General features: G+C 39.6%; 76 protein-coding genes, 1 tRNA gene, 2 rRNA genes and 2 pseudogenes (2 of these 81 only partly in view). 29 read left to right on the top strand and 52 right to left on the bottom strand.

Annotation, left to right across the window (positions count from 1 at the left end; all coding sequences use genetic code 11):
* The 15 genes from IGJ45_RS00945 to pth all read right to left on the bottom strand — a co-directional run.
* A 23S ribosomal RNA gene (locus IGJ45_RS00945) occupies positions 1-378 on the bottom strand (it extends 2,537 nt beyond the left edge of the window).
* Positions 379-550: 172 nt separating this feature from the next.
* A tRNA-Ala gene (locus IGJ45_RS00940) sits at positions 551-623 on the bottom strand.
* Positions 624-702: 79 nt separating this feature from the next.
* Positions 703-2,262: ribosomal RNA gene (locus IGJ45_RS00935) — 16S ribosomal RNA — on the bottom strand.
* The 16S and 23S rRNA genes sit together here with 1 tRNA gene alongside, the layout of an rRNA operon.
* 673 nt (positions 2,263-2,935) lie before the next feature.
* Positions 2,936-4,429: a lysine--tRNA ligase gene (gene lysS / locus IGJ45_RS00930; RefSeq protein WP_081131809.1), complete on the bottom strand. Its 1,494-nt coding sequence runs from the start codon at positions 4,427-4,429 to the stop codon at positions 2,936-2,938.
* Between the two features lie 95 nt (positions 4,430-4,524).
* Positions 4,525-5,535 carry a tRNA dihydrouridine synthase DusB gene (dusB, locus tag IGJ45_RS00925; RefSeq protein ID WP_409531388.1) on the bottom strand — a complete coding sequence of 337 codons (1,011 nt, stop codon included), beginning with the start codon at positions 5,533-5,535 and terminating at the stop codon, positions 4,525-4,527.
* Between the two features lie 3 nt (positions 5,536-5,538).
* On the bottom strand, positions 5,539-6,420 hold the full coding sequence (gene hslO, locus IGJ45_RS00920) for an Hsp33 family molecular chaperone HslO (RefSeq protein ID WP_156248238.1): 882 nt from the start codon (positions 6,418-6,420) through the stop codon (positions 5,539-5,541).
* A gap of 258 nt (positions 6,421-6,678) precedes the next feature.
* The gene (gene ftsH / locus IGJ45_RS00915) at positions 6,679-8,763 is read right to left on the bottom strand and encodes an ATP-dependent zinc metalloprotease FtsH (protein ID WP_438768649.1); all 2,085 of its coding nucleotides are present in this window, start codon (positions 8,761-8,763) and stop codon (positions 6,679-6,681) included.
* A 73-nt stretch (positions 8,764-8,836) separates the two neighbouring features.
* On the bottom strand, positions 8,837-9,382 hold the full coding sequence (gene hpt / locus IGJ45_RS00910) for a hypoxanthine phosphoribosyltransferase (protein ID WP_003129132.1): 546 nt from the start codon (positions 9,380-9,382) through the stop codon (positions 8,837-8,839).
* 19 nt (positions 9,383-9,401) lie between these two features.
* Positions 9,402-10,787 carry a tRNA lysidine(34) synthetase TilS gene (gene tilS, locus IGJ45_RS00905; protein WP_103300649.1) on the bottom strand — a complete coding sequence of 462 codons (1,386 nt, stop codon included), beginning with the start codon at positions 10,785-10,787 and terminating at the stop codon, positions 9,402-9,404.
* 217 nt (positions 10,788-11,004) lie between these two features.
* Complete coding sequence (locus tag IGJ45_RS00900; protein WP_005472931.1) at positions 11,005-11,448, bottom strand: S1 domain-containing RNA-binding protein; 444 nt, start codon at positions 11,446-11,448, stop codon at positions 11,005-11,007.
* Between the two features lie 72 nt (positions 11,449-11,520).
* Positions 11,521-11,964, bottom strand: coding sequence for an FtsB family cell division protein (locus IGJ45_RS00895; protein WP_003129129.1), 444 nt, complete (start codon positions 11,962-11,964; stop codon positions 11,521-11,523).
* 84 nt (positions 11,965-12,048) lie between these two features.
* On the bottom strand, positions 12,049-12,315 hold the full coding sequence (locus tag IGJ45_RS00890; protein ID WP_005472932.1) for an RNA-binding S4 domain-containing protein: 267 nt from the start codon (positions 12,313-12,315) through the stop codon (positions 12,049-12,051).
* The gene (locus IGJ45_RS00885) at positions 12,302-13,906 is read right to left on the bottom strand and encodes a putative polysaccharide biosynthesis protein (protein ID WP_081131812.1); all 1,605 of its coding nucleotides are present in this window, start codon (positions 13,904-13,906) and stop codon (positions 12,302-12,304) included. Before IGJ45_RS00885 ends, IGJ45_RS00890 begins: the two co-directional genes overlap by 14 nt.
* 19 nt (positions 13,907-13,925) lie before the next feature.
* A complete protein-coding gene (mfd, locus tag IGJ45_RS00880) occupies positions 13,926-17,447 on the bottom strand; it encodes a transcription-repair coupling factor (protein ID WP_003129125.1) in 3,522 nt (1,173 codons plus the stop codon).
* Between the two features lie 11 nt (positions 17,448-17,458).
* Complete coding sequence (gene pth, locus IGJ45_RS00875) at positions 17,459-18,019, bottom strand: aminoacyl-tRNA hydrolase (RefSeq protein ID WP_003129124.1); 561 nt, start codon at positions 18,017-18,019, stop codon at positions 17,459-17,461.
* A gap of 322 nt (positions 18,020-18,341) precedes the next feature.
* On the opposite strand from pth, the gene IGJ45_RS00870 reads away from it, so the two are divergent.
* Both IGJ45_RS00870 and IGJ45_RS00865 read left to right on the top strand, forming a co-directional pair.
* Complete coding sequence (locus IGJ45_RS00870) at positions 18,342-19,325, top strand: L-lactate dehydrogenase (RefSeq protein ID WP_060815444.1); 984 nt, start codon at positions 18,342-18,344, stop codon at positions 19,323-19,325.
* A 306-nt stretch (positions 19,326-19,631) separates the two neighbouring features.
* Positions 19,632-21,029: a L,D-transpeptidase family protein gene (locus tag IGJ45_RS00865; protein ID WP_113848968.1), complete on the top strand. Its 1,398-nt coding sequence runs from the start codon at positions 19,632-19,634 to the stop codon at positions 21,027-21,029.
* Positions 21,030-21,074: 45 nt separating this feature from the next.
* Here IGJ45_RS00865 and IGJ45_RS00860 read toward each other — a convergent pair whose 3' ends face one another.
* Positions 21,075-21,785, bottom strand: coding sequence for a YoaK family protein (locus IGJ45_RS00860; protein ID WP_003129120.1), 711 nt, complete (start codon positions 21,783-21,785; stop codon positions 21,075-21,077).
* A gap of 79 nt (positions 21,786-21,864) precedes the next feature.
* Entirely contained in the window at positions 21,865-22,374 is a 510-nt protein-coding gene (locus IGJ45_RS00855) for a VanZ family protein (protein WP_003129119.1), read from the bottom strand.
* A 113-nt stretch (positions 22,375-22,487) separates the two neighbouring features.
* Between IGJ45_RS00855 and IGJ45_RS00850 the strand changes: the two genes are divergently transcribed.
* Positions 22,488-24,293, top strand: coding sequence for a M3 family oligoendopeptidase (locus tag IGJ45_RS00850; RefSeq protein WP_311828341.1), 1,806 nt, complete (start codon positions 22,488-22,490; stop codon positions 24,291-24,293).
* A 42-nt stretch (positions 24,294-24,335) separates the two neighbouring features.
* On the opposite strand, the gene IGJ45_RS00845 is transcribed toward IGJ45_RS00850, so the two are convergent.
* From IGJ45_RS00845 to IGJ45_RS00830, 4 genes are all read right to left on the bottom strand, one after another.
* Positions 24,336-24,803 (bottom strand): TspO/MBR family protein, encoded by a 468-nt coding sequence (locus tag IGJ45_RS00845; RefSeq protein WP_060815440.1) that lies wholly within the window; start codon positions 24,801-24,803, stop codon positions 24,336-24,338.
* A 165-nt stretch (positions 24,804-24,968) separates the two neighbouring features.
* On the bottom strand, positions 24,969-25,805 hold the full coding sequence (locus tag IGJ45_RS00840; protein ID WP_113848969.1) for a glycosyltransferase family 8 protein: 837 nt from the start codon (positions 25,803-25,805) through the stop codon (positions 24,969-24,971).
* A 145-nt stretch (positions 25,806-25,950) separates the two neighbouring features.
* Positions 25,951-26,691 carry a GntR family transcriptional regulator gene (locus IGJ45_RS00835; RefSeq protein ID WP_003129115.1) on the bottom strand — a complete coding sequence of 247 codons (741 nt, stop codon included), beginning with the start codon at positions 26,689-26,691 and terminating at the stop codon, positions 25,951-25,953.
* Between the two features lie 175 nt (positions 26,692-26,866).
* Positions 26,867-28,147, bottom strand: a complete 1,281-nt coding sequence (locus IGJ45_RS00830; protein WP_060815438.1) for a PTS sugar transporter subunit IIC — start codon at positions 28,145-28,147, stop codon at positions 26,867-26,869.
* 495 nt (positions 28,148-28,642) lie between these two features.
* On the opposite strand from IGJ45_RS00830, the gene IGJ45_RS00825 reads away from it, so the two are divergent.
* The 14 genes and pseudogenes from IGJ45_RS00825 to IGJ45_RS00760 all read left to right on the top strand — a co-directional run bounded on the left by IGJ45_RS00825 (position 28,643) and on the right by IGJ45_RS00760 (position 42,635).
* The gene (locus IGJ45_RS00825) at positions 28,643-28,957 is read left to right on the top strand and encodes a YdcP family protein (RefSeq protein WP_000420682.1); all 315 of its coding nucleotides are present in this window, start codon (positions 28,643-28,645) and stop codon (positions 28,955-28,957) included.
* A 15-nt stretch (positions 28,958-28,972) separates the two neighbouring features.
* Positions 28,973-29,359, top strand: coding sequence for a YdcP family protein (locus tag IGJ45_RS00820; protein ID WP_000985015.1), 387 nt, complete (start codon positions 28,973-28,975; stop codon positions 29,357-29,359).
* A 28-nt stretch (positions 29,360-29,387) separates the two neighbouring features.
* Positions 29,388-30,773, top strand: coding sequence for an FtsK/SpoIIIE domain-containing protein (locus tag IGJ45_RS00815; protein ID WP_000813488.1), 1,386 nt, complete (start codon positions 29,388-29,390; stop codon positions 30,771-30,773).
* 177 nt (positions 30,774-30,950) lie between these two features.
* Positions 30,951-32,156, top strand: a complete 1,206-nt coding sequence (mobT, locus tag IGJ45_RS00810) for a MobT family relaxase (RefSeq protein ID WP_000398284.1) — start codon at positions 30,951-30,953, stop codon at positions 32,154-32,156.
* Between the two features lie 42 nt (positions 32,157-32,198).
* A complete protein-coding gene (locus IGJ45_RS00805; protein ID WP_001009056.1) occupies positions 32,199-32,420 on the top strand; it encodes a hypothetical protein in 222 nt (73 codons plus the stop codon).
* Positions 32,421-32,536: 116 nt separating this feature from the next.
* Positions 32,537-33,034 (top strand): antirestriction protein ArdA, encoded by a 498-nt coding sequence (locus IGJ45_RS00800; RefSeq protein WP_000342539.1) that lies wholly within the window; start codon positions 32,537-32,539, stop codon positions 33,032-33,034.
* Positions 33,035-33,122: 88 nt separating this feature from the next.
* Positions 33,123-33,515: a conjugal transfer protein gene (locus IGJ45_RS00795; RefSeq protein WP_000723888.1), complete on the top strand. Its 393-nt coding sequence runs from the start codon at positions 33,123-33,125 to the stop codon at positions 33,513-33,515.
* Positions 33,499-35,946, top strand: coding sequence for an ATP-binding protein (locus IGJ45_RS00790; protein WP_000331160.1), 2,448 nt, complete (start codon positions 33,499-33,501; stop codon positions 35,944-35,946). Before IGJ45_RS00795 ends, IGJ45_RS00790 begins: the two co-directional genes overlap by 17 nt.
* A 2-nt stretch (positions 35,947-35,948) precedes the next feature.
* Positions 35,949-38,126, top strand: a complete 2,178-nt coding sequence (locus tag IGJ45_RS00785; protein WP_000804748.1) for a CD3337/EF1877 family mobilome membrane protein — start codon at positions 35,949-35,951, stop codon at positions 38,124-38,126.
* The gene (locus tag IGJ45_RS00780) at positions 38,123-39,124 is read left to right on the top strand and encodes a bifunctional lytic transglycosylase/C40 family peptidase (protein ID WP_000769868.1); all 1,002 of its coding nucleotides are present in this window, start codon (positions 38,123-38,125) and stop codon (positions 39,122-39,124) included. The genes IGJ45_RS00785 and IGJ45_RS00780 overlap by 4 nt, the downstream gene beginning before the upstream one ends.
* Positions 39,121-40,053, top strand: a complete 933-nt coding sequence (locus IGJ45_RS00775; RefSeq protein ID WP_001224318.1) for a conjugal transfer protein — start codon at positions 39,121-39,123, stop codon at positions 40,051-40,053. The genes IGJ45_RS00780 and IGJ45_RS00775 overlap by 4 nt, the downstream gene beginning before the upstream one ends.
* A 313-nt stretch (positions 40,054-40,366) precedes the next feature.
* Positions 40,367-40,414, top strand: a pseudogene (locus IGJ45_RS00770) (hypothetical protein); the annotation flags it as partial.
* Between the two features lie 15 nt (positions 40,415-40,429).
* A complete protein-coding gene (gene tet(M) / locus IGJ45_RS00765; protein ID WP_000691736.1) occupies positions 40,430-42,349 on the top strand; it encodes a tetracycline resistance ribosomal protection protein Tet(M) in 1,920 nt (639 codons plus the stop codon).
* A 100-nt stretch (positions 42,350-42,449) separates the two neighbouring features.
* Complete coding sequence (locus IGJ45_RS00760; RefSeq protein ID WP_011058338.1) at positions 42,450-42,635, top strand: cysteine-rich KTR domain-containing protein; 186 nt, start codon at positions 42,450-42,452, stop codon at positions 42,633-42,635.
* A gap of 59 nt (positions 42,636-42,694) precedes the next feature.
* Here IGJ45_RS00760 and IGJ45_RS00755 read toward each other — a convergent pair whose 3' ends face one another.
* Positions 42,695-43,048, bottom strand: coding sequence for a helix-turn-helix transcriptional regulator (locus IGJ45_RS00755; protein ID WP_001227347.1), 354 nt, complete (start codon positions 43,046-43,048; stop codon positions 42,695-42,697).
* Positions 43,049-43,552: 504 nt separating this feature from the next.
* On the opposite strand from IGJ45_RS00755, the gene IGJ45_RS00750 reads away from it, so the two are divergent.
* The 4 genes from IGJ45_RS00750 to IGJ45_RS00735 all read left to right on the top strand — a co-directional run bounded on the left by IGJ45_RS00750 (position 43,553) and on the right by IGJ45_RS00735 (position 46,165).
* Positions 43,553-43,975: a sigma-70 family RNA polymerase sigma factor gene (locus IGJ45_RS00750; RefSeq protein WP_000804885.1), complete on the top strand. Its 423-nt coding sequence runs from the start codon at positions 43,553-43,555 to the stop codon at positions 43,973-43,975.
* On the top strand, positions 43,972-44,202 hold the full coding sequence (locus tag IGJ45_RS00745; protein WP_000857133.1) for a helix-turn-helix domain-containing protein: 231 nt from the start codon (positions 43,972-43,974) through the stop codon (positions 44,200-44,202). Before IGJ45_RS00750 ends, IGJ45_RS00745 begins: the two co-directional genes overlap by 4 nt.
* Before the next feature lie 460 nt (positions 44,203-44,662).
* Complete coding sequence (locus tag IGJ45_RS00740) at positions 44,663-44,866, top strand: excisionase (RefSeq protein ID WP_000814511.1); 204 nt, start codon at positions 44,663-44,665, stop codon at positions 44,864-44,866.
* A gap of 81 nt (positions 44,867-44,947) precedes the next feature.
* Entirely contained in the window at positions 44,948-46,165 is a 1,218-nt protein-coding gene (locus IGJ45_RS00735) for a tyrosine-type recombinase/integrase (RefSeq protein WP_001291561.1), read from the top strand.
* A 218-nt stretch (positions 46,166-46,383) separates the two neighbouring features.
* On the opposite strand, the gene IGJ45_RS00730 is transcribed toward IGJ45_RS00735, so the two are convergent.
* A complete protein-coding gene (locus IGJ45_RS00730) occupies positions 46,384-47,772 on the bottom strand; it encodes a glycoside hydrolase family 1 protein (protein WP_103300654.1) in 1,389 nt (462 codons plus the stop codon).
* 157 nt (positions 47,773-47,929) lie between these two features.
* Here IGJ45_RS00730 and celB point away from each other — a divergent pair, with 157 nt between their 5' ends.
* Together celB and IGJ45_RS00720 are read left to right on the top strand one after the other, a co-directional pair.
* Complete coding sequence (gene celB, locus IGJ45_RS00725; RefSeq protein ID WP_103300655.1) at positions 47,930-49,201, top strand: PTS cellobiose transporter subunit IIC; 1,272 nt, start codon at positions 47,930-47,932, stop codon at positions 49,199-49,201.
* 113 nt (positions 49,202-49,314) lie between these two features.
* Positions 49,315-50,031: a GntR family transcriptional regulator gene (locus tag IGJ45_RS00720; protein WP_060813648.1), complete on the top strand. Its 717-nt coding sequence runs from the start codon at positions 49,315-49,317 to the stop codon at positions 50,029-50,031.
* Positions 50,032-50,188: 157 nt separating this feature from the next.
* Here the strand turns inward: IGJ45_RS00720 and IGJ45_RS00715 are convergent, their stop codons facing one another.
* The 14 genes and pseudogenes from IGJ45_RS00715 to fic form a co-directional block, all read right to left on the bottom strand.
* A complete protein-coding gene (locus IGJ45_RS00715) occupies positions 50,189-50,389 on the bottom strand; it encodes a heavy-metal-associated domain-containing protein (protein WP_103300656.1) in 201 nt (66 codons plus the stop codon).
* Between the two features lie 27 nt (positions 50,390-50,416).
* Positions 50,417-52,879, bottom strand: a complete 2,463-nt coding sequence (locus tag IGJ45_RS00710) for a heavy metal translocating P-type ATPase (protein ID WP_349703959.1) — start codon at positions 52,877-52,879, stop codon at positions 50,417-50,419.
* Between the two features lie 185 nt (positions 52,880-53,064).
* The gene (locus IGJ45_RS00705; RefSeq protein ID WP_409531389.1) at positions 53,065-54,501 is read right to left on the bottom strand and encodes a glycoside hydrolase family 1 protein; all 1,437 of its coding nucleotides are present in this window, start codon (positions 54,499-54,501) and stop codon (positions 53,065-53,067) included.
* A 288-nt stretch (positions 54,502-54,789) separates the two neighbouring features.
* Positions 54,790-56,559: an ABC transporter ATP-binding protein gene (locus IGJ45_RS00700; protein ID WP_287036358.1), complete on the bottom strand. Its 1,770-nt coding sequence runs from the start codon at positions 56,557-56,559 to the stop codon at positions 54,790-54,792.
* On the bottom strand, positions 56,552-58,267 hold the full coding sequence (locus IGJ45_RS00695; protein WP_308052673.1) for an ABC transporter ATP-binding protein: 1,716 nt from the start codon (positions 58,265-58,267) through the stop codon (positions 56,552-56,554). Before IGJ45_RS00695 ends, IGJ45_RS00700 begins: the two co-directional genes overlap by 8 nt.
* Positions 58,264-58,704, bottom strand: a complete 441-nt coding sequence (locus IGJ45_RS00690; RefSeq protein ID WP_311828343.1) for a MarR family winged helix-turn-helix transcriptional regulator — start codon at positions 58,702-58,704, stop codon at positions 58,264-58,266. The genes IGJ45_RS00695 and IGJ45_RS00690 overlap by 4 nt, the downstream gene beginning before the upstream one ends.
* Before the next feature lie 220 nt (positions 58,705-58,924).
* Positions 58,925-60,643: a hypothetical protein gene (locus IGJ45_RS00685; protein WP_171917798.1), complete on the bottom strand. Its 1,719-nt coding sequence runs from the start codon at positions 60,641-60,643 to the stop codon at positions 58,925-58,927.
* A gap of 307 nt (positions 60,644-60,950) precedes the next feature.
* The gene (gene tnpA / locus IGJ45_RS00680) at positions 60,951-61,403 is read right to left on the bottom strand and encodes an IS200/IS605 family transposase (protein WP_103300663.1); all 453 of its coding nucleotides are present in this window, start codon (positions 61,401-61,403) and stop codon (positions 60,951-60,953) included.
* 247 nt (positions 61,404-61,650) lie between these two features.
* The gene (locus IGJ45_RS00675; protein ID WP_311828344.1) at positions 61,651-61,893 is read right to left on the bottom strand and encodes a hypothetical protein; all 243 of its coding nucleotides are present in this window, start codon (positions 61,891-61,893) and stop codon (positions 61,651-61,653) included.
* Between the two features lie 392 nt (positions 61,894-62,285).
* Entirely contained in the window at positions 62,286-62,873 is a 588-nt protein-coding gene (locus tag IGJ45_RS00670) for a hypothetical protein (RefSeq protein ID WP_311828345.1), read from the bottom strand.
* Between the two features lie 3 nt (positions 62,874-62,876).
* The gene (locus IGJ45_RS00665; protein ID WP_311828346.1) at positions 62,877-64,244 is read right to left on the bottom strand and encodes an AAA family ATPase; all 1,368 of its coding nucleotides are present in this window, start codon (positions 64,242-64,244) and stop codon (positions 62,877-62,879) included.
* 195 nt (positions 64,245-64,439) lie between these two features.
* A pseudogene (locus tag IGJ45_RS00660) lies at positions 64,440-64,629 on the bottom strand (hypothetical protein); the annotation flags it as partial.
* A gap of 265 nt (positions 64,630-64,894) precedes the next feature.
* Positions 64,895-65,470: a recombinase family protein gene (locus IGJ45_RS00655; protein ID WP_103300667.1), complete on the bottom strand. Its 576-nt coding sequence runs from the start codon at positions 65,468-65,470 to the stop codon at positions 64,895-64,897.
* A 15-nt stretch (positions 65,471-65,485) separates the two neighbouring features.
* On the bottom strand, positions 65,486-66,091 hold the full coding sequence (fic, locus tag IGJ45_RS00650) for a protein adenylyltransferase Fic (protein ID WP_103300668.1): 606 nt from the start codon (positions 66,089-66,091) through the stop codon (positions 65,486-65,488).
* Between the two features lie 871 nt (positions 66,092-66,962).
* On the opposite strand from fic, the gene IGJ45_RS00645 reads away from it, so the two are divergent.
* From IGJ45_RS00645 to IGJ45_RS00630, 4 genes are all read left to right on the top strand, one after another.
* The gene (locus IGJ45_RS00645) at positions 66,963-67,094 is read left to right on the top strand and encodes a YvrJ family protein (RefSeq protein ID WP_103300670.1); all 132 of its coding nucleotides are present in this window, start codon (positions 66,963-66,965) and stop codon (positions 67,092-67,094) included.
* 276 nt (positions 67,095-67,370) lie between these two features.
* Complete coding sequence (locus IGJ45_RS00640) at positions 67,371-67,898, top strand: hypothetical protein (RefSeq protein ID WP_103300672.1); 528 nt, start codon at positions 67,371-67,373, stop codon at positions 67,896-67,898.
* 147 nt (positions 67,899-68,045) lie between these two features.
* Positions 68,046-68,558, top strand: a complete 513-nt coding sequence (locus IGJ45_RS00635; protein WP_311828347.1) for a hypothetical protein — start codon at positions 68,046-68,048, stop codon at positions 68,556-68,558.
* Between the two features lie 257 nt (positions 68,559-68,815).
* Positions 68,816-69,037: a winged helix-turn-helix transcriptional regulator gene (locus IGJ45_RS00630; RefSeq protein ID WP_376715990.1), complete on the top strand. Its 222-nt coding sequence runs from the start codon at positions 68,816-68,818 to the stop codon at positions 69,035-69,037.
* A gap of 185 nt (positions 69,038-69,222) precedes the next feature.
* On the opposite strand, the gene IGJ45_RS00625 is transcribed toward IGJ45_RS00630, so the two are convergent.
* On the bottom strand, positions 69,223-69,345 hold the full coding sequence (locus tag IGJ45_RS00625) for a hypothetical protein (RefSeq protein WP_311828348.1): 123 nt from the start codon (positions 69,343-69,345) through the stop codon (positions 69,223-69,225).
* A 17-nt stretch (positions 69,346-69,362) separates the two neighbouring features.
* Positions 69,363-69,860, bottom strand: a complete 498-nt coding sequence (locus tag IGJ45_RS00620; protein ID WP_103300675.1) for a hypothetical protein — start codon at positions 69,858-69,860, stop codon at positions 69,363-69,365.
* Between the two features lie 426 nt (positions 69,861-70,286).
* On the opposite strand from IGJ45_RS00620, the gene IGJ45_RS00615 reads away from it, so the two are divergent.
* Both IGJ45_RS00615 and IGJ45_RS00610 read left to right on the top strand, forming a co-directional pair.
* Positions 70,287-70,778, top strand: a complete 492-nt coding sequence (locus tag IGJ45_RS00615) for a GNAT family N-acetyltransferase (protein WP_311828349.1) — start codon at positions 70,287-70,289, stop codon at positions 70,776-70,778.
* A complete protein-coding gene (locus tag IGJ45_RS00610; protein ID WP_349703958.1) occupies positions 70,744-71,241 on the top strand; it encodes a GNAT family N-acetyltransferase in 498 nt (165 codons plus the stop codon). Before IGJ45_RS00615 ends, IGJ45_RS00610 begins: the two co-directional genes overlap by 35 nt.
* A gap of 561 nt (positions 71,242-71,802) precedes the next feature.
* Here the strand turns inward: IGJ45_RS00610 and IGJ45_RS00605 are convergent.
* From IGJ45_RS00605 to fliM, 13 genes are all read right to left on the bottom strand, one after another.
* Positions 71,803-72,129 (bottom strand): hypothetical protein, encoded by a 327-nt coding sequence (locus tag IGJ45_RS00605; protein WP_103300677.1) that lies wholly within the window; start codon positions 72,127-72,129, stop codon positions 71,803-71,805.
* A 278-nt stretch (positions 72,130-72,407) separates the two neighbouring features.
* Positions 72,408-72,803, bottom strand: coding sequence for a hypothetical protein (locus IGJ45_RS00600; RefSeq protein WP_113848977.1), 396 nt, complete (start codon positions 72,801-72,803; stop codon positions 72,408-72,410).
* Between the two features lie 120 nt (positions 72,804-72,923).
* A complete protein-coding gene (locus tag IGJ45_RS00595) occupies positions 72,924-73,310 on the bottom strand; it encodes a DUF6075 family protein (protein WP_311828351.1) in 387 nt (128 codons plus the stop codon).
* 399 nt (positions 73,311-73,709) lie between these two features.
* The gene (gene fliS, locus IGJ45_RS00590; protein ID WP_103300680.1) at positions 73,710-74,084 is read right to left on the bottom strand and encodes a flagellar export chaperone FliS; all 375 of its coding nucleotides are present in this window, start codon (positions 74,082-74,084) and stop codon (positions 73,710-73,712) included.
* 13 nt (positions 74,085-74,097) lie between these two features.
* Positions 74,098-74,427, bottom strand: coding sequence for a hypothetical protein (locus IGJ45_RS00585; protein ID WP_156248249.1), 330 nt, complete (start codon positions 74,425-74,427; stop codon positions 74,098-74,100).
* 34 nt (positions 74,428-74,461) lie between these two features.
* Complete coding sequence (fliD, locus tag IGJ45_RS00580) at positions 74,462-75,877, bottom strand: flagellar filament capping protein FliD (protein WP_081131819.1); 1,416 nt, start codon at positions 75,875-75,877, stop codon at positions 74,462-74,464.
* A 338-nt stretch (positions 75,878-76,215) separates the two neighbouring features.
* A complete protein-coding gene (locus IGJ45_RS00575) occupies positions 76,216-77,301 on the bottom strand; it encodes a flagellin (protein ID WP_103300682.1) in 1,086 nt (361 codons plus the stop codon).
* 399 nt (positions 77,302-77,700) lie between these two features.
* Positions 77,701-78,621: a flagellar hook-associated protein FlgL gene (gene flgL, locus IGJ45_RS00570; protein WP_103300683.1), complete on the bottom strand. Its 921-nt coding sequence runs from the start codon at positions 78,619-78,621 to the stop codon at positions 77,701-77,703.
* Between the two features lie 4 nt (positions 78,622-78,625).
* Complete coding sequence (flgK, locus tag IGJ45_RS00565; protein ID WP_081131822.1) at positions 78,626-80,140, bottom strand: flagellar hook-associated protein FlgK; 1,515 nt, start codon at positions 80,138-80,140, stop codon at positions 78,626-78,628.
* Between the two features lie 11 nt (positions 80,141-80,151).
* On the bottom strand, positions 80,152-80,508 hold the full coding sequence (locus tag IGJ45_RS00560) for a hypothetical protein (protein WP_081131823.1): 357 nt from the start codon (positions 80,506-80,508) through the stop codon (positions 80,152-80,154).
* Positions 80,509-80,784, bottom strand: coding sequence for a flagellar biosynthesis anti-sigma factor FlgM (gene flgM / locus IGJ45_RS00555; protein WP_409531390.1), 276 nt, complete (start codon positions 80,782-80,784; stop codon positions 80,509-80,511).
* Between the two features lie 99 nt (positions 80,785-80,883).
* Entirely contained in the window at positions 80,884-81,927 is a 1,044-nt protein-coding gene (gene fliY / locus IGJ45_RS00550) for a flagellar motor switch phosphatase FliY (protein ID WP_311828352.1), read from the bottom strand.
* On the bottom strand, positions 81,924-82,158 hold the 3' portion of the coding sequence (fliM, locus tag IGJ45_RS00545) for a flagellar motor switch protein FliM (protein ID WP_311828353.1). Its footprint extends 776 nt past the window's final position; the window shows 235 of its 1,011 coding nt (coding positions 777-1,011); the start codon falls outside the window, past its right edge; the stop codon is at positions 81,924-81,926. The genes fliY and fliM overlap by 4 nt, the downstream gene beginning before the upstream one ends.

Here is an 82,158-nt window from a genome sequence, read left to right as displayed (position 1 = left end):
TCTACGGGGTTTTTACCCTCTTTGACATACTTTTCCAAGTATTTCGACTATCTGTTTCAACTACCATATCGGAGTCCTACAACCCCAACAAGCAAGCTTGTTGGTTTGGGCTTTTCCCGTTTCGCTCGCCGCTACTCAGGGAATCGAATTTTCTTTCTCTTCCTGCAGGTACTTAGATGTTTCAGTTCTCTGCGTCTACCTCACAGCTGCTATGTATTCACAACTGTGTAACATCCTATAAAAGATGCTGGGTTCCCCCATTCGGAAATCTCTGGATCATAGCTTACTTACAGCTCCCCAAAGCATATCGGTGTTAGTCCCGTCCTTCATCGGCTCCTAGTGCCAAGGCATCCACCGTGCGCCCTTATTCACTTAACCTTTGACCTTACGGTCGCTGAGTACTTCTTCTAGCGATAGAAGGTTGCTCAAGAAAATAAGCGTTGAACTTATTAAAAAACTCTTTAACTTGTCAACTCGGTGTGTGTTACTTGTTTTGATTTTCTTCGATATCCAGTTTTCAATGAACAAACTTAACGACCTCTGTCGTTAATGGAGCCTAGCGGGATCGAACCGCTGACCTCCTGCGTGCAAAGCAGGCGCTCTCCCAGCTGAGCTAAGGCCCCGGGTATTTATCTTTGAGAGTAGACCTCTCAAAACTGAACAAAGGCAAACGATGTGTAGTCTTCCGTACTATTTCCTTAGAAAGGAGGTGATCCAGCCGCACCTTCCGATACGGCTACCTTGTTACGACTTCACCCCAATCATCTATCCCACCTTAGGCGGCTGGCTCCAAAAAGGTTACCTCACCGACTTCGGGTGTTACAAACTCTCGTGGTGTGACGGGCGGTGTGTACAAGGCCCGGGAACGTATTCACCGCGGCGTGCTGATCCGCGATTACTAGCGATTCCGGCTTCATGTAGGCGAGTTGCAGCCTACAATCCGAACTGAGAGAAGCTTTAAGAGATTAGCTTAGCCTCGCGACTTCGCAACTCGTTGTACTTCCCATTGTAGCACGTGTGTAGCCCAGGTCATAAGGGGCATGATGATTTGACGTCATCCCCACCTTCCTCCGGTTTGTCACCGGCAGTCTCGCTAGAGTGCCCAACTAAATGATGGCAACTAACAATAAGGGTTGCGCTCGTTGCGGGACTTAACCCAACATCTCACGACACGAGCTGACGACAACCATGCACCACCTGTCACTTTGCCCCCGAAGGGGAAGCTCTATCTCTAGAGTGGTCAAAGGATGTCAAGACCTGGTAAGGTTCTTCGCGTTGCTTCGAATTAAACCACATGCTCCACCGCTTGTGCGGGCCCCCGTCAATTCCTTTGAGTTTCAACCTTGCGGTCGTACTCCCCAGGCGGAGTGCTTAATGCGTTTGCTGCAGCACTGAAGGGCGGAAACCCTCCAACACTTAGCACTCATCGTTTACGGCGTGGACTACCAGGGTATCTAATCCTGTTCGCTCCCCACGCTTTCGAGCCTCAGCGTCAGTTACAGACCAGAGAGCCGCCTTCGCCACTGGTGTTCCTCCATATATCTACGCATTTCACCGCTACACATGGAATTCCACTCTCCTCTTCTGCACTCAAGTCTCCCAGTTTCCAATGACCCTCCCCGGTTGAGCCGGGGGCTTTCACATCAGACTTAAGAAACCGCCTGCGCTCGCTTTACGCCCAATAAATCCGGACAACGCTTGCCACCTACGTATTACCGCGGCTGCTGGCACGTAGTTAGCCGTGGCTTTCTGGTTAGATACCGTCAAGGGATGAACGTTCTACTCTCATCCTTGTTCTTCTCTAACAACAGAGTTTTACGATCCGAAAACCTTCTTCACTCACGCGGCGTTGCTCGGTCAGACTTTCGTCCATTGCCGAAGATTCCCTACTGCTGCCTCCCGTAGGAGTCTGGGCCGTGTCTCAGTCCCAGTGTGGCCGATCACCCTCTCAGGTCGGCTATGCATCGTGGCCTTGGTGAGCCGTTACCTCACCAACTAGCTAATGCACCGCGGGTCCATCCATCAGTGACGCAAAAGCGCCTTTCAACTTTCTTCCATGCGGAAAATAGTGTTATACGGTATTAGCACCTGTTTCCAAGTGTTATCCCCTTCTGATGGGCAGGTTACCCACGTGTTACTCACCCGTTCGCCACTCTTTTTCTTTCGGTGGAGCAAGCTCCGGTGAAAGAAAAAGCGTTCGACTTGCATGTATTAGGCACGCCGCCAGCGTTCGTCCTGAGCCAGGATCAAACTCTCATAATGATTTGTTTGAACGATCCATAGGATCGTTAAGCTCAAATAAAATTAACTTTGCTAGCTATTGCTTGCATGTATTTTGCTTCATAAATGAAGCGCCCTACACATTGGTTCGTTTGCTTGCTTTGTTCAGTTTTCAAAGGTCTACTGCGCTGCGTTAGCAACTTTTAAATCATATCAGATCAACAAGTGAATGTCAACTCTTTTTTAAAAGTTTTTTTCGAAAGTGTTTATTCAACAACTTCCTGTGCATCATCAGCGACTCCATTAGAATAACAAATGAATTGTTATTTGTCAACAACTTTTTTAATCTTTTTTGTTGCTGCATCAGCATCAAATTGATTTCTTAAATTTGCGACTTCGTTATAATATCATCTGTTGGTTCTGGCGTCAATAACTTTTTTCATTTTCTTTTAGAAATGATTTTTGTCATTTGGCACATGTAATAATATACCAACTAAATGCTGTCAGGTCAATAACTTTCTCTCTTATTTTCGTAATTTCTCAAAGGCGTTCATTCTTACAATCCAATGAATTCATCGTTCGTTTTTAATTCGTTTTCGCTCCATTTAGCAGTGAGTTTCTCCCTTGTTTTTTTCTTGTTAGTCATTTTGGAGGGAACTACTGGTAAAAAAAGAAACACACAAGTAAACACCCGTGTGTCTCTCTTTATGAATTATCAACGCATTGTTGGGAATAACAGCACATCGCGAATCGATTGTGCATCTGTCAACAGCATGACTAGACGATCGATCCCGATCCCTAAACCACCGGTTGGCGGCATGCCGTATTCTAGCGCTTCAAGGAAGTCTTCATCGACTCCATGAGCTTCATCGTTTCCTTCTTGTCGTTCTTTTTCTTGTGCTTCAAACCGTTGTCTTTGATCAATTGGATCATTTAATTCGGTAAAAGCATTAGCAAACTCCCGGCCTACGATAAATAGTTCAAAACGATCTGTAAATCGAGGGTCCTCTGGATTCTTCTTCGCTAGAGGTGAGACTTCTACCGGATGTCCATAAACAAAGGTCGGTTGCTGTAAGGTTTCTTCAACAAACGTTTCAAAGAATTCATTGATAACATGTCCTACTGTCATCGTTGGAGTGACTTCCACTTGGTGTTCTTTTGCTAAAGCATGTGCTTCTTCGATTGTCATCTCTTTCCAAAAATCGACACCCGTTTGTTGTTTGATAGCATCGACCATATGCACACGGGCAAAATCACTCGCCAAGTCGACTTCTTGTCCATCATAAGTAATCACAGCAGAATCTAAAACTTTCTCTGCTGCATTGCGGATAATTCCCTCAGTTAGATCCATAACATCTTTGAAATCTGTATAGGCTGTATAAGCTTCTAACATAGTAAATTCTGGATTATGGGTAGTATCAATCCCCTCATTACGGAAGACCCGGCCGATTTCGTAGACTTTCTCCATACCACCTACGATCAATCGTTTCAAGTGCAACTCAAGCGCGATTCGCAAGTATAGATCAATATCTAACGCATTGTGATGAGTGATAAATGGACGAGCTGCTGCCCCACCCGCTTGATTATGCAAAACAGGCGTTTCCACTTCAATGTAGCCATGACCATCCAAATAGCGACGAATCTCACTGATGATCTGGCTGCGTTTCATGAATCGGTCAAAGCTATCTTTATTACTGATCAAATCCAGATAACGTTGACGGTAACGTTGCTCGATGTTGGTCAGACCATGGTATTTATCCGGAAGTGGGCGTAACGCTTTAGACAAAATAACGATTTCTTTTGCTTTGATCGTTACTTCCCCCGTATCAGTTTTCATGATCTCCCCTGAGACACCAAAGAAATCACCTAAGTCAGCATGCTTAAATCCTTCATATGGTTCGTCACCTACTTGATCTTTGCGGACATAAATTTGAATCTGACCATCACGATCTTGCAAATGTGCAAAGCCAGCTTTCCCTTTACCACGTTTCGTCACCATTCGTCCAGCAACACTTGCAGAAAGATTCATCTCTGTTAACTCTTCTTTTGTTCGTTGATCAAATAACTCATGCAACTCGGCAGAATTATGCGTACGTTCAAAGCGCTTGCCAAAGGGATCAATGCCTTCTTCCCGTAATTTTTCCATCTTTTCACGGCGAACCAACATTTGATCATTTAATTCTTCTTGTTTTTGTCGTTCCTCTGTCACGAGTTTTCCTCCATTCTTAACTTGGGTTTCCTTCTTATAATGCCAATGATGCCACAAAAAATCAAGCCGAAGTTCAAGATCGACTTGATTTTACTTTACTCAGGAGTATTTCCGACAGGTTGTTTTTCTGTCTTTTCTACAAATGCATCTAACAGATCAATAATCGCTTGCTTATTCTCTGTCTGGTTGATTGCCGCTTTGACTTTAGCTGCCCGTGAAATGCCTTTTAAATAGTAGGCAGCATGCTGCCGAAACTCTCGAGAAGCAACAAATTCACCTTTTAAATCAGCAAGTCTTTCCAAGTGAAGTTTGGCTGTAGCGATCTTCTCCCGTGGAGTAGGTTCGGCGATCAGCTCTCCCGTTTCAAGATAATGTTTTGTACGATGGATCATCCACGGATTCCCCAATGCTGCTCGTCCGATCATGACAGCATCTGCGCCGACTTCTTCCAGCATTCGTTTGGCATCTTCTGGTGTCCGAACATCTCCATTCCCCATAAAAGGGATCGAAATTGCTTGCTTCACCTCTCTTAATACCGACCAATTAGCCGCTCCTTCATACATTTGGACCCTCGTGCGGCCATGCATCCCAATCGCCGCTGCACCTGCCGCTTCAGCAGCTTGCGCATTTTGGACAGCGAAAATATGTTCATCATCCCAACCGATCCGCATTTTGACTGTGACCGGTTTATCAATTGCCATAGCTACTGCATGCACCATTTCGTAGACTTTGTCTGGATCCAATAGCCACTTTGCACCAGCCTCCGCTTTAATGATTTTATTTACCGGACACCCCATATTGATGTCAATGATATCTGCTGCTGTATTTTCTGAGACAAATTGAGCCGCTTCGACCAAAGACTCTTTATTCCCACCAAAAATTTGCAAGCTTAAAGGATGTTCTGTTTCATCTATATAAAGCATTTCTAATGTTTTTTTGTTTCGTAGTTGGATTCCCCGATCACTGATCATTTCACAGACGACTAAGCCTGCGCCAAATTCTTTGACCGTTACGCGAAACGCCGCATTGGTTATTCCTGCCATAGGCGCAACGACAACTCGATTAGGGATTTCGACATTACCGATTTTCCAGCTGTGTATCGCCATCTTCTATGCCTCAGCTTCTTTCTTTAATCCAGCAAGTTCTTGTTCATCGAAATGGTATTTATTACCGCAGAATGAACAAACAGCTTCTGCACCATGATCTTCATCCATCATTTCTTGTATTTCATCCGCGCCTAATGTAATGATCGCTGTCGCAAATTTTTCTTTGCTACAATCACATCGAAATTGAACAGGCATTTTTTCTAACACTTCGACTTTGGTGTCATTCAACAATACCGTCAAAATTTCTTCAGGCGATTTCCCTTCATCCAGCAATGATGACACTCGTGGTAATTCTTGCAGGCGGTTCTCGATTGAATCAATAACCGTTTCATCTGCTCCCGGCATGATCTGCAGCAAGAAACCACCGGCTGTTCGAATAGAATCATCGGTATCAACTAACACACTCAATCCAACGGCCGAAGGGATTTGTTCAGAAACTGCTAAGTAATAAGTGAAGTCTTCTCCCAATTCTCCAGAGACAATAGGTGTTTGTCCAGAAAACGGTTCTTTCAACCCTAAATCTTTGATTACAGTAAAGATTCCTTGATCTCCTACTGCTCCTCGCACATCCAACTTTCCTTGTCCGTTTAGCGGCAAGCTGATATGCGGATTTTTTATGTACCCTTTGACATCTCCACGACCATTGCTATCAATAATGATTGCTCCAGCGGGTCCGTTCCCTTGGATTTTGACCGTTAATTTGTCATCACCCTTTAACGTGCTGCCCAAAAGCAGGCTTCCAACCATAGCGCGGCCTAGCGCTGCTGATGCTGTATTCCAAGTATCATGACGTTGTTGTGCTTCACTAACAGTTCTTGTTGCAGACACTGCATAGGCACGAACAAAACCATCATAAGCTAATGCTTTTACTAAGTAATCTTCCATTGTTTATGCTCCTTTATTTCGTTCATTAGTGAATCATACTAGGAACTTGTTTTTTTTTCAACTGAATGCCACCATTTTAGAGAAAAGCCAATGTTTTCTGTCGGTTTATTTCTCGATTTGTTAACAAAAAAAGAACTGCGGCACAAGCCGTAAAACAAGCAACGGGTCCGAACCTCATTCGAATCTGTTCTCTTGTTTTGACTTATGACACAGTCCCTAGTCTTTACGATAGCTAATCACCTATTGATAATTGAACGACTACTCTTGACCGTCCTCTGTTTTATCTTGAGATGAAGCTTCGTGGTTTTCATTATTGTGACGAAGTTCGTCTACTTGCTGATCAAAATCTTTTTTCTCAGCAGCTTGCTTTTCAGCATCTTTCTCTTCTAAAGCGCGTTTTGCTTCTTCAAAAGTTTGAGCTTTTTCGCTTGGATATTCTGAATTCTCAGTTCCAGCAGGCATTTTGCCTTCTTCAAACAATGACTTGATTGCTTTTGCATCCAATGTTTCATATTCAAGCAGTTTTTCGGCAATCAATTTATGTTGCGCACGATGTTCTTCGATGATCTCATGTGCTTTTTGATGTGCCTCCATCAAGATACGGCGTACTTCCTGATCGATCTCGAAAGCAACTTGTTCTGAGTAAGCTTTGGTTTGACCATAATCACGACCGACGAAGACCTGATGATTGCCTTCATACTGAACTGGACCTAGTTTGTCGCTCATACCATATTCTGTGACCATACTTCTAGCTAAAGCTGTTGCTTGTTCAAAGTCATTGGATGCTCCGGTTGATTGAACGCCGAAAATGATTTCTTCTGCTGTCCGTCCACCAAGCAATCCGACGATTTGTTCAAACATATCTTCTTTCGTCATTAAGAATTGATCTTCTTTAGGTAATGCGATCATGTAACCGCCAGCACGTCCCCGAGGGATGATCGTTACTTTGTGAACGACCCGGGCACGGCTTAAGACTAAACCGACGATCGTATGACCCGCTTCATGGTAAGCAACCATTTCGCGTTCTTTTTTATTGATGACACGATCTTTCTTCGCAGGTCCTGCGATTACCCGATCTTCTGCTTCATCAATATCAGAGGCATCGATTTTCTTTTTATTGCGACGGGCAGCGACTAGCGCAGCTTCATTTAAGACATTCTCTAAATCAGCACCGGCAAAACCAGGTGTTTGTTGTGCTACGACTTTCAAATCCACATCATCCGACAACGGTTTGTTCCGTGCGTGAACTCGTAAAATAGCTTCACGGCCTTTAACATCCGGACGGCCAACAAGAATTTGTCGGTCAAAACGACCTGGACGTAACAAGGCTGGGTCTAACACGTCGGAACGGTTGGTTGCTGCAATAACAATAACTCCTTCATTGCCATCAAATCCATCCATTTCAACTAATAACTGATTCAACGTTTGCTCACGTTCATCATGTCCACCACCCATGCCGGCACCACGTTGGCGCCCAACCGCATCGATTTCATCGATAAAGATGATGGCCGGTGCGTTTTTCTTGGCTGTTTCAAATAGATCCCGGACACGGCTCGCTCCGACCCCGACAAACATTTCCACAAAGTCTGAGCCTGAGATAGAGTAAAACGGAACGCCAGCTTCTCCGGCAACCGCTTTTGCTAGCAATGTTTTCCCTGTCCCTGGAGGTCCTTCTAGCAGCACACCAGCTGGGATTCTCGCACCTAATTCGACAAAGCGTCGTGGATCTTTCAAAAATTCGACCACTTCGACTAATTCTTGTTTCTCTTCTTCAGCACCCGCTACATCAGAGAAACGAACGCGATTGGCTTTTTTGTCGGCCTCTTTCGCTTTGGATTTTCCAAAGTTCATGACACGGCCGCCACCGCCGCCTTGCTGGCTCATCATCATATAGAAGAAGAAAATGATGATTACGATTGGCAAGAAACTAATCAGCAACGATAACCAAACACCACTGTTCGATTCTTCTTCGATCGTTGTTTTAACCCCTTGATCCTTTGCTAATGTCGTAACCTCGCTCAATGTCGAGTCATTCGGCAAAATGATCGTTGTAAAACGTGTCGTACTTGCTTGCGTGCTTCCTAGTACGGAAAGCCCATTGTCATTGCTGACGGTTTGTTCGGCATTGTATTCACCGACGATCCGGTAAACACCGTTAGCAGGCTGAACAGTAAACTGTTTGACCTTTCCGTCTTTCAGCTGCTCCGTAAATGTTGAGTACTCGATTGTTGGCGTTTGCTGATTGCCATTTCCAAAAATGAAATAGACGACCATGACCATTGCTAACAAGACAAGTACATAATATAAGGTATTTTTGATCATACCGTTATTTTTCTTATTCATGCGTACCTCCTTGGCTATTTTGTTTTATCAATCCTGACCATTTAATTGTATCACAACTGATTTAGATCAGTCACTAATTTGATTGATAAACGCTTGGTTTTAAGACACCCACATAAGGGAGGTTACGGTATTGTTCCGCGTAATCCAATCCATAGCCGACCACAAATTCGTTCGGTACATCAAAGCCAATATAGTCGGCATCGATTTTCACCACACGTCCTTCTGGTTTGTCTAGCAATGTCACGATTTTAACCGACTTTGCTTTGCGATATTTAAATAGGTCTACTAGATAGGCTAATGTGCGACCGCTATCAATAATATCTTCTACGATCAGCATATCTCGGCCTTCGACATTTGTATCCAAATCTTTCAAAATCTTCACTTCGCCAGAAGAAATTGTCGCGTTCCCATAACTAGAAACATCCATAAAGTCCAATTCCAAATGACAATCCATTTCTCGGACGATGTCTGCCATAAAAGGAACAGCTCCTTTTAATACGCCAACAACCAATGGATTCTTATCTTTGTAGATTTCCGTCAGTTCTTTACCTAGTTCAGAACAACGATTTTGGATCTCTTCACGAGTAATCAAAATTTTCTCAATATCTTTGTCTAACATAAAGTTCTCCTTCCAACTCTTACTTCCGATATTTATAAAGAAGTATGTAGTGTATTTTATCAGTTTCTTGCTCAATACTCAAATAGGAAAATAGATAAGGCAAAAGTGCCAATACATTCTCTTGAGCGTCTGTCAGGACCCAACTAGCAGCACGCTTTTCATTCGAAATCTTCTCATCGATAAAGAAACGCCTGATTTTTTTCGTAAGACCTGGTTTCAGCTGTAACCGATCCCCTGGTTTTCGCTTCCGCAAAAAAACTGTCGCAGGATATTGTATCGGTAAAATTTGTGAAATCTCTGACCAATCCATGACTTTTTCTGGAACTTGGGCGTCACTTGGAATGTAGCCGATCCATTCATGGTCCGACAAAAAGAAACTTTCACCTTTTTTTAGAACAAAATGCGTCTCATCTACCTGCGTTTGGAGGTGAGAGCCTTTTTTAACAGCAGTGACTTTCAACTGATCATAAACTCGAACAATCTGCCAGTCTTGATTTAAATCGATTATCCACTGACTGGGATTATGTTCTAGCAGATACAGCAACTGCTCTCGTTGTTTAGTATTGTACGAGATTCCTTTATCATGGGAAACTTTCTGTAGCAAACCTTCAAAAAAGTAATAGCGTTCTGCTGCGGTAAACGCAGCCAATTCATCCAAGTTTAAAAAATAGCCTTCAGCTTCCTCATGAAGTATCGTGGCGAGCCAATCTGCTTGCTGCTTTTTGATCAATTGGTCAGCATAGATCATCTCTTGAGAAAGCTGCTGAAAATGATCAAGAGCTCTCGGGTTCTCTGCTTTCAGCAGAGGGACCGCTTGATGACGCAGGCGATTTCTTTGAAACAGCGTTTGCTGATTCGTTTCATCTTCGAAATAAGCGATCCCTCTCCTTCTTGCATAGTCTCTAATCTCCTCTTTGGCGATCGTTAGGAAGGGACGGATCAAATAACCGTTACCAAAAGGTTGCTTGCGCTTGATTCCCGAAGCGTTTTGCAAGCGTCCCTCTCGGACCATCTTCATCAGCATCGTTTCCATCTGGTCATCTGCATGATGAGCGGTTAATAACCAATCATAACTCTGAAGAGTCATCGTTTCTGCAAAAAAACGATAGCGGAACTCTCTAGCGGCCGCTTCGATGCCATTTTGGGGCGGATCTTGCCAAACTCGTTCATAATATGGAATCCCGCGCGTTTGACAATAGTCCTTCAGGAACGCTGCTTCGTCGTCTGAAGCTTCCCGCAGATTATGATTGACATGAGCCACGCCAAATGTTCCTTGCTGAAACAACTCTTCGATCACATGGAGTAAAACCATTGAATCCACGCCTGTCGAAACAGCAAGCAAACAAGTAGCATCCTCTACCCATCCATCGGCTTTGATTGCATGATAGACTTTTTGCTTAAGCATTCTATCCCTCCGTGTCTCTTGCTTCTATACTTAACTTCAAACTAAAAATGACTGTCTATTGCTAAGAAAGAGAAATATCCGAACTATGCCGATTCCAAAACGCCGTGCTCCACGGCGAAAGCCTACTACATGGTAGGAGTAATCGGATATAGTTCGGATATTTTTTGAAATACTTATCGTTACGTCACAAATTCTTTTGACAACTTGCTCATCCTGTTTAGTTACGTCGACCGCCACGGCCGCCGCGTTTACCTTCCGTATTACGTCGTAATGAAGATAAACGATCATCACTATCTTTTAGAAAAGAACTCATCAATGAATCGAAGTCTTGTTTATTTACGTTCGTCGGTTGATTGCGTGAAAAAGATTTCTTCGGACTTGACCGATTGAATTCTTTTTTAGGAAAATCACGTTTTTCTTCCGGCTTTGCTTCTGCTTTACGGATCGATAGCCCGATTTTTCCATCATTGCCGATTGCCGTCACAACAACGGTTACTTCATCGCCAATAGACAACACGTCATGAATGTCTTTCACAAACCCATTTGATACTTCGCTGATATGTACCAAACCAGTTTTCCCCTCACCAAGATCAATGAACGCACCAAAATTTGTAATACCAGACACTTTGCCCTTTAGTTTCGCTCCAACTTCGATTGACATATAAAAAATGTTCCTCCTAATTTTTACCCATTTAATCATTTCAACTACTGCGATGAGTAGGTATGACCTTGTTTATTCCGAATCACTTGTCTTTGTATCACTAGCATTTGCCTCATCACCGCTTGTTTCTGTTTTTGAATCAGAAGCATCCGGCAAGACAGGGTAGATCTTTTCATTTTTCTTTGAATAAAAGAATCTACTGCGAGCTAATTTTGCAACGTATTCGTCATCTTGCAACAGTGCCACATCTCGCTTAAGTTGTGTCACTTTTTTGTCCGCTGCTTCTTGTTTTGCTACTGTTTCTGCTTTATACTCTTGTAATTTTTGCAGACGCATTTGATCATTGAACATTTGAATACCTACGATTGCAAAAATCACTAGCGCTGCAACAAAAACAGCTACAAGTCGACGTCGACGAAAGACCACTTGTCGTCGTTCTTTTTCGAACTTGGCAAATTGCTCTTTGGCATACTCGGTCTGCAATAGTTCTATTTGTTTGTTTGGCTCTTTATCCACGCTGACCTCGCTCCTGTCACTGTGATTGTTTTTTCCATTATACCAACATCCACAAAAGTTGTCTAACTGAAAATGGGACAAAAATCAAGCATTTTCTGAGATACGTTCTTCTTTGAGGATCTCGTACATTTTAGCTGCATCTTCTTTTTTAGTTGATTCGTGCAATTCTTGTACTTTTATTTCTAATACTTTATTTCCAAACTGAATACGCACCGTATCGCCAACTTTGATATCACTGCTGGATTTTGCCAATTTGCCATTGATTTGGATACGCCCTTTATCTGCTACTTCTTTTGCAACAGATCTACGTTTGATAATCCGGGATATTTTTAAAAATTTATCTAATCTCATTTTTTCCACCTCTTAATTTCAACAATTTTTTTCCAAACGGAACGAGCAGCCATTCTCGAATCGTTAATAATTTAACTTTGAGAGCCATTATAATGAAAACTGTCCCGCCAAAAAAGACCCCTCCAAGGCAAAAAATCAGCGCTTGCAGTCTTTTCGTCACTGGACCTCCACTCAACAGAGTGATCACACCATAATATAAAAACAGTGCGCAAGCCATGATCCCTAAACAAAGCAGGAGTTTTTTGCCATACCCTTGCTCTGTCCAAAAGCTGTTCAATGCTTTTTTCTCAGAAAACACAAAATAGATTAAAGTACCGATCAAACCTAAAAGGGTACTCAAACTTGCACCAGTTGTTCCTAAAAGATAGGTCAAGGGCCACGTCAGCAAACCTTTAAGCAAAAGGCCGCATCCTGCTGCATAAATCCCTACACGGAATTGGTTCCGGCTTTGTTGGATGCTTTGATACGCTTGGATTGCAGCCATCAAAGCGACCGCAAAAACAAATAAGACCAACGCACTGTTACCGGCACCATCTTTAAAAAGAGCGAAGTTGATATAAGGAAGCAGGATAGCCAAGCCAACTGCAGAAGCACTGGCAATCCCTAAAGTCAACCGCAAGTACATCTTAGCTGATTTTTCAAACAAGTGCTGATTTTTGACTGTCAGATATTTCGTCAATGTTGGCAAGAAAGTCGAACTTAGAGCCATCGCTACCACGAGACCTAACTGAACCAATGGCTGTCCTCGGTCATAGATCCCTTTTGCAATGCGGGCACTTTGTTCCGTCAAACCGCTGGCTTCAAGTGAGTTCGTCATCAAAAAGGAATCTGCCAACTGAAACAAAATCAAAAAACCGCTGTAAATAGTCAACAGTCCCCCTTCAATCAAAAAACGGCGACGCAAGGAAGGAGCATGTGCGGTAGGCATAGTTTTTGTGGGGATCGCTAACGACCGACCGGTGATTTTCCGACTATAATAGCTTAAAATCCCCCACGCTGCAAGTCCGCCAATCAATGCGCCGGACATTGCCAAAGTCCCTGTCTGATAAACATCCCATGAGAAGAGATGAAAAAAACTGGCCGCTACTAAAATCACTCCGACTCGAAGGAGCTGTTCTACTACTTGAGAAACTGCCGTCGGTACCATCTGTAAATTTCCTTGGAAACTCCCACGATAAAAAGTCAGGGGTGGTACAAAGAGGAATGTAAAGGATACCACGCGGATCAAAGATGCCAGTCCTGCGTCTCCCATGACCCGAGCGATAACATCGGCAAAGAAAAACGTCGTTGCCCATAGTCCAATCGCTGTCCAAAAAACATACGGATAGATGACTTGGATCTGGGCACGCTGCTTCTGAGGATCAGGTTGTTCGGCGATCACGCGCGAAATAAATTGCGGCAACCCAGATAAAGCCAATGTCATAGCTAATCCATAGATTGGATAGACTTGCTGATAGACGTAAAACCCTTCGTCACCAACTAAGTTTTGGAAAGGGACGCGGTAAACCGCACTTAACACCTTGGCAATGAAAGAAGCAATCGTTAAAATAAATGCTCCTTCCATCGTCCGTTTTAATTGTGACTTTGGCATCTTCTCCGCCCCTTTATAACTAATTTTCTTGTAACACGTATTTTTGTTCCCGTAGCGCTTTGACAAAATCTTGAATCTCTAACAGCCAAGTGCTTTCTTTCATCACAGCAGGAATCTGAAGTTTGATTGTCATCTGCTCGTGATCGACACCCATCGTCGCTTTAAGCTTGGTCGCTTTCAACGCTTCAAACAGCTGTTCGACAGAATAGTTTTTGGTGCCAACTTTACTTAACGTTAGGATCACTGTTTGCTGCTGTTTACGGATCGTATCTAACAATGCCCGATCCCCATTCATTTTGATTTCTCCGACAGTTAATAGGTGAGCCACTTCGACCGGATATTCTCCAAAGCGATCAAGCAGATCATCCTGCAGCTCATCCACCGCTTCTTGAGAATCCAATTCACGGATGCGTTTATAAATTTCAATTTTTTGCCGTTCATCTTCTATATAAGAAGTTGGCAGATACGCATCGATGCCAAGATCGATCTCAACCGTTGTTTTCTCCGCTTGTGTATTTTTCCCTTGTTTACGCGCCACGGATTCTGACAGCATTTGAGAGTACATATCAAACCCAACAGCATCAATAAATCCGTGCTGTTGCGCCCCCAAGAGATTTCCTGCACCTCGAATCGAAAGATCACGCATCGCGATTTTAAATCCGGAACCTAATTCTGTAAAGTCTTTGATTGCCTGGAGCCGCTTTTCACTGACTTCGTTCAAAATTTTTTGCTGTTCGTACATAAAATAAGCATACGCAACACGATTGCTTCGACCGACACGACCTCGCAATTGATAAAGAGTAGACAAGCCCATGTAATCCGCATTTTCTACAAATAATGTATTGGCGTTCGGAATGTCGACCCCAGTTTCGATGATCGTGGTTGTCACCAACACATCGTATTGTCCTTCGATAAAATCAAACAATGTGTTTTCTAGCTGGATTTCTGTCATCTGCCCATGGGCATACCCAATACGCGCATCTGGAACTAACGCTTGGAGCTCTTCGACTTTACGTTCAATCGTATCTACTCGATTATAGAGATAAAAAACTTGTCCTCCCCGTGCCATCTCCCGCAAAATAGCTTCTCGAACTGCACCTGGATTCATTTCCATCACATAAGTTTGAATAGGATAGCGATTTTCCGGTGGCGTTTCAATCACAGAAAGATCCCGCACCCCCAACATGGACATATGCAGTGTCCGGGGAATCGGGGTAGCCGTCAATGTAAGAACATCGACTTGCGAGCGTAATTGTTTCAAGCGCTCTTTGTGTTTGACGCCAAAACGCTGTTCCTCATCGATCACCAATAATCCCAGATCTGCAAACTCTACATCTTTAGACAGCAGGCGATGCGTGCCAACTAAAATATCAATTTGGCCCTTTTTCACTTGCTCGATCGTTTCCGTTTGCTGTTTCTTCGTTCGAAAACGGCTTAACAAACCAACATTGACTGGAAACCCTTCAAAGCGATCCAGCATTGTTTCATAATGCTGTTGTGCTAAAATCGTTGTCGGCACCAGAAAGGCTACTTGCTTACTCTCTTTGATGGCCTTGAAAGCCGCCCGCAATGCCACTTCTGTCTTCCCAAAGCCAACATCTCCGACTAATAAGCGATCCATTGGTTTTTCTTTTTCCATATCACGTTTGATCTCCGCAGTGCTGCGTAATTGATCATCCGTCTCAGAGTAAGGAAAGGCATCTTCAAATTCTTTTTGATAGCCATCATCAGGCTGAAACGCGTAACCTTTCTCCGATTCGCGTTTTGCGTATAAAAGAATGAGATCATCTGCAATGTCCTCGATTTTTGCTGAAACTTTTCGTTTCGTTTTCGCCCACTCACTGCCGCCTAATTTATTGATCTTTGGCGTTTTAGATTCAGAGGCAACATATTTTTGAATCAGATTCAACTGGGTAACTGGAATAAACAGCTTATCATCATTTTGGTAGAGGATGGTCATGTAGTCTTGGTGTACACCATCTACTTCCAGCGTTTCCATACCAATGTATTTACCAATCCCGTGATTCGCATGGACGACATAGTCGCCGGCTTTTAATTCATTGTAACTCTTCAATCGCTCCGCATTGGTCACATTTTGACGCCGCGTACGTTTCTTGTTGATTTTTTGGAAGATTTCCTTTTCTGTGACAATGACCAACTTATCTTGGGGCATTTCAAACCCGCTTTGCAGTGTTTCTACAACGATTTGCGTTCGACCTGTAAAGAGTCGATCTGCTGTGGTTTGTACTGCGTAAATGGAGTGATCACGAAAATCTTGTTCCAATTTTTTTGCTCGTTCTGAATCACTTACTAAAAAGACAACCGTTTGTTGTTGTTTCTCCCAGCGATCTACTTCAACTTTCAGCAAACCCATTTGGCTGAAAAATTGTTGCATTGGTCGATATTGAAAATTGTGGATCGCTTGAAAACGAAGATTTCCCATCCCCTTTTGAAAAAGCGAGAAGAAACTTGTAGAAAATTGTTCTTTTTGAATCAGCTGCTGGACATCTTGCCCGAAAGATTGCTCAGAAAAAACGCGAAGTTCTGCAATTTTTTGTGTATGCCACTCAGCTTCTTCTCGTTCAATCTCGCGGTTTGTCTCCATAATACGAGCATAATCATCGATCATCAGCAGTGCATCTTTTGAAAAATAATCCAAAATGCTCGTCGGTTGCTGATACAAAAGATCCGCATAATAACGAGCATTCTCGTCAGGTATGCCACTTTGCCAAGCCGATGCTAATTGACCAAAATAATCTTCTAAAAAGTTTTTATCTGTGGTCTCTTTCACTACAGCGAGCCGTTTCTTCAGCAACTCTTGCAGAACTTTTTGTCCATGAGCTAAATCAGCTGGCGAAAACACTAATTCTGTTGTGGGAACAATCGTTACTTCTGACAACGTTTCTACTGAACGCTGTGTTTCCACGTCAAAAGAGCGCATCGAGTCGATCTCCACATCGAAAAGCTCGATCCGCACCGGATATTCAGCTTTCAAAGGATAAATATCCAAAATGCTTCCACGAATACTAAATTCACCAGGTTTGCCAATCATTGATTGCCGCTCATACCCCATCAATACCAATTGCTGCGGCAACTGATCTAAATTGATCTCATCCCCCACATGCCAAGAAAATTGGTAGTTCAGCCAAGTATCTTTAGCAGGCAGATATTTCCGCAATGCAGCGATCGGCATGACGTAAATTCCTTTTTTTCCGGTAGCGACAGCATTCAATGCTGTCACTCGCTCCGCTCGAGCTTCTGGTGAAGCAAACGCCATTTCGGCCGACAACACTTCATCCACCGGAAAGACATACACGTCGTCAATAATATTCCGCAAATCTTCGGCAACTTGATTGGTATAATAAAGATTTGGTGTAACAACAATGACTTGCCGATCAAATTTCTGATAAGCTCCGGCAAAAGCTAATGTTTTTGCGGAACCTGCTAAGCCAGTCAATAGCTGCCGAGATGCGTGATCCGTTAATTGTTGGTGCCAGGCAGCGACTTGCGGCACCTTATTTATTAGTTCAATCAGATCCATACAGGTCCTCCTTAATTAAATCGATTCATTGTGGCAAGAAAATCACCGGTGGTCAAGTAATCGATACTTGCTGCTGCTGCTTTATCCAAGCTTTGCAGAATCATCGGCTGGTCTTCTTTAGCAAAAGGACTTAGAACGTGATCGACCACTGTCCGGCCTGGCTGTGGTCGATCGATCCCTACTTTGATGCGATCAAATACAGATGTACCAAGATGGGAAATCAAGCTTTTCATCCCGTTATGCCCCCCCGCACTGCCTTTTTGCCGCAAACGAATTTTGCCTAACGCTAAATCAAGATCATCATAGATAACCACGATCTCTTCAGGATAAACTCCATAATAAGTCATTAAAGGCCCTACTGCCCGGCCCGATTCATTCATGAAAGTCTGAGGTTTGACCAACATGATTTTTTCACCGTTCATAAAAAATTCAGCAATTTCTGCTTCAAAAGCTGATGATTTAAAAGTAGCTTGGTATTTCTCCGCTAACGCATCGACTACCATAAACCCAACATTGTGTTTTGTTTTTTCGTATTTTTTGCCTGGATTTCCCAGACCTATAATCATTTTCATTTTTTGATCCGCTCCATTTTTTCAAAAAAATTACCACCACAAAATACTGGGCACGATAATTCTGCCCAGTAAAAACGTTCACTACGATTATAACACATAACGGACTGTTACCGTGTCTTTCCTTTGCTCAGAATTTCTCTTTCTTAAAAAAATCATTAGAAACCTTGATTTATCCTAATTCCTACAGGATAACAAAGAAAGCATTTACAAATGAAACAGCAAAAATATCTGTAACATTGTTGAGCAAATCACATGACAAAATCGCTTGAAAGTGTTAGGATATTACCTAGTAAAACAAATATGCGGAAGGAATGATACACAAATGACTGCTAAGACAAATAAAAAAGATCACCAAAAGATAATCCTTGTTGGAGACGGTGCGGTTGGTTCCAGTTATGCATTTGCGTTAGTCACTCAAAATATTGCTCAAGAAATAGGGATCATTGATATAAATACAGCAAAAACAGAAGGAGATGCTATCGACTTATCTCATGCGTTAGCATTTACCTCACCCAAAAAAATCTATGCTGCCACTTATGCAGATGCACATGACGCCGATGTCGTGGTGATCACAGCTGGTGCGCCACAAAAACCTGGCGAAACTCGCTTGGATCTAGTCCACAAAAACTTAAAAATCAATCGTGAAGTAGTTACACAAATCGTTGATTCAGGATTTAACGGTATCTTCCTTGTCGCTGCAAATCCAGTAGATATTCTTACCTACTCAACATGGAAATTCTCAGGTTTTCCAAAAGAGCGCGTAATCGGTTCAGGAACTTCACTAGATTCTGCTCGTTTCCGTCAAGCGTTAGCTGAGTTGATCGATGTTGATGCACGTAATGTCCATGCTTATATTTTAGGGGAACATGGCGATTCAGAATTCCCAGTTTGGTCTCATGCAAATGTTGCCGGATTGCAAATTTATGAATGGGTCAAAAACAACCCCGATATTGATGAAGAAGCAATGGTTAACTTGTTCTTCAGTGTTCGTGATGCAGCTTACACAATCATTGAGAAAAAAGGTGCTACTTTCTATGGTATCGCTGTTGCCTTGGCTCGTATCACTCGTGCCATTTTGGATGATGAAAATGCAGTACTGCCGCTTTCTGTCTTTATGAATGGCGAATACGGATTAAAAGATATTTATATCGGTGCCCCTGCTATCATTAATGCCCAAGGAATCCAAAAAGTAATCGAAATTCCATTGACGGATGGAGAACAAGATCGAATGACTGCTTCTGCAAAACAATTGAAAGACATTCTAGATGAAGCTTTTGCGAAACTAGATGCGGAAGACAATCAATAAAACGATTGCTATAAGCCACTTACAAGAGTCTGTAACATAAGACCGAACAAGAAAGAGATCCTTTGAATCAAGATGCTTCGTGTACTTTGATCCAAAGAATATTGCGTAAAGCTGCTGTGCTTTTATCACACAGCAGCTTTCGTTGAATCACTTCTTGGTTGCTGTCCTATGAGCAGACTCTTTTTATAATTTAAGAATTCTCTATTTTTTCATGGAACTTTCACTTAATCAATTCGCTTTTCTTGTAGAATATGGTATGATTTAGCCGATCTATCATTTTTAAATCATCATAAAAGGAGCCTTTAAATGACACGATCCAACAAACACACACATACTCAGAGTAAGACGAAAAAGATCGTTTTGATCGCTATCGCTGCCGTTCTAGTCGTGATTGCGGGCGGATACACTTATCGAAGTACATATTATCAAGACCGTTTCTTGCCAAATACCTCGATCGATGATATTGACATCAGCAATAAAACGGTCGCTGAAGCCAATGATTTGTTGCATGACCGTTACAGCAAACAGTCTTTTACAATCAAAGAAGGCAATACGGATTGGAAAACCATCAATTTGGCTCAATTTGGTTTGCAAACGGATTTTACAAAAGAATTGGAAGATTTGAAAGATGAACAAAACCAGTGGACATGGGGAATGGCCTATGTATCTGCTGCAGAAGATAAAAAACTAGGTACCGTTTCTGTTGATCAACAAAAGTTGACAAGTGAAACAGCCACAATCAAAGAGGCTTTGGAAACCTTAAATGAAGGTCGGACCGCTTCTAAAGATGCCACATTGAAAAAAGGAGATGATGGCTTCTCGATTGAACCAGAAGTTGTTGGTGATGCCATTGACGTCGAACAAACTGTCGCGGATTTACAAAAAGCAATTACTAGCGGTGAAAGTGAATTGGATTTGACTGCGTATCAAAAGAAACCTAGCGTTACTTCTGATGACAAAGAACTAGCAAAAGAAATGGAATCATTGAATAAAATTGCTCAAGTAAATGCTAATTATTCCATCAATGGCTCAACTTTCCAGATTCCGACCGCAACAATCATGGATTGGCTCTCTTATAAAGATGGAAAAACCACGATTGATGAAGAAAAAGTACGGAATTATGTAGCAGACCTAGGGAACCAATACAACACAAGCACCAATGCTTCTACGTTCAAAAGCACGAAACAAGGCGAGGTATCCGTACCAGCTGGGACACTAAGTTGGACGATCCAAACTGATTCTGAAACAAGTGCATTGATCGAAGCCTTAAAGACTGGAGAAGACTTTACTCGTTCCCCAGTGGTCTTGGGTAGTGCAGATCCAAGTGGTCCACTGTTTGGAAACACTTATATCGAAGTTGATTTAAAAAATCAACATATGTGGTATTACAAAGACGGTGCAGTCGCTCTTGAAACAGACATCATTTCTGGAAAACCTAAATCACCCACTCCTACAGGTGTATTTTACGTTTGGAACAAAGAACGGAATGCTACATTGACCGGCGAAGATTATTCTTCTCCTGTTGACTACTGGATGCCTATTGATTGGACCGGCGTTGGGATTCATGATTCAGATTGGCAACCAGAATATGGTGGTGATTTATGGAAGACCCGCGGGTCTCACGGATGTGTCAATACTCCACCAGGTGTGATGAAAGAATTATTTGGTATGGTAGAAGTAGGAACGCCTGTTATCGTTATTTAATCTATATAATCCAAAAAGGACGGAGAATTATTTCTCCGTCCTTTTTTATACCCGATTCTGGTTTCTGATCGTAATCGTCAGTACAAAAAGTAATATGCCCGATACGACCCAAATCGTTCGGTGAAAAAGAAACATACCTAATAAACTGCTGCTGACTGCCCCGAAGAAAAATCCTCCGATAATCATCGCGATATACTTGATCTTATAATCTACAGTAGCATCTTTTTTGAAGAAACGCTGATAAAGATAATCCGCCATTGAACGCAAATTTCCGGTCGTCATCGTCGTTGCATAGGGCATTCCAGCTAATCTGCGATAAGAAGCATATTGGATGGCTGCAAAAAAAGAAAGTCCAGAATCCACAAAGACATTTGGCAATGTCTGAGCAAAAAATCCTAAAAGAAAAATACCAAGTGCTTCAAAGAAGAGGGCTACATTTTGCCAAACAATTCTACCACCTGTTGGGAAACGATGCTGCAAGCCATTAGTCACTATGATCCCTATCAAAAACAGCAAAATTGGCGGTAAATATCTGGCAGCCTGTCCAAACTCTCCAGATGCCAAATTGATTCCTAACAAAATGACATTTCCTGATTGCATACTGGCAAACACTTCTCCATGAAAGAGATAAGTATATGCGTCTAAGAATCCCCCTGCCATTGCTAAGGCAACTCCTACTGGTAGACTTTCATGCACCACGATATCCGGTTGTCGTCTATTCGGATCATTTATTTTACTGCTGTGATCTGCTTGCATCTTTTCCGCCTCTATCTTTACTTTACTATTTCTAGCTGATTGATTGCATTTTAGTTATGGTTGCTGTTAAAAAATAATCTCATTTTCTTTTCTTGCCTCGCTTTTGCCAACTAAGAATCCCCCAACTAAGCAAGACAGCTGTCAGTGCTCCAGCTGAATCGAGCATGACATCTTGGAACAAAGGTGTACGGCCACCGGTCAACATTTGATGGTACTCATCCATCCCTGCATACCCTGTTGCTGCCAACCAGCCAAAGAAAGCTGACAGCCAATAGGGAATTTTTCGATAGCTCAATGATAGAAATAAGCTACCTCCTAATACAAAGTAAGTAAAGAAATGAGCCCCTTTACGAATAAAAAATTCCACAAAAGAAAAATAACCTTTTTCGGCAATACTGATTTCAGATCCTGCATAAGAGAAAGCGAATTTGCTCAACCATTCTTTCAATGGCTCTTCTTTTAACAGGCGAGAAAGCAAACCGACTTGTGATTGTTGTTCATAAGTTTGTGACGAACTAATAAATAAAATCACCATCACAGCTACCGCAATCGTGAAATAAAAATTTGGTTCTTTCCACATTTTTTTCATCATCTCAGCCCCTCATTTTCTAATCTTACCATTTTCAGTATTCTCTGCAACTACTTTTCGAAGGGTGTGCTATACTTATTACCATCTGATAAACGAAAGGAGCAACACCCAAGATGACTTATTCTCTCAACTGGGACCTTGATTCGATTTTTTCAGGCGGCAGCACGTCTACCCAACTGCAAGAACGAATGTCCCAACTAGATGCACAAATCAAAACTTATCGCACAAAAGTAGATGCGTGGCAACCCGACAATGCCTCTCAACCAGAGGAATTAGCTGAATTATTATCATTGTCCGAAACAATCAGTAAAGGATTTTCTCAGTGCAGCAGCTTTATCAATGCATTGCTATCTGCCAACGTTAATGACAATCAGGCAAAATTACTTTCGGGCGATCTCTATGCCAAATTGCCAATGCTACAAGCAGCCGAAACAGTTTTTTCGAAAAAATTGACAGAAATTTCTGATGAATACTGGGAGACACTATTGAAAGAAGAACCCTTTGCGACTATCGCCTTTCGTTTGAGCGAAATTCGTCGCGACGGCAAGGAGCTTTTGTCGGAAGCAGAAGAAACGATTATTAACACACTTTCTTTAGACGGACTAAATGCTTGGAGTCAGCATTATGATACGATTGTTGCTTCGATTGCGATTCCATTTACCCGGTCGGATGGAACAACGATTACTCTTTCAGCTGGTCAAGCTTTCAACAAAATGATGGGTGACCCAGATCCTGAAGTTCGTGCTCAACTATTTGCGGAGTGGGAAAAAGCTTGGGGAGAAAAAGAAGATTTATTTGCCGATACATTGAATCATCTGGATGGATTCCGTCTCTCCAATTACAAACTGCACGGTGTAGATGACTATCTGAAGGAGCCTCTCGAGTATAATCGCCTGCAAAAAGCGACATTAGACGCAATGTGGGGAACGATCCAGAAGAACAAACAACCGATCGTGGACTTTTTGACACGAAAAGCCCAATTATTCGGAAAAGAAAAAATGGAGTGGCAGGATCAAGATGCTCCGATCATTTTAGGTGAAATGAAGGAACGTACCTATACATTCGATGAAGCAGCTGCTTTCATTTTAGAAAACTTTAAAAAATTCAGTCCCAAAATGGCTGATTTTGCGCAAGAAGCCTTTGAAAAAAGTTGGATCGAAGCAGAAGATCGTCCTGGCAAACGTCCTGGCGGTTATTGTACAAGTCTGCCTGAAACAAGAGAATCACGTATTTTCATGACTTATAGTAATTCCGTCAATGAGGTAGCCACTTTGGCGCATGAGTTAGGTCATGCTTTCCATAGTAGTGTTCTTTGGGACTTGCCGCAGCTTAATCAGGATTATGCGATGAATGTGGCTGAAACTGCAAGTACCTTTGCCGAACTAATCGTTGCTGATGCAACATTGAAAGAAGCAAAAACAAAAGAAGAAAAAATCAATTTGTTAGATGCCAAAATGCAAAATGCCATTGCCATGTTCATGAATATCCATGCCCGCTTTATTTTTGAAAACAATTTTTACCAAGCACGGCAAAAAGGGCTGGTTTCTGCTGAACAAATCACAGAAATGATGGTGGCTGCACAAAAAGAAAGTTACGCCGATGGATTAGCTAGCTATCACCCACATTTCTGGGCGGCAAAACTACATTTCTTTATTGATGATGTTCCTTTCTATAACTTTCCTTACACATTTGGCTATCTTTTCAGCATGGGAATCTATGCTTATGCCAACCAAAAAGGGACGAGTTTTGAAGAAGAATATATTGCTTTGTTACAAGACACAGCTTCTATGCCGACGGAAGAATTGGCCCAAAAACATTTAGGCGTTGATCTGACAAAACCTGATTTCTGGCAAGCCGGAATCGATCGGGTCTTACAAGATATCGATACCTTCATGGAGTTGACAGAGGAATATTTATAACAAAAAACAAGCGCAGATTTCTGCGCTTGTTTTTTGTTACTATCAACTATTTAATAGTGTTAATCCGATAGTTAAATACCCCGCATAGAGACACCAAATCAGATAAGGTACAAAAAGATAGGTGGCTCTTTTATCGATTCGGGCAAATAAAAACATACAGACGATGACTGTCAAAACCAATAAGACGATAACCACTGTTCCTACCCAATAAAGATTCCAGCCAAAAAAGACAATACTCCACAAAAAGTTCAACACTTGCTGGATACCAAAGAAGATATAGGCTTGTTTCTTAAATGCTGGATTTACTTTCGCAATGATGAGTAAAAACAAAGCTGTCCCCATAAAGGCATATAAAATCGTCCAAACGATACCAATAATCCCTCCTGGAGGTGCCAAAAACGGTTTGTCCATTTGGGCATACGTCGCAGCAATATCACCCGCGAACAAGCTGGAAATAATCCCAGTAATCTCGATTCCTACCACACAAACAAGCCAAAGCAAAAATTTCATTTCTATCGCTCCCTTTCGTTCTCCACTTTTCTTCCGCTACTCGGTTAAATGAATCTAGCAACGGTTTGCTGCTTTTGCTTTAGTTTCTAATATTATGGTATCATTCCTACCTTCATTTCAAAAAAGTAATGCTCGTCTCAAAGAGATCGTTGGTCGATTTCAGCTCTAGTTGTCTAATAACGACCTGCTATACTTGCTTTGTTGTTGGGCAACATATTTATAAAGCGAACCATAACGGCTCTTGTACCCTTTCTTCCAAGGCTTGTCTTTACCACAAAAATGCAGCAATACAGTATGATTGATGACCCAGTCTAAGTCCCAGTGTCCTAGGCTGATCGTTTCATATGTACGGTTTTTTCTTACATCATAATTATATAGTTGGTCTGGAATTCCCAAGATCCGATCCCCATACAGCCCATTTAGAATATCTTGATCCGGTAAAAATAAATTCAATTGATTCTTCTGAATAAATGCCGCAATTTCTTTTTCTTTTACTTCTTGACGTAACTGAGTCAGATTCATCAGCAAAACGCCCGAATTGAAATATCCTTCAGACTCATAATTTTTGAGACGCACTTTATTGATGACTGTCGTAACCTCTGTTAATTTTGAATGGCTTGCTGCCGCATAAAGATGATCTTCAAGCGGTAATTCATATAGCGGCTGCAAATCGTTGATACACAATATGTCTGCGTCTAAATATAAGACCTTATCTAGATCTTTCGGCAAATAATTTTGGGCCAATAACCGGTAATAGATCGACTCTGGATAACGATCACTGACAGGGGCTTGTTTAAAAATAGATCCTGTACCGATAATGACTGGATGGTAGACAATTCCCAGTCCATGACAAAATTGATTCAATTCCTCTGTCTGAGCAAGTTCCTTCTCTTGTAAAACAAATGCATCCAATCGGCTTGCCGATGTGTGCAACCAAATTGAATAGAGGGTTGTTTTTAATTGTTCTACAAACGTATCGTCAATCGCAAACAGCAGGTTCATACTTTTCTTCACTCCTTAAGCAATCATTGAAAACTGCTTGTATCTATCTTCGTACTATTAGTATACCTGATTCTCAGAATCTATACGAAAACAAACCATTCGGCCATCAAAAACAAAAAAACCAAAGCAGCGAGTACTTTGGTCGTTATGGTTTTCGATGATTTAAAAGATCTGGTTTCATGTCTAACATGGAATACCCGCGAACATCATACCGATTTCGGCTTCTTGAATAATCGATCGGTCTTCCCGATTCTAAATAAATAATCTGCTCTAATTCCAAAACTGGATCATCCGATTGACACTTCAAATATTGACGATCATACTCATCACTTTTCGCTGCTTGAAATGTCCGATAAGCACCGGCAAACTTATAATTCAACTCTTCTAACAAATAATCATATACCGATCGATGCAAGATTTCTTTCGTTAATCCCGTCACTAAATCTACTGGCATAAACGAATGTTCCAAAATATAAGGTTGCCCATCTAATATTCGCAAACGAATCACATGATACACCGGCTCTTCCGCAGCGACCTTCAACATCTCTTGTACTCTGCTATCTGGGAAACAGACTTCGAAGGTAATTACCTGACTTTGCAAATCTCTTTTTTGCATTTTCATCTGGTAACTAAGTCCTTTGTATTCGTTTACAGAAGACGTGTCACGATCCCAAAAAGAATGGTTCAACACTTTCGTCCCAGATCCTCGTTTCGAAAGCAACAGTCCCTCCATGATCAAAATATTGATGGCATTCTTAATGGTCATGCGACTGACACCAAATTCTTTTACTAACTCCGTTTGATGCGGCAGAAAGCTCTCTTTGGGATAAGTTCCATCTTTGATTCTTTTTCGAAGGACATCTGCTATCTCAACATACTTTGGCACAACATTCACCTCACATCCTATTAATTAAAAAAGACTGCGGCATAAGCAACAAAGACGACTACCCATCCTGTTGCTTTAGCCACCAACTAGCAACTAAAGCAACAGGATTGTCATTTTCATTCGTTCGGGTAGTTTCGTCTTGTTCTGACTTATGTCCCAGCCTAATTTTGATCGGTTAGATTTCTTTCAGACGACGATTTTCTTGGATCTGTGCCATCTTCACGAATGGAAGATAGATCACGATCGAGATAATCAAATTAACTGCAGCTAAGATTCCGCCAGCAATGCTTTGTGTTGATAAGATCCCACCAATGATCGGTGGTGTTGTCCAAGGCGCAATAACGGTACATGCTGGTACCAGTCCTGTTGCTGTGGCAAAATATGCAGTTGAAACTAATACAAGTGGTGTCAAAACATAAGGGATGAACAAAATTGGATTCAACACGACTGGCAATCCAAACATCACTGGTTCATTGATCATAAATACCCCTGGAGCCAATGATAATTTCGCTACAGTCATATAGGCTTTATGATGACGAGCAACCAAGAAAATTGCGATCAATAAGCCTAATGTTGCACCGGTACCACCTATATTAACAAATGAATCAAAAAACGGCTTATTTACAATATACGGCAATTTGTCTCCTGCTTCAAGCGCTTTCGTATTCGCTTCGATAGCTGGAATGTTAATCGTTTGCATAAATGGATCGATGATATTTGCACCATGCAAACCAAAGAACCAAAGGAAAGCAGAAATGAACCCTAGTAGCAATGCAGCTGGATAAGAGTTTGCCAATCCCATGAATGGTTGTTGCACAAGCTCATAGAAAGATAGAACCAAACTTGATACACCAAATGCTTGGAAGATTGCTGTGAACAATGCAAAAATCGAAATAGTGATCATTGCTGGGAACAGCGCTGCAAAAGAACGAGAAACTGCAGGTGGTACACCATCAGGCATGTTGATCACTAGACGAGGATTGCCTGCCAAACGACGGAAGATCTCAGTAGAAATAATAGCAACGATCAATGCCAAAAATAATCCTTGTGAACCAAGACCCGCAGCTGTCAGCAAACCATCAGCATCTGTGGCCATTGCACCTAATGCAAAAAAGCTGGCAACTGAAATTGCTCCTGCTCCTAATGCATCTTGGTCATAGCTCTTGGCCAAGTTATAAGAAACTGTGAATGCAATCAATAAAGCTAAAATAGAAAATGTACCTGCAGATAAATTATTGCCAAATGCTTGCCAGGTGCCTTCACCAAAAATACCGTTCATAAAATCAATATAAGCTGGAATAGGCAAATTATTGATCAATACCCCAAAAGATCCCAAGATCATCAATGGCATCGTTACGATAAAACCGTCACGAATCGCAACTAGATGACGTTGTGAACCGATTTTGGAAGCAATAGGAATAAAATGCTTCTCCATAAACGCGATAAACTTATTCATTTTTTTCTCCTTTCAAAAACCATCCTATAATTTAGTGAAACCGATTTCCTCTATAGAATACCACGCTTACATTTATAAGTCTAGTCTTTTTAGTTATAAAACTGAGCATGGATTATACAGTCCTATTCTTTTGCTATAGACAGCACCATTTTTTATTATAAAAATAGCATAAAAATCTAGTTATCCGCATAAAAACTGGACTTATCACACTTTATCAAGGTCAAAACCACTCAATTTACTACTAATTTACTACTTATGAATGAGCTTTGATACGACGATTTATCCTTGAAAAGTGAAGATATAAAGATACTTCCAATAAAATTTGAATATTTAATAGGTAGACACTTCAAAAAATGAGGTGTCTATTTTTTTACCCGATTTTGAAAGGAAGTGAACTTATGAAAACAAAAAATCAAGAATCAAAAGGTCGTTCCCCACTCTTTAAGACCATCAAACATTCATTCAGCCAATAAAAAAGAAAGGATAGGTAAAAATATGGAACTTAAATTTGTGATTCCCAACATGGAAAAAACATTCGGCAATTTAGAATTTGCTGGCGAGGATAAAGTCGTTCAGCGAAGAATCAACGGACGGCTAACTGTCTTATCAAGAAGCTATAATCTCTATTCTGATGTTCAAAGAGCAGATGATATTGTGGTGGTGCTTCCTGCTGAAGCTGGCGAAAAACATTTCGGCTTTGAGGAACGTGTGAAGTTAGTCAATCCACGTATTACCGCAGAGGGCTACAAAATCGGCACTCGTGGTTTTACAAATTACCTTTTACATGCTGACGACATGATAAAAGAATAAAGAAAGAGAGGAAAAATGATGAGATTAGCAAATGGCATTGTATTAGATAAAGACACGACTTTTGGAGAATTGAAATTCTCTGCTCTACGTCGTGAAGTGAGAATCCAAAATGAAGACGGGTCGGTTTCAGATGAAATCAAGGAACGTACCTATGACTTAAAATCCAAAGGACAAGGACGCATGATTCAAGTAAGTATTCCTGCCAGCGTGCCTTTGAAAGAGTTTGATTATAACGCACGGGTGGAACTTATCAATCCCATTGCGGACACCGTTGCTACTGCCACCTATCAAGGAGCAGATGTTGACTGGTATATCAAGGCAGACGATATTGTGCTGACAAAGGATTCTAGTTCATTCAAAGCTCAACCACAAGCAAAGAAAGAACCGACACAAGACAAATAGTCGCTAGGTAGAAAGGAGACTTTTTCGCATGAAACAGCGTGGTAAAAGGATTCGCCCATCTGGTAAAGATTTAGTCTTTCATTTTACGATAGCGTCACTCCTGCCTGTTTTCCTGCTGGTTGTCGGACTGTTTCATGTGAAGACAATCCAGCAGATCAACTGGCAGGATTTTAACCTATCACAAGCAGATAAGATTGACATTCCCTATTTAATTATCAGTTTCAGTGTCGCAATTCTTATCTGCTTGCTGGTAGCGTTTGTATTCAAACGGGTTCGCTATGATACGGTTAAACAACTTTACCACCGTCAAAAACTGGCAAAGATGATACTTGAAAACAAGTGGTATGAATCTGAACAGGTCAAAACAGAGGGTTTCTTTAAAGATAGTGCTGGTCGTACAAAGGAAAAGATAACCTACTTCCCTAAAATGTATTATCGACTTAAAAATGGCTTGATACAGATACGGGTGGAAATCACGCTGGGAAAATATCAAGACCAACTCTTACACTTGGAAAAGAAATTAGAGAGTGGCTTGTACTGTGAGCTGACGGATAAAGAGTTAAAGGATTCCTATGTGGAATATACTTTGCTCTATGACACCATAGCCAGTCGTATTTCTATTGATGAAGTAGAAGCTAAAGATGGTAAACTTCGCTTAATGAAAAACGTATGGTGGGAATATGATAAGCTCCCTCATATGTTGATTGCTGGTGGTACAGGTGGCGGTAAAACTTACTTTATACTGACACTGATTGAAGCCTTGCTTCATACAGATTCAAAACTGTATATTCTTGACCCGAAAAATGCTGATCTTGCGGACTTAGGTTCTGTGATGGCAAATGTCTACTATAGAAAAGAAGACTTGCTTTCTTGCATTGAAACATTCTATGAAGAAATGATGAAACGTAGTGAGGAAATGAAGCAGATGAAGAACTATAAGACTGGCAAAAATTATGCTTACTTAGGTCTCCCGGCACACTTCTTAATCTTTGATGAATACGTCGCTTTCATGGAAATGCTGGGAACAAAAGAAAACACCGCAGTTATGAATAAGCTGAAACAGATTGTCATGTTAGGTCGTCAAGCTGGCTTCTTTCTAATACTGGCTTGTCAACGTCCAGACGCAAAATATTTAGGCGACGGAATCCGTGATCAGTTTAATTTCAGAGTGGCTTTAGGTCGTATGTCTGAAATGGGCTATGGCATGATGTTTGGCAGTGACGTACAAAAGGATTTCTTCTTAAAGCGAATCAAAGGTCGTGGCTATGTTGATGTAGGAACAAGTGTCATATCAGAGTTTTATACTCCCCTTGTACCAAAAGGATATGATTTCTTGGAGGAAATTAAAAAGTTATCCAACAGCAGACAGTCCACGCAGGCGACGTGCGAAGCGGAAGTCGCAGGTGTGGACTGATCTTGCTGGCTGGTGTGGCAATAGCCACGCCAGCACTTACCCCCCCGTATCTAACAGGGGGGTACAAATCGACAGGAAACAGTCAAAAAAACATTAGAAAATCCTTTGGTTACAAGGGATTTACAAAATTTCAGCGTATGTCAAATGGGCTTTAAAAGTTGACATACGCCTTTTTGATTGGAGGGATTTTTACTGAATGAACAAACTTGGTTACAGCATTTAAAAGAAAAACGCTTGGCTTATGGACTATCTCAAAACCGTTTAGCTGTTGCGACTGGTATTACAAGGCAGTATCTAAGCGATATTGAAACAGGAAAAGTCAAGCCATCAGAGGATTTACAGCAGTCCCTTTGGGAAGCTCTGGAACGCTTCAATCCCGACGCTCCCCTTGAAATGCTGTTTGATTATGTAAGAATTCGCTTTCCGACAACAGACGTACAGCAGGTGGTCGAAAACATCTTACAACTGAAACTGTCCTATTTTCTTCATGAGGACTATGGTTTCTATTCTTATTCAGAGCATTATGCTTTAGGCGACATATTCGTCCTTTGCTCCCATGAACTGGACAAAGGAGTTCTGGTGGAATTGAAAGGTCGTGGGTGCAGACAATTTGAAAGCTATCTTCTGGCACAACAAAGAAGCTGGTATGAGTTCTTTATGGACGTTTTGGTGGCTGGCGGTGTGATGAAACGCCTTGACCTTGCCATTAACGATAAGACAGGGATTTTAAATATCCCTGTACTCACTGAAAAGTGCCAACAGGAAGAATGTATCTCCGTCTTCCGCAGTTTTAAAAGCTATCGCAGTGGCGAACTGGTACGCAAAGAGGAAAAGGAATGTATGGGAAACACCCTCTATATCGGTTCATTACAAAGTGAAGTTTATTTCTGTATCTATGAAAAGGACTACGAGCAGTACAAGAAAAATGATATTCCCATTGAAGACGCAGAAGTAAAAAACCGTTTTGAGATTCGATTGAAAAATGAGCGTGCCTATTATGCAGTCCGTGATTTACTCGTCTATGACAATCCAGAGCATACCGCCTTTAAAATTATCAATCGGTATATCCGTTTTGTAGATAAAGACGATTCCAAACCTCGTTCTGATTGGAAACTGAATGAAGAATGGGCTTGGTTTATTGGGAACAATCGTGAACGATTAAAACTAACCACAAAACCAGAGCCTTACTCCTTCCAAAGGACGCTGAACTGGCTATCTCATCAAGTTGCCCCGACCTTAAAGGTTGCGATTAAACTTGATGAAATCAACCAGACGCAGGTTGTAAAAGACATTCTCGACCATGCGAAACTGACAGACCGACACAAGCAGATTTTGAAGCAACAGTCAGTAAAAGAACAGGACGTGATAACAACAAAAAAATAACTCAAATACAAATTCATTGAATATAGAGAGGAGAACATTTTTATGAATTTTGGACAAAACCTTTATAACTGGTTTCTATCAAACGCTCAATCACTGGTGCTTTTAGCAATCGTTGTGATTGGCTTGTATCTTGGCTTCAAGCGTGAGTTTAGCAAACTGATTGGCTTTTTAATTATTGCGATTATTGCGGTTGGCTTAGTCTTCAACGCTGCTGGAGTAAAAGACATTTTACTAGAGCTATTCAATCGCATTATTGGTGCTTAAATAAAACCGTTCTTTTGTGGAATATAAGTGGTTTTCTTATGTTCCGCAAAGGAATGGTACACCAAACGAAGTGCGGTAGGGATTTTTGAATCTCTACAAAGAAAGGACGTGAATATATGGACGATATGCAAGTCTATATTGCGAATTTAGGCAAATACAATGAGGGCGAATTGGTCGGTGCGTGGTTTACCTTTCCCATTGACTTTGAGGAAGTCAAAGAGAAAATCGGCTTGAATGATGAATATGAGGAATACGCCATTCATGACTACGAGTTACCCTTTACGGTTGACGAATACACTTCCATTGGCGAACTCAATCGACTATGGGAAATGGTATCGGAATTACCCGAAGAATTACAATCGGAGCTATCTGCTCTGCTCACTCATTTTTCAAGCATTGAAGAACTAAGCGAACATCAAGAGGATATTATCATTCATTCCGATTGTGATGATATGTATGACGTGGCACGCTACTACATTGAAGAAACGGGTGCTTTAGGCGAAGTACCAGCTAGTCTTCAAAACTATATTGATTATCAAGCCTATGGTCGGGATTTAGACCTTTCAGGAACGTTTATCTCAACCAATCATGGGATTTTTGAAATCGTCTATTAAATCTGTCGGTACATTACTACTGGCAGATTTTCTATTTTACGGGGTGGCTCAATCAGCTACCCCTATTTTTTATGAAAGGATTGATTACATGAAGAAAATACGAAGCTATACCAGTATCTGGTCTGTGGAAAAGGTACTGTATTCTATCAATGATTTTAGACTTCCGTTTCCCATAACCTTTACGCAAATGACATGGTTTGTCGTGTCACTCTTTGCAGTGATGATACTTGGCAACTTGCCCCCTCTTTCCATGATAGAGGGAGCATTTCTCAAATACTTTGGGATTCCTGTGGCTTTCACATGGTTTATGTCTACAAAAACTTTTGATGGTAAAAAGCCTTATGGATTTTTGAAGTCTGTCATTGCTTATGCACTGCGACCAAAGCTGACCTATGCAGGAAAAAAAGTAACGCTTGGCAGAAACCAGCCACAAGAAGCCATTACAGCAGTTAGGAGTGAATTTTATGGCATATCCAATTAAATACATTGAAAACAATCTCGTCTGGAATAAAGACGGGGAATGTTATGCTTACTATGAGCTTGTTCCTTACAATTACTCATTTCTAAGTCCAGAACAGAAAATACAAGTGCATGATTCTTTCAGACAGCTTATCGCACAAAATCGTGATGGCAAAATTCATGCTTTACAAATCAGTACAGAATCCAGCATACGTTCTGCACAAGAGCGTTCCAAAAATGAAGTCACTGGCAAGCTCAAAGCGGTTGCCTATGACAAAATCGACCAACAGACAGACGCTTTAATATCCATGATTGGCGAAAATCAAGTGAACTACCGTTTCTTTATCGGCTTTAAGTTGCTTCTCAACGATCAGGAGTTTTCTATGAAAAGTCTTACCGTTGAAGCAAAAAATGCTTTGTCTGATTTTGTCTATGATGTGAACCATAAGCTGATGGGCGATTTTGTTAGTATGAGTAATGATGAAATCCTGCGTTTTCAGAAGATGGAAAAGCTCTTAGAAAATAAAATCTCTCGTCGTTTCAAAATCCGCAGGTTAGATAAGGACGACTTCGGCTATCTGATTGAACACCTTTACGGACAGACAGGCACTGCCTATGAAGAGTATGAGTACCATCTATCAAAGAAAAAGCTGGATAATGAAACGCTGATTAAATACTATGACTTGATTAAGCCTACTCGCTGTTTGGTGGAAGAAAAACAGCGATATTTGAAAATCCAGCAGGAAGATGAAACCGTCTATGTAGCTTACTTTACCATTAACAGCATTGTCGGAGAACTGGACTTCCCGTCCTCTGAAATCTTCTACTACCAGCAACAGCAATTTACATTCCCGATTGATACGTCAATGAATGTGGAAATTGTAGCGAATCGTAAAGCCCTATCTACTGTCCGCAATAAAAAGAAAGAACTGAAAGACTTGGATAACCACGCTTGGCAAAGTGATAATGAAACCAGCTCCAATGTGGCGGAAGCTCTGGAAAGTGTGAATGAGCTGGAAACCAATTTAGACCAAAGCAAGGAATCTATGTACAAGCTGTCTTATGTGGTAAGGGTATCAGCAAATGATCTTGACGAACTCAAACGTCGTTGTAATGAAGTGAAAGATTTTTATGACGATTTAAGCGTAAAACTGGTACGACCATTTGGGGATATGCTCGGCTTACATGAAGAATTTTTACCTGCCAGCAAGCGTTATATGAATGATTATATTCAATACGTGACCTCTGATTTCCTCGCTGGTTTAGGTTTTGGTGCTACTCAAATGCTGGGGGAAAATGAGGGGATTTATGTTGGCTACAGCTTAGATACTGGACGCAATGTCTATCTGAAACCTGCTCTTGCCAGTCAAGGGGTTAAGGGTTCAGTAACCAATGCGTTAGCGTCGGCTTTTGTTGGTTCGCTGGGTGGTGGTAAATCCTTTGCGAATAACCTTATCGTCTATTATGCGGTGCTTTATGGGGCACAAGCAGTGATTGTAGACCCAAAAGCAGAACGTGGCAGATGGAAAGAAACCTTGCCAGAGATTTCCCATGAAATCAATATCGTCACTCTGACTTCTGATGAGAAAAACAAAGGCTTACTTGACCCTTATGTGATTATGAAAAATCCCAAAGATTCTGAATCACTGGCTATTGATATTCTGACATTCCTTACGGGGATTTCCTCTCGTGATGGGGAACGCTTCCCAATCCTTAGAAAAGCCATTCGTGCAGTAACCAATAGTGAAGTACGAGGGTTGATGAAAGTGATTGAGGAATTACGGGTTGAGAATACGCCACTAAGTACCAGTATAGCCGACCATATCGAAAGTTTTACAGACTATGACTTTGCACATTTATTATTCAGTAATGGTTATGTGGAGCAGTCTATCAGCTTAGAAAAACAACTGAACATTATACAGGTTGCGGACTTGGTACTTCCCGACAAGGAAACTTCCTTTGAGGAATATACCACTATGGAGCTTTTATCCGTTGCTATGCTGATTGTCATTAGTACCTTTGCTTTAGACTTTATCCATACAGACCGAAGCATTTTCAAGATTGTAGATTTAGACGAAGCATGGAGCTTTTTACAGGTAGCACAAGGAAAAACACTATCTATGAAGCTGGTTCGGGCTGGTCGTGCTATGAACGCTGGGGTATATTTCGTGACCCAAAATACAGACGACCTCTTAGATGAAAAACTGAAAAATAACCTCGGCTTAAAATTTGCATTTCGTTCCACTGACCTTAACGAGATTAAAAAGACCTTAGCCTTTTTTGGTGTAGACCCAGAGGACGAAAACAATCAGAAGCGATTGCGTGATTTGGAAAACGGGCAATGCCTTATCAGTGATTTATATGGTCGTGTCGGTGTGATACAGTTCCACCCTGTATTTGAAGAACTGCTCCATGCCTTTGATACCAGACCACCTGTGCGAAAAGAGGTGTAAATGTGAAACCATCAATAGTAAACAGAATAAAATCAAACTGGACGCTGAAACGTCTAGGTAAAGTGGCAATGACAGTGGCTTTCACACTTGTGATTGCCATTTTTCTTTTAGCCATGCTGGGAACGGTGGTTCAAGCTGCGGGCTTGGTAGATGATACGGTCAATGTGGCAAATGAATACAGCCGATACCCACTTGAAAACTATCAACTGGATTTTTATGTGGATAATAGCTGGGGCTGGCTTCCGTGGAACTGGTCGGACGGGATTGGAAAACAGGTCATGTATGGACTATATGCCATTACCAATTTTATTTGGACAATCAGTTTGTATGTTTCCAATGCGACAGGTTACTTAGTACAGGAAGCCTATTCCTTAGACTTCATTTCCGCTACAGCAGATTCCATTGGTAAGAATATGCAGACCTTAGCTGGTGTGAGTGCAAACGGATTTTCAACAGAGGGTTTCTATGTTGGATTCCTCTTACTCTTGATTTTGGTTCTTGGGGTTTATGTTGCCTATACGGGACTGATAAAGAGAGAAACCACAAAGGCAATTCATGCCATTATGAATTTTGTGCTGGTGTTTATCCTATCGGCTTCCTTTATTGCCTACGCTCCCGACTACATTAAAAAAATCAATGACTTTTCATCAGACATCAGTAATGCCAGTTTATCACTTGGCACGAAGATTGTCATGCCCCATTCCGATAGTCAAGGCAAGGACAGCGTGGACTTAATCAGAGATAGCCTGTTTTCCATACAGGTTCAGCAACCGTGGCTACTGCTTCAATACAACAGTTCAGACATTGAAAGTATCGGTATTGACCGTGTGGAAAGCCTGCTCTCCACCAGCCCAGATTCCAACAATGGCGAAGACAGAGAAAAAATTGTTGCGGAAGAAATTGAAGACAGAAGCAATACCAATCTAACCATTACAAAGACCATTAACCGTTTAGGTACAGTCTTCTTCCTATTTGTCTTCAATATTGGGATTTCCATATTTGTATTCCTATTAACAGGAATCATGATTTTCTCGCAGGTACTTTTTATCATCTATGCTATGTTTCTGCCTGTGAGCTTTATTTTAAGCATGATTCCATCATTTGATGGTATGTCAAAACGAGCCATAACAAAGCTCTTTAATACCATTTTGACACGAGCTGGAATCACATTGATTATTACGACAGCATTTAGTATTTCAACCATGCTCTATACCTTATCGGCTGGTTATCCGTTCTTTTTGATTGCTTTTCTACAGATTGTGACCTTTGCAGGAATCTACTTCAAGCTGGGCGATTTAATGAGTATGTTTTCTCTACAGAGTAACGATTCTCAAAGTGTGGGAAGTCGTGTGATGAGAAAACCTCGTATGCTTATGCACGCTCACATGCACCGTCTACAGCGGAAACTTGGACGTTCCATGACTACTCTAGGGGCTGGGTCTGCCATTGTTACAGGTAAAAAAGGACAGTCGGGTTCGGGGAGTTCTGCAAGGACACAAGCAGATCACTCCCGACCAGACGGAAAGGAAAAATCAACACTTGGAAAACGTATCGGTCAAACCATCGGTACAGTAGCTGATACCAAAGACAGAATGGTAGACACTGCTAGTGGTTTGAAAGAACAGGTTAAAGATTTGCCGACCAATGCAAGATATGCAGTATATCAAGGAAAATCCAAAGTAAAAGAGAATGTCCGTGATTTAACCAGTAGTATTTCTCAAACCAAAGCGGACAGAGCCAGTGGACGCAAGGAACAGCAGGAACAAAGGCGAAAAACCATTGCGAAGCGTCGCTCTGAAATGGAACAGGTCAAACAGAAAAAACAGCCTGCTTCTTCTGTTCATGAAAGACCGACTACAAGACAAGAACAATATCATGATGAACAGACCTCAAAACAGTCTAATATTCAGACTTCATATAAGGAATCTCAACAAGCCAAACAAGAGCGTCCAGCAGTTAAGTCCGATTTTTCAAGTCCAAAAGTGGAACGCCAAGGCAATACCGTTCAAGAAAAAACCGTTCAAAAGCCAGCAACTTCAACCACTACAGCAGATAGAACTTCACAACGTCCAATCACAAAAGAACGTCCGTCTACTGTTCAAAGAGTACCACTACAAAATACAAGAAGTAGACCACCAATCAAAACCGCCACCATTAAGAAAGTCGGTAAGAAACCATGAAGTTGAAAACTTTAGTGATTGGTGGTTCTGGATTATTCTTGATGGTCTTCTCACTGCTTCTGTTTGTTGCCATTTTATTTTCAGATGAACAGGACAGCGGAATTTCCAATATTCATTATGGAGGTGTGAATGTTTCCGCAGAAGTGCTGGCTCATAAGCCTATGGTAGAAAAATATGCCAAAGAATATGGCGTTGAAGAATATGTCAACATACTTCTTGCGATTATACAGGTGGAATCGGGCGGTACTGCGGAAGATGTTATGCAGTCCTCGGAATCCCTCGGTCTTCCACCTAATTCATTGAGTACAGAAGAATCCATTAAGCAAGGTGTGAAGTATTTCAGTGAATTATTAGCCAGTAGCGAAAGGCTCAGTGTAGATTTAGAATCGGTTATCCAGTCCTACAATTATGGTGGTGGTTTCTTAGGGTATGTGGCTAATCGTGGAAATAAATATACCTTTGAACTGGCTCAAAGTTTCTCAAAAGAGTATTCAGGTGGCGAAAAAGTGTCTTACCCCAATCCCATAGCCATACCTATCAATGGGGGCTGGCGATACAACTATGGCAATATGTTTTATGTGCAACTGGTAACGCAGTATCTTGTCACAACAGAGTTTGATGATGATACGGTACAAGCCATCATGGACGAAGCACTGAAATATGAGGGCTGGCGATACGTTTACGGTGGAGCTTCCCCGACTACTTCTTTTGATTGTAGCGGACTGACACAATGGACGTATGGAAAAGCTGGAATTAACTTACCACGAACCGCACAACAGCAATATGATGTGACCCAGCATATCCCACTATCGGAAGCACAAGCTGGCGATTTGGTTTTCTTTCATTCTACCTATAACGCTGGCTCTTATATTACTCATGTTGGGATATACCTTGGCAATAACCGTATGTTTCATGCAGGCGACCCAATCGGTTATGCCGACTTAACAAGCCCCTACTGGCAACAGCATTTAGTGGGAGCAGGACGAATCAAACAATGAGAAAGGAAGATTTAATGATGAAATTTAGAAAAAATCAGAATAAAGAAAAACAGATACCAAAGGAAAAGAAACCTCGTGTCTATAAGGTCAATCCTCATAAAAAGGTTGTGATTGCCTTGTGGGTACTTTTAGGGCTTAGTTTCAGCTTTGCGATATTCAAGCACTTTACAGCTATAGATACTCATACTATTCACGAAACAACTATCATAGAAAAGGAATACGTTGATACTCATCATGTAGAAAATTTTGTAGAGAACTTTGCGAAAGTCTACTATTCATGGGAGCAATCCGATAAGTCCATTGATAATCGAATGGAAAGTCTAAAAGGCTATCTGACAGATGAACTTCAAGCTCTCAATGTTGATACAGTACGCAAAGATATTCCTGTATCGTCTTCTGTAAGAGGATTTCAGATATGGACGGTAGAGCCAACTGGCGACAATGAGTTTAATGTAACCTACAGTGTAGACCAGCTCATTACAGAGGGAGAAAATACAAAGACCGTCCACTCTGCTTATATTGTGAGTGTCTATGTAGATGGTTCTGGAAATATGGTACTGGTTAAGAATCCGACCATTACCAACATACCTAAGAAATCAAGTTATAAACCAAAAGCCATTGAAAGTGAGGGGACGGTTGATTCCATTACAACCAATGAAATCAATGAGTTTTTAACGACGTTCTTCAAGCTCTATCCTACAGCGACAGCCAGTGAACTTTCCTACTATGTGAATGACGGGATATTAAAACCAATCGGAAAAGAGTACATCTTTCAAGAACTGGTAAATCCTATTCACAATCGTAAGGATAATCAAGTCACGGTATCGCTGACAGTGGAGTATATCGACCAGCAGACCAAAGCAACGCAGGTATCTCAATTTGATTTGGTACTTGAAAAGAACGGGAGTAATTGGAAGATTATAGAATAACAAATATTGGTACATTATTACAGCTATTTTGTAATCACGTACTCTCTTTGATAAAAAATTGGAGATTCCTTTACAAATATGCTCTTACGTGCTATTATTTAAGTATCTATTTAAAAGGAGTTAATAAATATGCGGCAAGGTATTCTTAAATAAACTGTCAATTTGATAGTGGGAACAAATAATTGGATGTCCTTTTTTAGGAGGGCTTAGTTTTTTGTACCCAGTTTAAGAATACCTTTATCATGTGATTCTAAAGTATCCGGAGAATATCTGTATGCTTTGTATGCCTATGGTTATGCATAAAAATCCCAGTGATAAGAGTATTTATCACTGGGATTTTTATGCCCTTTTGGGCTTTTGAATGGAGGAAAATCACATGAAAATTATTAATATTGGAGTTTTAGCTCATGTTGATGCGGGAAAAACTACCTTAACAGAAAGCTTATTATATAACAGTGGAGCGATTACAGAATTAGGAAGCGTGGACAAAGGTACAACGAGGACGGATAATACGCTTTTAGAACGTCAGAGAGGAATTACAATTCAGACAGGAATAACCTCTTTTCAGTGGGAAAATACGAAGGTGAACATCATAGACACGCCAGGACATATGGATTTCTTAGCAGAAGTATATCGTTCATTATCAGTTTTAGATGGGGCAATTCTACTGATTTCTGCAAAAGATGGCGTACAAGCACAAACTCGTATATTATTTCATGCACTTAGGAAAATGGGGATTCCCACAATCTTTTTTATCAATAAGATTGACCAAAATGGAATTGATTTATCAACGGTTTATCAGGATATTAAAGAGAAACTTTCTGCCGAAATTGTAATCAAACAGAAGGTAGAACTGTATCCTAATATGTGTGTGACGAACTTTACCGAATCTGAACAATGGGATACGGTAATAGAGGGAAACGATGACCTTTTAGAGAAATATATGTCCGGTAAATCATTAGAAGCATTGGAACTCGAACAAGAGGAAAGCATAAGATTTCAGAATTGTTCTCTGTTCCCTCTTTATCATGGAAGTGCAAAAAGTAATATAGGGATTGATAACCTTATAGAAGTTATTACTAATAAATTTTATTCATCAACACATCGAGGTCCGTCTGAACTTTGCGGAAATGTTTTCAAAATTGAATATACAAAAAAAAGACAACGTCTTGCATATATACGCCTTTATAGTGGAGTACTACATTTACGAGATTCGGTTAGAGTATCAGAAAAAGAAAAAATAAAAGTTACAGAAATGTATACTTCAATAAATGGTGAATTATGTAAGATTGATAGAGCTTATTCTGGAGAAATTGTTATTTTGCAAAATGAGTTTTTGAAGTTAAATAGTGTTCTTGGAGATACAAAACTATTGCCACAGAGAAAAAAGATTGAAAATCCGCACCCTCTACTACAAACAACTGTTGAACCGAGTAAACCTGAACAGAGAGAAATGTTGCTTGATGCCCTTTTGGAAATCTCAGATAGTGATCCGCTTCTACGATATTACGTGGATTCTACGACACATGAAATTATACTTTCTTTCTTAGGGAAAGTACAAATGGAAGTGATTAGTGCACTGTTGCAAGAAAAGTATCATGTGGAGATAGAACTAAAAGAGCCTACAGTCATTTATATGGAGAGACCGTTAAAAAATGCAGAATATACCATTCACATCGAAGTGCCGCCAAATCCTTTCTGGGCTTCCATTGGTTTATCTGTATCACCGCTTCCGTTGGGAAGTGGAATGCAGTATGAGAGCTCGGTTTCTCTTGGATACTTAAATCAATCATTTCAAAATGCAGTTATGGAAGGGATACGCTATGGTTGCGAACAAGGATTATATGGTTGGAATGTGACGGATTGTAAAATCTGTTTTAAGTACGGTTTATACTATAGCCCTGTTAGTACTCCAGCAGATTTTCGGATGCTTGCTCCTATTGTATTGGAACAAGTCTTAAAAAAAGCTGGAACAGAATTGTTAGAGCCATATCTTAGTTTTAAAATTTATGCGCCACAGGAATATCTTTCACGAGCATACAACGATGCTCCTAAATATTGTGCGAACATCGTAGACACTCAATTGAAAAATAATGAGGTCATTCTTAGTGGAGAAATCCCTGCTCGGTGTATTCAAGAATATCGTAGTGATTTAACTTTCTTTACAAATGGACGTAGTGTTTGTTTAACAGAGTTAAAAGGGTACCATGTTACTACCGGTGAACCTGTTTGCCAGCCCCGTCGTCCAAATAGTCGGATAGATAAAGTACGATATATGTTCAATAAAATAACTTAGTGTATTTTATGTTGTTATATAAATATGGTTTCTTGTTAAATAAGATGAAATATTTTTTAATAAAGATTTGAATTAAAGTGTAAAGGAGGAGATAGTTATTATAAACTACAAGTGGATATTGTGTCCTGTATGTGGAAATAAAACACGATTAAAGATAAGGGAAGATACTGAATTAAAAAAATTCCCCCTCTATTGTCCGAAATGCAGACAAGAAAATTTAATTGAAATAAAGCAGTTCAAAGTAACTGTGATTACAGAGCCAGACGCAAAGACGCAGAGCCGATAAAATGAGATTAATACAATCTCATTTTATCGGCTCTTTCCGTTATGTATGGATTCTTTTAATTAGTCTTCGATGTTTCTTGCTTCGTTGATACCGCTGGCTAAAGATTCCATTAAGGATAGTTCTTTGTCTGTAAAGCTATCCATGTATTTCTCTATCTGTAATCGTCGGGTGCTTTTTACCAAGTTATTAGCAGGTAAGAAAAATTCATCAACGGAAACATGAAGTAACGATACAAGGTCATAAAGAACTTGTATGCTGGGGTGTTGCCCTTTATTTTCAATATTAGTTAAGTACCGTGGGTCAATTTCAATCAATGCTCCCACTTGTTCACGAGTTAAACCTCGTTTCAATCGAGCTTCTTTAATGGCTAAACCAAAGGCTCTAAAATCATATTTATCTTCTTTTTTACGCATAGTAGACCACCTCTATACATTTTATTGTTCCTACTGAATTAAAAACAGGTATAGAAAAACGTGTTATATGGTTTATAGGTTTATATTTAATAAAAAGCACTACTAAACGCCAATAAAAAAAACCGTTATATGGTAGTGCTATTTACGCTGTTAAAATATTGTATATTACTTCCAAATGGCGGTTTGTTGGAGGTCAACGTCGCCATGAAGTACATCATATACAATAAATTTCCTTACATTGGGTTCTTGTCAAAAAAAGTCGTCTATCTGCAATAGATAAGTACGTCCACCAATGTGGTTTTATAAATCATATAGATAGAATAACAGAAGCATGTAAACAGAGAAATAAATCTGTTTATATGCTTTTTTGGCTATTCAGAACTTTTTTACAAAGTTTATTTATCAGTAATGCAACAAATCCCCCTTTCACATTGGGACTAAGAGTGAAAGGAGATAAACGAGCAAGGCTCACTTCCTTTCCTAGACAGAAAGGGGGTGAGAAACATGAAACCATCTTCTTTTCAGACCACAATAGAAAATCAGTTTGACTATATCTGTAAACGTGCTATGGAAGACGAGCGAAAGAATTATATGCTTTATCTTTCAAGGATTGCAAAGCGTGAGGTGTCCTTTTCGGATGTTGGCGATTATCTTGTTAGCCAGTTTGCGACAACAGATAACTATTCAACTGACTTTCAGATTTTTACACTCAATGGGTTATCAGTAGGCGTTGAAAATGATTTGTTGAGTGAAGCATTACGTGAGTTGCCAGACAAGAAACGTGAAATTCTACTGCTGTTTTACTTTATGGACATGAGCGATTCAGAAATTGCAGACCTGTTGAAATTGAACCGTTCTACTGTCTATCGGCATAGAACCAGTGGACTAGCCTTAATTAAAAAGTTTATGGAGGAATTTGAAGAATGAAAACACAATATCCTATGATTCCCTTTCCTCTCATTGTAAAGGCAACAGATGGCGATACCGAAGCGATTAACCAGATTCTACATCATTACAGAGGGTACATAACGAAGCGTTCCCTACGACTTATGAAAGATGAATATGGCAATCAAAGTATGGTCGTTGATGAAGTCTTACGTGGAAGAATGGAAACCAGACTGATTACAAAGATTTTGTCATTTGAAATTAAGTAATATCCTCTCTCCTTTCGTGGAAGCGTGCTAAACCATTCCACGCTTCCCGAACAGGGAGGTTTGTTATTCCACCAAAGCATATTGAGCTTTCAATGTGTTTTGATAGGCTAACGAGCCATTGTTCTTTGAAAACTGAATAAAAGTAATCGAATACGTTTCGATAAGAAAAGAGCCAACGGAACTAACCGCCATGACCTATCTTATAAAGATAGCGAGCGATTCATGTTAGTGATCCGAGAAGCAATCTTTAGCAGGATTGCCTGCAACGACATTCTTATCGTGATAATGATACTCCCATACAGTCAATAGTCCGAGCGTGATAAAACCGTCGCAGGCAATGAGTATGGCTACATGAGAACCATGCAGGGGTGGAACTCCCGTGAGCTTTGCTAAAGCTGTTCGATTGCTGGTAAAACAACTTTTATGAAATCCAAATAAGTGATTTGGAAAGGAGGATTTTATGAAGCAGACTGACATTCCTATTTGGGAACGTTATACCCTAACCATTGAAGAAGCGTCAAAATATTTTCGTATTGGCGAAAACAAGCTACGACGCTTGGCAGAGGAAAATAAAAATGCAAATTGGCTGATTATGAATGGCAATCGTATTCAGATTAAACGAAAACAATTTGAAAAAATTATAGATACATTGGACGCAATCTAGCGTCGCCAAAGGGTCTTGTATATGATAAAATAGTATTAAGTCGTATCAAGGCTCTTTCCATAAAGGAAAGGAGCAAATGCCATGTCAGAAAAAAGACGTGACAATAAAGGTCGAATCTTAAAGACTGGAGAGAGCCAACGAAAAGACGGAAGATACTTATACAAATATATAGATTCATTTGGAGAACCGCAATTTGTTTACTCGTGGAAACTTGTGGCTACAGACCGAGTACCAGCAGGAAAGCGTGATTGTATCTCACTTAGAGAGAAAATCGCAGAGTTACAGAAAGACATTCATGATGGTATTGATGTTGTAGGAAAGAAAATGACACTCTGCCAGCTTTACGCAAAACAGAACGCTCAAAGACCAAAGGTTAGAAAAAACACTGAAACTGGACGCAAATATCTTATGGATATTTTGAAGAAAGACAAGTTAGGTGTAAGAAGTATTGACAGTATTAAGCCATCAGACGCTAAAGAATGGGCTATTAGAATGAGTGAAAATGGTTATGCTTATCAAACCATCAATAACTACAAACGTTCTTTAAAGGCTTCATTCTATATTGCTATACAAGATGATTGTGTTCGGAAGAATCCATTTGACTTTCAACTGAAAGCAGTTCTTGATGATGATACTGTCCCTAAGACCGTACTAACAGAAGAACAGGAAGAAAAACTGTTAGCCTTTGCAAAAGCTGATAAAACCTACAGCAAAAATTATGATGAAATTCTGATACTCTTAAAAACAGGTCTTCGTATTTCAGAGTTTGGTGGTTTGACACTTCCAGATTTAGATTTTGAGAATCGTCTTGTCAATATAGACCATCAGCTATTGAGAGATACTGAAATTGGGTACTACATTGAAACACCAAAGACCAAAAGTGGCGAACGTCAAGTTCCTATGGTTGAAGAAGCCTATCAAGCATTTAAGCGAGTGTTAGCGAATCGAAAGAATGATAAGCGTGTTGAGATTGATGGATATAGTGATTTCCTCTTTCTTAATAGAAAGAACTATCCAAAAGTGGCAAGTGATTACAACGGCATGATGAAAGGTCTTGTTAAGAAATACAATAAGTATAACGAGGATAAATTGCCACACATCACTCCACATAGTTTGCGACATACATTCTGTACCAACTATGCAAATGCAGGAATGAATCCAAAGGCATTACAGTACATTATGGGACATGCTAATATAGCCATGACGCTGAACTATTACGCACATGCAACATTCGATTCTGCAATGGCAGAAATGAAACGCTTGAATAAAGAGAAGCAACAGGAGCGTCTTGTTGCTTAGTAGTACAAATGAATTTACTACTTATTTACCACTTCTGACAGCTAAGACATGAGGAAATATGCAAAGAAACGTGAAGTATCTTCCTACAGTAAAAATACTCGAAAGCACATAGAATAAGGCTTTACGAGCATTTAAGAAAATATAAAAAGATAATTAGAAATTTATACTTTGTTTATTATAAAAAAAACACAGTGAAGCAATCTTCACTGTGTTTTGAATCAAAAGCCGTTATTGTCAGAAACCTCTTTGTACCAGCGACCAGACTTTTTAATTGTGCGCTTGGCATCATGATTCAAGTCAACTGAGATGAAGCCATAACGATTTTTATATGCGTTCGTCCAAGACCAGTTATCCATACATGTCCACATATGATAGCCAACACAGTTGGTACCCTCTTGGATCGCTTGATGAACATACTTCAAGTGTTCTTTAACGAATTCGATTCGATAATCGTCCTCAATGATCCCTTCATCGTTGACAAAACGTTCTTCCCCTTCAACGCCCATGCCATTTTCAGAAATGTAGCATTTGATATTGCCATAATTCTCACGGGTATTGGTCAAGATATCATAAATCCCTTTTTCATAGATCTCCCATCCACGATAAGGGTTCATTTTTTTGTCAGGTTTATCATAATTATCAAAATAATCATCTGGTAATGGACCATTCGTGTGGTCGATCGGTGTTTCTTTTGCCATAATACGACGAGGCTGATAGTAATTGATGCCTAATAAGTCAATCGTGTTTTCTTGGATGATCACTAAATCTTCTGCTTCATGTTCCGGTATCATGTCTAATTCTTTGATGATCGTGACTAATTCTTCAGGAAATGTCCCTTTAACTGCTGGATCCAAAAAGGAACGGTTGAAGAAGGCATCGGCGATTTGGGCTGCTTTAACATCCTCCGGGTTTGCTTCATCTCTCGGATAGCTAGGTGTTAGATTCAAGATAATCCCTATCTCTCCACCCAATTCTAGCGCATGATATTCCTTGATTGCTTTCGCGCTCGCTAAGGTTTCATGGAAACCGGCTTGAACAGCATGCTTCATGTTGATTTCGTTTGGATAGTGGAACTGATAGAGATAGCCACCTTCTATCGGAACGATTGGTTCATTATGAGTGAACCATTTTTTGACTTTTGTACCAAACAATTCAAAACAAGTTTTGGCAAAAACGACGTAAGCCTCAACTGTCTCACGACTTAACCAACCGCCTTTTTCCTGCAAGGCCATCGGCATATCAAAATGATACAAGTTGACGAAAGGTTCAATCCCATTTGCAATCAATTCATCGAAATAATCATGATAAAAAGCCACAGCTTCTTGATTAACTTCGCCAGTTCCTGCTGGAATCAAGCGACTCCACTGGATCGATGTCCGAAATGTATTGTGTCCTGTTTCTTTCATCAGTTGAATATCTTCTTTATACCGCTTATAGACTTGGGATGTTTTTTCGGGGCCTACACGGTCAAAGAATTTTTCTGGTTCTTGCTCATACCAGTAATCCCAAATACTGGGTCCTTTTTTGTCTCCTGGAAAAGTTCCTTCTGTCTGAGGACCGCTGGCAGCAGAACCCCACCAGAATCCTTCTGGAAATTGATACGTCATCTTTTTTACACTCCCTATTCATGCTTGATACCGTAATCATAAAGGAAGCACTACCAAAAATCAATCTTTTTATTGGATAATGTATAGACATTTAAAATAAAACATGATACATTATGAATTGTAATCGATTGCAAAAAGTTGTTAGGAGTGATTTTTAATGAACGGTTTTATGGATAAAATATCTGAAAAAATCTTGCCGCTAGCCAATGCGTTAGGGCAAAACCGCTACCTCACTGTATTACGAGATGCGTTCATGCTTTCTTTTCCCATTACGATGTTTGGTTCAATCGTAGTGGTTATCAACAATCTGCCTTTTTTCAATGATGCAACGAAAGGCACTCTAAGTACCCTGTTCGGTAATGGACAAAATGCAACAATGAGCATCATGACAGTTTTTGTTACTTTTGGTATCGGCTATTATTTGTCTAAGTCTTATGATGTTGAAGGGATCTTTGGAGGCGCTGTATCTTTTGCAAGCTTTTTGATTCTAACACCATTTTTCATGACTACAGAATCAGGTGAAACTATTACTGGCGTGCTATCTCTTGATCGCTTAGGTGCCAAAGGTATGTTCATCGGAATGATCGCTGCCTTCTTAGCTGCTGAGATTTATTGTCGCGTCACAAAACGCGGTTGGCAAATCAAAATGCCTGATGGGGTGCCACCTGCAGTAACGAAGTCATTTGCTGCTTTGATTCCAGCGATCGTTACGCTAACCATCTTTTTGATGATCAATGCGATCATGACCGGCGTCTTCCATGCGAACCTTCATGATGTAATCTATGAATTGATTCAAAAACCGTTAACAGGTCTTGGCAGCAGCTTACCTGCTACACTATTGGCACTGTTCTTGGTTCAGTTCTTATGGTTCTTTGGTCTTCATGGGCAAATCATTGTCAACTCTGTCATGGATCCTATCTGGAACACATTGATGTTGGATAATTTAGAAGCCTATCAAAATGGCGAAGCATTACCCCATATCGTGACGAAACCATTCATGGAAACTTTCACGGTTGGTTTAGGGGGTTCTGGAATGACGCTAGCTGTTGTGATTTTGATGGCTTTTGTCCTAAAGAAAAAACAATACCGCGATGTTGGTCGTTTGGCTCTTGCTCCTGGTATCTTCAATGTAAATGAACCTGCTATTTTCGGAATGCCGATCGTACTGAATGCAACGATTTTGATTCCTTGGGTAGTAGCACCCCTAGTGGTGACAACTTTCAATTACCTTGTGATGGCAGCTGGTCTAGTTCCAGCACCAACTGGTGTGTCCGTACCTTGGACCGTGCCAGTGATCGCTAGCGGTGTGTTAGCAACCAACTCTTGGTTAGGTGGCTTGCTACAAGTCATTGATGTAGTACTTGTTGGTGTGATCTGGTATCCATTCTTGCGTATTTTGGATCGTCAACAAGAAGCTTCAATCAGTTAAAACAAAAAGACTGGCAGGTCAATCAACCTGTCAGTCTTTTATTTTAAAAAAAGGCTGCCGATTCGGATTGTCGAAATCGCTTTTTTCAGCTATACTCTTTGCGAGGTGAGGAGATGCCAAAATATCAAGAAATTGCCAATATTTTAAGAACAAGAATCAGAAATAAAACCTATCCTCCAGATAGTTTATTACCTAATCAAATAGATCTCGTTGAAGAGTTCCAAGTGAGCCGCATGACCATCAAAAAAGCGATCGGGATTCTCTCTATGGAAGGACTTGTCTATTCTCAGCGAGGAGCTGGAACTAAGATTTTGAATCATCCTTTCGTGGATCGAGATACGACAACATTAACGGAATATGTCGGCTTATCCACTGAAATGCGCAAAGCAAATCGGCCATTGACTAGTGAAGTTATTGATTTTCAAGTGGCTTTTCCGAACAAGGAGATCCAAGAAAAACTGATGCTGACAGAAGAACAACCCGTCTATAAGATCATTCGTCTGCGAATTTTAGAAGGCAAACCATTTATTCTGGAGCATACGTACATGCCGGTCCATTTAGTTCCTAATCTAAAACGTTCTCACTTGGAAACTTCTATCTATCAGTATGTAAAAGAAGAACTAGGCATTCAATTTGTCGGTGCTTATCGGACGATTTCTGCGGATAAAAGCTCGTTATATGATCAGAAATATCTGGCTTGCGATCCAACCGATCCAGTATTAGAAATTCAACAAATCGTTTACCAAAAAAATGGCTCACCGATCGAATACTCCCGCAGTCGCAACCGTTATGATACGCGGGTATATTCCTATTTAGACGTTCAACGATAATAAACAGCCAAAGCGGCGCAGTAAAACTAGACAAAAGAACAACCAAAATATAGAGAAAAGATTTTTCGGTTTTTGGGTGTATTAGTCTTGTTCACTGCTCGCTTTGACTGTTTTTATTTTTGATCCATTTCTTTACTTGCTCTCCTCTCGATGTTTATCAGATAGTAAGTAAACGATAAGGCGTATCTTTTAACGCAGCTGTCACCGTTTGATCTGAGGCATCGCCTGTGACGGTCGCAGTTTTCTTGTTCAAATCAACTGTAACTTCGGTAACACCGACTACTTGAGCAAGTGTTTCTCGTACCGTTTTTGCACAGCCTTCGCATTTCATGCCGTCGACTTGATATGTTTTTTTCATAATGATCCTTCTTTCTTCTCTATTTTGTTATTGGTTTCTTGCTGCTCGTTTACTGACTGGAGTGAACCGTTTTAAACGTAGCGCATTCAATAAGACGGAAACTGAACTAAAACTCATGGCTGCCCCTGCAATCATCGGATTCAAAAGCGGTCCGCCAAAAAGATGCAGTAATCCCATGGCAACAGGGATTCCCAAAACATTATAAGCAAATGCCCAGAAAAGATTTTCTTTGATATTCTTGATGGTTGCTCGACTCAATTCCACTGCAGTCGGCACATCCATCAAGTCACTACGCATCAACACGATATCTGCAGATTCAATGGCGACATCCGTTCCTGAGCCAATGGCGATACCGACGTCTGCTTTGGCTAAAGCTGGTGCATCATTGATTCCGTCACCTACCATGGCAACTTTTTGTCCAGTTTGCTGCAGTTCTGCCACTTTAGCCGCCTTATCTTCTGGCAACACATCACTAATGACTTCATCGATACCTACTTGATCAGCAATGGCTTGTGCTGTTCGCGAATTATCCCCTGTGATCATCGCCACTTTGATGCCCATTTGATGCAGACGTTCAATGGCTTGTGCGCTGCTTGTTTTCACCGTATCGGCCACAGCAATCAACCCAATCAATGCGCCGTCCATGGCAACATACATTGGTGTTTTCCCTTGTTTTGCTAAGCCTTCGGCAGATGCAATTACAGATGAGACATCTATTTGTTTTTGATCCATCAACTTTTTATTTCCTAACAGCACGTCTTTTCCATCCAATCTTCCCGTGATTCCATGACCAGGGACGGCTTGGAAATGACTAACTGAAGAAAATGTTAATTTCTGTTGTTTGGCAGCGGCTACGATAGCTTCTCCCAGTGGATGCTCCGATCCATCTTCTGCAGAAGCTGCTAGCTGCAAGACCATTTCTTTCGTATGTTCGCCATAAGGTAAAAGATCTGTCACAACTGGTTTCCCTTCTGTGATCGTCCCGGTTTTGTCAAAAACGATCGTTGTGATGTTGCGAGTCGTTTCTAATGCATCACCGCTTTTGATTAATACACCATTCTCGGCGCCTTTCCCAGTTCCCACCATGATTGCCGTTGGTGTTGCTAATCCTAAGGCACAGGGGCAGGCAATGACTAATACCGAAATAGTGATCGTCAGTGCAAAGATCCACGACTCTTGTCCGAAGAAAAACCATGCCAGTCCTGCTAGTAACGCTAAGCCAATCACGATCGGAACAAAAACACCCGAAACTTTGTCAGCTAATCGTGCAATTGGGGCTTTCGAACCTTGGGCATCTTCCACTAGCTGGATGATCTGTGCCAGAGTGGTATCCTTGCCAACTTTTGTCGCCTGATAGCGAAACGTACCCGTTTTATTGATACTCGCTCCAACAACTGAATCACCAGGTTGTTTCTCCACCGGAAGGCTCTCTCCAGTGATCATTGACTCATCCACTGCTGAATGTCCTACTATCAGTTGTCCGTCGACAGGAATTTTTTCACCGGGACGAACAATCACAATATCGCCAGCCACGACTTGCTCGACTGGCACTTCCATTTCTGAATCATTTTTTAAGATCCGAGCAGTTTTTGGTGCTAAATCCAATAATTTCTTGATAGCTTCAGAGGTCTTGCCTTTTGATACGGATTCAAGGTATTTGCCTAGTGTAATTAATGTGAGGATCACCGCAGCTGATTCATAGTATAAATGCATCGCGAAATGCGTCTCTCCTAAAAAAACCATGACCGTTCCATACAAACTATATAAAAAAGCCGCACTGGTTCCTAACGCCACCAGAGAGTCCATATTAGGATGCCCTTTGAACAACGCTTTGAAGCCATTGCTAAAAAAAGCACCGCCAAAGATCATGACAGGGAGCACAAGGATCAATTGTGTACTAACAAATGCTACAGGCTGTGTCATAGGGTTCAAAAAGGAAGGGAGCGGCAGACCGATCATTTCGCCCATTGCTAAATAAAATAATGGCACGGTAAAAATGGCAGACAACCAAAATCGTTGCCATAACTTTTGAATTGGGTCTTTCTTTGCCGATTGCGGCTCCGCAGTTTTTTCGCCAAAAGCTTGATATCCTGCTTTAGCTACTGCCTCTTCAATGGTAGCTGTATTAAGTTGCTGCTTGTCGTAACGAACTGTCAATTTTTCCGTGGCTAAATTGACAGTAGCCGCTTGAACACCTGCAAGTTTGTTCACGGCTTTTTCAACCGTCTGGGCACAAGAAGCACAGGTCATCCCTTCAATCTGGAATGTTGCTTGCTGCTGATTTCCTATAAGAGAGTAGCCGGCATCGGCTACTGTTTTTGCTAAGAGTTGTTCATCTACCTGAGTTTCATCGTAGCGAACGTGAAGTTTTTCCGTCGCCAAATTGACGGAGGCTTCTTCGATACCTGTGACTTTGCTGACGGCCTTCTCGACCGTCTGAGCACAAGAGGCACAGGTCATTCCTTCGATTGCATAGTTTCCTTCAGCCATTTTTATTCCTCCTTAATGAAATATCGTACTGGGTTCCTCAAATAAGCGAAAGAGGCTGCCTTTTGATTACAACTGTAATCTCTACTCTTCTACTTTACCTCCACCGTTTACATTTGTCAACGATTTTCATTCTACAAAAAAAGTACGCTTCTTTTTTAGAAACGTACTTTTTATTTTGCTATGAATTAACTATTTTGTCCATTGGTCTTGATCACTTCTTGATACCAATAGAAGCTGTCTTTTTTATAACGGGTCAAACTACCGTCTTGATTTTCGTCTTGATCGATATAAACGAAACCATAACGTTTTTGGTAGCCATTCAACCAGCTTAATAAATCAGTAAATGACCAAGTACAGTAACCTAGCACCTCTGCACCATCACTGATTGCTTCTTTGATTGCATGAACATGGCTTGACAGATAATCGATGCGGTATTGATCATGAATCTGATGATCGTCTGTCAACTTGTCATATTCGCCAAGTCCATTTTCAGTGATCATCACTGGGATCCGATAGCGGCTAGCGATACGGCGTAACGCCACTCGCAACCCTTGAGGATCAATTTCCCAATCCCAATTGGTACGATCAACAAATGGATTTTCGACTTTTTTGAACATACCAGGTGTTCCTGTTTCTTCTGAACTGCCTTTTTCTCCAGTTGTATTCATTTTACCAGCGCCTACCCCATCTAACGGATTTGCTGCGTTAGTGGCAGTTTGGTAATAATTAATCCCTAAGAAATCCGGTTTTGCCGAACGCAACAGTTCCATATCTCCTGGCTCAATCGTTGGCGCGATCCCCTGTTCTTTCAAGAAGTTCATTGCTGCGATCGGATATTCGCCCCATAGGTAGACATCCATCCAATAATGCGCCATCAAATCTTCCGCATTTTCTGCTGCCAAAATATTTTTGGGATCACTGTCGATCGGGTAGTTTGGCGTGTAAGCAAAACTAGGTCCGATTTTACCCGGAATCTCCATCTCATGAAATGTATTGATTACAGAAGCATTGGCTAAGTTGGCAATGTGATTCACTTCATACATCCGCTTTGGATCAGTGACACCTGGCGGATGAGCAGCCAATAAATAACCTAATGAGGTAAACACATTTTGTTCATTCAGACTGACCCAGTATTTGACTTTGCCGCGAAATGCTTCGAAAAGTGTCGCAGCATAATTTGTAAAGTCTTCAATGATTTGGCGAGATTCCCAACCACCGTAAGCTTCTTGCAACGCTTTAGGCAAGTCCCAATGATAGAGCGTAACCATTGGTTCAATTCCTGCTGCAAGCAATTCATCGATCAAAGCCAAATAGAAATCTAGCCCTGCTTGATTGACTTCTCCTCGGCCTTCTGGAAAAATCCGTGTCCAAGCGACAGAAAAGCGGTAGGTTTTCAACCCTTGTTCTTTCATCAATGCCACATCTTCTTTGAATCGATGGTAATGATCGACTGCGACATCCCCATTTGTTCCTTTAAATGTTTTTCCAGGAATGCGCACAAAATCATCCCATACTGATGCGCCTTTCCCATCTTCTTGCCAAGCCCCTTCGACTTGGTACGCTGCAGACGCAGAGCCCCATAAGAAATCTTTGGGGAAATCTTTTAATTGTTTATGAAACACACAGGTTCCCTTCTTTCTTTCGATAATTCAGAATGTTTCCTTTCTAAGTATACCGATAAAAAAGCGGTTTGTCATGGAAACGCTGCATAATTTTGTAACTGCTTGCTTGAAAAAGAAGCAGCTGCGACGAGAGGCCTGCAACAAACTGCCTATCCTAGTCATTGTGTAATTCTGAGATTCAATAAATCTTCGTTGCAACTAGATGCAATACCGATTGTTCTGCTACTATGCTTAGATCTCTAGTCCAGTTGTTAAGCTGCTACTTCATAGATCCTAGCTATTCGTCGTTTATTCATCAAACTGTGCTTGGTAAAGGGCTGCATACGCACCTGCTCTAGCTAATAATTCATCATGAGTCCCTTGTTCGACGATATTACCGTTTTGGACCACTAAAATCACATCTGCGTGACGGATAGTGGAGAGACGATGAGCGATCACAAAGGACGTTTTGCCTTTCATCAGCTCAGTCATTGCCGTTTGGATCAACCCCTCGGTCTGGGTATCGACATTTGATGTGGCTTCATCTAAAATCAAGAGATCCGCATCCAAAAGCATCGCACGAGCAATGGTCAAAAGCTGCTTTTGTCCTTGCGAAATCCCGCCACCATCTTCTGTGATCAGTGTGTCATACCCTTTTGGCAATTGTTGAATGAACTCATGGACATGGGCTGCTTTAGCCGCTGCCTCTACCTCAGCAAGAGTCGCGGATGCTTTACCGTAAGCCAGGTTTTCAAAGACAGTTCCAGTAAATAACCAAGTATCCTGCAGCACCATCGCATAGCTTTTGCGCAAGCTGCTGCGCGTCGCTTTTTTGATGTCCTGTCCATCTAAACGAATCACTCCTTGATCCGGATCATAAAAACGCATCAAGAGATTCACGATCGTGGTCTTACCTGCCCCGGTTGGACCAACGATAGCGACTAAACTGCCTGGGGCAACGTCCAGCGATAGGTCCTTAATGATCATGCGATCCTTTTGATACCCAAAGGAGACATGATCCAATTGGATACGCCCGGTTACTTCTGTAAACTCATAGGCATCAGGAACATCGGAGACTTCCGGTTCTTCATCCAACAAGCGAAAGATCCGTTCTGCTGCTGCCAATGCGGATTGCAAATCGCTAAAGATATTGGCCAGCTCATTGATCGGTCCAGAAAATTTACGAGAGTACAACACGAAGGAGGAGACGCTTCCTAAAGAGAGACGACCGAATAAAAATAGCAGTGCGCCAAAGACACTGATCAGTGACAACGAAACATTGTTGATAAAGTTGATGGACGGGCCCGTCATGCTACCATAATATTCTGCATTGTAATAAGAGGAAACTGCGGCCTGATTTTTTTCATCAAATCGTTCAATGATCGGTTCTTCTTGGTTATAGATCTTAATCGTTTGCTGACCCGAAAGAATTTCTTCTACAAATCCGTTCAATTCCCCTAGCTTTCGCGAACGACGCCGAAATAATGGCTGAAATTTCTTCATTAAATAACGAGTCAATAGAACCGAGGCAGGCACTGTCACTACAAAAATCAAAACGAGCACTGGAGAGATCAGCAACATCATAATAAACGAACCAATAATGGTGACTAAGCTACTCAGCACTTGGATGGCATCACTAGCTAATGATGTATTGATCGTATCGACATCATAACTGATTCGACTAATGATATCGCCTGTTTGGACACGATCAAAGTAGCCGATCGGCAATTCAGAAATTTTGTCGAAAATCGCTTTGCGCATGGACTGGACGACACGTTGACTCAGACGGATCATCAATAATGAGATCAGATAACTTAACACCGCTGAACAAAGATAAAAAACAATCATCCATCCGCAATAAAAGAATACCCGGTGAAAAATGACTTTTCCTAGTCCTGGCTGAATCGCATCGATGGCATAACCGGAAAGCAGTGGACCTACTAAGGAAAACAGATTGCTAGCCATCATTAAAACTGCTGATAATAGAAGAAGCCATTTCGTTTCATACAAATAGTGCCAGAGACGCTTCACAGTTTTTTTCGTCTCTTTTGGTTTTTCGGCGACTGTCTTGCTAGGCATTGATTTTCCCTCCTGTCTGTCCATGATAGATTTCCTGATAGATGGTATTCGTCGCCAGTAATGTGGCATGATCGCCGAATCCACTCATGCGGCCATTTTCCAACACAAGAATCTTATCTGCATGCTGGATCGAACTGATTCGTTGTGCAATCAAAATCGACGTTGTGTCCGCAAATTGTTGTTTAAGTACTTGGCGTAGTTTGGCGTCTGTCTGATAATCCAATGCACTGGCTGAATCATCCAAGACTAAAATTTGTGGTTCACCAGCTAATGCACGGGATAGGAGGACTCGTTGCTTTTGACCACCGCTTAGATTGCTTCCTTTCGCATGAAGTTCATAGGCCAGTTGTTGTGGCAATTGCTGGATAAATTCCTTTGCTTGTGCCCTAGCGGCAGCTTCTTCGATTTGTTCTTTTGAAAAGCGGCGCCCAAAATCAATATTTTCTTCGATCGTATCAGCAAAAAGGATGTCTTTTTGCAAAACAATGCCAAAATATTGGTGCAGCTCTTCGGGATCCAGTGAGCGGATATCACGGCCATTGATGCGGATCTGTCCATTGGTCGGATCGTATAAACGCAGCAGTAAGCGTACAATCGTTGATTTACCACTGCCGGTAGCTCCGATGATTCCTAACGTCTGTCCCTTGACTAGAGAAAAATCGATTTCCTTCAGAACGGACGTACCATCAGGATAAGTAAAAGAAACGTGGTCAAATACAATGTGTGCTTCTTCGTCTCTTGCCGGAAGGGGAACGACCTTCATATCCTGCGGCAGGCGCAGTACAGCTTGAATACGGTCTGCGGAAGCCAAACCTTTTGAGACGATCACGAAAATTCGCGTGATGCTTAACATCGCATTGAGAATAATCGTAAAGTAGGTGAGAAAAGCAATAATCACCCCTGGCTGCGTCAACCCGGCATTCACCCGATAAGCACTCACTAAAATCACCAATGTCAATCCCGCATTCAGAAAAAAATCCATTAAAGGTGGTGTGGCAGCCATCGTCCGGTTCGCCCTTGTTTCTGCCGCAACGACTGACTGATTGACTCGCTGAAATCGTTGTTTTTCATAGTCTGCTTTCGATAATGCTTTGATCACACGAGCACCCGTCACATTTTCCCGGACGGTGCGAACTAGCGTGTCTACTCGCTTTTGCAATTGGGCAAACAAAGGAATCCCTCGCTTAGAAATAATAACGGCGGCAACTAATGTGAATGGTAAAACTCCAACTAATACGAGTGTCAGCACCGGATCTAAGGTTGCTGTGATCAACACTCCTCCTAATAAGAGGATCGGCGCCCGAATGCCAAGTCGTTGGATCATGCCTACTGTTTGATGAATATTGTAAGTATCCGTAGTCAACCGCGAAACCAGCGAAGGGATACCGACTTGTTCGATCTGCGGAATCGATAAATAGGCCACTTTGGCAAAAAGATCATGACGTATGTTGCCAGTAGCGTCTCTGGCAACACTGGAAGCCATCCGATTGGCAAGAATATTTGTTACAACAGCAATCACAGAACACAGCAGCATCACACCACCCCACAAGAAAATGGCGGAAACATTTTTTGTAGGAATGATTGCATCAATGATATAGGCTAAGATCCATGGCAACAGCAGATCCATCAAAGACCCAAAAAACTTGATACTGACCCCGAGAGACATACGCCCAATATACGGGTGCAAATATTTTTTTAGTAACTTCACTGAACCTCATCTTCTTTCTTTAAAGCACGCTGTGAGTTTTCTTTTACTAGTTGTAGATCTGCCAGCAATTTTTGCTGTTCTGCTTCAGAAAACCCTTCTAAGACTTGCTCGTTCCACTGTTTCAACAATTTTTGGAGGATAGGTTGCATCGCCAACGCTTTATCGGTTGGATAAACGAGCAGTCGCCGCCCATCCAAACTGCTCGTTTGCCGACGAACATACCCTTTTTCTTCTAAGACTGCTAACTGGCGAGCAACATTGCTTTTATTGACAAAAATCAACTGACCTAAAGCTTCTTGACTGATCCCAGGGTTACGACAGACATTTAAAATGTACGTATGATGCATGGGACCTAACCCATATTTTTTTAGTTCCCTTTCCCGGTACAATGCGGCTAAACGGGCAATGTGGTTGATTGAACGAATGATTGACTCCATAATTTTTCTCCTTTACATGCAGTAAGGTAAATACAGTAGGTTCAGTATAAAGATAATTAGTTGCGCACGCAACTAATTTTTCAAAAATTTTTTACTTAAAAAATCTTAAGCGAAAAAGAAGCAGCTAAAGTGTTGCACACCACAGCTGCTTCTTTTTCGTTTAAGTCCGTTAATCATTCATTGCTGTCTACAAAAAAGCCGCCGACAACCGTTCTCTTGATCATTTTTGGCGTCTAACTGCAGCAAACAGCTGCCGTTTTTTCCAAAGAAAACCGAGAGCCAATAAGACCCATGCAGCCATTGTCAACCACAGTCCCCAGTCAAAATACCACGGCGCATCATAATCCACGATCAGCTCGTTGAGCCCTGTCTGTTGCTTAACAGTCACTGCCCCTATCGTACTCACTTTGATGTCAGAACGCTTCAATGGCTGTCCGTTAAGCTGTAAGGTCGTTCGTTGGTAATTGATGACCGGCAACGCCTTCCAGCTAGAATCTTCTCCTTGCCAGCGCAAAATCAACTGTCCATTAACAACCGCTTTTTGCACTGTCGTATTCTGCTTGATGATTTGTTCCCCGTAAGCATCGTATTTATTTTCCTTTGTGTCACGATAGATGGGAACATAATCGGGGGTTGACCGTTGGAACAGCACCAGTGCCTTCGCTTTGTCTGGACTGAAATAAGCCTCTTTCAGCGTCTGCTGATCAGAAACAAACAGATAGGAGTGGTTTCTGATTTTCACCGCGGAATCGCTGGATTGCCACTCACTCATCTTAGTACTGGTTTGAAACATAATCTGGCCCACACTGACAACTAAAAGCAAAATCAGCCAAATCGGCCGATTCAGACGGCTATCCGCTAAATAGGGCCGCAAAAGACACAATCCTGCAAGAATCAGCACTGTCGCAGGGACAAAAAAGCGAAACGGAAATTGAATCAGTTCAATCAATGGATTTTCGAGACTAGATAACCATTGCCATGGCAAATAGTTAGACGATAACAGGAAAAAAATGCCGGCAACGACAGTCAACAGCTTCAATCCATTGGGGATCTCTTGCCATTTTTTTAAAGCTCCGGCAAAAAATAGCCCACAGACCAATGGGAAAAGGTAGGGCGATGTCCACCAGTAACTGCTGGTACCCGTAATCGTATTTCGCTCCATGTGGTGATTGACGAATGGTGGCAGTAACTGATTGCTTTGATAAAGATCAAGCATTGCCAGCCAAATATTGGCAGTCAACAGCAGAAAAATTCCAATGGCGGCGAATAAATGAAGCAAGAGCCGCTTTTTACCTTGGCTTTTCAAAAAAGTGCGCAAAAAGAAAGGGATATAGATCAAAACCAATAAAATACTCGAAAAAACATGGATTTGAAACAGCGCAGCTACTGACACGCCCACAGCAAACGGACGGATCCGTTGAAAGCGCGTCATATCAATCAATGGAATGAAACAAAAAGGCAATATTGCTGCTCCCCAAGCCGAAAACCCTTGTCGTTCGACCCAATATTGGATCGAATACGTGGTCATAAAAAGGATGCCCATGCCTAGAGATAACCAGCCCGAAACTTTCAATTTTCGCAGTAACGTGTACATTGATGTTCCTGCCAAAAGGTACAGCAATCCATTTGATAAGAGTTGGTATTGGAACCAAGAACGACTGATCAAAACTAATAATCCTTGAAAATAGGCAAAAAATGGTCCATACAATGCATTGACGATCCGACCAGATTGCTGAAAACCATAAATGGAAAGAAAGTATTGATAGTTTCCTTCTTTGATTTGCTGGCTCGTCTCATAAAAACGATTAAAATGAAAGACGGCGTCCGAACCTAAAATCAAGCCACGACCGAACAATTGCGGCAACAATAGCAGCATACTTACACAGAAAATAACGAGCAATTGCAGAACTGTCGGCTTGAATAAAACTGTTTTTTTCACTAAATGACCTCCTTGCAAAACAGTTCTTATTTTTTAGAATAACAGAATTGTCGGATAAGGTAAAAAATAAGCCTTTTTGAAAAGGGTATCATTGTAAAAATTTAATGAAGCGTCCCCTTAATGAAGTGTCCTTAATGAAAGCTAAATTCAGCTTCAAAAAAACTACACCTCCTATAACTTTTTTATAAAGTACAATTACGAAGTGTATCAACGCAGTAAAAAGCCCTAGAAGGGCTCACCACTCGCTAGCCCCTTAAAAGGGGCTTTTAAAATGACCACCACCGCTCACAGCCCTATCTCTTTTTAACTATTTAAATGGATCTACATACTCTTGTTTACTTATACTATCCCTTATTCTATCATCTGCTTCTTGTTCTCTAATATATTTCTCAATTGTTTTTTGATTTAACCCAACCGTACTTACGTAGTATCCTTTGGACCAAAAGCTTTTATTCCCATACTTATATTTCAAATTCGCATGTTTTTCATGGATTAAGGTTGCACTTCGTCCTTTTAAGTAGCCCATAAAACTAGAAATACTAATCTTTGGCGGTATTCTTATTAACAGTTGAATGTGGTCAGGCATTGCATGAGCTTCAATGATTTCAACGTCTTTCATCTCACACAATTTTCTTAATATCTGGCCAATACTTACTCTTAATTTTCCATAAATCACTTTTCTTCGATACTTCGGAGTGAAGACGATGTGAACCTTACAATTCCATCTCGTATGTGCTAAACTTTTATCGTCGTTAGACATAAAAAAATCCTTTCGATCTGATATGCGGTTGGTAGCCACTATTAGTATATCGAAAGGATTTTTTTATCGCTAAAGCTATTTCGTCCACGCGTAGAAACGCGCGGTTTTTTTGTTTCGTACGCTACGCGAACGAAACTGACTAAAGTCAAGAATAAAATAATGTATTATCTATTTTAGATATTAATGGATATATTTTTTTGTAAAACCTTTCAAACATAATATAAGCATTCTTAAATAAAAAAGCATTTCATTCCAAATGATTTGCTTTTTTGCTACCATCATGTTTAATTTTTTCTAGAATCACTTCGAAAGTTTCAAAGGTATCTATATCAAGCTGGCATAACCAAAGAAAGTATTTCTTTTCCTTATAAGTCCAATCGATCGCAGGGTAGGAGGTCAACAAATCATTGTATCTCGCTCTTTGCTCACTTGAAGCTAGTTGCCAGCGTTTCTCAAATATCTTTTTTTCTTTCCATTTGTAGTCCTCCAACAAAGAGTGCTACCCAAAACTTCATCAATGGGAGCGCAAAGTCTAATTATGCAAATCTAATAATACTATAGCAAACCGTTTAGAAAATTTCCAGAAGAGGAAAATCTATACGAATTTATATATTTTAATCTTTGCCAGTAACCAAATATCCACTTTTTATAGTTTACATAAATAAACATCTATTTTTAAAAATATTGATGTACCAGCTACAAAAACAATTAAATTTGTATAATATATCTTATGTAAACTAAAAAGATTCTTATATATAATTATATCTAAAAAAAATTAAGATAAAAACCGAAAGCTTGTTTGTTGAGTAGGTAACTTTCTTACTTTCGATTTTTATCATTACAGATAAATAACTTAGCTAATACAGATTAGATTCAACGTTTTTATTCAAAATTAGGACAATTTTCAAGGCAATATCTTAAAAAAACATCTAAGTTACTTTTATTAGTTTTTTCAAATGCATCTTTTAAAGCAATTATAGTATCTAAATCTTGTTCGCCTTTTTGAACCGGAAATACTTTATTGTACTTTTTTTTATCTTTGCTATTTTTGGCTGCTGTGTATCCTATACTATTTAAAGCTTCTTCTAAATCTTTATTATTCAATATTGGAATTATATAATCATACAACCAGTGCTTTTTGAACATAGATTTATTGCAATAATTTTCAACATTTTGCTGGGGTGTATTATCAACATCTACTATTATAAAAACTTTAAAATTAAGTAAATTGTTCTGTTCGTCTGTTTGGATTTGGCCATATTCTTTTAGAAAGTTTCTTCTCGTTTTAAAATTCGCTCCATTCAAAATATCCATTATTGAAGATATTTCGATTGATCTTTCTCCACCATTCTTTTGATAGATCTCTATTGGCATTCTTAATTTAGAACGTATGTGTTTTACTATACTGTATTCACTTTTACCGTGAACAATTACAACAGCTTTTTTAAATCCGTTATTTGTTATCCTCATATATTAATCCTCTTCAGACTGATCGATAATGGGATCAAAAATATCTATAAAATCAATGTCCAATGGATCTGGTATAGCATTGAATGTTCCTTTTAAATACATACGTTGCATATTATTATTCTTTAAGACTTTGGTGTCATAATCATTTCCTGATAATACTAATTTGTTTCCCATTATATCCAAGTTAATGAAATATGCCGATGATGGTGGAAGCTCTTGAAGTAAAAACGTATCATGTGTGGTAAATATTAATTGCCCAGATAAACTCTCAGACACATTTCTAATAATATTATTCATGAGAATATCGTGAATTCCTTGATCAATTTCATCAACTATCACTATATTACCATTAACAGCGGAGAAAAATACTTGCAACAATTCTAAAAGGTTTTTAGTGCCATTTGATTCTAAAAAGAATGGTATTTCAATTGCTTCTCCACTAATATTTTTGACTACGTATAATTGATAATCAACTTTTGACTCATTTTCTTTGACTTTATACTTAATATCTTTTATATCGGCATAAAGAGAAGAGAAGTACGAAAAGATAACCTCTTCACATTTCTCTAGCTTAAATAAATCTTCGCGGTCTATAGTTCCGCTTTCTAAGTCAGATAAAAAAGTTTTATGCTGAATAAAAGGTCCTTTGACTTCATCTGTCCATATTATGATTTTTCCGAACTCATCAAGGACAGACAGAAAATTTTCAGAAACATTATCAAGCACGTAACTTTCATTTATATGATTTTGGAATTGCTTAAAAATAGATAAAAAAGTATGCTTACCCCATAATTTTAAAATACTATCTTTTAACTCATTTCTTAAAGAAGATGTTTTAAATATCATCTTATTTAGATTGATTTCCAATTCGATTTCTTCTCTATTATTTTCGATAGAGAAAAGCTTTCCTCTATTCTTGTTGACAAGATAATATAGTGACTCAGATTTTAGTTTGCAATTATTATCATATGATATTTCATAACTACCTTTTATACCATCTATAGAAAAATTGTATATTAAGGTTGTATCCTCTTTTGAATTAATTCTGGGTGTATTTTCAAGCAAACGTCCAATATCTCTAAATTTCATTGCAATATATATTTCTTTAATTCCCTCAAGTTTTGAAATACTATCAGCATCTGGCAATTTTTCAGCTACACTACTTTGAAAATTTGTAAAAGTCTCTGAAAAAAAAGTAGTTAACATAGAAAACTTTAAAATTCTGAATGCATCAACTATATTTGTTTTACCACTTCCATTTTCACCATATATCGCGACTAGATGTTTGGCTGACTTATTGTTTTTATTCTCAAAATCAATTAAACCGTTTGAAAAAGATTTAAAATTACTCATTTCTAAACTACTAAACATAATATAGCCTCCTAATGTACAAATTGTACATCTGAATAGTATAAATATCAACTTTAATAAGTTTTTTTTTAGAAATAAATTTTTTTAAAAAATATTTCTTGAATATCACATATATTAAGTAATAAATGTCTTTCAAAAATAACTTACTTAAAATGTATCAGCTCGTATTTATCCTGGAAAAGTAAGTAAACATATTTCTAACAGGGGCTCCTGTACGTCGTTTAAAATCATTTCAAAACCTCTTTTTAAGCTAACGACAGTCAGGAATCCACAGCCACATTATTACTTAATAATCTCTTCTGTTTGCAATAACGTTGTATTCAACCCTTCAAATTTCCCCCACACTATACACCAGTTCCACACTGTTTTTCTTCAATAAATACACAGACTTTTTGCGAGATAAGTGGTACTTATCAGGAAATTTAGAACGATTTTTTACCGTTCATTTTCTCACCTCTCGAATTTTTCCTTCTATTATATAGGGCGTTATTCTGTCATAGATCCAAACTCTTTACCGCGGTATCTTTGTCTTCCTGGGTGATCCCGAAAAACCGCCTTCTCATAGGCGGATTGCTCTCTCTTTTCTTGTCTTTCATGCGTTTGACATATTTTCATAAAATTGCTTTTCTAATTATAATTTTTATCTTCATCTAATTGCTCTCTTCAATTTTTTTCTTTATTCTGAAAAGCGTACTACGACTGAAACCTGTTATAGCTTCAACCTCTTTGTATGATTTACCTGAAATAAGTAGTTCATATGCATGACGTTTCTTTGGAGTGATTGTAGCTTTCGGACGTCCTTCTTTAAAGTTTGGATTATTTTTTCTTGCAAACATTTTCCCTTCTTGCGTGCGCTCTACGATCATGTCACGTTCCATTTCAGCAACACTCAACAAGGTACGAACGATCATTCTCCCCATCGATGTATTTTCAATCGTCCCTAAATTCAAAACCTTGATTGTAACGTTATCATCGAGCAACGGCTCAATGATTTCTAAAGCTTCCCGTGTGTTACGGGCGAACCGATCAAGTTTAGTGACGACAATTTCGTCTCCAGACTTCAGACCGGCCAACAGCTGATTAAACTTTGGCCGATCCCGTTTCGTCCCTGTAAATCTTTCTGAAAAGATATTTTTCTTATCTACACCGTTCTCAATCAACTGTTGAATTTGTTCTTTCGTACTTTGAGAAGCAGTTGAAACACGTGCATAGCCATATTTTGTCATTTGATCCACCTGCTCTTACAAGTCATCTATTGTATACTCAGAATAGCCTTCATAAAAATAGCTGACATCGATTCCTTTCATATATAACTCGCGATCATCAATTTTATCAGTCAGAGCATTAGAAATTAAATAGCGTATTTCTAAGTCATTTATTGGACTGCGCTCCATTGCGGAAAGATAGTCTGCTTTATCTATTAAGTTCCAGTCGACAACTTTTTGCAACTCTTCTTTCAAAATGAGATCCAGCCAAATTCTAGTGCTTCGTCCATTTCCTTCACGAAAGGGGTGAGCGATATTCATTTCCACATATTTTTTTATAATCTCGTCAAAAGAAGTTTGCGGCATCTGATCAATATGCTTTAACGAATGTTCCAGGTACATGACCGGTGCAAATCGAAAATTTCCTTTTGCAATATTGACCGTTCGAATTTTTCCTGCAAAATCGTAAATTTCTGAAAAGAGAAAATCATGAATTTCAGATAAGCCTTTAAACGTGCCAACTTCGATTCCATTTATTTTCCCCGAATCGTATAATTCCTTTGCTTTTTGCTTGCTGAGTTTTTCTTCAGCCTTGGCCAACTCAACTTGATTGGTCAAACCCAATTTATTCTCTAAAATCATGTAAAATCCCCTTAACTTTATGACATAAGTTTATGAAACACTCTCAAGCCTATTATATCGCGAATTTAATCATGTGTCAAAAACTATTAAGTTTCTGCCCACATCCAATATTTTCTAATACTCGTAAATCCAAATTTTAATTGAACAATGATTTAGTTGCGAGTTTATGAACACAAAAATAGAGTAATACATATCAATTATGGTATCTAAAAAAGAGTGTCCAGAAATTAGTCATTTTCTGAACACTCTTTTTAACAATTTCATCCTACATATTCTGTTGTTCAAGTTTTAATTTTGCTCAACATATCTGACCGACCAGAATAGTTTATATATTTCTTTAAGATCACCTCATCACCGTTTGTCTCACCAGTTAACGTAAATCCAAATTTTTATTCTAGGTTAATTTATTTTTTTCTATGGGCTTTAATCATTTTTATAAGCAACGTCAGTAATATGTCCACTATCCTAACCAAAACTATTGCTACTAGCAAGTATAAAAAGAAAGTCCAAACGGTGAAATATTTTAGTTCCGAAGGTGATAAACGGGCAGAATACACTAGAAAAAACAACCCACTAACTGCTACAAGCGGAAGGAGAATATGATCTTTAAATTTATTTTTATTCATTTTACTTAATACCATCCATGATTTATTTTCGTCTATTATATATCACTCTGAGACTTATCTAAATACATTTATGTAATTACAGCGACACTATCAATTATAGCTGATACTTTAAGTTTTTTTGTCCATAAAATCTTAATATTTTTTCAAGAAACAAGGAGGTAATTTATATGTATACTGAAATCGATCCTTTTGGTCAACAAATTATTGGGAGGTAATTTTATGGATAGCTTGGAGTGATAAGCGATATGATTGCAAATATAGGTTTTCCAATTGTTTTGTCAATATTTCTAATAACTAAATTAGAAAAAACTATGCTTAGTCTGCAATCATCGATCGAAGAATTGTTGAAGATTATAAAAGAAAGAAACAAAGATTAGCTTCTGCTAGTCTTTGTTTCTTAGTATGTTATGGGAGGCAATAATTAATATGTATGAACATATAATTGGAAACACCTTGTATAGAATTAGAAAAGGTAAAAAACTTACCGTGAAGTATTTAACCGATGATTTGATATCTCCTCAGCACTATTACAAAGTTGAAAGTGGGCAAGCATTTATAAGTAGCAATTTCCTTTTTGAAATTTTAGACAGAATGAATGTTTCTTATAAAGAATTTTCTATCCTGATCAACTCTGATATAACTTGTAAAAAAAAATGTTTCATCTTAAAATAATAAAACCAAAAAAGGGCGACAGTAAAGATTTTTTCTATACTCATTACCTAGAAAAGAAAAATGAAAACTTTAGCAATATAGAATCTATTAAGAAATACCTGTTTGAAAAGAACGAATTTTTTCATTATGAATTTGCTTTATTCAATAATTACTTGCGTTTCTTCGATTATCATTTTGTAAGCAATATGATTGCTATTACACAAAAATATATTAATTCTATTCAACATATCCCCGAGTACGACATAGAAATAATTTCGTTTTATACTAACATGTCATACTTTTTCTTGGAAATAAAATCATATGTTTTAGCAAAAAAATATACCGGATTTCTGTCTACCTTAGTTAATAAAAGGATACAAGACATTTCAGTTTCACAATTATATAAATTTAAAATTTTAGAAGCTATTACAACAGGAAAACCGGTACAACCAATTATTGAAACTACAAAGCAGCTTGGACTAGATTGTATGGAAAAAGAAATCCTGGAGTTCTTAGAGAAATCAATGTAACTTTGGTCATAAACCTCAATCCTGAAAGAATTTATCAATTATAGTTTACAAAAAATATAATGTCCTTCTATCTCCTCCATAATAAGCATATCAAATAAATATTGATCAATACAAAATTTGATATTAAATTTAAAGGAGAGAACAAAAATGGCATTTCGTTCAGAATCATGGACTACCTATCAATTAACAACAGCAAATTTAGAGAGCATGCGAACTTTTCAACAAGCATTTCTTGATCGTATGTTACAACCAAAAAGCTCGTATCAAACAACCCTTGACTTCTTTACATCAAATACACTTTCTATGTTAGCAGACGCAGGTGTAAAGAAAATTTTCTTTCTAGCAGGAATAACAACGAGCGCTCCTTACGTCACGCTCGCAAACCTTTGCGTTTCAATGATCGACATTATTGACGAAGGGGCAGCAAATGATGAAAAAAATGCGTTAACCGCAGGACGTAAAGCAATCGAACAAGTAGAAAGTTTTATGAAATCAAATAAAGATTACCAATTAGTTGAAGTAACTTTTCGACGTCGTATCTATACTGATCCTAGTAATGGTATTCAAATTGGTATGATTCTGGGTAATCCAAGTAATATCAGTGCGGCATATGAAATCAAACGTGTTCGTTTAACAAATGGTACTTGGATTGAAAAATAACGTAATTAAATCAGCAACATACAATGATTGTAAATCATTTTAAATAAAATAAGTGAAAAAAATACGTGGGTAAAGTAGTTTAATGTATCTCCCCCCTAATAGTTAGATTTTTGATTTAACTTTTTAGGGGGGAACACTACATAATCCTATGTGTTTTTGTTTGCATATTTAGCACTTTTATTAATAAGAAAAAACGAATCTTTGTTAGACTAAATTCTTTTTAATTCATTATAAATAATTAGCAAACAACGTTAATATTGTACGCCCTATCCATGGACCAATCTTCCCTTCCATACAATGAATTAAAACGTAGAATTGGTAAGATTTCATTTAAACAGTTAATAGATACTTTAAAAGAAATTGAACAAGATAAGCTGATTATTCGAAAAGAGTTTCCACAAGTATCTCCAAAAGTAGAGTATAGTTTATCTATCTTAGGACAATCACTCAAACCAGTTTTAGATTCCATCTGTTATTGAGGGAAGAACAGCTAAATACTAAAACTACTGAAGAATATTGATAAAATTCGCTATGTAACATTTAAAATATCATCATATAACAGGTCAGAAATTTTTAAGTTTCTGACCCCTTTAAAGAATTGTCAAAAGAAATAGAGAAAATAAAAGACACAGATTAATGTGTCTTTTTTTAAGAAAGATATTCTTTAATGCTTCTTGTCATTCTTCTTTTTTATTTGATCTTTCATCCAATTGCCTTCAACAACTGTTCCCCATGCTGCAAAACCAATCGAAATAAGCGCAATTAAAATTACTATGATATCTTTCATGATTTTCCCTACTTTCTTTATCGACCGTAACAAACGGCACTAGCTGAAACAGTCTTGTAGCTCCATTTACCTTTTAGTGTAATATGCTGCTTCGTTTTCATCTTGTAGGAAGTTTTGTTGTTAACACTTCCATATTTAGCAATCACAGCTTTTCTTTGAGCTTGACCAACAACAAAATAAGGGGACATAGCGCTTCCTTTAACCCAAAAATAACTAGTAACCCAATAACCTACTTCGCCATCCCATACTTTTTGGCCTTCGGCCCACTTCGTTCCCGCAGCTGCCCGTAAAAATGGATTCTCGTTTCGCATATAAAAGGAATCAATTTCTGAGATTACTTGATCAATGTTTTCCATATTTTCAAAATCATCTGGAATGCCAGCATCTGTATCGTATAAATTTTCTTCTTCAACAACATTTTGACTTTCTGCAGCTACTGCCACAGAAGTAGAAAATACTAAAAAAGTCCCTGCAGTAACAATTGACAATAAGTATTTACTTAGATTTGTTTTCATTGACTCGTCATTCCTGATATAATAATAGTGTTTTAATACATTATTATTATATCATAATTGTATAAATAAGATTCTTACATTATTGTAACTCTAAGTCTTTAAAAAATCTTTCATAATGATCGCCGAATATGTTGTAATTCTCACTATCTTCATCCTTTCAGTTATTTTTTCTAATAGTTGACTTATTTGCTAAAATATTTTTGCATTTGCTCTCCAATCCAACGCCCCATGTTCACAGGTACTGCATTCCCAATTTGTCTATATGCGTGATTTTCTGGACACTAACCCACAATATAGAAAGGGGTTTCAAAAAAAAGGGAAAGTACTGTAGAATTAATTAAAAGAAGAACACGGAGGATAACTATATGGGCAGACCAACTTTTTTTGTTAAATAATTTCATATTATTTAATAAGGAGAAAAAATTTATGAGCTTAATAACATTAAAACCTTCAATAGCCGTTGAAAAAAATGCTCTCAATTGCATCTTTGAAGAGGCAAAGCCACATTTCAACAATGTGGAAGGTCGTGATCCCATACCCCCTCTAGAAAATATCGAAAGCATAATCCCTGAACTTTCGAATGACGATTGTCATTGTTTGAGTATTTTTTATTTAAATACGATAATTGGGTATTTATGGGTATTTGAAGACTATCCATCAAGTATGTATATTCTTCATTTCTATATAAGTAAGAGATATAGAAACTGTGGATTTGGTAAACTTGCTATAAGAGAATTGGAGAATCTTTATGCTGAAAAACAACTAAAAAAAGCAGAGCTTGTTGTATCGACCAATAACTACGTAGGTTTAAAATTTTGGAAATCCACGGGTTTCGATAAGATAATAAACATCTATAACGTAAATCAAATAGAAACAAATTCTGTTGAAATTGAACTTCAAAAAAAAACTTACAAATGAAACTGAAGACTGGATTCATTTACTTCTAGTGAATGAAAAGAATTCTTTCTTAGGAAATAATGTAGTTGTTACCAGTGAACAGGTACATTCAAATTTAGTTTTATCAATCCCAGAGGCAATTCAATCCGCTTTTATGACTGAATATGCAGAACCTTATTTCATTTGTTTGAATAATGAAGTCATTGGCTACGCTGCGCTTGTGTTTGATCAATCGATTCCCAATGATGAAGATCGATATTGGCTATGGCAATTTACCATTGATAAGTCGTATCAAAATAAGGGATACGGAACAAAAGCATTGGAAATCATTGTTGAACAGTTTAGAAGCAAATCCGTTCCAGTCATTACTTTATCGACAAAATCAGATAACGACAATGCATTACGCTTATATAAGAAATTTGGATTTACTTTAACTGGTGAAACAAACGGTGATGAGGTTATTTTAAAGAAATATATTAACTAGAAAAAAGGATCAATCCTCGTTTATTGGGATTGATCTTTTTGCAAATAAAGCGAAAAATATTTTTATCACTACACGAAATTACATAGATTTTTTGCCATCTAAAAAATAAAATTATTGCCATTTAAAAAGAAAAATGACAGGAAAAACAGACTAGCAAGGTATACTCTGATGTCCTAATAAGAATTTGTAATACGCCGGAACTAAATTTTAATCAGATTAAAACACTGACTTGAACAATTTAATTACAACTTGGTTGGCACACTCATTAGGTACTACCAAGATTTGGCTGCAAGTAATTAGTAAATTAAAAACCTCTTGAACATGCAAGAGGCTTTTTGCTATTTATTCATTTTTATAATATCCATGTTACACTCATTCAAAAGATCTAGAATCTACCATAATACGGAAATGAAATAATAAGATAGGACAATCAATATGAACAGCAGTAACATTAAACCTACATACAACCAATTTTTTTTGGAATAGTTGGGTTCTTTATCTGTCCTTTTTCCTGCAACCCATTTCCATAGATCAAAGTTATTCATATTCTCAGACTCCTTCTCAGATTCCAGTTGAATAATGTCCGATATACTGAGCTCCGCCGACATAGCTTACACGTTCTAAATGACCAATGTACATATGAGTTGAGTATACAGCTGAAGGATATTGTCCAGGAGGAAATAATATACTGAACTTAAAAACCTGAACACGAGCTTGGATACCACCTTGCTCCCCAAATTCTATGATTTTTGGCTCGGTTATTTCTCTATCGCTACTACTAACAATGACATTTTCCGAAGCGCTAACCGATTGACCCAAAGTGTTAAATGAAGTAATTCCAAAAAGGACCATTACAAAGCAAGAAATCCATTTACCTTTTCTACTCATATTTACTCAACTCCCAATACAGTATTTTTACACTGTCATCATAACATGAAAGCGCTATAATTTCAAAATTAAACTAAAAATTGTAAAATAATTTATAAGTTAAATCTACTATTCTCTTTTGAGATAATAATTTAAAATCCAAAAGAGAAATAGCTAAATTAAAAAGAGCCAGTTAAAGAATTTGTGGATATAAATAAAAATAAGACACCCAAACAGTCTGAGTCTCTTATTTTTATTTCTTGATAAAATATTTTATGAAAGCCAAGCTACTTTACTATTTAATTAGACCCAATCATACTATCTTTCTTGCTTACCTTCTTTAGTATCACTTGACTAGTATCACCACTATTCTTGTCTGATAAAAACATCGTATATGTATCTGATCCATCCAAATTTTCCCCCATGTCGAGTTTGATATGCTTGTCATCTACAAGCAGGTATTTCTTATTTGAATTATCAATATCGTTATATTCCCCCTTGTGAGTTGAGATTTCTCCATCATTCAGTAGTGTTACTTCATCATCTTTTACTGATAGGCTATAATTATTTCCAAAATCGTCTTCTCCTTCATAATACCCAGTGAAACCACTTGGTCTAAAAAAGAAAAAAGCTGCTAAAACTACTGTTAAAACACCTGCTAATGCTACTATCAATTTTATATATTTTTTTTCCATAAAAAATTACACCTTTTCAAATGTTTGAGATAATTAAAAAATTTGAGAAAACACACTATTTTTCAAAGTTATTTAAGAATAACAATGGCCCTTTAGTTTTTTATAAATGTACTTCCAAAACTAATAAAACTTCAGTCTCATATCGATCGCATTTTTCGCAAGCTTGTAACCCACCTCATCAACTCCAGAAAATATTTCCAAAGGAGAAATGTAGTATTTCTTCCCATCCTCAAACTCATAGAAATCCATGTTGGTAAATAAGTTATAAGCTAGAGCAATCAATCGTTGCTCCCCACCCGAAAGTGTTCCAGAAAACCACACTTCACTATTAATCAATCTTTGATCAAAATTGATTAGTGAGTGACGTTTGTTAAAAAGCTTTTCATTGCCTGTAACAATAAAGGAAAGGCTCGTCCAATATGGATCCCGAAGATCCTCAAACCCTAATTCTTCCATCATGTAACTAAATTTTGCCATATGATCCTTGTTTAAAATTAATTCTTTCACTATATATCCTCCTCAAACGTTTCTTATTTTAATCATATGATTTCCTCCAAGTAAATATCCACCCGTGAAGACGATGTGATACTTACAATTCCATCTCGTATGTGCTAAACTTTTATCGTCGTTAGACGTAAAAAAACTCCTTTCGATCTGATATGCGGTTGGTAGCCATTATTAGTATATCGAAAGGTTTTTTTTATCGCTAAAGCTATTTCGTCCACGCGTAGAAACGCGCGGTTTTTTTGTTTCGTACGCTACGCGAAAGAAACTGACTAAAGTCAATAAATAAAAAAGTCGCAAACCCAATGTTTGCGACTTTGCCCGGCTGAAAACAGCATGTCGTTGTTTTTTCTATATACATACTTGCTTTTGCTACCGTCAGCAAGCTGGTGGTAGACTTGATCAAGCAGATTGGGTAATGGCCTGCCAACTTTCTAATAACTCGCTCAGCAGTTCCGCAACAGTTTGGGCAGGAGCCACTTCTTTTTTGATATTGGCTTCAATCAGCTGCTGATACATGTATTCATACAACGTTGCAAGACCTTCAGCAATCTCACCGCCTTGTTTTTCGTCTAACGACGTACGCAGCTCCAACAAAATATTTTGTGTTTTTATAAAGTATTCATGGGCTTTTGCTAGTTCTTGTTTTTCAATCGCTAACTGGGCCAACTTGATATTCTTGATTGCTGCCTGCAAAAGCATTTCGATCAATTTGTTAGGAGACGCGCTCATCACTTGATTCTTTAAATAATTTGATTGCATTTGCTGATAATTCATTTTCTTTCCCTCACTAATAGTCGAATTCGACAAATCCAGCAACATCTTCCTGCTGCAGATAGGTTTTTACCAAATTATTTTGTCGATTCAAACGTCCCAGTTCTTGTTTGATCAGTGTTTGTTGTGCTTGCACTTGTGTAAGAAATGTTTGATACGCAGCCACGATCTTTTCAACTAGGGCTTGTGTCTGTTTTGTGCGATTCGGACTATCTGTCAGAGTTGCTAAAAGCTCAGCATTGGTTGCCAGCAGTACTTCTGCTTGCTCCACTTCACCGTTCCAATCCGTCAACCCTTGTAAAATCCGTGTTAATCGTTCGTCCAGTGTAGGCAGGCTATTTTCCATTCCACTCTTCCTCTCTTACTCTGATTGTCCAGAATTATTTAGATGAGAATTGACTAGCTAAGTATTCTAACTGGCTCTCAGCTTGCATCATTGCTTCATCAAGTTTGGTAAACATCGTGATATACCGATCTCTTTTCATCTCTAAAATCTTGTCAAAACGTGTGATTTGCTTGTTCAGATCTTTGATGGTGGAATCATAGGTGGCTGATTTTGTAGCGATGACCCCTTTATTGGTAGAAGTATTAACAACATAACTATTGACTAACTCCTTGATCGCTAATGTATAGCCAGATTCTGTCGTTGATGTGGTCCCGTCGCTGTCTTTGCTTTTGGTCTTTTCATAAAAGAAATCTTTGATCGCTGAAGGATCTTCTTCTAAAGCTTTCTTAAATTTCTCACTATCAAAGCCTAAAGTGCCGTTATTGTCGATTGTCGAAATTCCCAGATCATTCGGTTTTAGATCTGAACCTTTGACAGAAGGGATCGTGATCAAATTACGTAATTGGGTTTGAAGCCGAGTCAGCGCAGTATCCCCAGCCAACGCACCCGTCTTGTTGTTTTCACTGCTAGGATCACCAACAGATAGATTTTCACCAATAAAGCTCATTAAGCTGTTGTATTGATCAACTAATCCTTGTACCGCATCTACCAATTTGGAAGTGTCGTTGGTCAAAGATACTTTTACGGATTCGTCGCTGACCTTGGATAGCGTCAGTGTTGCACCATCGATTACGTCGCTGACCGTGTTGCTGTCACGAGTGATCTCCATACCGTCTAACTCAAAAATAGCTGATTGCCCTTGCGTCGTTTTCGCAGTGGAACCGATCCCTAGACTTTCTGCAACATCACCAGAGATAGTAAAATTTTTGTCCCCCATTTTAGTATTGGTCAATACTAACTGGTTATCGATAATATTGGCACTCACAGAGGAATTTTTGCTTTGTTTATTGATTTTATCTGCAATGTCTTTTAGTGAGTCTTCACTAGTGATCTCAATGTCTACCGTGATAGGATTGCCGTCTTTATCTACTTCGGAACTTGTCAAAGAAAGCGTGCCTTCGACATTCAATGCAGCTTTGCTATTATCAGTAACTTTCGTTCCTGTTACTTTAGTAGCAGTAGCTAACTGCTTTACCTTTAGATCGTAGGAACCTTCCAATGCTTCGGCTGTTCCTGAGATAGACGCTATCCCACTGTTTGACGACGCTGCTTTCTTCGTTTGAAATGCCTCGTCTTTTTGCAGGGCATCGATTTTGTTCAAAAAGTTGGTCAAACGAGTGCTGATGTCGCTCCAGGCAGTCTTTTGCGAGTTGATGGTTTTGATTTGATTCTGGGCGCGGGTTTTATTAATGGCATCTGCTGCCAATAAACTTTCGATATCTTCTGCAGTGATCCCCGAATAACTCCCTAATGTCGTACTGATTCCTGAAGCACTTGTAATACTTGCCATTTCCTCATCCCTTTCTAGTGCGCAACCTTTCAAAGACTTCAGAGATCTATTCTCTAAAGTCTTCAATTACGCTGATCATCTGTTGCACCATAGTGGCGGGCTTTCCAACAAGTTGTTCACTTTTCCTGATTTGGACGATATTCTTCAAAAGCTGTGGTGCAGACAACAGCGACCATCCAGTCAACTAGCGTTTCACACTGGACCAGCTCTGTGAATTTGCTTGTTTGGTGCCTCTTGATTATGTGAGCGGTCATCCAGCGACCGATGTTCTTAGTGGTGCTATGTAAAGCCAAGGACCTTGCTTCCCCGTCTGGTCCTTGGCTGTGATTTCCCCAAAATTATTGAAGTAAGCTCAATACGCTGTTTGGCATTGAATTTGCTTGTGCCAACATAGAAGTTGCTGCTTGAGAAAGGATGTTGCTCTTAGTAAAGCTCATCATTTCTTGCGCCATGTCAACGTCACGGATACGTGAGTTTGCTTCAGAAAGGTTTTCTTGCGTTGTACCCAAGTTGTTGATTGTGTGTTCTAGACGGTTTTGAGCCGCACCTAGGTCCGCACGTTGTGCAGAAACAGTTTTGATGGCTTCATCGATTTTGCTGACTGTGCTGTTTTTAGAAGCTTCTTCAACTTCTGTCTTAGCCGTTGCGATAGCTGTTTGGCCATTAGTAGAAGCTTTAAAAGTTTCTAAAGCTGCATCATATGTTTTTTGTGCTGCTGCTTTTGCAGTATCATCAGCCGCATTTTCAATTGCATCTTTAAGTTCTGCAGCTGTTTTACCAGCTGATGCATCAATTTTACCGTCAGCATCATACTTATCTGAATTAGCTGCATCTAAAAAGGCCGTTTCAACTTTTTTAGCAATTTCAGATTCAGCATCTTTTGCTTCCTCAAGTTTTAAAGCGTCTACGCCTAATGCCTTGGCACCCATATCACCGATTTTTACGCTCATTGTTTGGTTCGCATTGGCACCGATTTGGAAGATGAAAGAAGCTTTTTCACCACTTTCTCCACCTTTTAATAAGCTCTTAGTATTGAATTCTGTTGTTGTGCTGATACGATCGATTTCGTCAGACAAAGCAGAAAACTCTTTTGAGATTGCTTCGCGGTCATCTGTACTCAAAGTTCCGTTTGAACTTTGAACTGCTAAGTCACGCATACGGCCTAAGATGCTGTGGGTTTCATTTAGCGCACCTTCAGCTGTTTGGATCAATGAGATACCATCTTGTGCATTGCTTTTCGCTTGAGACAATCCACCGATTTGGCCTTTCATTTTTTCAGAGATTGCTAGTCCAGCAGCATCGTCGCCGGCTTTGTTGATACGCATACCTGAAGATAGTTTTGATAAAGAGTTGCTTTTAGAAGCATTTGCTGCTGTTAAACGAGAGTAAGTGTTTAACGCAGACACGTTTGTATTGATTCTCATTTGATTATTCCTCCTAATTTTTCGCTAAGGTTTCCCTCTGTTTATATGTATCGGAAGAAAAAACCGTTAGTTAAGATAGGGAAATAAAAAAAATCAAAAAAAATTTATGCTCCGTATAAACAGCTGCTCTTGAACAAGAGAAACCCACGTTCATTCTTGGTAAACGATAGGATCTAAGAAATCATCTTCTATTGCTCCAGCTATCGTGGGAGTGATTCTTATCCAATCTGGCAATAAAACTGCTATAGTCAACCATCAAGAAAACATCTTAAACAAAAAACTCTACTTAGCTATTCGTAAATTGCAGCGGAGCATAGCCGCCTGCAACTTCCTTTTCTAAGTAGAGTCCATAGAGTTTGTTGTTCCTCTCTTGCATCTTGCGGTGACATCTATAAACGATTATCTAACGTAATCAAGGATCGTCAACTGCATGATTTTTGTTCCCATCGCCAATGTACTTTGGTAAGCAGTCATTTGATTAGAAAACTCCATATACTTTTCCACAAAATCAATATCTTGTTTGTTGGAAAGCGTCTCTGTCAAATTCAGTTTCTCTGTTTCATTACGATCTGAGGCAGCTTCTAGCCGATTGTACAAAGCGCCGATCTGAGAACGCACATTCACAAAATGATTGGCATACTCATCATGGGCTTCCAGCAGTTTGCCCCCCAAAGCTTCTTTGTCATCAGTACGCAATGCAGACAATAAATCATTGAAATACGTACTTAAATTTTCCGGATCTGACTCTGTTCCGGTTTCCTTCATTAGACGACTGCCGTCGGATAGTAAATCGACAGAAACACCATTCGCGATTTCTCGCGGCAAATCTTTGCTAGTCCCATTGTATTTGATCCCAACGATTTCGCCATCTTCTTTTACGATTTCAAATGGCGGGGTCGTCGTACTGGTACCGCCAAAGATATATCGGCCATCGTAATTGGTATTTAGCGCTTCTACGATCCCTTCGATTTCTTCTTCAATCTCTGCTTTATTGGCCTTTAACTCATCATCACCATTCGTACCATTGGCAGAAGATTGGATCAACGAACGGATTCGCAGCATCGATTTGCTGACATTGTCTAATGTTGAATCTTGAACTTTTGACCAAGAAATACTGTCTTTGATCGTACTGCCAAATGTTGCGTTCTGATTGATAGATCCAGTTAGATTCATGATTTTAGAGATCAGCAATGGGTTCTCTGATGATTTGCTGACTTCTTTCAGACTAGATAACTGGTTAAGTGTCTTGTGAACATTCGAGGCGTTAGTGCCTAAATTACGAATAAAATCACTATAAGTAATATTATTTGAAATACGCATTTATCTATACTCCTGTCCGATTGATCAAGGTATCCAGCATCTCCGAAACCACAGAAATGATTCGTGCATTTGCCTGGAAGCCTTGTTGAAACCTTATCACGTCAGACATTTCTTCATTGATCGAAACCCCTGAAACGGATTGATTTCTATATTCTAATTGATTTAGCAGTGATAGCTGAGCGCTAGCAGTATTATCTGCTTGCTGTTTTGAGATCCCGTTCTTCGTGACGATACTATTGAAGTAACTGTCACACGTCATACCTGAACCATCTGTTTTGAAGGTAAGTGTGTCGGGATCAAAAGAAGCCATCGTTTCATCTGACAGTGGAAAATCCAATTTTGCATTGCGAAGCTTCGCAATCGCTGCTGCTCTTGAACCATCTCCAGATTCACCTGTTTTACCGGCTTGCAATAAGCTAGGATTATCAATGATACTTTGAGAGACTTTGATCGTACCGGCAGTATCTTCTCCGAATTCAAAGAGACCGGAAGTACTGGATTTTCCATCTGTAAAGATCATATTGACTGCTTTGGCAATCGTTGTGGCAAAATTGTTCAATTCGCTTAAGCGACTGTCAATCTCAGTGACCGAAACTTGCAGACCCCCGATCGATCCTTCTTTGATCGGCAACTCCTCGTAGTTTGTTTGACCGTCTTCTGTTGGCTTATTGATCAAAATCGTCCCTGGAGGGTAATCCCCACTGATTGTCTCCCGTGGATTCAAGCTGTTACCGTCTTTGGAAACGATGGTTCCTTGCTCGTTTTTACCCATCACTACACTGATCGTATTGCGTTCGTCTGCATTTAGGATCGTTTGGCCGCCAATCGCTACATAGCCTCGGCCATATTGATCAAATGTCGTTTCGATCGGTGCCAAGCTTGAAATATCTTTGAGTAGATTGTCCCGCAGATCCAGTAAGTCATTGGAGGTTTGTCCGTCAGTTGCTAAGGCATAGATCTGTTCATTCAATGATTCTAGCTGTTTGATTTTTTCATTGAAATCCAATGCAGATTTTTCGATGTCATCTACCGTGTCACCTTGCAATTTTTTCATTTGCGAAGACATTTGATTGATAATGTCAGCCAGGGTACTGCTGTTTTCGAGGACTAGACTTTTGGCCGTTTCTAATTCGGGATTGTTGGCTAGCGCAGTCCAAGAGTCAAACATCGTAGACAGCTGTTTCGATAAACCATTATCTGAAGGCTCATTTAAGATACCTTCCAATTGACCAAGGATATCTGCTTTTTGTTCATAGTATGTATATTTGGAATTGGCATTTCGTACTTGCCCAATCACAAAATCATCAACAACGCGCTGCACACTGCTAACCTTGACCCCTGTACCGATCGTACCTGCTCCTGGTAGATAGTAAGGTTGCTGAGTCTGTAGATTGACACGTTGCCGTGAATACCCGTCTGTATTCGTATTGGCGATATTATGGCTGCTCGTTTGTAGTGCTACTTGGTTTGCGCTCATACCGCCAGTAGCGGTCCCAAGTGATCCGAATAATCCTGTCATAAAAGTTCTCCTTAAATTTTTTGGTCAATGATCGCTGTCTGAACAGTGGCCTTTTCCGTATATTTCGAATACGTATTTGCTGCCGGCTGGATGTTGTCTTTAACGGCATCCATCAATGTTTTTTGGTAGCTGAGGGCTTGTTCAGTCAATAAGAGATTTTCTTGCTGTTGTCTTTGGATTTGTTGGATCAATTCACGACATTTGTCTGTCAGATTGCCTTCATAAGATTCGATGACTGGGACAAATCCTTCTTTTTTCTCTACCAGCTCGATCAGTTTTTCACCTTGGCCCTTGATCAAATACTCTTTCTCTTTGACCAAAAGTCGAAAAAAACGTTGTAATTGTCGTTCAAATTCACGTTCTGTCATCTAATCCGCCTTCTTTACATCGTTAGCAAGCATTTTAGTGGCAATTGCTTCTGCTGATACTTGATAAGTGCCATCTTTGATGGATTGTTTTAATGCAGCGACACGATCAGCACGGCTCGCTTCGTTACCGCCACTGTTTTTGATCGTTTGCGCTGTTTTTGACAATTGGACGTCAACCTTTTTTTCGGCAGCGGTTTGCTCTGCTTTGGTTGGCTTGATTGTTTCTCGTTGGATGGCTTTGTCGCTATACTCTGCATAACCTCTTGCGATTTTCATGAGAGTTCCTCCATTCTCGGTGCTTCTTCTATTTTATACTATCGGATAAAAAGAAAAAAAGTTAAACCTTTTTGTTTAACTTTTTCTAAGAAGATTCACTTAACTCAAGTTATGAATCCGTTGCTTTTGGGACAAGATATTGGTGATCCGGACACCAAAGTTCTCATTGATGACGACAACTTCTCCTTTAGCGATCAATTTCCCGTTCAACAATATTTCTAACGGTTCATCTGTCAGTTTGTCCAATTCGATGACCGATCCAGCATTGAAAGATAAAATTTCTTTGACTGTTTTTTTGCTGCGTCCCAAAACAACACTTAGATCCAATGGCACGTCTAAAATCAAATCCAGATTATCGCCATCTGTGGTTGATGTTGCATTTAATGGCTGGAATGCTGGTTGACTGACTTCCACTTGCGGTTGGTTAACCGCAGGTTCTGGTTTTGCTTCTACAGCGGGCTGCGGTTTTGCCGGTGTTTCCCGTTCCACAACTGTTGCTTGATCTGCTAACATCGCGGCTACGATATCATTGACGACTGGATCGCCAAAAACTTGCATGATCTCACTCTCGATCGCACCTTCCACACTTAGTGAGAATGAAATACAGTAAATTTCTTCTTCCTTAACTGCCTCGTATTCCAGAGCTTCTGATTCGCTCCATAGTTTGACGATCGGTGGTAAAATATCCACTTTGCGATTGATCATCGTTGCCATCGAGGTAGATGCGGTACCGATCATTTGGTTCATTGCTTCGGCAACAGCACTTAGCTCTAGTTCTGTGAATTGAGTACTTGTTGTTTCACCTGTGCCTCCCATCATCAAATCTGCAATGATGATTGCATCTTTGACTTCCAAGAGCATCAAATTGCTGCCGACAAGTCCTTCTTTAAACTCAACAATCGTGGCCACTTTCGGTGCCACTAGATCATCTAAAATCGTTTGAAGTTTGACTCTGACAACTCTAGGCGTTGTAATGCTGACACGGCGATTCAAGATCGACGATAAGGTCGTTGCCGCTTGGGACATCGAAATATTCCCGACTTCTCCGATAATATCAACTTTTACTTGTTCATCTACATTTTGCTGAGAGGTATCGTGATTCATCAATGCATCGATCTCTGATTGGCTAAAACTTTCGCTCATTCTTCTTGCTCCTCTTCTAACTTGTCTAATAATTCAATGGCTAGCTTATCTCCCTGCTTGCCAGGTTTCGCGCGATAAAACGGTTTTCCATCAACAAAGGTCTCTAATGGTTCCGTGATCTTTTTATCTAATTTGATGACATCCCCGACTTCTAAATGAATGAAGTCTGACAAACTCATCTGGGCATATCCTAACAAAGCTTCCAGATTTAACGCGACTCCATTCAAACTT

It is taken from the genome of Enterococcus sp. DIV0574 (assembly GCF_051711125.1).
GTDB lineage: Bacteria > Bacillota > Bacilli > Lactobacillales > Enterococcaceae > Enterococcus_D > Enterococcus_D gallinarum.
Note: the sequence above shows the minus strand (reverse complement) of the source record. Positions and strands in the feature narration are given on the sequence as shown.

Bases quoted from the DNA above. Each gene is read 5' to 3' on its own strand.
- dusB (WP_409531388.1), bottom strand. From the start codon at position 5,535: ATGGCGATACACAGCTGGAAAATCGGTAATGTCGAAATCCCTAATCGA.
- hslO (WP_156248238.1), bottom strand. From the start codon at position 6,420: ATGGAAGATTACTTAGTAAAAGCATTAGCTTATGATGGTTTTGTTCGT.
- ftsH (WP_438768649.1), bottom strand. From the start codon at position 8,763: ATGAATAAGAAAAATAACGGTATGATCAAAAATACCTTATATTATGTA.
- hpt (WP_003129132.1), bottom strand. From the start codon at position 9,382: ATGTTAGACAAAGATATTGAGAAAATTTTGATTACTCGTGAAGAGATC.
- tilS (WP_103300649.1), bottom strand. From the start codon at position 10,787: ATGCTTAAGCAAAAAGTCTATCATGCAATCAAAGCCGATGGATGGGTA.
- IGJ45_RS00900 (WP_005472931.1), bottom strand. From the start codon at position 11,448: ATGTCAATCGAAGTTGGAGCGAAACTAAAGGGCAAAGTGTCTGGTATT.
- IGJ45_RS00890 (WP_005472932.1), bottom strand. From the start codon at position 12,315: ATGAGATTAGATAAATTTTTAAAAATATCCCGGATTATCAAACGTAGA.
- IGJ45_RS00885 (WP_081131812.1), bottom strand. From the start codon at position 13,906: ATGCCAAAGTCACAATTAAAACGGACGATGGAAGGAGCATTTATTTTA.
- mfd (WP_003129125.1), bottom strand. From the start codon at position 17,447: ATGGATCTGATTGAACTAATAAATAAGGTGCCGCAAGTCGCTGCCTGG.
- pth (WP_003129124.1), bottom strand. From the start codon at position 18,019: ATGAAAATGATTATAGGTCTGGGAAATCCAGGCAAAAAATACGAAAAA.
- IGJ45_RS00870 (WP_060815444.1), top strand. From the start codon at position 18,342: ATGACTGCTAAGACAAATAAAAAAGATCACCAAAAGATAATCCTTGTT.
- IGJ45_RS00865 (WP_113848968.1), top strand. From the start codon at position 19,632: ATGACACGATCCAACAAACACACACATACTCAGAGTAAGACGAAAAAG.
- IGJ45_RS00860 (WP_003129120.1), bottom strand. From the start codon at position 21,785: ATGCAAGCAGATCACAGCAGTAAAATAAATGATCCGAATAGACGACAA.
- IGJ45_RS00855 (WP_003129119.1), bottom strand. From the start codon at position 22,374: ATGAAAAAAATGTGGAAAGAACCAAATTTTTATTTCACGATTGCGGTA.
- IGJ45_RS00850 (WP_311828341.1), top strand. From the start codon at position 22,488: ATGACTTATTCTCTCAACTGGGACCTTGATTCGATTTTTTCAGGCGGC.
- IGJ45_RS00845 (WP_060815440.1), bottom strand. From the start codon at position 24,803: ATGAAATTTTTGCTTTGGCTTGTTTGTGTGGTAGGAATCGAGATTACT.
- IGJ45_RS00840 (WP_113848969.1), bottom strand. From the start codon at position 25,805: ATGAACCTGCTGTTTGCGATTGACGATACGTTTGTAGAACAATTAAAA.
- IGJ45_RS00830 (WP_060815438.1), bottom strand. From the start codon at position 28,147: ATGAATAAGTTTATCGCGTTTATGGAGAAGCATTTTATTCCTATTGCT.
- IGJ45_RS00825 (WP_000420682.1), top strand. From the start codon at position 28,643: ATGGAACTTAAATTTGTGATTCCCAACATGGAAAAAACATTCGGCAAT.
- IGJ45_RS00820 (WP_000985015.1), top strand. From the start codon at position 28,973: ATGATGAGATTAGCAAATGGCATTGTATTAGATAAAGACACGACTTTT.
- IGJ45_RS00815 (WP_000813488.1), top strand. From the start codon at position 29,388: ATGAAACAGCGTGGTAAAAGGATTCGCCCATCTGGTAAAGATTTAGTC.
- IGJ45_RS00805 (WP_001009056.1), top strand. From the start codon at position 32,199: ATGAATTTTGGACAAAACCTTTATAACTGGTTTCTATCAAACGCTCAA.
- IGJ45_RS00800 (WP_000342539.1), top strand. From the start codon at position 32,537: ATGGACGATATGCAAGTCTATATTGCGAATTTAGGCAAATACAATGAG.
- IGJ45_RS00795 (WP_000723888.1), top strand. From the start codon at position 33,123: ATGAAGAAAATACGAAGCTATACCAGTATCTGGTCTGTGGAAAAGGTA.
- IGJ45_RS00790 (WP_000331160.1), top strand. From the start codon at position 33,499: ATGGCATATCCAATTAAATACATTGAAAACAATCTCGTCTGGAATAAA.
- IGJ45_RS00780 (WP_000769868.1), top strand. From the start codon at position 38,123: ATGAAGTTGAAAACTTTAGTGATTGGTGGTTCTGGATTATTCTTGATG.
- IGJ45_RS00775 (WP_001224318.1), top strand. From the start codon at position 39,121: ATGAGAAAGGAAGATTTAATGATGAAATTTAGAAAAAATCAGAATAAA.
- IGJ45_RS00755 (WP_001227347.1), bottom strand. From the start codon at position 43,048: ATGCGTAAAAAAGAAGATAAATATGATTTTAGAGCCTTTGGTTTAGCC.
- IGJ45_RS00750 (WP_000804885.1), top strand. From the start codon at position 43,553: ATGAAACCATCTTCTTTTCAGACCACAATAGAAAATCAGTTTGACTAT.
- IGJ45_RS00745 (WP_000857133.1), top strand. From the start codon at position 43,972: ATGAAAACACAATATCCTATGATTCCCTTTCCTCTCATTGTAAAGGCA.
- IGJ45_RS00740 (WP_000814511.1), top strand. From the start codon at position 44,663: ATGAAGCAGACTGACATTCCTATTTGGGAACGTTATACCCTAACCATT.
- IGJ45_RS00735 (WP_001291561.1), top strand. From the start codon at position 44,948: ATGTCAGAAAAAAGACGTGACAATAAAGGTCGAATCTTAAAGACTGGA.
- IGJ45_RS00730 (WP_103300654.1), bottom strand. From the start codon at position 47,772: ATGACGTATCAATTTCCAGAAGGATTCTGGTGGGGTTCTGCTGCCAGC.
- celB (WP_103300655.1), top strand. From the start codon at position 47,930: ATGAACGGTTTTATGGATAAAATATCTGAAAAAATCTTGCCGCTAGCC.
- IGJ45_RS00720 (WP_060813648.1), top strand. From the start codon at position 49,315: ATGCCAAAATATCAAGAAATTGCCAATATTTTAAGAACAAGAATCAGA.
- IGJ45_RS00715 (WP_103300656.1), bottom strand. From the start codon at position 50,389: ATGAAAAAAACATATCAAGTCGACGGCATGAAATGCGAAGGCTGTGCA.
- IGJ45_RS00710 (WP_349703959.1), bottom strand. From the start codon at position 52,879: ATGGCTGAAGGAAACTATGCAATCGAAGGAATGACCTGTGCCTCTTGT.
- IGJ45_RS00700 (WP_287036358.1), bottom strand. From the start codon at position 56,559: ATGCCTAGCAAGACAGTCGCCGAAAAACCAAAAGAGACGAAAAAAACT.
- IGJ45_RS00690 (WP_311828343.1), bottom strand. From the start codon at position 58,704: ATGGAGTCAATCATTCGTTCAATCAACCACATTGCCCGTTTAGCCGCA.
- tnpA (WP_103300663.1), bottom strand. From the start codon at position 61,403: ATGTCTAACGACGATAAAAGTTTAGCACATACGAGATGGAATTGTAAG.
- IGJ45_RS00670 (WP_311828345.1), bottom strand. From the start codon at position 62,873: ATGAGGATAACAAATAACGGATTTAAAAAAGCTGTTGTAATTGTTCAC.
- IGJ45_RS00665 (WP_311828346.1), bottom strand. From the start codon at position 64,244: ATGTTTAGTAGTTTAGAAATGAGTAATTTTAAATCTTTTTCAAACGGT.
- IGJ45_RS00655 (WP_103300667.1), bottom strand. From the start codon at position 65,470: ATGACAAAATATGGCTATGCACGTGTTTCAACTGCTTCTCAAAGTACG.
- fic (WP_103300668.1), bottom strand. From the start codon at position 66,091: ATGATTTTAGAGAATAAATTGGGTTTGACCAATCAAGTTGAGTTGGCC.
- IGJ45_RS00645 (WP_103300670.1), top strand. From the start codon at position 66,963: ATGATTGCAAATATAGGTTTTCCAATTGTTTTGTCAATATTTCTAATA.
- IGJ45_RS00640 (WP_103300672.1), top strand. From the start codon at position 67,371: ATGTTTCATCTTAAAATAATAAAACCAAAAAAGGGCGACAGTAAAGAT.
- IGJ45_RS00635 (WP_311828347.1), top strand. From the start codon at position 68,046: ATGGCATTTCGTTCAGAATCATGGACTACCTATCAATTAACAACAGCA.
- IGJ45_RS00625 (WP_311828348.1), bottom strand. From the start codon at position 69,345: ATGAAAGATATCATAGTAATTTTAATTGCGCTTATTTCGATTGGTTTT.
- IGJ45_RS00620 (WP_103300675.1), bottom strand. From the start codon at position 69,860: ATGAAAACAAATCTAAGTAAATACTTATTGTCAATTGTTACTGCAGGG.
- IGJ45_RS00615 (WP_311828349.1), top strand. From the start codon at position 70,287: ATGAGCTTAATAACATTAAAACCTTCAATAGCCGTTGAAAAAAATGCT.
- IGJ45_RS00605 (WP_103300677.1), bottom strand. From the start codon at position 72,129: ATGAGTAGAAAAGGTAAATGGATTTCTTGCTTTGTAATGGTCCTTTTT.
- IGJ45_RS00600 (WP_113848977.1), bottom strand. From the start codon at position 72,803: ATGGAAAAAAAATATATAAAATTGATAGTAGCATTAGCAGGTGTTTTA.
- fliS (WP_103300680.1), bottom strand. From the start codon at position 74,084: ATGAATTATCAGCAAATGCAATCAAATTATTTAAAGAATCAAGTGATG.
- IGJ45_RS00585 (WP_156248249.1), bottom strand. From the start codon at position 74,427: ATGGAAAATAGCCTGCCTACACTGGACGAACGATTAACACGGATTTTA.
- fliD (WP_081131819.1), bottom strand. From the start codon at position 75,877: ATGGCAAGTATTACAAGTGCTTCAGGAATCAGTACGACATTAGGGAGT.
- IGJ45_RS00575 (WP_103300682.1), bottom strand. From the start codon at position 77,301: ATGAGAATCAATACAAACGTGTCTGCGTTAAACACTTACTCTCGTTTA.
- flgL (WP_103300683.1), bottom strand. From the start codon at position 78,621: ATGCGTATTTCAAATAATATTACTTATAGTGATTTTATTCGTAATTTA.
- flgK (WP_081131822.1), bottom strand. From the start codon at position 80,140: ATGACAGGATTATTCGGATCACTTGGGACCGCTACTGGCGGTATGAGC.
- IGJ45_RS00560 (WP_081131823.1), bottom strand. From the start codon at position 80,508: ATGACAGAACGTGAATTTGAACGACAATTACAACGTTTTTTTCGACTT.
- flgM (WP_409531390.1), bottom strand. From the start codon at position 80,784: ATGAAAATCGCAAGAGGTTATGCAGAGTATAGCGACAAAGCCATCCAA.
- fliY (WP_311828352.1), bottom strand. From the start codon at position 81,927: ATGAGCGAAAGTTTTAGCCAATCAGAGATCGATGCATTGATGAATCAC.